The 84,877-nt window shown below is 65.5% G+C and carries 77 protein-coding genes and 1 pseudogene; 50 read left to right on the top strand and 28 right to left on the bottom strand.

Going from position 1 to position 84,877, the window contains the following annotated elements; genetic code table 11:
- From QT386_RS19675 to dnaA, 13 genes are all read right to left on the bottom strand, one after another.
- Positions 1-753: IS110 family transposase (locus QT386_RS19675; RefSeq protein WP_289275460.1), on the bottom strand; the 753-nt coding region annotated here is incomplete at its 3' end.
- A 305-nt stretch (positions 754-1,058) separates the two neighbouring features.
- A complete protein-coding gene (locus tag QT386_RS19670; RefSeq protein ID WP_289275459.1) occupies positions 1,059-1,469 on the bottom strand; it encodes a hypothetical protein in 411 nt (136 codons plus the stop codon).
- Positions 1,470-1,946: 477 nt separating this feature from the next.
- Positions 1,947-2,858, bottom strand: coding sequence for a DMT family transporter (locus QT386_RS19665; RefSeq protein WP_289275458.1), 912 nt, complete (start codon positions 2,856-2,858; stop codon positions 1,947-1,949).
- A 210-nt stretch (positions 2,859-3,068) separates the two neighbouring features.
- Positions 3,069-4,475, bottom strand: a complete 1,407-nt coding sequence (locus QT386_RS19660) for an FAD-dependent oxidoreductase (protein ID WP_367401469.1) — start codon at positions 4,473-4,475, stop codon at positions 3,069-3,071.
- A 27-nt stretch (positions 4,476-4,502) separates the two neighbouring features.
- Entirely contained in the window at positions 4,503-8,960 is a 4,458-nt protein-coding gene (gene gltB / locus QT386_RS19655; RefSeq protein ID WP_289275457.1) for a glutamate synthase large subunit, read from the bottom strand.
- A gap of 254 nt (positions 8,961-9,214) precedes the next feature.
- Positions 9,215-9,853, bottom strand: coding sequence for a hypothetical protein (locus QT386_RS19650; protein WP_289275456.1), 639 nt, complete (start codon positions 9,851-9,853; stop codon positions 9,215-9,217).
- Positions 9,850-10,860, bottom strand: a complete 1,011-nt coding sequence (gene surE / locus QT386_RS19645) for a 5'/3'-nucleotidase SurE (RefSeq protein ID WP_289275455.1) — start codon at positions 10,858-10,860, stop codon at positions 9,850-9,852. The genes QT386_RS19650 and surE overlap by 4 nt, the downstream gene beginning before the upstream one ends.
- Positions 10,861-11,399: 539 nt before the next feature.
- A complete protein-coding gene (locus QT386_RS19640; RefSeq protein WP_289275454.1) occupies positions 11,400-12,542 on the bottom strand; it encodes a deoxyguanosinetriphosphate triphosphohydrolase in 1,143 nt (380 codons plus the stop codon).
- 179 nt (positions 12,543-12,721) lie between these two features.
- Positions 12,722-13,816: a 3-dehydroquinate synthase gene (gene aroB, locus QT386_RS19635; RefSeq protein ID WP_289275453.1), complete on the bottom strand. Its 1,095-nt coding sequence runs from the start codon at positions 13,814-13,816 to the stop codon at positions 12,722-12,724.
- Positions 13,817-13,822: 6 nt separating this feature from the next.
- Positions 13,823-16,306 carry a DNA topoisomerase (ATP-hydrolyzing) subunit B gene (gene gyrB / locus QT386_RS19630; protein WP_289275452.1) on the bottom strand — a complete coding sequence of 828 codons (2,484 nt, stop codon included), beginning with the start codon at positions 16,304-16,306 and terminating at the stop codon, positions 13,823-13,825.
- A 73-nt stretch (positions 16,307-16,379) separates the two neighbouring features.
- Positions 16,380-17,462: a DNA replication/repair protein RecF gene (locus tag QT386_RS19625; RefSeq protein WP_289275451.1), complete on the bottom strand. Its 1,083-nt coding sequence runs from the start codon at positions 17,460-17,462 to the stop codon at positions 16,380-16,382.
- Between the two features lie 7 nt (positions 17,463-17,469).
- Positions 17,470-18,570 (bottom strand): DNA polymerase III subunit beta, encoded by a 1,101-nt coding sequence (gene dnaN / locus QT386_RS19620; protein ID WP_289275450.1) that lies wholly within the window; start codon positions 18,568-18,570, stop codon positions 17,470-17,472.
- A 275-nt stretch (positions 18,571-18,845) separates the two neighbouring features.
- Positions 18,846-20,210 carry a chromosomal replication initiator protein DnaA gene (gene dnaA, locus QT386_RS19615; RefSeq protein ID WP_289275449.1) on the bottom strand — a complete coding sequence of 455 codons (1,365 nt, stop codon included), beginning with the start codon at positions 20,208-20,210 and terminating at the stop codon, positions 18,846-18,848.
- A 169-nt stretch (positions 20,211-20,379) separates the two neighbouring features.
- On the opposite strand from dnaA, the gene rpmH reads away from it, so the two are divergent.
- The 11 genes from rpmH to QT386_RS19560 all read left to right on the top strand — a co-directional run bounded on the left by rpmH (position 20,380) and on the right by QT386_RS19560 (position 34,541).
- Complete coding sequence (gene rpmH / locus QT386_RS19610) at positions 20,380-20,520, top strand: 50S ribosomal protein L34 (RefSeq protein ID WP_289275448.1); 141 nt, start codon at positions 20,380-20,382, stop codon at positions 20,518-20,520.
- A gap of 10 nt (positions 20,521-20,530) precedes the next feature.
- Positions 20,531-20,899 carry a ribonuclease P protein component gene (gene rnpA, locus QT386_RS19605; protein ID WP_289275447.1) on the top strand — a complete coding sequence of 123 codons (369 nt, stop codon included), beginning with the start codon at positions 20,531-20,533 and terminating at the stop codon, positions 20,897-20,899.
- A complete protein-coding gene (gene yidD / locus QT386_RS19600; protein ID WP_289275446.1) occupies positions 20,875-21,132 on the top strand; it encodes a membrane protein insertion efficiency factor YidD in 258 nt (85 codons plus the stop codon). The genes rnpA and yidD overlap by 25 nt, the downstream gene beginning before the upstream one ends.
- A gap of 5 nt (positions 21,133-21,137) precedes the next feature.
- Complete coding sequence (gene yidC / locus QT386_RS19595) at positions 21,138-22,838, top strand: membrane protein insertase YidC (RefSeq protein ID WP_289275445.1); 1,701 nt, start codon at positions 21,138-21,140, stop codon at positions 22,836-22,838.
- A gap of 92 nt (positions 22,839-22,930) precedes the next feature.
- Positions 22,931-24,280: a tRNA uridine-5-carboxymethylaminomethyl(34) synthesis GTPase MnmE gene (gene mnmE, locus QT386_RS19590; RefSeq protein WP_289275444.1), complete on the top strand. Its 1,350-nt coding sequence runs from the start codon at positions 22,931-22,933 to the stop codon at positions 24,278-24,280.
- 215 nt (positions 24,281-24,495) lie between these two features.
- Positions 24,496-25,809 (top strand): tyrosine-type recombinase/integrase, encoded by a 1,314-nt coding sequence (locus QT386_RS19585; RefSeq protein ID WP_289275443.1) that lies wholly within the window; start codon positions 24,496-24,498, stop codon positions 25,807-25,809.
- Positions 25,810-25,877: 68 nt separating this feature from the next.
- Entirely contained in the window at positions 25,878-30,815 is a 4,938-nt protein-coding gene (locus QT386_RS19580) for a DEAD/DEAH box helicase (protein ID WP_367401468.1), read from the top strand.
- Between the two features lie 12 nt (positions 30,816-30,827).
- Positions 30,828-31,721 carry a hypothetical protein gene (locus tag QT386_RS19575; RefSeq protein ID WP_289275441.1) on the top strand — a complete coding sequence of 298 codons (894 nt, stop codon included), beginning with the start codon at positions 30,828-30,830 and terminating at the stop codon, positions 31,719-31,721.
- Between the two features lie 79 nt (positions 31,722-31,800).
- Positions 31,801-32,034: an AlpA family transcriptional regulator gene (locus QT386_RS19570; protein WP_289275440.1), complete on the top strand. Its 234-nt coding sequence runs from the start codon at positions 31,801-31,803 to the stop codon at positions 32,032-32,034.
- A 310-nt stretch (positions 32,035-32,344) separates the two neighbouring features.
- Positions 32,345-33,961 (top strand): hypothetical protein, encoded by a 1,617-nt coding sequence (locus QT386_RS19565; protein WP_289275439.1) that lies wholly within the window; start codon positions 32,345-32,347, stop codon positions 33,959-33,961.
- Positions 33,962-33,977: 16 nt separating this feature from the next.
- Positions 33,978-34,541: a hypothetical protein gene (locus tag QT386_RS19560; protein WP_289275438.1), complete on the top strand. Its 564-nt coding sequence runs from the start codon at positions 33,978-33,980 to the stop codon at positions 34,539-34,541.
- Positions 34,542-34,552: 11 nt separating this feature from the next.
- Here the strand turns inward: QT386_RS19560 and QT386_RS19555 are convergent, their stop codons facing one another.
- Complete coding sequence (locus QT386_RS19555; RefSeq protein ID WP_289275437.1) at positions 34,553-34,906, bottom strand: helix-turn-helix domain-containing protein; 354 nt, start codon at positions 34,904-34,906, stop codon at positions 34,553-34,555.
- A gap of 110 nt (positions 34,907-35,016) precedes the next feature.
- On the opposite strand from QT386_RS19555, the gene QT386_RS19550 reads away from it, so the two are divergent.
- From QT386_RS19550 to QT386_RS19535, 4 genes are all read left to right on the top strand, one after another.
- A complete protein-coding gene (locus QT386_RS19550; protein ID WP_289275436.1) occupies positions 35,017-35,457 on the top strand; it encodes a hypothetical protein in 441 nt (146 codons plus the stop codon).
- A gap of 233 nt (positions 35,458-35,690) precedes the next feature.
- The gene (locus tag QT386_RS19545; protein ID WP_289275435.1) at positions 35,691-36,074 is read left to right on the top strand and encodes a hypothetical protein; all 384 of its coding nucleotides are present in this window, start codon (positions 35,691-35,693) and stop codon (positions 36,072-36,074) included.
- A gap of 213 nt (positions 36,075-36,287) precedes the next feature.
- Positions 36,288-36,707 carry a hypothetical protein gene (locus QT386_RS19540; RefSeq protein WP_289275434.1) on the top strand — a complete coding sequence of 140 codons (420 nt, stop codon included), beginning with the start codon at positions 36,288-36,290 and terminating at the stop codon, positions 36,705-36,707.
- A gap of 51 nt (positions 36,708-36,758) precedes the next feature.
- Positions 36,759-37,418 carry a YiiX/YebB-like N1pC/P60 family cysteine hydrolase gene (locus tag QT386_RS19535; RefSeq protein WP_289275433.1) on the top strand — a complete coding sequence of 220 codons (660 nt, stop codon included), beginning with the start codon at positions 36,759-36,761 and terminating at the stop codon, positions 37,416-37,418.
- A gap of 176 nt (positions 37,419-37,594) precedes the next feature.
- On the opposite strand, the gene QT386_RS19530 is transcribed toward QT386_RS19535, so the two are convergent.
- Entirely contained in the window at positions 37,595-38,428 is an 834-nt protein-coding gene (locus tag QT386_RS19530; protein WP_289275432.1) for a class I SAM-dependent methyltransferase, read from the bottom strand.
- A 79-nt stretch (positions 38,429-38,507) separates the two neighbouring features.
- On the opposite strand from QT386_RS19530, the gene QT386_RS19525 reads away from it, so the two are divergent.
- The 5 genes from QT386_RS19525 to QT386_RS19505 are packed head-to-tail and all read left to right on the top strand — an operon-like array spanning position 38,508 to position 41,145.
- Complete coding sequence (locus tag QT386_RS19525; RefSeq protein ID WP_289275431.1) at positions 38,508-38,951, top strand: helix-turn-helix domain-containing protein; 444 nt, start codon at positions 38,508-38,510, stop codon at positions 38,949-38,951.
- Positions 38,948-39,316, top strand: a complete 369-nt coding sequence (locus QT386_RS19520) for a DUF2784 domain-containing protein (RefSeq protein WP_289275430.1) — start codon at positions 38,948-38,950, stop codon at positions 39,314-39,316. The genes QT386_RS19525 and QT386_RS19520 overlap by 4 nt, the downstream gene beginning before the upstream one ends.
- Positions 39,313-39,762: a YiiD C-terminal domain-containing protein gene (locus QT386_RS19515; protein WP_289275429.1), complete on the top strand. Its 450-nt coding sequence runs from the start codon at positions 39,313-39,315 to the stop codon at positions 39,760-39,762. The genes QT386_RS19520 and QT386_RS19515 overlap by 4 nt, the downstream gene beginning before the upstream one ends.
- A complete protein-coding gene (locus tag QT386_RS19510) occupies positions 39,759-40,283 on the top strand; it encodes an NUDIX domain-containing protein (protein ID WP_289275428.1) in 525 nt (174 codons plus the stop codon). Before QT386_RS19515 ends, QT386_RS19510 begins: the two co-directional genes overlap by 4 nt.
- A gap of 7 nt (positions 40,284-40,290) precedes the next feature.
- Entirely contained in the window at positions 40,291-41,145 is an 855-nt protein-coding gene (locus tag QT386_RS19505) for a prolyl oligopeptidase family serine peptidase (RefSeq protein ID WP_289275427.1), read from the top strand.
- Between the two features lie 201 nt (positions 41,146-41,346).
- Here QT386_RS19505 and QT386_RS19500 read toward each other — a convergent pair whose 3' ends face one another.
- Complete coding sequence (locus tag QT386_RS19500; RefSeq protein ID WP_289275426.1) at positions 41,347-42,261, bottom strand: LysR family transcriptional regulator; 915 nt, start codon at positions 42,259-42,261, stop codon at positions 41,347-41,349.
- Positions 42,262-42,383: 122 nt separating this feature from the next.
- Here QT386_RS19500 and aceE point away from each other — a divergent pair, with 122 nt between their 5' ends.
- The 7 genes and pseudogenes from aceE to QT386_RS23530 form a co-directional block, all read left to right on the top strand.
- Complete coding sequence (gene aceE / locus QT386_RS19495) at positions 42,384-45,041, top strand: pyruvate dehydrogenase (acetyl-transferring), homodimeric type (RefSeq protein WP_289275425.1); 2,658 nt, start codon at positions 42,384-42,386, stop codon at positions 45,039-45,041.
- A 12-nt stretch (positions 45,042-45,053) separates the two neighbouring features.
- Positions 45,054-46,703 (top strand): dihydrolipoyllysine-residue acetyltransferase, encoded by a 1,650-nt coding sequence (gene aceF / locus QT386_RS19490; RefSeq protein ID WP_289275424.1) that lies wholly within the window; start codon positions 45,054-45,056, stop codon positions 46,701-46,703.
- Positions 46,704-46,783: 80 nt separating this feature from the next.
- Entirely contained in the window at positions 46,784-47,383 is a 600-nt protein-coding gene (locus tag QT386_RS19485) for a TIGR04211 family SH3 domain-containing protein (protein ID WP_289275423.1), read from the top strand.
- Positions 47,384-47,491: 108 nt separating this feature from the next.
- Positions 47,492-48,505 (top strand): MBL fold metallo-hydrolase, encoded by a 1,014-nt coding sequence (locus QT386_RS19480; RefSeq protein WP_289275422.1) that lies wholly within the window; start codon positions 47,492-47,494, stop codon positions 48,503-48,505.
- A 105-nt stretch (positions 48,506-48,610) separates the two neighbouring features.
- Positions 48,611-48,844 (top strand): hypothetical protein, encoded by a 234-nt coding sequence (locus tag QT386_RS19475; protein ID WP_367401470.1) that lies wholly within the window; start codon positions 48,611-48,613, stop codon positions 48,842-48,844.
- Positions 48,844-49,215, top strand: a complete 372-nt coding sequence (locus QT386_RS19470) for a hypothetical protein (RefSeq protein ID WP_289275420.1) — start codon at positions 48,844-48,846, stop codon at positions 49,213-49,215. The genes QT386_RS19475 and QT386_RS19470 overlap by 1 nt, the downstream gene beginning before the upstream one ends.
- Before the next feature lie 436 nt (positions 49,216-49,651).
- A pseudogene (locus QT386_RS23530) lies at positions 49,652-49,837 on the top strand (hypothetical protein); the annotation flags it as partial.
- Positions 49,838-50,013: 176 nt separating this feature from the next.
- Here the strand turns inward: QT386_RS23530 and QT386_RS19460 are convergent.
- From QT386_RS19460 to QT386_RS19450, 3 genes are read right to left on the bottom strand one after another with little or no spacing between them, the layout of a single operon-like run.
- The gene (locus QT386_RS19460; RefSeq protein ID WP_289275418.1) at positions 50,014-50,607 is read right to left on the bottom strand and encodes a YceI family protein; all 594 of its coding nucleotides are present in this window, start codon (positions 50,605-50,607) and stop codon (positions 50,014-50,016) included.
- 29 nt (positions 50,608-50,636) lie between these two features.
- Positions 50,637-51,191 carry a YceI family protein gene (locus tag QT386_RS19455; protein ID WP_289275417.1) on the bottom strand — a complete coding sequence of 185 codons (555 nt, stop codon included), beginning with the start codon at positions 51,189-51,191 and terminating at the stop codon, positions 50,637-50,639.
- Positions 51,188-51,751 carry a cytochrome b gene (locus QT386_RS19450; protein ID WP_289275416.1) on the bottom strand — a complete coding sequence of 188 codons (564 nt, stop codon included), beginning with the start codon at positions 51,749-51,751 and terminating at the stop codon, positions 51,188-51,190. The genes QT386_RS19455 and QT386_RS19450 overlap by 4 nt, the downstream gene beginning before the upstream one ends.
- Before the next feature lie 227 nt (positions 51,752-51,978).
- Here QT386_RS19450 and QT386_RS19445 point away from each other — a divergent pair, with 227 nt between their 5' ends.
- From QT386_RS19445 to QT386_RS19435, 3 genes are all read left to right on the top strand, one after another.
- Positions 51,979-52,317: a hypothetical protein gene (locus QT386_RS19445; RefSeq protein WP_289275415.1), complete on the top strand. Its 339-nt coding sequence runs from the start codon at positions 51,979-51,981 to the stop codon at positions 52,315-52,317.
- A 271-nt stretch (positions 52,318-52,588) separates the two neighbouring features.
- Positions 52,589-53,578 (top strand): hypothetical protein, encoded by a 990-nt coding sequence (locus tag QT386_RS19440; protein ID WP_289275414.1) that lies wholly within the window; start codon positions 52,589-52,591, stop codon positions 53,576-53,578.
- Between the two features lie 239 nt (positions 53,579-53,817).
- Entirely contained in the window at positions 53,818-54,858 is a 1,041-nt protein-coding gene (locus QT386_RS19435) for a hypothetical protein (RefSeq protein WP_289275413.1), read from the top strand.
- A gap of 63 nt (positions 54,859-54,921) precedes the next feature.
- On the opposite strand, the gene QT386_RS19430 is transcribed toward QT386_RS19435, so the two are convergent.
- Positions 54,922-56,985 carry a M13 family metallopeptidase gene (locus QT386_RS19430; protein ID WP_289275412.1) on the bottom strand — a complete coding sequence of 688 codons (2,064 nt, stop codon included), beginning with the start codon at positions 56,983-56,985 and terminating at the stop codon, positions 54,922-54,924.
- A gap of 218 nt (positions 56,986-57,203) precedes the next feature.
- On the opposite strand from QT386_RS19430, the gene msrB reads away from it, so the two are divergent.
- Both msrB and QT386_RS19420 read left to right on the top strand, forming a co-directional pair.
- Positions 57,204-57,602, top strand: a complete 399-nt coding sequence (gene msrB / locus QT386_RS19425; RefSeq protein ID WP_289275411.1) for a peptide-methionine (R)-S-oxide reductase MsrB — start codon at positions 57,204-57,206, stop codon at positions 57,600-57,602.
- A 124-nt stretch (positions 57,603-57,726) separates the two neighbouring features.
- Positions 57,727-58,410 carry a type 1 glutamine amidotransferase gene (locus QT386_RS19420; protein WP_289275410.1) on the top strand — a complete coding sequence of 228 codons (684 nt, stop codon included), beginning with the start codon at positions 57,727-57,729 and terminating at the stop codon, positions 58,408-58,410.
- Positions 58,411-58,540: 130 nt separating this feature from the next.
- On the opposite strand, the gene QT386_RS19415 is transcribed toward QT386_RS19420, so the two are convergent.
- The 6 genes from QT386_RS19415 to QT386_RS19390 form a co-directional block, all read right to left on the bottom strand.
- Complete coding sequence (locus QT386_RS19415) at positions 58,541-58,726, bottom strand: hypothetical protein (protein ID WP_289275409.1); 186 nt, start codon at positions 58,724-58,726, stop codon at positions 58,541-58,543.
- Between the two features lie 125 nt (positions 58,727-58,851).
- A complete protein-coding gene (locus tag QT386_RS19410) occupies positions 58,852-60,096 on the bottom strand; it encodes a patatin-like phospholipase family protein (RefSeq protein WP_289275408.1) in 1,245 nt (414 codons plus the stop codon).
- Between the two features lie 116 nt (positions 60,097-60,212).
- Positions 60,213-61,352 (bottom strand): glycosyltransferase family protein, encoded by a 1,140-nt coding sequence (locus QT386_RS19405; protein WP_289275407.1) that lies wholly within the window; start codon positions 61,350-61,352, stop codon positions 60,213-60,215.
- Between the two features lie 114 nt (positions 61,353-61,466).
- On the bottom strand, positions 61,467-63,257 hold the full coding sequence (locus QT386_RS19400) for a DUF4153 domain-containing protein (RefSeq protein WP_289275406.1): 1,791 nt from the start codon (positions 63,255-63,257) through the stop codon (positions 61,467-61,469).
- Between the two features lie 68 nt (positions 63,258-63,325).
- Positions 63,326-65,434: a prolyl oligopeptidase family protein gene (locus QT386_RS19395; RefSeq protein ID WP_289275405.1), complete on the bottom strand. Its 2,109-nt coding sequence runs from the start codon at positions 65,432-65,434 to the stop codon at positions 63,326-63,328.
- A 63-nt stretch (positions 65,435-65,497) separates the two neighbouring features.
- Positions 65,498-66,130: a TetR/AcrR family transcriptional regulator gene (locus QT386_RS19390; RefSeq protein ID WP_289275404.1), complete on the bottom strand. Its 633-nt coding sequence runs from the start codon at positions 66,128-66,130 to the stop codon at positions 65,498-65,500.
- A 73-nt stretch (positions 66,131-66,203) separates the two neighbouring features.
- On the opposite strand from QT386_RS19390, the gene QT386_RS19385 reads away from it, so the two are divergent.
- From QT386_RS19385 to QT386_RS19330, 12 genes are all read left to right on the top strand, one after another.
- Positions 66,204-67,073 (top strand): oxygenase MpaB family protein, encoded by an 870-nt coding sequence (locus QT386_RS19385; protein WP_289275403.1) that lies wholly within the window; start codon positions 66,204-66,206, stop codon positions 67,071-67,073.
- Positions 67,070-69,097: a hypothetical protein gene (locus QT386_RS19380; protein WP_289275402.1), complete on the top strand. Its 2,028-nt coding sequence runs from the start codon at positions 67,070-67,072 to the stop codon at positions 69,095-69,097. Before QT386_RS19385 ends, QT386_RS19380 begins: the two co-directional genes overlap by 4 nt.
- 13 nt (positions 69,098-69,110) lie before the next feature.
- Positions 69,111-69,239, top strand: coding sequence for a hypothetical protein (locus QT386_RS19375; protein WP_289275401.1), 129 nt, complete (start codon positions 69,111-69,113; stop codon positions 69,237-69,239).
- A 182-nt stretch (positions 69,240-69,421) separates the two neighbouring features.
- Positions 69,422-70,126: an NAD(P)H-dependent oxidoreductase gene (locus QT386_RS19370; protein ID WP_289275400.1), complete on the top strand. Its 705-nt coding sequence runs from the start codon at positions 69,422-69,424 to the stop codon at positions 70,124-70,126.
- Between the two features lie 250 nt (positions 70,127-70,376).
- A complete protein-coding gene (locus tag QT386_RS19365; RefSeq protein WP_289275399.1) occupies positions 70,377-70,871 on the top strand; it encodes a peroxiredoxin in 495 nt (164 codons plus the stop codon).
- Positions 70,868-71,098, top strand: coding sequence for a DUF4266 domain-containing protein (locus tag QT386_RS19360; RefSeq protein ID WP_289275398.1), 231 nt, complete (start codon positions 70,868-70,870; stop codon positions 71,096-71,098). Before QT386_RS19365 ends, QT386_RS19360 begins: the two co-directional genes overlap by 4 nt.
- A 132-nt stretch (positions 71,099-71,230) precedes the next feature.
- Complete coding sequence (locus tag QT386_RS19355; RefSeq protein WP_289275397.1) at positions 71,231-72,403, top strand: DUF3570 domain-containing protein; 1,173 nt, start codon at positions 71,231-71,233, stop codon at positions 72,401-72,403.
- A 163-nt stretch (positions 72,404-72,566) separates the two neighbouring features.
- On the top strand, positions 72,567-72,854 hold the full coding sequence (locus tag QT386_RS19350; RefSeq protein WP_289275396.1) for a hypothetical protein: 288 nt from the start codon (positions 72,567-72,569) through the stop codon (positions 72,852-72,854).
- Between the two features lie 27 nt (positions 72,855-72,881).
- Positions 72,882-73,232 carry a DUF2200 domain-containing protein gene (locus QT386_RS19345; RefSeq protein WP_289275395.1) on the top strand — a complete coding sequence of 117 codons (351 nt, stop codon included), beginning with the start codon at positions 72,882-72,884 and terminating at the stop codon, positions 73,230-73,232.
- Between the two features lie 18 nt (positions 73,233-73,250).
- Complete coding sequence (locus tag QT386_RS19340; RefSeq protein WP_289275394.1) at positions 73,251-74,177, top strand: FAD:protein FMN transferase; 927 nt, start codon at positions 73,251-73,253, stop codon at positions 74,175-74,177.
- Complete coding sequence (locus QT386_RS19335) at positions 74,174-74,851, top strand: glutathione S-transferase family protein (RefSeq protein WP_289275393.1); 678 nt, start codon at positions 74,174-74,176, stop codon at positions 74,849-74,851. The genes QT386_RS19340 and QT386_RS19335 overlap by 4 nt, the downstream gene beginning before the upstream one ends.
- 102 nt (positions 74,852-74,953) lie before the next feature.
- Positions 74,954-76,354 carry a TAXI family TRAP transporter solute-binding subunit gene (locus QT386_RS19330; RefSeq protein WP_289275392.1) on the top strand — a complete coding sequence of 467 codons (1,401 nt, stop codon included), beginning with the start codon at positions 74,954-74,956 and terminating at the stop codon, positions 76,352-76,354.
- 153 nt (positions 76,355-76,507) lie between these two features.
- Here the strand turns inward: QT386_RS19330 and QT386_RS19325 are convergent, their stop codons facing one another.
- Positions 76,508-76,909, bottom strand: a complete 402-nt coding sequence (locus QT386_RS19325) for a MerR family transcriptional regulator (RefSeq protein WP_289275391.1) — start codon at positions 76,907-76,909, stop codon at positions 76,508-76,510.
- Between the two features lie 91 nt (positions 76,910-77,000).
- Here QT386_RS19325 and QT386_RS19320 point away from each other — a divergent pair, with 91 nt between their 5' ends.
- The 4 genes from QT386_RS19320 to QT386_RS19305 all read left to right on the top strand — a co-directional run bounded on the left by QT386_RS19320 (position 77,001) and on the right by QT386_RS19305 (position 82,617).
- Positions 77,001-78,233 (top strand): NADH:flavin oxidoreductase/NADH oxidase family protein, encoded by a 1,233-nt coding sequence (locus tag QT386_RS19320; protein ID WP_289275390.1) that lies wholly within the window; start codon positions 77,001-77,003, stop codon positions 78,231-78,233.
- A gap of 119 nt (positions 78,234-78,352) precedes the next feature.
- Positions 78,353-79,312: an MBL fold metallo-hydrolase gene (locus QT386_RS19315; protein ID WP_289275389.1), complete on the top strand. Its 960-nt coding sequence runs from the start codon at positions 78,353-78,355 to the stop codon at positions 79,310-79,312.
- A 528-nt stretch (positions 79,313-79,840) separates the two neighbouring features.
- Positions 79,841-82,075 (top strand): molybdopterin-dependent oxidoreductase, encoded by a 2,235-nt coding sequence (locus tag QT386_RS19310; protein ID WP_289275388.1) that lies wholly within the window; start codon positions 79,841-79,843, stop codon positions 82,073-82,075.
- A 140-nt stretch (positions 82,076-82,215) separates the two neighbouring features.
- On the top strand, positions 82,216-82,617 hold the full coding sequence (locus QT386_RS19305) for a GFA family protein (protein WP_289275387.1): 402 nt from the start codon (positions 82,216-82,218) through the stop codon (positions 82,615-82,617).
- 56 nt (positions 82,618-82,673) lie between these two features.
- Here QT386_RS19305 and QT386_RS19300 read toward each other — a convergent pair whose 3' ends face one another.
- Complete coding sequence (locus tag QT386_RS19300; RefSeq protein WP_289275386.1) at positions 82,674-82,913, bottom strand: hypothetical protein; 240 nt, start codon at positions 82,911-82,913, stop codon at positions 82,674-82,676.
- 188 nt (positions 82,914-83,101) lie between these two features.
- Here QT386_RS19300 and QT386_RS19295 point away from each other — a divergent pair, with 188 nt between their 5' ends.
- Together QT386_RS19295 and QT386_RS19290 are read left to right on the top strand one after the other, a co-directional pair.
- A complete protein-coding gene (locus QT386_RS19295; RefSeq protein WP_289275385.1) occupies positions 83,102-83,440 on the top strand; it encodes a hypothetical protein in 339 nt (112 codons plus the stop codon).
- 55 nt (positions 83,441-83,495) lie between these two features.
- Complete coding sequence (locus tag QT386_RS19290) at positions 83,496-84,668, top strand: glutathione S-transferase family protein (RefSeq protein WP_289275384.1); 1,173 nt, start codon at positions 83,496-83,498, stop codon at positions 84,666-84,668.
- The last annotated feature ends 209 nt before the right edge of the window (positions 84,669-84,877 follow it).

Below are 84,877 nucleotides of genomic sequence, written 5' to 3'. Positions count from 1 at the left end.
CTTCGATAGGCGTGGTCTGCCGCGCACGCTGGAGCCAGATTCGTGCAGCCGAGGGCTGAGTCCTGCAAAGGCGGCAAACTGCCTCGCCGTGCCGAAGCGCTGGGCATGGCCGACGTAGGCTAGCAGGACAGCGATAGTGCGCTCGCCCAAACCCGGTATGGAGTCCAGCAGTTCACGCTTTCCCTTCAGGTCGGGGTCGTCGTCGATGGTCTGCTTGATCGCCTGCTCGATGCGTTCGAGTTCGTCAGCCAGCCACTTCAGGTGAGTCTGCAGGCTTTCCCGGATTTCATCCCGGGCGCTCTCCATGCGGTTCTTTTCCTGGGTCTGGATCTCAACCAGGGCCTGGTGACGCAGCACCAGGGCACGCAGGGCCCGCTCGCTGCGGGAGGGCGGCCGCCAGGCCTGCGGTTGCTTCTCCTTGCAAAAACTGGCCAGCACGCGGGCATCAACCGCGTCCGTCTTAACCCGCAAGCCCAAGGATTCGGCATGCGCCTTGGCCAAAGCCGGGTTGATCACCGAGACCTTGTGACCGAAATCCGCCAGGGTCTGGGCGGCTAGTTCCCAATAAATGCCGGTGGCTTCCAGGCAGACCCAGGCTGAAGACCCAAGGTTCTTCTGCAGCCATTGGCGCAACGTATCCAGGCCGGCCGGGTTGTTGGGAACAACCTTGCTGCGGAATTTCTGGCCCAGTAGCAGGGCACAGTCCAACTTGGCTTTGGACACATCAATGCCGAGATAGGTGATCTCACTCATGTCTTGCGCAATCCGCCTTGTGAATGCTGGCTCTTGGAATATTCCAGGCCGAAGATACTGTTCGATTTCTCGCAAGGGAAAAACGAGCAGCCGGCGCATTCATCTACGTCACGGATTGAGCATCCAAGGGTGGGCTCGGCGTCCGGCTGATCTGCCTGCCAAAGAGCGACTCCGGCAGGCACAGCTACAATACAAGGGTGGGCAGAGCGCAGCGTGCCCACCAGCCTGGCCCGATAACGGTGGTCTGAAGCCCACGCTGCGTTCGCAGTTAAATTACTCCGACCCCTTTTCTCGACCCCTTTTCTCTACCTAAACGATGCGCAGTTGAACCCCTGATACATCTGGCCGGTAGCAGGGTTTAACTTCGAGCTCCGTATTCCTCGTTGTCTGACGAACTTGGAGTACTCCATATCTACCCGCTCGCACACCTTTCCAAAAATAACGCCCACATTCCCGCCTACTGCTGAAGCAACTCGCGAACCCCAGGTTGGATCCTCAGCGAGAAGAATGCCGGCCATTACCCTGTTCACGCTATGGCCGACAGCCACCCTGCCATTTTCGTTTATCACGTAAACCAAGTCCCCAGCCTGAATTTTAGAGAATTCATCCCATCCGCTTTGATGTGGGGAAAGATCAAAGAAGGCGCTCTTACCAAGCTCCTCATATATCTTCTGATGGTTCCTGCCGACGATATTTGATACTAGGTAGTAGGCCATTAGATTGCGCCGAATCTCTTAAGCAGTTCTAGCTGCTTTTTGAAGCTTTTCTGTATCCAAGCTGGAATCAAGCGTAACGTTCACGTTGAAGATCGCGCGTGGCACACCTATGCTCTTTGCAGTATTGATTCCAAGTGGTGCCCCGCTGCTGCTTTATAACATTGCCAATACAGCGTCAAAAAGTACTGACGCCTAAACTCCTGATCTTTTCCCTTCAGATCCTCGCCTGAGCCAATGTGCTGCATTAGATCGTATGCGACCGCTGCTACGGAATTGTCTTTTAGATCGACACTAACCGGGCCAGAAATACTCATGTTGTCTGCCACTGGATATCCTCCTCTTTGTCTGGTGTTGAAAAGCGAAGACATGGGGGACCACGCCAAGATTTTTCCTTGTGCCAAAGCACTGCCGGATCGAATCATGCGACAACTACCGCAGCGGCGCGACCTGACGACAGCGTCAGGTCAATATATGTCGCTATTGCCTCGCCCACCCCGATAGCCGCGTAGCCGCCCCAATCAACGCCCCCACCGTCACCAACGCAATCCCCACCCCCAGCAAGGGCGTCAGCGCCTCGCCCAACACCGGCCACGCCAACAACGCCGAGATCGCAGGCACCGTCGCCATCACCGCCGCCAGCCGCGTCGGCCCCAGCTCCGCCACCGCGCGGGTGTAGAGCACCATGGCCACGATCACCACCAGCACGCCCTGGTAGCCGGCCTGCAGCAGGATCTCGTGCCAGGGGGCCACGCTGATGTGCTTGGGCAGGAACAGGATGTAGATCGGCAGGAAGATCAGCGCGGAGGTCACGGACATGCCGGCCGCAGCATCCCAGGGCTTGATCTGCCAGCGGCGCACCAGGATCGTGAACACACACCAGGCAGTGCTGGCGCTGACGAAGAGCAGGTCGCCGATCCAGCTGTTGCCGGCAAAGCCGTGGCTGAAGGTCTGCACCGCCATGCAGGCGACGCCAGCGCCGATCACCAGCAGCGCGATCTGCTTCTGCGTGCTCGGGCGCTCGCCCAGGAACATCCAGGCGAGGATGGCGGTGAGGAAGGGCATCATGCCGCTGAGCAGGATGGAGCCGTGTGCGGCGGGGGCGAAGTAGAAGCCGCTGTAGCAGAGCAGCGCGTAGCCCAGGCCGCCGGTGAGGGTGCAGGCGAACAGGCGGCGCAGGTTCTTGAGCGTGCCGAGGCCGCGCATGAACAGCAGCGGGGAGAGCAGCACGGCGGCGACGCCGAAGCGCAGGGCGGTGACGTCAAACGCGGTGAGCGTGCCCTTGCCGGCCATGCGTGAGACCAGGATGAAGCCGGTCCAGATGATGACGGTGAGGGCGGCGAAGAGGTAGCCGCGGCGGAGTTGGTCGGGGGATTCTGTGGGCGTGTTCATGGGCTTCTTCCTTCTTTGTTCTCTCTCCCCTTGTGGGAGAGAGTTAGATAGAGGGGGCTCTGAAGCTGCGGTGATGCGCATCAGGCTTCCCCCTCTCCCCAACCCCTCTCCCGCGAGGGGAGAGGGGCTTAGGGCAAAACTTCAGGCAAAAAAAATCCGGGGTCGCTTGCGCTGACCCCGGATTGGCTTGGCAGCCTTGTCGCTGCGGGATCAGACGCCCAGGTAGTCGAGAATGCCCTCGGCAGCCTGGCGGCCTTCGTAGACGGCGGTGACGACGAGGTCGGAACCACGCACCATGTCGCCGCCCGCGAAGACTTTCGGGTTGGCGGTCTGGAAGCGCTTCCTCTCGCTGGTGTCGACGCGGCCGTCGGCCTGCAGCTTGATGTCGTGCTGGGCGAACCAGTCGGCCGGGCTCGGGCGGAAGCCGAAGGCGATCACCACGCGGTCGGCGGGGATGATCTGCTCGGAGCCGGGGACCACTTCCGGCTTGCGGCGGCCGCGCGCGTCGGGGGCGCCGAGACGGGTCTCGACCACCTTCACGCCTTCCACCTTGCCGTTGCCCACGATCTCCACCGGCGAGCGGTTGAAGACGAACTTCACGCCTTCTTCCTTGGCGTTGCTGACTTCGCGCTTGGAGCCGGGCATGTTGGCCTCGTCACGGCGATAGACGCAGGTGACGCTGCTGGCCTGCTGGCGCGCGGAGGTGCGCACGCAGTCCATGGCGGTGTCGCCGCCACCAAGCACGACGACCTTCTGGCCGGCCATGTCGATGAAGTCAGCTGGGTTCTTCTCCCAGCTCATGACGCGGTTGATGTTGCTCACCAGGAAGGGCAGGGCCTCGTGGACGCCCGGCAGGTCTTCACCCGGGAATTCGCCCTTCATGTAGGTGTAGGTGCCCATGCCGAGGAACACGGCGTCGTATTCGTCGAGCAGCGTCTTGAACGGGATGTCCTTGCCGATCTCGGTGTTCAGGCGGAACTCGATGCCCATGCCCTCGAACACTTCGCGGCGGCGCAGCATCACTTCCTTCTCCAGCTTGAAGGGAGGGATACCGTAGGTCAGCAGGCCGCCGATCTCGTTGTACTTGTCGAACACCACGGCCTTGACGCCGTTGCGGGTCAGGATGTCCGCGGCGCCCAGGCCGGCGGGGCCGGCGCCGACGATGGCCACGCGCTTGCCGGTGGGCACCACGCCGGACATGTCCGGGCGCCAGCCCTGCTTGAAGGCCTCGTCGGTGATGTACTTCTCGACGTTGCCGATGGTCACGGCGCCGAAGCCGTCATTGAGCGTGCAGGCGCCTTCGCAGAGGCGGTCCTGCGGGCAGACGCGGCCGCAGACTTCCGGCAGGGTGTTGGTCTTGTGCGAGAGCTCGGCCGCCATGAACAGGTTGCCTTCCTGCACCAGCTTCAACCAGTTGGGGATGAAGTTGTGGACCGGGCACTTCCACTCGCAGTAGGGGTTGCCGCATTCCAGGCAGCGCCCGGCCTGCGTGCTCGCCTGTTCCTGCGGGAACTGGCCGTAGATCTCGCGCCAGTCGTGCAGGCGCACTTCCGCAGGCACCTTCTTCGGGTCCTGGCGCCCGATCTCGATGAACTGCATGACATTCTTCTTTGCCATCTTGATATCCCTGGGTCGCGGGGCCGATTAAGCCGCGGCCTTGATTGCAACGAGCAGCGAGCCGATGTCGGCCGCCTTGGGCTTCACCAGCCAGAACTTGCCGACGAAATCACGCCAGTCGTCGAGGATCTGCTGGGCCCACACGGAGCCGGTGGCGTTGACGTGTTCCTGGATCAGCGAGCGCAGGTAGTGCTGGTGCGCTTCCATGTGCTCGGCCACGATGCGGGTGGTGTCGATCAGCTCGTGGTTGTAGCGGTCCACGAAGCTGCGCGACTCGTCCAGCACGTAGGCGAAGCCACCGGTCATGCCGGCGCCGAAGTTCACGCCGCACTCGCCGAGGATCACGGCGACGCCGCCGGTCATGTATTCGCAGCCATGGTCGCCGCAGCCTTCCACCACGGTCAGCGCGCCGGAGTTGCGCACGCCGAAGCGCTCGCCCGCGGTGCCCGCGGCGAACAGCGAGCCGCCGGTGGCGCCGTACAGGCAGGTGTTGCCGATGATGGCGGTCTCGTTGCTCTTGAAGCGGCTGCCCTTGGGCGGCTTGATCACGATACGGCCGCCGGCCATGCCCTTGCCGACGTAGTCGTTGGCGTCGCCTTCCAGCTCCAGGTTCAGGCCGCCGGCGTTCCACACGCCGAAGGACTGGCCCGCGGTGCCGTTGAGGCGGATGGTGATCGGCGCGTCGGACATGCCGAGGTTGCCGTGGCGCTTGGCGATCTCGCCGGAGAGGCGCGCGCCGATCGAGCGGTGCACGTTCTGCACGCTGTACTCGAACACGCCGCCGCTCTTGGCCTCGATGGCGGAGAGCGCGTCGGCCACCATCTGCTCGGCCAGCTCGCCCTTGTCATGCGGCGGGTTGGCGGAGATGCAGCTGTGGCCGGACTCGTGCGCCATGCCGGCCGCGGACAGCAGCGGCGACAGGTCGAGGTTGTTCTGCTTGTCGCTCTCGCCCGCGGAGATCTCCATGAGATCGGTGCGGCCGATCAGCTCGTTGAGCGAACGCACGCCGATGGCGGCCAGCCACTCGCGGGTCTCCTCGGCCACGAAGCGGAAATAGTTCATCACCATTTCCGGCAGGCCGATGAAGTGCGACAGGCGCAGTACCTTGTCCTGGGTGGCCACGCCGGTGGCGCAGTTGTTCAGGTGGCAGATGCGCAGGTACTTGCAGCCCAGCGCCACCATCGGCGCGGTGCCGAAGCCGAAGCTCTCGGCGCCGAGCACGGCGGCCTTGACCACGTCCAGGCCGGTCTTGAGGCCGCCGTCGGTCTGCACGCGGACCTTCTCGCGCAGGCCGTTCATGCGCAGGGTCTGGTGGGTCTCGGACAGGCCGAGCTCCCAGGGAGTGCCCGCGTACTTCACCGAGGTGATCGGCGAGGCACCGGTGCCGCCGTCGTAACCGGAGATGGTGATCAGGTCGGCATAGGCCTTGGCCACGCCAGCCGCGATGGTGCCCACGCCCGGGCCGGACACCAGCTTCACGGAAACCAGCGCCGACGGGTTGACCTGCTTCAGGTCGAAGATCAGCTGCGCGAGGTCTTCGATGGAGTAGATGTCGTGATGCGGCGGCGGCGAGATCAGGGCGACGCCCGGCTTGGCGTAGCGCAGGCCGGCGATCTGCTCGTTGACCTTGTCACCAGGCAGCTGGCCACCTTCGCCGGGCTTGGCGCCCTGGGCGACCTTGATCTGCAGCACCTCGGCGCTGGACAGGTACGCCGGGGTCACGCCGAAGCGGCCGGACGCCACCTGCTTGATCTTGGAGTTCTTCTCGGTGCCGTAGCGGCGCGGGTCTTCGCCGCCTTCACCGGAGTTGGAGCGGCCGCCCAGGCGGTTCATCGCCGTGGCCAGCGCCTCGTGCGCCTCGGGGGAGAGGGCGCCCAACGACATGCCGGCGGAGTCGAAGCGCTTGAGGATGGCCTCGGCGGATTCCACCTCGCTGATGTCGATCGGCTTCACGTCGCCGCGGAACTTCAGCAGGTCGCGGAACATCGCCACGGGGCGGTGGTTCACCAGCTCCGCGAATTCCTTGTACTTGCCGTAGTCGCCCGACTGCACGGCCGCGTGCAGGGTGTTGATGATGTCCGGGTTGTAGGCGTGGTACTCGCCGTTGTGCACGTACTTCAGCAGGCCGCCCTGGTCGAGCTGCTTGCGCGGGTTCCAGGCCACGGCGGCCAGCGCGGCCTGTTCGGCCTGCAGGTCGGCGAAGCGCGCGCCCTGGATACGGTTGACGGTGCCCTCGAAGCAGAGCTCCACCACCTCGTCGTGCAGGCCCACGGTCTCGAACAGCTGCGCACCGCGGTAGCTGGCGATGGTGCTGATGCCCATCTTCGAGATGATCTTGTACAGGCCCTTGTTGATGCCCTTGCGGTAGGCCTGCGCCAGGTACGGCAGCTCCTTGCCCTTGATCTCGCCGCGCTCGGCCATGTCGTACAGGCTGGCGTAGGCGAGATAGGGGTAGATCACCGAGGCGCCGTAGCCGAGCAGGCAGGCGAACTGGTGCGAGTCACGCGCGGTGGCGGTCTCGGCCACGATGTTGCAGTCGGCGCGCAGGCCTTCCAGGGTCAGGCGGTGATGCACCGCGCCCACGGCGAGCAGCGCATGCACCGGCAACTTGCCCTTGACGATGGCACGGTCGGACAGCACCAGGATCACCTTGCCATCACGGGCCGCGGCCACGGCCTGGTCGCAGACGCCGCGCACGGCGTCCTGCAGGCCCAGGGCGGGGTCGTAGTTCAGGTCGATGATCGCGTTGGGGTAGCCCTGGTCGTGCAGCGACAGCAGCTTGCGGTACTTGGTCTCGCTCAGCACCGGCGAGTCCACCAGCAGGCGCGCGGCGCGCTCCGGGGTTTCCTCGAACATGCTGTTCTCGGCGCCCAGCGAGCACTCCAGCGACATCACGATCTGCTCGCGCAGCGGGTCGATCGGCGGGTTGGTCACCTGCGCGAACTGCTGGCGGAAGTAGTCGTAGACCGAGCGTTCCTTCTGCGACAGCACCGCGAACGGGGTGTCGTCACCCATGGAGCCCACGGTCTCCTGGCCGCTCTCGGCCAGCACGCGCAGCACCTGGTCGCGCTCTTCATAAGAGAGGCCGAACAGCTTCTCGTAGACGCGCACCTGGTCGCCCGGCAGCTTCTCAAGCTTGCCGGCGTCGTCGATAAGCACGGCTTCCAGGCGCTTGATGCCCTGCTTGAGCCACTGCTTGTAGGGGCGGCGGCCGGCGAGCATCTTGTCGATGTCGGCCGGGCGCATCAGGCTGCCGTTCTCGGTATCCACGGCCAGGATTTGGCCCGGACGCAGGCGGCCCTTCTCGAGCACGCTCTCCGGCGGGTAGTCGTACACGCCGATCTCGGAGGCCACGGTCAGCACGCGGTTGCGGGTGATGACATAGCGGGTGGGGCGCAGGCCGTTGCGGTCGGTGGCGCAGGCGGCGTAGCGGCCGTCGGTCAGCACGATGCCGGCCGGGCCGTCCCAGGGCTCCATCTGCAGCGAGTTGTATTCGTAGAACGCGCGCTGGTCGGCGTCCAGGCTTTCCACGTTCTGCCAGGCGGGCGGGATCAGCGCGCGCATCGCCTGGAACAGGTCCATGCCGCCGGCCAGCAGCACTTCCAGCATGTTGTCGAGCGACTGCGAGTCCGAGCCATCCATGGTCACCAGCGGGGAGATCTCGCTGATGTCCGGCAGGTTGGCGCACTGGTACTTCTTGGCGCGCGCCAGCGCCCACTTGCGGTTGCCGGCGACGGTGTTGATCTCGCCGTTGTGTGCCAGGAAGCGGAACGGCTGGGCCAGCCGCCACTTGGGCATGGTGTTGGTGGAGAAGCGCTGGTGGAACACGCAGAGCGAGCTCTCCAGGTCCTCGTCACTGAGGTCCACGTAGAAGACCGGCAGGTACGAGGGCATCACCAGGCCCTTGAACACCAGCACGCGCGAGCTCAGCGAGGTGATGTAGAAGTCGCCGTCGCCGGCGGCGTCGATCGCCTTCTCGGCGCGGCGGCGCGCCTTGAACAGGGCGAGGTCGAAGTTGCTCACGTCCTTGCCGGCGGTGATGAACACCTGCTCCACCTGGGGCAGGGTGCGCAGCGCTTCGGCACCGCAGGCTTCCGGATTCACCGGCACCTTGCGCCAGCCAGCCAGCACCAGGCCATTGGCCGCGCAGGCCTCGGCCATCAGCTCGCGCGCTCGCGCGGCCACGGTCTCGTTGGTGGACAGGAAGACGTTGCCCGCGGCGTAGGGCGCGCGCGCATCCAGCTTGATGCCGGCTTCCTTGGCCTTCATGCGCAGGAAGCGGTCCGGCTTCTTCATCAGCAGGCCGCAGCCGTCGCCGGTCTTGCCGTCGGCGGCGATGGCACCACGGTGGGTCATGCGAGCCAGGGCACCAATGGCCGTCTCAACCACCCAATGGGAGGGTTGATCGTCCATCTGCACGATGAGCCCGAAGCCGCAGCTGTCGCGCTCGAATTCCGGGCGGTAAAGCCCTTGCTGGGTTGTCATGACCTTTCTACCTTGCGTTTGAGTACAGCTTTCCAACGGCGACACTTCTCCCGGCCTGCGGTTTGGCGCGGCCTGCGGACACTTTGCGGGTGACCAGACGGGAGCGAATCGCTGCGGTGCAACATTCCATTATAAGAATGGAACGCGGAGCGTCAATCACAGGCCCGAAATGGAACCGTTTTCACAAATTGGCCTTCCCCCATTCAGCAAAAAAGCCCGGCAAAGCCGGGCTCAATGAGCAAGATCGGGGCCAATTAGCGGTTGAAGGCGTAGAAATCCAGGATTTTAGCGCTGTCGTGTAAAATCACCCGGAATCGGGCGTTATCGGCGTCGGGATCGGCGAAGGCCAGCCCCTGATAGTTTCCGGCCAGGGCCGCGCAGCCAGCAACGCTTGCCTGTACCGGCAATGCCCCGCCATAGCCCTTGCCGCTGTCGATACGCCCGCTCAAGGCGCAGTCTCCGGCGCCAGCCGTGATGCCGCCGTCGGCCGCCACCGTGAAGCGGGTGGGGGTACCGCCCAGCAATGCCTGGTAGCTGCCCGCCAGCTCCGGCCCCGCGGCCGCCGGCTGCGGCTCGTCCAGGGCCGCCGTCAGCGTGGCCGGCCCCGTGGCCGCCGGTACCCGGCGCCAGGCCTTGCCGGCGTCGCGCACGTACAGCGCCGCCGCCGGGCTGTCGGAGTCCGGCGCCAGCAGCACGAAGCCGCGCCCGTCCGCCGCCGCAAAGCCCCAGCCGGAAGACCCCGCCGCATCGCCGTCCAGCCGCAGCGCGTGAGCGCCGCTGGCCAGCGCCGGCAACTCCAGCTTGGGCCCCGGAATCTCCTTGTCGTCCTTGTCGCTGCAGCCGGCCAGGGCCAGCGCGGCGGCGAGCAACATCACCGCATGGCGGGCGCTCACGGCGCGGCACCCAGCAGGCCGCGCAGCTGGATCTTCACCAACTCCTCATTGCTGCGACGCCCCTGCGGCACGCCCTCGACCACCGTCACCGGGATCGCGTGCGTCTTCATCACGTTGAGCTCCGACAGCGCGCTGTCATCCTGCAGGATCACCACGCCCGCCGGCGGCGCGATCACGTCGTTGGCGAACGAGATGCCGGGGAGCGCCACGCCCGCGCCATAGCCCACGGCCACCGGGCTGTCGGACAGCTTCTCGAAGAACACCGGCTGGAATTCCGTGGCCAGGCCCATGCGCGCGAAGCGGAAGGGCAGGGCCGCCGCCTGGCCCGTCGCCGTCACCTTGGGGATGTTGAGGTTGAGCCCCACGCCCGGGGGCAGCAGCGGCTGGCCCGCAACGCGGTTGTCCTCCAGCGTGTCGACCAGCTTCACCACCACGTCCGCGATCTCGTATTCCAGCGCGCCTTCCGCCAGCGCCGTGTGCGAGCGCGCCTCCGTGCCCTCGTAGCTCGCCGCGATCGCCGGGATGCCGCGGTTCACCGCATAGAGCAGGTTGTTGACCGTGCCGGAGGAATTGTTGATGAGCCCGGTGTTGTTGCCTTCGTTGAAGCCCGACACCACCAGGTCCGGCTGCTGACCCCAGCGCTTCACCGCCACCACGTCGAGCCCGTGCAGCATCGACATCACCGGCGTGCCGTCCACGTAGAACACATCCGCGTCGCCCGGGTCCTTGCCCACGCCCGGCGAGCCCGCCGCGACGCTGCCATGGCGGCTGGCCTTGGCCATCGGCGTCACCGGCGTGAGGAAATTCATCGAGCCGCCGCGGCCGCTGTTGTTCTGCGTCGGTGCCGACACGATCACGTCATGCCCGGCGGCTTTCAGGCGCTGGTACAGCGCGCGGATATTCGCCGTCTCGAACCCGTCGTCGTTGGACAGCACGATGTTCAGCGCCTGGGCCGGCGCGGCCAGGGTGGTGATTCCCAATACCAGGAGCAGCTGTGTCGCTTTCATTTGTAGTGGTCTCCTCATGCGCGAATTGCGCCTGGGGAGACTAGGGAGTCGGCCGTCGCCGCCGACAACCCTGTCTGCATATCTGCAAATGGATGAAATCTGATCGAACGGTCGGGTGGTTTTGTCTGCTTTTCCTGGGCTTGGATCATCAAGCCTGCGCGGGCTCCGAGGTCCCTGCGGTTCACCCTTCGACAGGCTCAGGGCGAACGGAAACCGTGCGGCTTTCTCGTTGGATGAAAGCCGGCTCGCCCTCGATACGCCAACGTCCGCTCATCCCGAGTGATCCGCCGTGGCGGGTTGTATCGAGGGACGCGGCACTCGGGAGGAACGGGTTGGCGGAAGGCGTAGGGATGACGCGACGGACGATGGCATGTCCCCACACCCGCTCACACCGAGTAGCGCAGCGTATCGAGGTGCGCCCTTGCTCCGCGTGGAACATACGCAACATTCGTAGGATGTGGTGAGCGCAGCGAACCGCATCATTCAGGCTCCGATGCGTTTCGCTGCGCTCACCACGTCCTACGGAAAGCCTTAGAGTCTTATCTCAAGCGCCGCGGATCAAACAGCCGCTCATGCTCATCCAGCGCATAGCGATCCGTCATGCCCGCGATGTAGTCCGCCACCACGCGCGCGCGGCCGGCTTCGTCTTCGGCGTGCTTGGCTTCGTCATGGAAATCCGGCGGCAGCAGTTTCACGTCGCCGTGCAGCGCGTCGAATATCTCGCGTACCACGCGCTGCGCTTTCGTCGTCATGCGGTAGACGCGGTGATGACGGTAGAGGTTGTCGAACAGGAATTTCTTCAGCGCGCGCGACTCGGCGGCGATCTCGTCGCTGTAGGCCATCAGCGGCTTGTCGTGCTGGCGCACCTCGTCGATGCTCTTCGGCTTCGCGGCCTGGATGTTGGCGCGCGAGGTTTCGGTGAGGTCCACCACCAGGGTGTTGATGATGCGGCGCGTGGTCTCGTGGCGCGCCTGCTTGGCGGTGAGCGCGCCATGCGCCTTCAGCGCTGCGTCATGGTGCCGACGGAACAGCGCGACGTCGCGCAGTTGTTCCACGGTGAGCAATTCGGCGCGCAGGCCGTCGTCGATGTCGTGGTTGTTGTACGCGATCTCGTCGGCCAGGTTGGCGAGTTGCGCTTCCAGGCTCGGCTGCTGGCGATTGATGAAGCGCTCGCCGATTTCGCCGAGCTTGCGCGCGTTCTTCAGCGAGCAGTGCTTGAGGATGCCTTCGCGTGCTTCGAAGGAGAGATTGAGCCCGCGAAAGCTCGCGTACTTGTCCTCCAGGTGATCGACTACGCGCAACGACTGCAGGTTGTGCTCGAAACCGCCGTAGGGCTGCATGCAGCTGTTGAGCGCGTCCTGTCCGGCGTGGCCGAAGGGCGTGTGCCCCAGGTCGTGCGCCAGCGAGATCGCCTCGGAGAGATCCACGTTGAGCTGCAGGTTGCGCGCGATGGTGCGCGCGAGCTGCGCCACTTCCAGCGAGTGCGTCAGGCGCGTGCGGAAGTGATCGCCTTCATGGTTGATAAAGACCTGCGTCTTGTACTCGAGCCGACGGAACGCGGCGGAGTGGATGATGCGATCACGATCGCGCTGGAACTCGCCACGGTTGCCCGGCGGCGGCTCGGCATGCAGGCGGCCGCGCGACTGCGCTTCATTGGCGGCGTAGGGGGCGAGGTCGCTCATCGTGGGAGGAGTCTAATGAGTTTGCTCTCTGCTTGTAGTCCCCTCGCCCGCTTGCGGGAGAGGGCTAGGGAGAGGGTGCTGTAAAGCTTGAAGCTGGTGCGATAAGCGAGAGCTACAGAAACCCTCTCCCCCATCCCCTCTCCCGCAAGCGGGCGAGGGGTGAAAAACGTGGAACAACGTCACTGCTGGGTGAAATGCTCCAGCGTCGCCTGCAGCGCCGCCTTGTCGAAATCACCGCTGACCACGGCCAAGCCGATGCCGCGCATCAGCACCAGGCGCAGCTTGCCGTTGGCCACCTTCTTGTCGTGGCCCATCAGCTCCAGGAACTGGTCCGGCGTCATGCCGGCCGGCGGCTTCACCGGCAGGCCGGCGCGGGCGACGAGCTGCGTGCAGCGCTCGGCGTCCTTCGCGCTCATCCAGCCCAGGCGCGCGGAGAGATCGGCGGCCATCACCAGGCCCGTGGCCACGGCCTCGCCGTGCAGCCACTGCGTGTAGCCGGTGTAGGTCTCGATGGCGTGGCCGAAGGTGTGGCCCAGGTTCAGCAGGGCGCGCGGACCGGCGCCGCCGGCGAGCGATTCGCGCTCGTCCTGCGCCACGATGCGGGCCTTGAGCTCGCAGCTGCGGTAGATCGCCTTGGTCAGCGCGTCGGTGTCGAGCACCAGCAGGTCGTCCAGGCGCTGCTCCAGCCACTTGAAGAAGTCGCTGTCGGCGAGCATGCCGTACTTGATCACTTCCGCGATGCCGGCGAGCAGCTCGCGCTGCGGCAGCGTGCGCAGCGCGGCGGTGTCGGCCAGCACCAGGCGCGGCTGGTGGAAGGCGCCGATCATGTTCTTGCCGCGCGGATGGTTCACGCCGGTCTTGCCGCCGACCGAGGAGTCCACCTGCGCCAGCAGCGTCGTGGGGATCTGGATGAAGTCGATGCCGCGCTGGTAGATCGCCGCGGCAAAGCCGGCCATGTCGCCGATCACACCGCCGCCGAGCGCCACCAGCAGGCCGTCACGGTTGAGGCGCGCGCCGAGCATCCAGTCGAGCACGCGCTCCACCGTCGCCCAGCTCTTGTGCTCCTCGCCCGCCGGCAGCACCAGAGCGTCTTCTTCCTTTAAATTCAATGCTTTAAGCACGTGCGCCAGGTACAGCGGCGCAACGTTGCTGTCGGTCACCAGCTTCAGCCGGCGGCCTTCGGCCTTGGCGTACTGGCGGGCGTCGGCCAGCAGGCCGGCACCGATACGGATCGGGTAGCTGCGATCCGCCAGCTCGACAGTCAGGGACTTCATGCGCGTTTACAGATCCAGGTTGCTGACCAGCAGGGCGTTCTTCTCGATGAAGTCGCGGCGCGGCTCCACCTGCTCACCCATCAGCGTGGTGAAGATCTGGTCCGCCGCGACGGCGTCCTCGATGTTCACGCGCACTAGGCGACGGTTGGCCTTGTTCAGCGTGGTCTCCCACAGCTGCTCGGGGTTCATCTCGCCCAGGCCCTTGTAGCGCTGGATGCCCAGGCCACGGCGGGCTTCACTGAGCAGCCAGTTGAAGACGTCGTCGATGCTCGACACGGCCACCGGCTGGCGCTCGCCGCGCTTCACCTGCGCACCGGCGCCGATCAGGCTGGCGGTGGTCTCGCGCAGCGCGGCGATGCGGCGGTAGTCGGCACCGGCGAAGAAGTCGTGGTTGAAGCTGAAGATCTGGGTGTTGCCGTGGAAGCGGCGCGAGACTTCCAGCAGTGGACCCTCGGCGCCCATCTGCGGCGTGACCGAGAAGCTGCCGACCAGGCCACCTTCGTTCAGGGCCAGGAAGAAGCGCTCGGCCCAGCCGCGCAACTCGTTCTCGTCGCTGGGCGGCACCGGCGCCAGGCGCGCCAGGGTCTGCAGCACGTGGTGGTCGTAGCGGCGGCCCAGGCGCTCGATGCTGCCCTGCACCGCGGCGTACTCGCGCACCAGGCGCTCCAGCTCGGCCGTCGGCAGTGCCGGCTGGCCCTCGGCCGGGATCAGCTGCGCGTCGTTTAGCGCGGTAGCGATCAGCCAGTCGTTGAGGGCGTGGTCGTCCTTCACGTAGGTCTCGTGCTTGCCGGCCTTCACCTTGTACAGCGGCGGCTGCGCGATATAGATGTGGCCGCGTTCCACCAGCGTGAACATGTGCCGGTAGAAGAAGGTCAGCAGCAGCGTGCGGATGTGCGAGCCGTCCACGTCCGCGTCAGTCATGATGATGATGCGGTGGTAGCGCAGCTTCTCGGGCTTGAACTCGTCCTTGCCGATGCCGCAGCCCAGCGCCGTGATCAGCGTGGCCACTTCCTGGGAAGACAGCATCTTCTCCAGGCGCGCGCGCTCCACGTTCAGGATCTTGCCCTTCAACGGCAGGATCGCCTGGAACTGCCGATCGCGGCCCTGCTTGGCGGAGCCGCCTGCGGAGTCACCCTCGACCAGGAACAGTTCGGACTTGGTCGGGTCCTTCTCCTGGCAGTCCGCCAGCTTGCCGGGCAGGCCCATGCCGTCGAGCACGCCCTTGCGGCGCGTCATGTCGCGGGCCTTGCGCGCGGCCTCGCGGGCGCGGGCGGCTTCCACGATCTTGGCGACGATGATCTTGGCCTCGTTCGGGTTCTCCAGCAGGAAGTTGGCGAGCTTCTCGGTCACCACTTCTTCCACGGCTGGACGGGCCTCGGAGGACACCAACTTCATCTTGGTCTGCGAAGCGAACTTGGGGTCCGGCATCTTCACGGACAGTACGCAGGCCAGGCCTTCGCGCATGTCGTCACCGGTGATGTCGACCTTTTCCTTCTTGGCGACGCCGGATTCCTCGATGTGCTTGTTGATCACGCGGGTCATCGCCGCGCGCAGGCCGGTCAGGTGGGTGCCACCGTCGGATTGCGGGATGTTGTTGGTGTAGCACAGCACCTGTTCTTGGTAGCTGTCGTTCCACTGCATCGCCACTTCCACGGTGATCTCGACCGGGCCGCCGGTGCTGCCGGAGACCATGGCTGCGCCGCTGGCGTAGAACACTTTCTGGCTCAGCGGCGTCTTGGCGCGGTTGATGTACTCGACGAAGCCCTTCACGCCACCGGAGAAGGCAAAGTTCTCCTCCTGGCCGCTGCGCTCGTCGATCAGGCGGATCTTCACGCCGTTGTTGAGGAAGGACAGCTCGCGCAGGCGCTTGGCCAGGATGTCGTAGTGCCACTCGATCTTGCCGAAGATTTCCTCGTCGGCCAGGAAGTGCACTTCGGTGCCGCGGCCTTCGGCCGGGCCCAGGATCTTGAGCGGGGAGACCTCCACGCCGTTCTGCACTTCCACCAGGCGGTTCTGTGGAACACCGCGGGCGAACTCCAGGAAGTGCTTCTGGCCATCGCGGCGGATGGTCAGGGTCATCTTGCTGGACAGGGCATTGACGCAGGACACGCCTACGCCGTGCAGGCCACCGGAGACCTTGTAGCTGTTCTGGTTGAACTTGCCGCCAGCATGCAGCACGCACATCACGATCTCGGCGGCGGTGCGCTTGGGCTCGTGCTTGTCGTCGAACTTGATACCCACGGGGATGCCGCGGCCGTTGTCCGAGACGCTGATGGAGTTGTCGGAATGGATCGTGACGACGATGTCGTCGCAGTGGCCTGCGAGCGCTTCGTCCACAGAGTTATCCACTACCTCGAACACCATGTGGTGCAGGCCTGTACCGTCGGAGGTATCGCCGATATACATGCCGGGGCGCTTGCGCACGGCCTCCAGGCCTTCGAGCTGCTGGATGCTGGATTCGTCGTATTCGTTGTTCGGCGGAACAGTCATGGATTCGACCTGTAGGACAGCTGTCATTTTAGCATTTTCAGGGGGTTCGGCCTGACCCGACCCCAGGGAGACCCTAGAGAGATATGGCCTTGCAGCGGCCATGTTCCACGTGGAACACCGCTCCTTCCCCGATGTTTTCCAGCACGCCTGCAGGGGCAAAGCTGGTGATGAAGAGTTGCCCGGGGTATTCCCGGAGCGTCTGGAACAGGCGCTTCTGGTAGTCCTCGCCGAGCTCCGATCCAAAATCATCCACAAGCAGGATGGGGGCGGTTCCGGTGGTCTCCCGGATCAGCTCGCACTGGCTCAACAGCAGGGCGGCGATCAGCTGCTTCTGCTGCCCGCGGCTGACCAGGGTCTTGGTCTGGCGCTGGAACAGGCGCAGGCGCAGCTCGGCCCGCTGGGGTCCGTCCTGGGTCATGCCCTGCTGGCGATCCCGGCCCAGGTGAGCATCCAGGACCTGGCGCAGCCCCTGCCCCGCGGTCCAGCCAGCCTGCAGGTCCAGGGACCAGTCGTCGGTATCCAGCAAGCGGGGCACCAGGCGATCCATGTAGGGACGCAGGGCTTCGAGCTGGGCCAGGCGGTAGGCATGGACCTGTTCCCCGGATTGGGCCAATTCCGCAGTCCAGGGCTCCAGTTCCCGCTCGGATGCCCGCTGGCGCAGAGCCAGGTTGCGCTGCCTCAGGGCCCGACTGTAACGTCTCCAGGCCGGATGAAAGCCTTGTTCCACGTGGAACACACCCCAATCCAGGAATCCGCGCCGATAGGCGGGGCCGTCCTGCAATAACTTATGCAGGCCTGGTTCAAGGATTTGCACAGGATATTCACGGAGTAGCTCCAGGCGGCTACTCGCCTGCCCTGCCCGCTTCTGCGTCAACTCGCCCTGCGCCCAGGCCGCGTCCACCACCACGGCCGGCATCGTCTCCTCGCCCTGGTAGCGGCCGCGCAGCCGCCAGTGCTTGCCGGCGGGCCCTGCCCCATCCTGCAGGCTGCTGCCGCGGAAGGATCGCCCACGGCTGAGGACATGGACCAGTTCCAGCAGCGTGGTCTTGCCCGCTGCATTGTCCCCATAAACGAAATTGAGCCTGCGGTGGAACCGCAGGCTCAAGGTTTCGAACACCCGGAAGTTTTCCGCCCCGAGTTGGGCGAGATACGTCATGCGCCGCTTAGAGCCGCATCGGCATCACGACGTACTTGCTGGAGGTGTCGTCCGCCGCGTGGATCAGGCCGCTGGAATCCGAGTTCTTCAGCTCCATCACGAACTGCTCCCCGCTCAGGGCACCCAGCGCGTCCAGCAGGTAGTTCACGTTGAAGCCGATCTCCAGGGCGCTGCCCTCGTAGCTGACTTCCAGATCTTCCTCGGCCTCTTCGTGCTCGGGGTTGTGCGTCTGCAGGACCAGCTTGGTGCCGTCCAGTGCCAGGCGCACGCCGCGGAACTTCTCGTTGGACAGGATCGCGGTACGGGCCAGGGCGCGCTTCACCAGCTCGCGGTCGGCCTGCAGCTTCTTGTCGCCGGAATCCGGGATCACGCGCTCGTAGTCCGGGAAGCGGCCATCGATCAGCTTGGAGGTCATGCGGACCACGTCCACATCGACCTGAATCTGGCCAGCGCCGATCTTCAGGGTCACCGGCTCGTCGCTGGGATCCAGCAGGCGGGTCAGTTCCATGACGGCCTTGCGCGGCACGATGACCTGAAGGTTGTCCTTGAAGCCGGTGTCCAGGCCGGCCTCGCTCATGGCCAGGCGGTGGCCGTCGGTGGCTACGCAGCGCACGCGCTTGGCGGTGACTTCCAGTAGCAGACCGTTGAGGTAGTAGCGGACGTCCTGCTGGGCCATGGCGAACTGCGTGCGCTCGATCAGCGTGCGCATGGCGCGGCGCGGGATCGTCAGCTCACGGCCTTCGGCCAGGCGGCCCATGGCCGGGAATTCGTCTGCCTTCAGGCAGGACAGCGAGTAGCGGCTGCGGCCGGACTTGAGCGTGGCCTTGTCGCCGGACACGTCCAGCGAGATCTCGGCGCCTTCGGGCAGACCACGGCAGATGTCGAAGAGCTTGCGGGCCGGCAGGGTGGCACGGCCGGGTGCGAGGTTCTGCACGCGGGCTCGGGCTTCCAGCTCTATCTCCAGGTCGGTACCGGTGACGATCAGCTCGTCCTCGCGGGTCTCCATCAGGAAGTTGGAGAGCACCGGCAAGGTCTGGCGACGTTCGACTACGCCGATGACCGCAGAGAGTGCTGCGAGCAGCTCGTTTCTCCCCACTTGGAGTTTCATGACATCACCTTATTAATATGTAGATTGATTAATGATGTAAAAACAATAACAACAAGGACCGCATGCCGCTGGTGATAACTTTCGATTAATGCTTATACATCAATCGCTTGAAGCCTGTTTCCGGGACTGGACAGGCCGGCTGCCAGCCTTCGGATGAACTGTGGATAAACCTTGAGCTTAATTTATCCACAGCTTCTTGCAAGCGTTTTCCGAAGCTTTGCCATGCACTCCGTCCACAGCTTGTTATTCCTTATATATGCCCTGCCCCGCTGGCCTCAGAAACCGAGCTGGCGCTGCAGGTTCTCGTAGTCCTCGCGGATCTTCAGGTCCTGCTCGCGCAGCTCGGCCACCTTGCGGCAGGCGTGCAGGACGGTGGTGTGGTCCTTGCCGAAAGACTCGCCGATCTCCGGCAGGCTGTGCTGGGTCAGCTCCTTGGCCAGGGCCATCGCGATCTGGCGCGGACGCGCCAGCGTGCGGGTGCGGCGCGGCGAGCTCAGGTCCGACACGCGGATGTTGTAGTAGTCCGCCACCTTGCGCTTGATGTTCTCGATGGTCACCTGGCGCTCGTAGGCGGCCAGCATGTCCTTGAGCGTGGTGCGGGCAAACTCGATGGTCAGCGGCTCGCCGCGGAAGCGGGCGCTGGCGGCCAGGCGGTGCAACGCGCCTTCCAGGTCACGCACGCTGGAGCGTACGCGCTGGGCCACGAACATGGCGACGTCGTCCGGCAGCTTGAGGTCGTGGCTGGCTTCGGCCTTGGTCTGCAGGATCGCGATGCGGGTTTCCAGGTCCGGCGTTTCCACCGCCACGGACAGGCCCCAGGTGAAGCGCGACTTCAGGCGCTCGTCGATGCCGTCCACGTCCTTGGGATAGCGGTCGCAGGTCAGCACGATCTGCTTGCGGCTGTCGATCAGGGAGTTGAACGCGTGGAAGAACTCTTCCTGCGTCTTTTCCTTGTAGGCGAAGAACTGGATGTCGTCGATCAGCAGGGCGTCGACCGAGCGGTAGTACGACTTGATGTCGTCCCAGCGGCCGTGGCGCACGCCGGTGACGTACTGGCTCATCCACTGCTCGGCGAACAGGTAGGCCACGCGGGCCTGCGGATTGCGCCGCTGGATCTCGTTGCCGATGGAGTGCATCAGGTGGGTCTTGCCCAACCCGGTCGGCCCGTAGATCAGCAGGGGGTTGTAGGCACCGCCCGGGGACTCGCCGACGTACTGGGCCGCGGCCCGCGCCTGGGAGTTGGACTTGCCCTCGATGAAGTTGGCGAAAGTGAAGCGCGAGTCCAGCTTGGGTGCATTGCCCATCGGCGGCTCGTCCGGGAGGACCGTCGCCACGACGGGCTCCGGGCCGGCGGCCGGGGTGCTGGGCGGGCCGGCCGGGGCACGGGCCTCGGCGCTGCCCACGGCCAGCTCCACCTCCGGCAGGGTCTCGCCGGAGCTGGCGCGCACCGCGCGCCGGATGGTGCCCAGGAAGTCCTGGCGTACGCGATCCAGCACAATACGGTTGGGCGCCAGCAGCAGCAGCCGCTCGCGCGAGGCGATGGGATGCAGCGGCCGGATCCAGGTCGCGATGTCCTTGTCGGGCAGTTCGGCCTCGAGCCAGCGCACGCACTGCGTCCAAAGTTCTTCCGAAGAGTGCATCTCGCTTCTAATAATTAGTATGAGGGCGTCTGTCGCGCCGGGCAGGCAGTCTACCCGTTCGGGGGTGACTTATCCACAGCCCCGGAGCGCCCGGCGGCTTGCCCTGTGAGCCCGGCAAGGGATAGAATCCGCGCCCTTTTGCATCAACACACGTTTTCAGGGTGATGTCATGGCAACCAAGCGTACTTACCAGCCGAAGAACACGCGTCGCGCCCGCACGCACGGCTTCCGCGCCCGCATGGCGACCGTTGGTGGCCGCAAGGTCATCTCGCGCCGCCGCGCCAAGGGCCGCAAGCGTCTGATCCCGTAAGGATCGGTTCGTGACGGCGCGCTTTCCGCGGCGCGCCCGCCTGCAGAAGCCCGGCGAGTTCAAGGCGGCTTTTGAGCGCGGCAGCCGCCTTAACGAGAAGTGGCTGACCGCGCTAGTCGTTTCCAGCGGGGACTCCTCGGAGTCCCGGCTGGGACTGGCAGTACCCAAGAAGGCGGTACCGCGTGCGGTGGACCGCAACCGCATCAAGCGCCAGATCCGTGAAAGCTTCCGGACCCGGCGTTCCGCCTTTCCGGCCATGGACGTGGTGATCCTGGCCCGCGGCGGCTGTCTGCAGGCCACGCCCGAACAGCTCAGCGATATCCTCGACCGGCTCTGGACCCGAGCGGCTGCCAAATGCGCACCCTCAGCCTCTTCCTGATCCGCTGCTACCAGCTCTTCATCAGCCCGCTGCTGGGGCCGCGTTGCCGTTTTTACCCCAGCTGCTCCCACTACACCGCTGAATCGATCCGCCGCCATGGCTTTTGGCGCGGCGGGTGGATAGGCTTACGCCGCCTCGTGCGCTGCCACCCCCTGAATCCCGGTGGCTACGATCCCGTTCCCGAACACCTAGGGCCGACACCGCAGAAGTCCTGCGGCTGCCCGCACCACTGACCGCCATGGAAAACCGCCGTTTCATCCTGATCGCTCTGCTGGGCGTCGTGCTGTTCTTCATCTACCAGGCCTGGCAAAAGGACTACGGCGTCAAGCCGCTGCCGCAGGCACCGGCCGCCACGGCCGCCGCCGCCAGCGCCAACGCGATCGACGACATTCCCACCGCACCGCCGGCCACGGTCACGGACCCCGTCACGGGTGCGGCTGTCCCCGCCCCTGCCGGCGCGGTGACCTCCGGTCCGGCGCGCCGCATCCGCGTGGAGACGGATCTCTACATCGCCGAGATTTCCACCGAGGGCGCCGAGCTGCGCCGCGTGGAGCTGAAGGGCTACCCGGTCCACAAGGACCAGAAGGAGCAGAACTTCGCGCTGCTGGATGACAGCAATGGCCGCTACTACGTGCTGCAGAGCGGCCTGGCCGGCAGCAAGGAGCCGCTGGTCACGCACAAGACGATGTACACGGCGGCGCAGAACGACTACCGCCTGGTGGAAGGCTCCGACCATCTCGACGTGGTGCTGACCACGCAGCAGAACGGCCTCAGCGCCACCAAGACCTATCGGTTCAAGCGCGGCAGCTATCAGATCGAGCTGCAGCAGGCGCTGACCAACAGCGGCGCCGCGGCGCTGGACGCCAGCCCCTACGTGCGCATCGCGCGTACCGACTACAAGAGCGGTGACGAGCCGCCCTTCGCGGCCACCTTCACCGGCGTGGGCCTCTATGAGCAGAAGGAAGCGGGCGGCGACAGCTACCGCTTCGCCAAGACCAAGCTCGAGAAGCTGGCCAAGGAGCCGGTGGACAAGCACCAGAATGGCGGCTGGATCGCCATGCTGCAGCATTACTTCGTCACCGCCATCCTGCCGCCCCCGGGCGAAGCCCTGACGCTCAGCGCCAAGCCGTCGCCGCAGCACGGCTACGTGGCTCAGTACGTCGGCGCCACGCAGAAGCTGGAGCCGGGCGCGCAGGCCACGTTCAACACAGGCCTGTACATCGGCCCCAAGCTGCAGGACAGCATCGGCACCCATGCCAAGGGCCTGGAGCTGACGGTGGACTACGGCATCCTCACGCCGATCTCCGAGCCGCTGTTCTGGCTGCTGGAGAAGCTGCACAAGTTCACCGGCAACTGGGGCTGGGCCATCATCCTGCTGACCATCCTGGTCAAGGGCGTGATGTACAAGCTGTCGGAAGCGCAGTACCGCTCGATGGCCAAGATGAAGAAGTTCGCGCCCAAGCTGCAGGACATCAAGGAGCGCTACGGCGACGACCGCGAGCGCCAGCAGAAGGCGATGATGGACCTCTACAAGAAGGAGGGCTTCAACCCGCTGGCCGGCTGCTGGCCGCTGCTGGTGCAGTTCCCGGTGTTCATCGCGCTGTACTGGGTGCTGCTGGAGTCCGTGGAGCTGCGCCAGGCCTCGTGGGTGCTGTGGCTCAACGACCTGACCGCGCCGGATCCCTACTTCGTGCTGCCGGTGCTGTTCGGCATCACCATGTTCGTGCAGCAGAAGCTCAGCGGCAACACGGCGATGGACCCGATGCAGCAGCGCATCATGAGCGTGATGCCGATCGGCATGGCCGCCTTCTTCGCCTTCTTCCAGTCGGGCCTGGTGCTCTACTGGGTGACCTCGAACCTGATCGGCATCGCGCAGCAGTGGTTCATCACGCGCAAGCTGGAGCGCGAGGAAAGCGCCAAGGCGCTGGCCAAGAAGTAGCAAGCAAGCCTCGCGGGGTTTGACGAAACACAGGGGGAGCGGCGCGAGCCGCTCCCTTCTTCGTTGGCGCGGGGCAAGCTAAGCTGCCGCGCATGAGCGCCGTCACCGACACCATCGCCGCCATCGCCACCGCACCCGGGCGCGGCGGCGTCGGCATCCTGCGGATCTCCGGGCCGGCGGCGCAGGCCATCGCCTCCGCCATCGCCGGACCCTTGCCGCCGCCGCGCCAGGCCGGCCTGCGCCCCTTCCGCGCCGCGGATGCGAGCACGCTGGACGAAGGCATCGTGCTGCGCTTTCCCGGCCCGCAGTCCTACACCGGCGAGGATGTGGTGGAGTTGCAGGGCCATGGCGGCCCGGTGGTGCTGGACCTGCTGCTGCGCCGCGCCTGCCAGCTCGGCGCGCGCGTGGCGCGCGCCGGTGAATTCTCCGAGCGGGCCTTCCTCAACGGGCGCATGGACCTGGCGCAGGCCGAGGCCGTGGCCGACCTGATCAATGCCGGCACCGCGCAGGCCGCGCGCGCCGCGCAGCGCTCGCTGGAAGGTGCGTTGTCCAAACAGGTGAGCGCGCTGGCCGAAGAGCTGGTGGCGCTGCGCGTGTTCGTGGAAGGCGCGCTGGATTTCTCCGACGAGGACGTGGACTGGCTGGGTGATGCACAGCTGCGCGGGCGCCTGGAAACATTGATCGCGAACCTCGACGCGCTGCTGGCCGGCGCCGCGCAGGGCCGGCGCCTGCGCGAGGGCCTGGTGGTGGCGCTGACGGGCCAGCCCAACGTCGGCAAGTCCACGCTGCTCAACCGCCTGGCCGGCGCCGAGGTGGCCATCGTCACGCCGGTGGCCGGCACCACGCGCGACGTGCTGCGCGAGAACCTGGACCTCGAGGGCCTGCCGGTGACGGTGGTGGACACCGCCGGCCTGCGCGACAGCGACGACATCGTGGAGCGCGAGGGCATCCGCCGCGCGCGCGCCGCGCTGGCCAGCGCCGAACTCGGCCTTTATCTGGTGGACGACCGTGGCGGTGCCGACGACACCGACCGGCAACTGCTGGCCAGCCTGCCCGAGGGCTTGCCGGTGTGGGTGCTGCACAACAAGTGCGATCTCAGCGGCCAAGCGCCCGAGATATTCGAGCGCGACGGCCGCCGGCACCTGCGCTTCAGCGCCGGCAGCGGCGCGGGCCTGGACCTGCTGCTCGCCGAGATCCGCCGCTTCGCCGGCGTCAGCAGCGGCGAGAGCGCCTTCTCCGCACGCAGCCGCCACGTGGATGCGCTGCGGCGCGCGCGCGCCCTGGCGGGCGACGCGCAGGCCCGCCTGCGCGAAGCCGCCCTGCCGGAACTCGCCGCCGAGGAACTGCGCCTGGCGCACGAGGCGCTGGGCGAGATCACCGGGTGCTTCACCACAGAGGACCTGCTGGGGCGGATATTTTCCAGTTTCTGCATCGGAAAGTAAAAGTCGTTCCTGGGGATGCCAGAGCGTTCCGATATCTTCATTTAACCCATCGACTTAAAAGGATATTCCGTCCAAATCGCGCTTGCGCGTGCCTAGCAAATCCGAGTAAAAGTGTGCCCATGGCCGTGCCCAGTAGCAGACTTCGGTGTGCCCAAATCTCACCGTAAGTCGATTTCTACTCCGTAGGTCATGGGAACATCATCATGGAGAACGCAATGGCGCTGGCAGACACAAAGCTCCGCAACCTCAAGCCGAAGGCTGAGCCCTACACCGTCGCTGATGGCGGAAGTCTGTTCGTGGAGGTCATGCCGGGGGGAACACTGGCTTGGCGGCTGCGGTACCGGCTCCTGGGGAAGCAAGAGAAGGTCACTCTGGGTGAATACCCCACTTGGTCCATCGCGGAGGCACGAGCCTGGCGCGAGGCAGCCAAGAGCCTGGCAAAGCGCGGGGTCTCTCCGATGGCTCTTGCCCAGGGGAATGCCATCCCAGGAGATATCCCGGTGGCTGTGCGCGAGCAAGCGCAGGAGTTCGTGAGCCGGTGGTGCGCCAAAGCCACGGCCAAGCTAAGGGCTGCGGAAGCCGCCAAGCTCAGCACCGACACGGTGGAGGCTTTTTCATGGCGGTGGTTCCAGGAGGTCGCCGAGCCGGCAAACAGCGATTGCAGGAACATCCGGCGGGTGCTTGAAAAAGACGTGATTCCCTCCATCGGGGCCAAGATGGTTGGGGAGGTCACTGTCACCGACATCCTGAACATCACAGACCGAATCAAGGCCCGCGGCTCTGACCAGATGGCACTGCAGACTCGAAACATCCTGAAGCGCTTGTTTGCCTACGGCATCGCCCGTCAGAAGACCCAGTTCAACCCAGCGGCGGCCATTGAGGCAAAGTACATTGCGGTAGCACGTAGCCGCGAGGTGGCGCTGACTCCGCCGGAGATCGGCCGTCTCTTGCGGGCCATCTACCAGTCCAACATGAACCGCGCATATAAGCTCGGTCTGCACCTACTCATGCTCTGCATGGTGCGAAAATCAGAGCTGATCGAGGCCCGGTGGGAGGAATTCGATTTCGACGCGCAGGAGTGGACAATCCCCTGGGAAAGAATGAAGAAAGATAAGGCCCACGTTGTTCCCCTGCCCCGGCAGGCCATCGCCATGCTTGAAGAGCTGAAGAAGCTGGCCTGTGGATCGGAATATGTCTTCCCCAGCCGTAACGACTCAAAGCGCCCGATCAGCAAGACCACGCTCAACTACGTGATTCGGTCGTTGGAGGCAGATGTGCAAGACTTCGTAATCCACGACTTCCGCCGGACGGCATCGACCCTCCTCAACGAGGCCAGCTTCAACTCCGACTGGATTGAGAAGTCGCTAGCCCATAAGACGGGGGGCGTTCGCGGTGTATACAACAAGGCCGAATGGAAAGAGCCACGGCGCGAAATGCTCCAGTGGTGGGCCGACTTCGTGGAGAGCCAGATCGAAGAAGGCCGAAAGGTGATTCTGGGACGCTTCGGTAAGGAAGCTCGCGCGGCCTAAAGCGACCGTAAAGCACGAATAGCTAAAGCCTGCTCAATGCAGGTGATTGGTACTGATAAGGGGAACCTGTGACTCCGTTGAACACACTGCTGGACTCATTCCGGCATAGCGCTGCTTCCGAACGTGAGAAGGGAAACTACTTCGAGCGGCTGGTGAAGGCGTATCTCATCAACGAACCCTTCTATGCGGACTTGTACGGCGGCCGCGTTTGGCTCTGGGAAGAATGGCGTGCTCAGGCAGCAAAGCGCGGGCTGGGCGACGTAGGTGCGGATGCCGGAATCGACCTCGTTGCTGAAACCAGCTCGGGCGAACTGCACGCCGTACAAGCAAAATTCTACGATGACGACGCAGTCCTGAGGTTGGATGACTTCGCGACCTTCTTCACCGCCTCCAGCAAGAAGCTGTATTCATATCGACTGATATTCCTGACTGCGACAAAGAGTAGCGGCCATTTGCGCAACGCCGTGCAAGATCAGCAGCCGCCAGTCAGTCTGGTGACGTTGCTCGATCTAGAGAATAGCCAAATCGACTGGTCCCGCTACCAGCAGCACGCAGCTCCGGTGCTAAAGCCGAAGAAGGCGTTGCGGCCACATCAGCAAAACGCCGTTGCAGATGTCCTCGGTGGCTTAGCCAAGGCGGATCGCGGCAAGCTAATCATGGCCTGTGGCACCGGCAAAACCTTCACTAGCCTCAAAGTTGCTGAACAACTTGCAGGGCCTGGCAAGCGTGTGCTTTTCCTGGTGCCGAGCCTTGCTTTGCTCTCACAGTCGCTGACAGAGTGGACGCAAGAGAGCACTACCCCACTGCATAGCTTCGCGGTGTGCTCGGATAGCGACGTTGGCAAAAAGCGAAAATCCGGTGACGACGATTTCCAGATGCTCAGCCACGAGCTGCAGTATCCGGCAACTACGGACGCTAGGCGCCTAGCGGACGCTGTAGCTAAACGGCACGACGCGCAGCACATGAGCGTGGTGTTCAGCACATACCACAGTATCGATGTCATTAGCGCTGCTCAGAAGCTAGGGTTGGCGAGCTTTGATCTCATCGTCTGCGATGAGGCGCATAGAACCACCGGCGCCACCTTCGAAAGCGAAGACGAGAGCAATTTTGTCAAAGTCCACGATGCAGCCGTGATCCGTGCCGCCAAACGGCTGTACATGACAGCCACGCCACGCATCTACGGTGATACGGCAAAAGCCAGCGCTGAAAGAGATAGTGTGGCGCTGTGTTCCATGGATGATGAGGCGCTATACGGAAAGGAACTGTACGTAATCACCTTCTCCGAGGCAGTCAGGCGCGGTTTGCTTGTGGATTACAAGGTCATCGTGTTGTCCGTGGAAGAGACACACGTTAATCGGCGCCTGCAGAACCTTCTTAAAGACGACAACAACCAGCTCAAGGTAGATGATGCTGCAAAGATCGTTGGCTGCTGGAAGGCACTTGCCAAGCAAGGATTAACCGAACGCCTCACCGACGACGGCACGCCAATGCACCGTGCGGTCGCTTTCTGTCAGGTTATCGAGGTACAGAAGGGCGCGAAGACGCATAAGGTTAGTTCCAAGAACATCGCGAGCATGTTCCAGGCGGTCGTAGAGGAATACCAGCGCACTGCCGAGGACGAAGAGATGGCAACGCTGGCGTGTGAGGCTGCGCATGTTGACGGCGGGATGAATGCCAGCGAGAAGGAAGCCAAGCTCGCATGGCTCAAAGAGAGTCCACCAGCGGACACGTGCCGCATTCTTAGCAACGTACGCTGCCTCTCCGAAGGAGTGGACGTGCCAGCGTTAGACGCCGTCCTGTTTCTTTCCCCGCGCAACTCTCAGGTAGATGTGGTCCAGTCAGTGGGCCGCGTAATGCGCAACGCTCCCGGTAAGAAGCGCGGCTACGTCGTACTGCCGGTGGTGATCCCCGCAGGAATGGAGCCTCATGAAGCGCTGAACGACAACAAGACCTATAGAGTGGTTTGGCAGGTTCTCCAGGCTCTGCGCTCACACGATGATCGCTTTGATGCCATGGTCAACAAGATGGAGTTGGTTGGCCCTAACGTCCAGAAGATGGAAGTCGTCGCCATCACTGACAAGATTCAGAAGAAGCAATCCAAGACTAGTGGTACCAAAGATAAAGATGCAGGACGCAACCAGTTCGGCATTGGTGCGGAACTCCCTCGCTCACCTGGAAAAGAAAGCCAAGGAGAGTTGCAGTTCGAGATCGGCGAGATCGAGCGAGCTATATACGCCAAGCTTGTCGACAAGGTTGGCAATCGCCACCACTGGGAGGATTGGGCCAACGACATTGCCAAGATCGCTCGGACACATATCGACCGTATTACCGCACTGCTAGAAGACCCCGCGAATTCACGAGAGAAAGAGGCGTTTGAAAAGTTTTCTACAGAGCTACGCGACGATCTAAACGACAGTATCAGCGATGCTGAGATCATAGAGATGCTGGCGCAGCATTTAATAACCAAACCCGTGTTTGACGCACTGTTTGAAGGCTACAGCTTCGCTAGCAATAACCCGATGAGTCAGGCCATGCAAGGCGTGTTGGATGCCTTGCAGGAACATCGTTTGGAAAAAGAAGCGGATACGCTGCAGTCTTTCTACGACAGCGTGAAGTTGCGCGCAGAAGGCATCGACAACGCAGAAGGCAAGCAAAAAATCGTCGTCGAACTGTACGATAAGTTCTTCCGTAATGCCTTTCCTCGCATGACAGATCGGCTGGGCATTGTGTATACCCCCGTCGAGGTAGTGGACTTCATCATCCACAGCGTGGCGCACATTCTTAAATCGGAGTTTGGGCAAACTCTTGGCAGCAAGGATGTCCACATTCTTGATCCGTTCACGGGAACGGGTACTTTCATCACACGACTACTTCAAAGCGGACTGGTCCAACCAAAGGAGCTTCCGCACAAGTACAAGCATGAAATCCACGCGAACGAAATAGTTCTTCTGGCGTACTACATCGCCGCCATTAACATCGAAGCGGTCTACCATGGAATTGTAGGCGGTGATTACCAGCCGTTCGAAGGTATATGCCTTACCGATACCTTCCAAATGTACGAAAAGGAAGACCTCGTAGACGCTCTATTGGTCGATAACAGCAAGCGCCGAAAGCGGCAGAAGAAGCTAGACATCCGCGTAATCCTTGGAAATCCTCCTTATTCTGTAGGGCAAGGAGACGCAAACGCGAACAATCAAAATGTCGCATACCCAGGGCTAGATCAACGAATCGAAGTTACGTATGCCGCGCGTTCGCAGATGACTTCAGTTCGAAATCTATACGACAGCTATATTCGCGCGATTCGCTGGGCAAGCGACCGCATCGGTGAAAGCGGCGTCATAGGCTTCGTAACAAACGCTGGCTTCTTAGATGCCAATGCTCAGGATGGCATGCGGCAATGTCTGGCAGAGGAGTTCAGTTCGATTTACGTATTCCACTTGCGGGGAAACCAACGTACGTCCGGAGAGGTATCTAGGAGAGAGGGAGGTAAGATTTTCGGGGGAGGTAGTCGCGCGCCCATCGCGATTTCTCTGCTAGTTAAAAACCCGGCTGCGTCACAGCGGGGGCAGATTTTCTTTCATGACATTGGAGACTACCTTAGTCGCGAAGAAAAGCTGGAGAAAATTCGGACGTACTCCAGCATTGCAGGAATTGCCGCTGTAAAAGGATGGCGAACGGTAACGCCGGACATCCATGGTGACTGGCTGAAGCAACGCGATAACAGTTTTGGCAGCTTCATTGCGCTGGGGGATAAGAAAGGTGATGGCCCCGCGATTTTTGAAAACTTCTCGCTGGGAATCGCGTCAGGTCGGGATGCGTGGTGCTATAACCCCTCCAAGCAGGCGGTTGCTACCAACCTCACACGCATGATTGCCTTCTTTAATTCGGAGGCAGAGAGATTTGACCACGCGTATGGCTCGCTGCCCAAGAAGGAGCGTGACGAGAAGTTGAATGGCTTCATAAACACAGACCCAACCCAGATCAGCTGGACCGTTAATCTAAAAGAAGACCTCGTAAGAAATCGACGCTACGAATTCGACTCGTCTTGTCTCACCAAGAGCCTCTACCGTCCATTCTGTAAGCAGTGGCTTTACTACAACCGCCGCTTTAACGAAAGGGTATATCAGATGCCGCGAATATTCCCTGATGCGGCTGTAGACAATAGAGCCATTATGGTTAAGCAGCGTTGGTCGGGAGAGGGACAGCTAGCCCTGATGGTGAATTGCCCACCGGAGCTGCAGATTGATGGTGGCGCACAGAACTTTCCACTGTATCTGTACGATGATGAACAAGGAGAGGCTGCTGATGATGTTGCCGTTCAACAGGCCCTCTTTGCCTCCAAGCCGCCGCCCCGTTCACGTAAGCGCCGCGATGCGATAACTGATGAAGGGCTTCAGCACTTCACGGCCGCATATTCAGGAGAGGCAATTAGCAAAGAAGACGTTTTCTACTATGTCTACGGCCTATTGCATTCACCAGACTATCGCGGGCGCTACGCAGACAACCTTGGCAAGGAACTCCCGCGCATTCCCCGCGTGAAAGCGTCTAGGGACTTCCGGACAATCGCCGACGCGGGTAGGTTGTTAGCTGACCTGCATCTCAACTATGAAACTGCGCCGATGTACCCCGGGGCAAAGATCGAGCATGGTGGCAAGCCATTGACTGACACGGACTTCCGGGTTGAGAAGATAAGGTATGGGAAGAGAGGAAAAGACAAAGACCTTACGACAATTCATTACAACAGCCGCATCACCATCACCGGCATTCCGCCCGAGGCTCAGGAGTACGTGGTCAACGGAAAGTCCGCACTTGATTGGGTCATCGAGCGACAGTGTGTTAAGCCCGAGCCTGACACTGGAATTATTCGGGACGCCAATGACTGGGCAGCCGAAACAATGGAGAACCCGCGCTATCCGCTGGAATTACTGCTGCGCGTGGTCACGATAAGTTTGGAGACGATGAAGATTGTGAAGGCACTCCCACCGTTGGGAGACCTCAACAGCTAACAGGGCGTTGGTATGAAGAAGAAGGCTCGTCAAAAGCTACCGTCCAAGAAGGTTGCGACAGCGGAACATCTGATGCGCGCAATCGAGGTGGCGGTGGAGAAGGCGCCGTTCATGGGCTTCTCTCCGTTTCAGACCTACTCGGATGCATCAAACAGATACCTGCTGAACGAGGCCGGGCGTCCTATTTATCGGAACCCCGAAAACTCAGATGCCGATGCGCTATGGCGGATCGGGCACGAAGCCTACCGATTGTTGGAGGTTAAGGATCGGCAGGATTTCCTCACACGATATGAGGAGTTTAAGCGCAGCATATCGATGTGGGAGAAGCTTGTTGTCGAAATGGCGGCGGACGGTCGAATTATAGACAAGGCTGGAATCGCCCTCTGCTCGAAGTCCCTGTCCTTGACCTACCGGACGGAGGCGGAAATCCTCGCCTACGTAGCTCAAATTCTGGACCAGTTCAGAGAGGCAGGCCTCGCCGATGTGATCGATGAACGCCGTGGAGAACACCTTCTGTTCGCGTGTTTACGAGAGATCGATAATGCAATTACCGGCATGGGCATTGATGGCCGTGGTGCCGTTGCGTCGGTTGTCTCGGCAGTCAACGCATTGGCAGATGCGCAGGCCGAGTTGAACGGTAGCCCTCAGTTTCAGAAGGTGCGGCGCAAGATGGCTTACGAGGCGGCCGTAGTGCGCCACCAGAAAGACCCCAAGGCTGCGGACAAGAAGTTTGTGTTTGAGTGCTATCGCGATTGGCGTGCCAATCCGTCTAGATACAAGAGCAAAGCAGAATTTGCCCGAGACATGCTGGAAAAGTGCCAGCACCTTAAAAGCCAGAAGAAGATCGAGGACTGGGTTCGCGAATGGGATGCTGCAGCCAAAAATGGAACCCTGCCGGCAGAGTGAGCATTCTGCCGGCTGAGATGTGGAGGCGGCTATAGTCGATGTATAGATTGGGTGTCGGCCATTCCACAAGGAGCCGACAATGCCTGAATCTCATCACCCCGAGCTAAAAATCCTGCGTCGCCGTGATCTGGAGGCGCGCCTGCGGCTCTCCCGCAGCACCATCTACGACAAGATCAACCCGAAGTCCAAGCGTTACGATTCAAGCTTCCCGAAGCCCATCCGCCTGACCGGCGGTGCCGTCGGGTGGCTGCAGCATGAGGTAGACGAGTATCTCTGCCGCCTGGTCAAGCAGAGCCGTGCCGGTGTGCCGTGATGTCGCCATCATCAATGCCGCCGCCAGCTCCGCGAAACGAGCCAGGCGCTCGCCGCCACCACCCTGACGCACGCGCGCCAAATTTCCGCAAGCTGTCAGACCGCATCGCGGCGAAGACCGAGAGCGCCGATTCGCTAAGCACCATCGAGGCGGGCCTGTACGCGGCGGAATGCCATACCTGCGCATTCTGGGAGCAGGGGCAGTGCCGCGCGTATCCACCGCGGGCCACCGCCGGCGGCATTGCCGTGTGGCCGCGCACGGCGGCGAACCAATGGTGTGGGGTGTGGGAGTCGAACTGGGGGGCCTACAAGTGACCCCTGTAGACCAGCAACAACCGGCGCAGGTGAGCAGCACCCCGGCGACCACCACCGAGGAAGGGATGCCGCGCCCGCAGGCCACGGTGCTAACAGAGATCGGACGACAGCATCATCTATTTCACGACCTGGGCGGCGACCCCTATGCTGCCCTACCCGCCGGAGACGGCAGGCTGGCGGTGAGTATCACGAGCGCGGCCTATCGTGAGCTTCTGGGGCGCGACTACTACAAGCTAACCAAGAGGGGGGCGAACCGCAACGCCGTGACCGACGCGGTTACCACCCTGGCAGCCACCGCCAAGTTCGACGGGCCGCAGGAGCCGGTATTCCTGCGTGTTGGCGAGGTGAGCCAGGGCATCGTCATCGACCTCGGCGATCAGTCCCATAGAGCCGTGGTGGTAACGCGAGATGGCTGGCAGGTCGTGTCTCAGGCGCCGGTTCACTTCCGGCGCAGCGGAAAACCCTCTGCCCTGCCCGTGCCGGTCGCGCCAAACGTCGCCTCGCTATGGCGCGTCCTAAATGTCGCGGAGCCAGACCGTCCCCTGGTCCTCGCCTGGCTGCTCGCGGCGCTGCGCCCCAAAGGCCCTTACCCCATCCTCCTGCTGGTGGGCGAGCAAGGCAGCGCCAAGAGCACCGCGGCGCGCATCCTGAAGTCCTTGGTTGATCCGTCTGCAGTACCGCTGCGCGGCGCAGTGAAAGATGAGCGCGACCTGCTCGTGGCCGCGCAGTCGAGCTGGGTGGTCGCCCTGGACAACCTATCCAAGGTAGACCCGGACCTCTCGGATGCGCTGTGCCGGCTTGCCAACGGCGGCGGTATGTCCTCGCGCAAGCTCTACACTGACAACGACGAGAACCTGATCGAGCTTCAGAGGCCGCTCATCCTGAACGGCATCGACGAACTGGCGGGGCGCCCGGACTTGGCCGAACGGTGCATCCAGATCGAACTACCCGTCATCCCCGCCCACGAGCGGCGCACCGAAGCTGCGGTCATGGAGGAATTCCGCGCCTCTGGCCCATCCATCTTCGCCGCCCTTCTGGACGGCCTGGCACACGCCATCCGCGACAAGGAGACGATCAAGCCACACAACCTGCCGCGGATGGCCGACTTCGCGGTATGGGCCTCCGCCGGAATGCCGGCCCTAGGGTACTCAGCCGACACCTTCATGGACGCCTACATGACCAAGAACGCCCGCGCCATCGAGGACGGCCTGGGAACCTCCGCGCTGGCCCGCGCCATCCGCCGGTTCATAGGCTCACGCGGATACTGGGAAGGCAGCACGCTGGAATTGCTCCGCCTGCTGGAGGGACAGGCCGGCGTGGATGAGCGCAGCCTGCCGGGCTGGCCGCAGTCGCCGAAAGGCCTCACCAATGCCCTGCGGCGCCTGGGACCCTCGCTACGCCACGTAGGCATCACCTTCGACTACGGCCGTACCAGTCAGCAGCGCCTGATCTGGCTTCGCCAAGAAGCCCCAGCCCCGTGCATGATGGCCGGACAAGCGTCACAAGCGTCACAAGCGTCATCGGTCACCCCTCAAGCCACTCCTGATGACGCTATGACACTTGTGACAGATGCCCGCACGCATTGCACGTCCTCCTCCACCCACGTGCCTTGAAGGTCAGGCTAGCCAAATGATTTCGGTTGCCAGAGGCCAACCACGCGGCATCATCAACGAGGTGCGGTGCCTCGACGTGCGCGTGCTCAGCAAGGGTGGCTGGCTGGTGCCGGGGGTGCTTTCCACATGGTCATGGTCGGGTACGCCCAAGGTCTCCATGTTGATCTCCGCCACCACCGACCACGTCAAGGTGGATTCAATCCCCGGTGACAAGTCACGCGCCGTTCAACAGGTTATCGATTTGGACCGCACGGCTTGCCATCTTGGCGGTCATCGTCCGTGGTTCATCTGCCCGAGCTTCTGGTGCAGGCGCCGTACGGCCAAGCTTTATCTGGGGGACAGCTTCAGGTGCCGGCGCTGCCTGCGCCTGGCGTATCCCAGCACCAGAGAGAACGCGACCTATCGTGCGCTGAGGCGCGTGCAGAAGGTGCGAGCACGGCTCGGGGGAAGCCGGAGCCTCGCTGAGCCCTTTCCACCGAAACCCCGGTGGATGCGGTGGGAAACCTACTTTCGACTGCAGGAAAAGGCCGAGCTGGCTGCCGCCGTTTACTACAGGGGCCTGGCGAATTACTTCGTCTAGATAGGCGCCGCTTACCTGCTCCGCAGGAACCCGCACTGCATCTTCACCAGCTCCACGATGAAATCCCGATCCTTGGGAGACAGCTTCACCAGCATCTCGGTGATGACGGTCGCCTGGTCCTTTGGAAGCGACGAGCTATGCCCCACCAGCTCCGCCAGGGAAACCCCGAGTGCGTCTGACACGTTCTCCAGCTTTTCCAAGGAGGGGAGCGCTGTTCCGCGCTCAAGCCGGCTTACGGTCTCCGGCTCTACGCCGATAGCTTCGGCCAAGGCGAGCTGGGTGATTCCCCGCTGCCGTCGTAGCTCTTTAACGCGGCTGCCGACGCGCACGGCCAGGGCTTCGTTCTGACGCTTTTGCTTTGACATCCGACTGGTCCCAGGAGTAGGACCAAAGAGTCGTCTCTAGACAGCTTATGTCAAAGGACATAATCTGGTGATAATAGACCTTTTATGTCTTATATCGGACGACGGTCCCCATGCTCCTTGGTCCCTACTCAGTCGGTGAAATCCTTCTCTTCCTAATCCCGAACATCGGGGTCACCGTCGTCATCTGGCACACCACCGGAAAGGAAGGAAGGCCCAAGCAGGGCATGCAACTGATCGCCGGATGGGCGCTTCTGGTCTTCGCCGTGCTGAGCCATCCCTCGATCCAGTACCGCCTGGCCCTGTCTCGGGTGCCTAGCTCCGCGGAGTTTGAAATCGAGGCTCGCTCAGATTGCTGGCGCCTCATCAACGGCTACAACGACTCGCCAGCAGCCAACAACTGCGCGGTGGCGATCTACAGCGAGAACATCAAGAAGGTGTGGTTCAGCGACACGGATGGCGGCCGGCGGTGGCTCACCTCCAGGCCGTGGACCTGGCTCTTGCTGATCGCCTCCATTGGAATCTTCGCCCACGCATGGAAAGAGCGTGAGTAAGTCCCCGGCCGGCAGCACGAAGGCAGAGCCGGCGTCCAACTCCACTACGGATCAGCGGGTGCCCGGCACTCGGTTGCCGCAGGCGCCGCGCCGTGAGGACTACGCGGACGATGAGACGTTCGAGGAGTTTCTGGGTTGGTGGAGACACAGCGTAGCGCGAATTCTCACGGCTACCAGTCGTTGCCGTGATTCACACGTTGCATCAGGACAAGAGCAGACACCGAGAGGGAAAGATGAAGCAAGCAGCTAAAGCGTGCGGACTAGCAATACTCATGCTGGTGGGCGGTTGTACCGGCCACCGCTTCGTCGCGACGGGCGTGACCCAGGCGCAGTATCCCGCCAAGCCCAAAAACTGTGGCGCCAAGGTGCTATTGCGCCCGCCCGAGGGCATCCGATACACAGAGCTGGGCATCTGCATGGCAAAGGCCCCTGGCGGCGGGATGATCTCAGACAACACCCCGGACGCCATCGAGGAGCTGCAGCGGTGTGCCTGCCTTCAGGGTGGAGACGGGATCATTCTTGGCAGCGCGAACGAGGCTGGCGTAATGCCTGCCTTTGGTGGTTACTCCCAGCAGGTTGCGAAGGCGCAGGGCGTAGTTGTTGTATTTGAACGATGACTCGCGGTGCCGCCTCCCCGAGCCTCGGACTACTTTGGATAGATGCTCTACTAGCCAGCGGAAGATTCCGCACCGCTGCACCTGGCGGGTGCTGCTCGTGATTGGCTAGCGACAGAGTGAAGTGTTCTACTGTTCTGCCTCGTTGGAGGCGGGCTCCCAAAATCAGGGCGGCGCCAATCCGATGCGAGAGAGATTAGGCAGACAGGGGGACGCATGCGGCAGATCAGTTTCGACGTTGACTCCGAGCGCGACTATGAAGCGGAGGCTCTAACCAACCATCAGATGGGGATTCCGGGCGATCCCAACTTGGAGGCCCTGTGGTTGGGCATGGGCATTTTCCTGGGATCGCTTATCTTGCTCATTATGACGGACAAGGCTCTTCTGCTTATGGGAAGCGTCTTCTTGGCCGAGGACTGCGACTACACCAGCGTATCCTTTCTTTGGAGCCTGATGGGGGCCGGAATCCAATGGTGGCGGTCAAACCGCCAAGTGAACGCTTGGCGTCACCAGTTCGATTTAAACATCAAACTGCTGGCTGGGCGGCGCGAGAGGATGCAGTTACCCAAGCTATTTTCAGTTTCATTTCCAAGGCATCGAGGAGCTTCCGATCCTCGCCCTTATCAGGGACCATGAGAAGCCAGTCCCACAGTTCATCGTCAGCGCACCGTATTTTGGGAGTTACAAATGTTGGCCGCCGAAATCCAAGCTGGCGATGTGTTGCTGTGCTTTCAGGACAAGAAAATTGATCCCACTGGAGCAATAATCACGGGCGTGACCAAGAGCGACTACACCCACGCCGCTATATGCGTCGGCGAGGACCTAGTAGTTGAAGCTCTAGTGATGCAGGGCGTTGTACTAACCAAAGCGACAGACCTTGCCGCTCGATACGACCATATCGCGGTGTTTCGTCAGCCCGATGCGTGGTCCCCTCGTCGCGTCGAAGTGCTTCGAGCATTTGCAGAGTCGATTTCGGCCTCTGGGACGAAGTACAACTTATTTGGAGCGGTGGCCTTCCCATGGCGACAAAAAGTTCACCAGCGAACACTGAAAGAGCAGCTTGAGGACTATTTCAACGGGCTTTCGCCACCGAGGCCAGCGACGAAGGGGTCGTACTTTTGCTCGGAGCTTGTGGCCGACTGCTTTGTAATAACAGGATTCATCGATCCTAGCGCCGCTGTCCTTTACAAGGCCGAAACCTTGTCTCCTGGTCAGCTAGGCCGTGATCCCACCTTCGGAACCTTTTGTGGCTATGTCTCCGCTATCCACGGATATGCTGTGCCGGCCACCGACGAGTTCTACGGTGCTACGACCTACGCGGAAATCTTTGGGGATTCCGCGCAATAGCGTTGGGGCCTCTGCAACGAAGGCCCCATGGGCGGCTGCTTCGCTCATGAGAGGCGGTGATTTCGGCGACAACCCGCTTGGATGTGCCCAGAACTGTGCCCATTCTGAAATTCATAAATAAAGCACGCCTTATAAATCATGGTGTTGCATCGATTTCTAGCTTCTGCATCGGAAGCTCAGGCCGCGCGGCCTGAGATTTTCCAGCAGGCTGCATCGAAGCGCACCGTATCTGCATGCACGTAGGGCTCGAAAGCCGCGCGAATGGTGGCGATGACCTTGTTGCGGGTGGGTTCATCCATCTTCTGCAGCACGCGACCGACCGGGCCCAGGCGGCTCAGGTACAGCAGCAGGTCGCGTTCCGGAAAGCGGCAGGCGACGTCCAGGGGGCGGATGTCGACATCACGCCAGCCGCTGTCCTCCAGGATGCGCAGCACCGGCCCAGGCTCGGCGAAGGCGAACTGCCCGGGAGCGCCGGACCTGCGCGGTGGGAGCTGTGGCAGCAAGGGCGCCGCCGCGCGCTCCGCCGTGGTCATGAAGGGATTGTCCGTGGCGCCACGCCATGCGACCAGGCACAGGCGGCCATCGTGGCGGGCGGCACGATGCAGCTTGGCGAAGGCCTGCACCGGGTCGTCGAAGAACATCACGCCGAAGCGCGACACGATCCAGTCGAAACGGCTGGGCTCGAAGGGATGCGCCTGCGCGTCGGCGCAGGCGAACTCCACGGCCAATCCTTCGCGCTGAGCCCGCTCGCGGGCGACGGCGATCATCGGCGCCGAGATATCCACGCCCAGGCAGGGCGCGCCTTGCCTGGCGAAGGCGCACGTGGTGGCGCCGGTGCCGCAGCCGACATCGAGCACGCGCCCGGGCGAGGCGGCGACGATATCGGCCAGATGCTGCTCGAGGGGTCGGAACATGTGGTCGAGCACGCCCTGCGCATCGACCCAGGCCTGGCCGGCCACGCCGTTCCACAGCGCGGCCTGGCCTTCTTCGGGTGCAGGGGCGGTGGTCATGCGGGGCTCCAGTGACTTGCTTGCCCTTCAAGGGCGGATGGCGGCAATCTGCCACTTCAAGTGGACTTGAGGTCAAGCGATGCGCGAACTCGATATCGCCGAGGTGGCGGAACGTTCCGGCGTGCCGGCCTCGACGCTGCGCTACTACGAGGAGAAAGGCCTGGTTGCCCCGATCGGCCGGCGCGGGCTGCGCCGGGTGTTCGACGCCGGCGTGCTGGATCGCCTGGCGCTGGTGTCGCTGGGCCGCATCGCCGGGTTCTCGCTGGAGGAGATCACGCGGATGTTCGCGCCGGACGGGCGCCCGCGCATCGATCGCACGGCGCTGGTCGCCAGGGCCGATGAACTGGACCAGCGCATCCGGCGCCTGCAGTCGGTGAGCCGCGGGCTGCGACACGCCGCCGCCTGCAAGGCGCCCAGCCACATGGAATGCCCCAGCTTCCGGCGCATCCTCAAGGCGGCGGCTGACGGCGCGCTGGAAAGGCCCGGCGGCAAGAAGCCGAAAGCCCGCAAGGCCCGCGCATGATCCCCGCCCTGCTGGCCGACGCGGTCGTCGCCTTCCATTTCTGCTTCATCCTGTTCGCGGTGTTCGGCGCACTGGCGGTGGCCTGGCGCTGGACGCTGCGCTGGCTGCACCTGCCGGTGCTGGCCTGGGCCGCGGGGATCATGGCCCTGCACGGCATCTGCCCGCTGACGCCGCTGGAGAATCACTTGCGCGAGCTGGCGGGCCAGCAGGGTTACGACGGCGGCTTCATCGACCACTACCTGCTGCCGTTGATCTACCCGGCCGGGCTGACGCCGGGCCTGCAGCTGGCGGGCGCCATCCTGCTGGTGATCTTCAGTGGGGCGTTGTACCTCTGGGCCTGGCGGCGGCATCATCCGCGGCCATGAACAACGAAGAGATCACGGCCTATCTCCACCGCAGCATCCCGCTGACGGCGGCGATGGACGTGCGCGTGCAGGTGCAGGAGCCGGGCCGCGTGGAGATCCTGGCGCCGCTGGCGGCCAATGCCAACCACCATGGCAGCGCCTTCGGTGGCGCGCTGTCGACGCTGGCGATCCTCAGCGGCTGGGTGCTGGTGCAGCAGGAACTGGACGCCGTGGGCGTCGGCGCCAAGCTGATGGTCCAGCGCAGCGAATGCGACTACCTGGAGCCGGCGCTGGCTGATTTCAGTGCCGAGAGCCGCCTGTCCGAGGCCGAGTGGCCGCGCTTCCTGCAGATGCTGCAGAAGCGTGGGCGTGCGAGGATCGCGGTCCAGACCATCATCCGTATCGGCGAGCGCGAAGTGGCGCGAGCCAGCGGCACCTATGCCGCGATCAAGCAAGGACAGACATGAGCCGAGGATTCCGATTCTGCCCGCAGTGCTCCGCGCCGCTGGCGCCGCAGGACCACGACGGCACGCCGCGCATGGGCTGCGGTGCCGGCTGCGGCTACGTGCACTGGAACAACCCGACGCCGGTGGTGGCGGCGGTGGTGCAGCATGGCGACGACCTGATCCTGGCGCGCAACGTCGCCTGGCCGGGCAAGTTCTTCGCGCTGATCACGGGCTTCCTGGAGGCCAACGATCCCTCGCCGGAAGAAGCCGTGGTGCGCGAGGTGGAGGAGGAGCTGGGCCTGCAGGGCCGCGCGCCGAGCTTCATCGGCCACTACCGCTTCGAGCGCATGAACCAGATCATCATTGCCTACCACGTGGTGGCCGACGGCGAGATCAAGCTTGGCGCGGAGTTGGCGGAATACATCCGCGTGCCGCCGGCACAGGCCACCTACTGGCCGGCCGCCACGGGCCTGGCGCTGCGCGACTGGCTGCGCACGCAGGGACATGACCCGCGGGAAATCCCCATTCCGGGCCGCCGGTAACGCCGCCATGATCGCGGCACGGCGCTGGCTGCTGTCGCTCGCGCTGCTGCTGCCTTCGCTGGCTTCGGCGGCCCCTGTCGAAGAAACCCTGCCGCTGGAGCTGGCCTCCGGGCGCACACTGGAGGTGCGCCTGCTGCGCCCCACGCAGACGATCGAGAAGCTGCCCGCGGTGATCCTGCTCGGCGGTTACCGCCGCGGCGCCGGTGCACTGGACCTGGTGACGGCGGGCCGTCCAGTGATGCTGGCCGGCTTCGACTACCCGGCGGAACTGCCGCGCAAGCTGCGCGTGTCCGAAATTCCGCGCCTGGTACCCCAGACGCGCCGCGGCATCGCCGAAACCCGCGAGGGCCTGGCGGCGCTGCACCGGCAGCTGCGACAGCGGCCGGACGTGGACTCCAGCCGCATCACCCTGGTCGGCGTCAGTGCCGGTGCTCCCTTTGCGACGCTGGCCGCGGCCGACACCGGCTTTCCCGCAGTGATCCTGGTGCACGGCTTTGCCGACCTGCCGGGTATGATCCAGCACCAGTTCGCGCGGCGCTGGGAACCGAGCGCCGGCTGGCTCGGCCGCGCGGGCGCCTGGATGAGCTCGCGGTTGCTGCACGCCTTGCTTGGTCTGCCCAGCATCGAGCAGGCAGCCGCATCGTTGAAGCCGGGGCGGCGCGTGCTGATGATCCGTGCTGAGCGCGACGACTTCATTCCCGCCGCCAGCAGCCTGGCGCTGGAGGCCGCGCTGCGCCGGTCGGGCGCGCGGGTGGACCTGGTGGTGCAGCCCGGTGGGCATGTGCGCGGTGCGGCGCAGGAGGAACTCAAGCCGGTGCTGGAGGCTTCGCTGGAGTGGATGCGGCAGCAGCGCCTGATCTGAGGGCGGAGACGTTCACCCTTCGACAGGCTCAGGGCGAACGGGGGGCGACGCGCAGCTCGGCTTTGATAGCGAAGCCTGGGGGCGCATGAACGGCGTCCCGGCTTGCCTCCGGCAAACCGGGCTACGGCGCCTGAGTTGTAGGAGCCAGCTTGCTGGCGACTCGCAGCTTGTTGCCAGCAAGCTGGCTCCTACACAAGCAACCTAGCCCCGCGCCTTCCGGACTTTCTCCCGCGCCACCCGCTCCCGTGCCAGCGCCACCATGTTCGCCACCGTCGGCGAATCATCGCCCTCGCGGTAGACCAGGCTCATGCGTGCGCTCGGCGCGTCACCGGCGATGGCGCGATAGGTGACGCCGTCGGTGCTGATCTGCTGCATCGAGGCCGGCACCAGCGATACGCCCAGGCCCGCCGCCACCAGGTTGACGATCGACGTCACCTGCGACGCCTCCTGCGTGACGCGCGGGCTGAAGCCGCTACGCTGGCAGGCGGCGATGATCTCGTCGTAGAGACCGGAGCCGACCAGGCGCGGAAACAGTACGAAGTTCTCGGAGGCCAGGGCCCATAGCGACAGCGTGCGGAAGCGGGCCAGCGGGTGGCCCTGCGGCAGGGCCACCAGCACTTCCTCGTCGAACAGCGGCTCGGTGGTCAGTCCCTCGCAGTCGCCCAGCAGCGGACGCACGAAGGCGATGTCGGCAGTGTTATCCAGCACAGCGGTGGCCAGGGCCGGCGTGCTGTTTTCGTCGATCGCCAGGGCCACTTCCGGGTAACGCTGGCCGAACTCCCGGATCACTCTGGGGACAAAGGGATGGAAGGGCGCGGAGTTGATCATGCCGACGCGCAACCGGCCTTGTTCACCGCGCGCCACCCGGCGGGCCTGGGCGCTGGCGCGGTCCACATTGGCCAGGATCGCGCGGGCATCGCCGAAGAAGCTCTGCCCCGCTTCGGTCAGGGCTACCCCGCGCGGCAGGCGACGGAACAGCGGCAGGCCCAGCTCCTGTTCCAGCTGCTGGATCTGCTGGCTCAGCGGCGGCTGGCCGATGCCCAGCCGGGCGGCCGCACGGGTGAAGTGCAGCTCCTCGGCCACAGCGACGAAGTAGCGCAGATGGCGCAGTTCCACAGGACGTATATGTATAGGGTATGGCAAATGCCTGATTCATATATTGGACATATATGAGAGCCACTGTCTACAGTCCCGCAGATTGGGTAAAACAGACTTTCCACGCAGGCGAGGAGCAGGCCGTGGCACAGAACGAAGATATCGACGCCCTCGAGACCGCCGAATGGCTGGAGTCGCTCGAGGCCGTGCTCAAGCACGCGGGCCCGGAGCGGGCGCACCAGCTGCTTGATGCCTTGCAGCAAAAGGCTCGGCGCAGCGGCGTGTTCCTGCCCTATTCGGCCAACACGCCTTACCTGAATACGATCCCCGTCGGCATGGAGGAGCGCTCCCCCGGCGACCACTCGCTGGAGTGGAAGATCCGCTCGATCATCCGCTGGAACGCGATGGCCATGGTGGTCAACGCCAACCGCGACCACGCCGGCATCGGTGGCCATATCGCCAGCTTCGCGTCTTCCGCGACCCTGTACGACGTCGGCTTCAACCATTTCTGGAAGGGTCCGGACCATCCGCAGGGCGGCGACCTGGTCTACATCCAGGGCCATGTCACGCCGGGCATCTACTCGCGCGCCTTCCTCGAAGGGCGCCTGACGGAGCAGGACCTGAAACGCTTCCGCATGGAGGCGCTGGACAAGGGCTTGTCGTCCTATCCGCATCCCTGGCTGATGCCTGACTTCTGGCAGATGCCGACCGTGAGCATGGGCCTGGGCCCGATCATGGCGATCTACCAGGCGCGGCTGATGAAGTACCTGCATAACCGCGGGATCAAGGACATGACCGGCCGCAAGGTCTGGTGCTTCTGCGGCGACGGCGAGATGGACGAGCCGGAGAGCCTGGGCGCCATCGACATCGCCGAGCGCGAGAAGCTCGATAACCTGGTCTTCGTGGTCAACTGCAACCTGCAGCGCCTCGACGGCCCCGTGCGCGGCAATGGCAAGATCATCCAGGAACTGGAAGGTATCTTCCGCGGCTCCGGCTGGAACGTGATCAAGGTGGTCTGGGGCGCGGCCTGGGACGCGCTGCTGGCGCAGGATGCCAGCGGCAAGCTCATGGAGATCATGAACGAGACGGTCGACGGCGAGTACCAGAACTACAAGGCCAAGGGCGGCCGGTACACGCGCGAGCACTTCTTCGGCAAGACGCCGGAGACGCTGCGCCTGGTCGAGAACATGTCGGACGACGACGTCGCCCGCCTGAACCGCGGCGGCCATGATCCGCACAAGGTCTACGCCGCCTATGCCGCGGCGGTGAAGCACACCGGCTCGCCGACCGTGATCCTGGCCAAGACCGTGAAGGGCTACGGCATGGGCGAGGCCGGCGAGGGCCAGAACATCACGCACTCCCAGAAGAAGATGGGCGAGGATGCGCTGCGCAAGTTCCGCGACCGCTTCCAGATTCCGATCTCCGACGACCGCCTCGCCGACATCCCGTTCTATCGCCCGGCCGAGGACTCACCGGAGATCCAGTACCTCAAGGCGCGCCGCGAGGAGCTGGGCGGCTATCTGCCGCAGCGCCGACCGACCAAGGACAAGCTGGAGATTCCGCCGCTGATCAACTTCCAGCGCCTGCTGGAAGGCACCGGCGAGCGCGAGATCAGCACAACGATGGCCTACGTGCAGTTCCTGCAGACGCTGCTGCGCGACAAGAACGTGGGTCCACGCGTGGTGCCGATCATCCCCGACGAGGCGCGCACCTTCGGCATGGAGGGCATGTTCCGCCAGCTCGGCATCTATTCCGTGGTGGGCCAGAAGTACGCGCCGGAAGACGCCGACCAGCTGGCGTACTACAAGGAAGACATCAAGGGACAGATTCTCGAAGAGGGCATCACCGAGGCCGGCGCCATGTCGTCCTGGGTGGCTGCCGCCACGGCCTACGCCAACCACGGCACGCCGCTGCTGCCCTTCTACATCTACTACTCGATGTTCGGCTTCCAGCGCATCGGCGACCTGGCCTGGGCGGCGGGTGACTTGCGTGCGCGCGGCTTCCTGCTTGGCGCCACCGCCGGCCGTACCACGCTCAACGGCGAGGGCCTGCAGCATGAGGATGGCCACAGCCACATCTACTCCGCGGTGATCCCCAACTGCCGTTCCTACGATCCTGCCTATGCCTACGAGCTGGCGGTGATCCTGCAGCACGGCATGGAGGAGATGTACGTCGAGCAGAAGGACTTCTACTACTACGTCAGCCTCTACAACGAGAACCACACACACCCACCGATGCCGGCCGGCATCGAGAGTGGCATCATCCGTGGCATGTATCTGCTGCGCTCGGAAGAGAAGCCTTCCGAAAAGCACGTGCAGCTGCTGGGCTCGGGCAGCATCCTGCGCGAGGTGATCGCCGCCGCCGACCTGCTGAAGGAGGAATGGGGCGTGACCGCCGACGTCTGGAGCGTGCCCAGCTTCACCGAGCTGGCGCGTGACGGCATGGAGACCGAGCGCTGGAACCTGCTGCACCCGGATGCCAAGCCCAAGCTCAGCTATGTCGAGGAATGCCTCAAGGGCATGAGCGGACCGGCCATCGCCAGCACCGACTGGGTGCGCGCCTACGCCGAGCAGATCCGCCCCTACGTGCCGATGCCCTACCACGTGCTCGGAACCGACGGCTTCGGCCGCAGCGACAACCGCCCGGCCCTGCGCGACTTCTTCGAGGTGGACCGCCGCTGGATCGTGGTCAAGGCGCTCAAGGCCCTGGTCGAGCGCAAGCAGGTGCCGGCCGAGCGCGTCTCGCAGGCGATCAAGATCTACGGCATCAAGCCCAACCGCGCGGCTCCCTGGACCGTCTGAGGAATATCCGCCATGGCCAACATTGACGTGAAGGTTCCGGACATCGGCGACAGCCACGACGTGCCGGTGATCGAGTTGCTGGTGAAGGACGGTGACGCGGTGGAGAAGGACCAGCCGCTGCTGGTGCTGGAGTCCGACAAGGCGACGATGGAAGTGCCGGCGCCTGCCGCCGGCATCGTGCGCGGGCTGCAGGTGAAGGTGGGCGACAAGCTCAACACCGGCTCCGCGATCTGCCAGCTGGAGGGCGACGTTGCGGCCGCCGCGCCGAAAGCAGAAGCGAAGCCGGCGACAGCGCCGGAGAAGAAGGTCGCGGCGGACGCCGCGCCCGCGAAGAAGTCCGAGGCCCCCGCCGCTGTGCCCGCCACGCCGGCCAAGGGCGGCGGCAGCCTGGAAGTGCGCATCCCCGATCTCGGCGACAGCAAGGACGTGCCGGTGATCGAGCTGCTGATCGCGGACGGCGACAGCGTCGAGAAGGATCAGCCGTTGCTGGTGCTGGAGTCCGACAAGGCGACCATGGAAGTGCCCGCGCCCGCCGCCGGCACCGTGCGCGCGCTGAAGGTGAAGCTCGGCGACAAGCTGTCCAAGGGCGACCTCGTCTGCACACTAGAAGGTGATGGCGGTGCCGCGACCGAGGCGAAAGCCGAGGCGGCACCCGCGCCGAAGCGTACCGAGCCCGAGGTGGCCGCAGAGTCGCCGAAGCCGGCACCCGCGCCCGCTCCGCAAAAGATCGCGGCTGAAGCCGCTCCCACGAAAACCGGAGACGTGCCTTATGCCGGCCCGGCGACGCGCCAGTTCGCGCGCAAGCTCGGCGTGGATCTCGCGCAGGTGAAGGGTTCCGGCCCGCGCGGACGCATCGTGATCGAGGACGTGCAGGCCTTCGTCAAGGCCAGGCTCAGCGCGGCGCCAACGGCGGCCGCCACCACCACGGGCGGTGCGGGCATCCCGCCGATCCCGGCGCAGGACTTCTCGCTGTACGGCGAGATCGAGAACAAGCCGCTGGCGCGCATCCGCAAGATTTCCGCCGCGCACCTGCACCGCAGCTGGCTCAACGTGCCGCACGTCACGCAGAACGACGAGGCCGACATCACCGAGCTGGAGGCCTTCCGCAAGGCGCAGGGCGAGGAGCTGAACCTCAAGCTGACGCTGCTGCCCTTCATCATGAAGGCGGTGGGCGCGGTGCTGAAGCAGTACCCGGAGTTCAACAGCTCGCTGTCGGCCGACGGCGAAAGCCTGGTGATGAAGAAGTACTGCCACATCGGCTTCGCCGCCGACACGCCCAACGGCCTGGTGGTGCCGGTGGTGCGCGACGTCTGGTCCAAGGGCATCGTGCAGTTGTCCAACGAATGCGGCGAGCTGGCCAAGAAGGCACGCGACGGCAAGCTCAAGCCGGACGAAATGCGCGGAGGCTGCTTCTCGATCTCCTCGCTGGGCGGCATCGGCGGCAGCCACTTCACGCCGATCGTCAACGCGCCGGAGGTGGCGATCCTCGGCGTGTCGCGCTCGCAGATGAAGCCGGTGTGGAATGGCAAGGAGTTCGTGCCGCGCCTGATGTGCCCGCTGTCGCTGTCCTACGATCACCGCGTGATCGACGGAGCCGCGGCGGCGCGCTTCGTGGTGTCGCTGGGCAAGTTGATGGCGGACATGCGGCGGCTGGCGCTGTGAGCGCAAGCTGAACGAACGCTGAAGCGGCGCGAAAGAAAATCATTTGTTTCGCGCCGCTGCGTTGCTAGACTCGGTGGGCCATGACAAGGACGTTACTACTCGCTGCCGCGCTGCTGGCGCCGGCACTGGCATCCGCCCAATCGGCCGGACGCCCGCAATACATCTCCGACGACATCACCGTGACGCTGCGCCAGCAGCCGCGCAACGAGGCGCCCTCCGTGAGCGTGCTCAAGAGCGGCGCCAAGGTCAGCGTGCTGGAGTCTTTGGGACCCGAGAGCTTCGCTCGCATCCGCACCGCCGACGGCCGTGAAGGCTGGGTGACGTCGCGTTTCCTCTCCGCGCAGCCGGCGGCCAAGGAGCGCTACCAGCAGGCGCAGCAGGATCTCGACGCGGCGCAGAAGCGCGCGCAGAACCTGGAGCGCGAACTCACGGCGGCGCAGCAGCAACTGGGCCAGGCCAAGCCGGCCTTCGAGCTGGCACGCGAGAACGAGTCGCTCAAGGCCACCATCACGGAGCTACAGAGCTCCGCGGCCACGCTGCAGCAGCGCTTCGACGTGGAGCGCGCCAAGCGCAAGACGTTGATCACCGGTGCTAGCCTGGTTGGAGGCGGCGTGCTGCTGGGCCTGGTCCTGCCCTGGATGGGTGGCGGCCGCAAGAAGCGGCGCTACGGCGACTTCTGAACGCCGGCCCCGGCCCATGGGCCGGGGCCGCATGACAATCCGGTGAACCGGTTGCCGCCTGCCGGCGGCAATGGAATGCTGTCGCCTCTTCGATTCGGGGGCGATGTCATGAAACTGCTGCGCCGGCTGCTGGTCGCGCTCGTGGTGCTGCTGGGCCTGCTGGCCGTGGTCGTGGCCTGGCTGCGTACGCAGGCGCCGGGCATGGACGCCTACCGCGCGCATCACTACGAGGCCGCCGCGCAGCCCGGCGCGCTCACCGCCACCTGGTATGGCGTCAGCGCCGTGCTGTTGCGCGACGGCGAGCACGCGATCCTGATCGATCCCTTCTTCACCCGGCCCGAGGGCCTGCTGCCGCTGGTGCTGAACCGTGCGATCGCGCCGGATGAAACGCGTATTGCCGCGGCGTTGCTGGCGGCGCGCATCGACAAGCTCGATGCGGTGCTGGTCTCGCACTCGCATTACGACCACGGCATGGATGCCGGCGTGGTGGCCAAGCTCACCGGCGCGATGCTGATGGGCTCCGCCAGCACGGCCAACATCGGTCGCGGCGCCGGTCTGCCGGATGGACGCATCCGCCGCATCGAGCCGGGCCAGGTGATCACGGTGGGCCGCTTCCGCATCCGTTTCATCGCCAGCCGCCACGCTGGCGCCAGCGGCGGCCGCCCCACCGGCGACATCACCGCGCCGCTGCACACGCCGGCGCATTACCTGGACTACAAGCTCGGTGGCACCTATTCGATCCTGGTGGAGCATCCGCAGGGCAACGTGCTGCACCACGGCAGTGCCGGCTGGGAACCGGGCGCCCTGGCCGGCCTGCGTGCCGACCTGGTGTTCCTCGGCGTGGCGCTGGTGGACGAGCTGCCGGACTACCTGCGCGAGACGGTGGACGCGGTCGGCGCGCGGCGCGTCATCCCGGTGCATTGGGACGACTTCACCCTGCCGCTGGACCAGCCACTGCGGCCCTTCCCCCTGGTGGTGCGCCTGGACCGCTTCTTCGAGGGCATGGCGCAGCGGCCCGAGATCCAGGTACAGACCCTGGAGCTGGGCCAGACGGTGACGCTGTTCCCGGCGTCAGTGCCGTCGGGCGGCGCCGCCAGTGCCGCGGAACCGGAAATGCGCTAAAACTGGCACCCATACCAATCCGGGGGAATACCCATGCGTCGGATCGTCCTTCTGTCCGGCCTGCTGCTGGGGGCCTGTGTCCAGCTCGCCGCCTGCGCCCAGCCCATGAACCAGCCCGAAGCCACCGCCGCGCCGGTCCCCGGCAAGGTCGCCGATCTCGAGGCCTTCGGGCGTTTCATCGCCGGCCGGCCGACGCCGGAGCAGTTCCGCACGCACTATCCGGACGTGAAGCTGGTAATGCCCGGCGACATTGCCACCAAGGAGTTCCGGCACGACAACAGCCGCTACTTCGCCGAAACCGACACCGAGGGCCGCATCACTGGCGGCCGGTTCATGTAATGAGCGCCTTCGTCACGATCCTGCTGTTGCTCAACGTACTGCTTTCGGCCGTGCTCGGCCTGCTGTTCCTGCGCCTGTGGCGCGTGCAGCATCGCCTGCACGGCCGACTGCAGCAGCTGGCGCCGAACCTGGCCGGCGATCCCGCACGCAACTTCGAGCTGGTCAGCGCCTCGCGCCCCAGCCTGATCTCCATCGAGATCCTCAACCCCATGGAGCTGGCCGCCAAGGAGTCCTGGGTGGCCGGCGCGCTGGGCAGCGTCACGCCCACGCTGGTGCGCCGCCTGGTCTACCAGCGCGCCGCGCAGATGGTGCGCGAGGAGCTCAAGGGCCACGGCGTCACGGCGGAGGTGCGCCAGCACCATGCCCCTTGAACTCGTGCTGGCGCTGCTGAGCACCGCGGCCCTGTGCGGGACGCTGGCGGCTGGCTTGCGCCTGCACGAGGAGGTGCTGGAGTGGCGGCACGAGCTGCGCCGGATCGAGGCCTGGCACAGTGACTATGGCTACACCAGCCGCGCGCTGGGCACGCTGGCGCAGGTGCAGAAGCTGGCCGAAGGCGGCGTCAGCATCGGCACCGATACGGTGCGCGGCATCCACCACGGCATCGCCAGCATTCCCTTCGGCATCCTCGAGGCGATACCGGCGACGCGCGACACCACGCGCGTGGTGCGTGCGATCCACGACCAGACCGCGGACACGGTCTACGGCGCCATCAACCTGGTGAACCGCGTGCTGGGCAAGGGCCTGCGTCGTGGCATGGGCATGGACACGCCCAAGGAAGAACCGTATCGCGGCCAGGTCAGCGACGCGGAGATGGTGGACTTCCGCCACTTCATCGACACGCGGCCGGATCCGGCGGAATTCCGCCTGCGCTATCCGGACGTGGCGCTGGTGCTGCCGGGCGAGATCGCGACCACGGACTACCGGGCGGATCGCAGCCGGTTCCACGCGCTGGTGGATGAGGGTGGAAGGATTTCCGGCGGGGAATTCAGATAACAGCGTAGGAGCGGCTGACAGCCGCGAACGAGGTTTTTCAAGTCAGGCGTGGATCGCGGCTGACAGCCGCTCCCACAAAAGAAAAGCCAATAAAAAAGGAGCCGACTTGCGTCGGCTCCTCCGGCGAAGCACGACCGTCGGGGGGACGGCCGTGCTGGGGGGACTGACAGGCTGCTTCAGCGCTTGCTGCCGGCGCCATCCTTCTGCTGGTGGGCTTCCACCTCGATCTTCAGCTCCACTTCCTCGCCGACATTGGGCGAGTACTTGCTGATGCCCCAGTCGGAGCGCTTGATCTTGGTTTCCAGGTTGGCGCCGCAGGCCCAGATGCCGAGCATCGGGTGCTGCTTGCAGACGAAATCATCCACGTCCAGCGTCACCGTCTTGGTCACACCGTGCATGGTCAGTTCGCCGGTCACTTCGTCGAGCTTGTCGCCGTCGAACTTGAACTTGCTGCCCTTGAAGGTGATCGTCGGGTACTTCTTGGTGTCGAAGAAGTCCTCGTTCTTCAGGTGCTCGTCGAGCTTGGGCACGCCGGTGGAGATCGAGTTGGCGTCGATCGTCACGTCCACGCTGCCGGTCTTCTTGGCGGTGTCGAGGGTGATGGTGCCCTCGGTCTTGTCGAAGCGGCCGCGGAAGGTGGAGAAGCCCAGGTGGCTGATCTCGAAGGTCGGGAAGGTGTGCGTCGGGTCGATCTTGTAGGTGGACTCGGCGGCCTGCGCCGTCAGCGTGGCGGCAGATAGCAGGACGGCGGCGAGCAGGGACTTCTTCATGGGATCACTCCTTTGGGAATTGGGGGGTGTTACTTGGCGGGCGCGAGCAGCAGCTGGAACGTCACGGGCACGTCGTTGGAGACCAGATCGCCCTCGTTCCATTCGCCGCCGCCCACGCCGAAGTCGGTGCGACGGATCGAGAACTGTCCGGACAGCAGCGTGGCGCCGCTGGCCTGGTCGGTCGCGCGGAACGGCACGGTGATCTCGCGCGGCTTGCCCTTGATGGTCAGCAGGCCCTTGGCCTCGTACTTGCCGGGGCCGGTGGCGCGAACGCTGCTGCTCTTGAAGGTGGCCTTGGGGAAGCCGGCCTTGTCGAGCCAGGCACGTTCCGCGGCGGTGCTGTCGGCCTCGTCGCTGCCGGCGTCGATGCTGGCGATGTCCACCGACAGGGCGGCGCTGGAGGTCTCGGGCTTGGCGGGGTCGAAGTTCACCTGCGCCTCGAAGCGCTTGAAGCGGCCCTCCACGGCCACCCCCATCTGCTTGACGCTGAAGCTGATGTCGCTGCGCGCGGTATCCACCGTGCGCGGCGTGGCCTGCGCCGAGACGGCAGCCAGGGACAACAGGACAGCGGTGAAGAGTTTCATGAGGCGTCTCCGGTCTTGCGCCAGCGCGGGAGCATCCGCGTCAGCACGTCGTCACGATTGAAGAAATGGTGTTTCAGGGCGGCGGCGGCATGCAGGCCCACCACGAACAGCAGGATCGTGGTCAGCAGCTCGTGCACGTCTTCCAGCAGTTTGCCCAGCTCGCGGTCGCGGCCGATCAGGTCGGGGATCGGGAAATGGCCGAGGTACACGGTCTGGAAGCCCTTGGCCGAACTCATCAGCCAGCCGGACAGCGGGATCGCCAGCAGCAGGGCGTACAGGCCCCAGTGGCTCAGGTGGGCGCCGATGCGCTCCCAGGCCGGCATGGCGGGCGGCAGCGGCGGGGCCTTGGCCCACTGGCGCCAGAGCAGGCGCAGCACGGCGATGCCGAAGATCGTGACGCCGATCCACTTGTGGTACGAGAACAGCTTGAGCCGCGTGGGCGACATCTTCATGTCGCTCATGATCCAGCCCAGCGCGAAGGCGCCAATCACCAGCAGCAGGGTCAGCCAGTGCCCGGCCTGGGCGATGGCTCCGTAGCGTTGCGGCAGTGGCTGGGACATGGCGGCTCCTGAATTGACGGATATGCTAGTACCCGGCCGAACCTTCAAAAAAGCAAAATGTTCTGAACGAACCGTTCGATTCGTTCGAATGGTCCCCCGGCACCCTTGCAGACTGACCGCTGTCAGGGCGCCGGGTTCAGCCCCTGACAGGGCTCACTGCCGTTTCCTACAAGCACCATCGTGGAGCGCCGGCTGTGGCGGCCCGCCCCGCCCCGGACAATGCCCCCATGTCGCACCTCCCCGCCATGGCGGCCCACGCCGAGCTCAGCACCTGGATCGAAACCCGGGAAGAACTGCTGAGCAGTGCGCTGCTGGGCGGCGCAGGCGGCATGTGCGCGGTGTTCCTCAGCCGCGATACCCAAGGCGACTACCTGCTGCGCCTCTGCGATGGCGCTGATGACCGCTGGATGACCTGGCGCGAACAGCGCCGCCTGCGCTCCGCCTTCGGGCGCAGCTACGCCGAGGCCCTGGCCAACGCCGCCATGACGCGGCTGGAGCGCAGCGGCTGGCAGCTGGAGTGGTTGGCCCGCGCCAGCCCCGAGGCCTTGCCCGCGCTGGCAGCCTGAAGCGGCGCCGTTCCCGCGGCCGATTTGTAAGCAATTGCATCGCTTCGTAAATGGCCATGTCTGACCGCCGGACAGGCGGCTGACCCCGTCTACAGTGCCGGCGAGTGCTGGAGACAGCCTCCAGGGACGGGACACCTACCGAGCACAGGAAGACCGCGTAAATCCGGCACGCGATTTGCCAGTTTTTCCAGCGGGGTGATCGCTGCCGGTGTTGCCAGCCGTCGGTTGCCGAAGGCCCCGCCCGGTTTTTCCACAGGCTCAAGGACGATACATGAACAGGATTCTCTTCCCGGCTGCGGTCTGCAGCTCCCTGCTGGCGCTGACGGCTTGTGGTGGCGGCACCGGCGGCGGCACCGGTGGCGACAGCTTCTCCATGGCCACCAAGGCCGATGCCCTGCGCGAGCTTGGCGTGGCGAGCGCCATGCTGTCGGAACTGCCCGATCCGCTGGACACGGGCGCCACGGCGGAAGCCAAGCGGATCGGCGATCTTCCGGAATTCGGCCGCGCCGAGGGGCTTTGCAGCATGAGTGGCCGGAGTGACCTGAGCTCCGGTAACCGCCAGTGGAATTTCAGCCTGCTGGGCCTCGGCAATGTCGCGGTCAGCTTCGATCGCGAGGAAAACAACGCTTGTCTCTCCACCGCCACGGCGCCGTCGCCGCGCACGGCGACCTTGCGGTTCAACGGCACCATGGAGACCGGCGGCGCCACCCTCAACGACGGCTCGCAGGTCGCCTACCTGATCGACCAGGGTGCCAACGGCTACGCCGCCACCTACACGCAACTGCTGGGAGCCCAAACCGTGGATACGCAGATCGGCGCGCGGCTCGGCACCATCGAGAAGCGGCTGGCGGTCGACGGCGGCAGCGATCTGCGCGTGAACTATGGCTACAGCTACGATCGCGCCGACCTCACCAGTGGCCGAGAGGTCCGCAGCTACGCGGTGGTGCAGATCGGCAAGGCAGGCGCGCCGTTCCGGGAGACGCGGAACGGGCAGCAGCGCAGCTTCAACGGAGTCTACGATTACGCCACCAGCGAGTGTGGCGGCGGTGCGGTGACGGTTTCCACCGAGGAGACGCTGGTCCTGGGCACCGGCGGCAGCGCGAACTACCCGGTGGACGGCAAGCTGCGCCTGGCGGTGGGCCAGCAGTACGCGGTCTTCGACTTCAACGGCGACGGCGGCGCCACGCTGAACCTCAACGGCGTGACGCAGACCCTGACCGCTACCGAAGTGCGCGCCGTGCTGGACCAGTCACCCTGCTAGAAGCACTAGTTGCAGCAAGCAAAAAGCCCCGGAGCGATCCGGGGCTTTTTGCTGTGTGGCCTGGGGACCAGGAGGACCCGGCGCATGGAGATGTCCTGGCAAGGCATCCGACGAAGGTCCAATAGCCCAGCCGCATGGTGGGTGGTTAGGTTGCTCAACCCCTGCGCCGAGGCCCTGCCCGCGCGCCGGGGCGGCCGTAGGAGCGGCGTCAACCACATCGCAAGGATAGGGACATCACCATGAAGAACCGTACACTCAAGGTAGCCATACTGGCCGGCAGCACGATGCTGCTCGCCGCCTGCAACAACGGTGGTGACGGCGGAGCGGATCCGGTCCCCCTCGAAACCAAGAGCGATGGCTTGCGCGAGCTTGGCCTGTCGATCGGCAGCTACGGCCCCTTGTCGTTCTACATCAACTTCTCCTCCGCTGCTTCAGCCCGCGCGAGCAGCAAGCGCCTGGCTGGCCCGCAACTGTCCGCCAAGGCCCTGCGACCGGGGGACTGCGACACGATAAAAGGGGGCGCCTCCGAAGAGGAAGGCTCCAAGGATCGCGACTTCAAGCTGCTGAACCCGCCGGCCTCCGGCGTGCGCGTGGATTTCCAACGACAGAACACGGATGGCTACCAGGAGCAGTACTGCTATGGGGAAGGCCAGGAGATCGTCGAGCTCTTCCAGGCTGATGGCATCACGGAGTACGGCTCCGCCGAGACAGCGGCGGGCCAGTACGACTATTTCACGGCCGGTTCCGGCGACAAGGCCGCCTTCACGCTCAACGAGACCTACGATGAGGGCCAGCTCGGAATCCGCCAGCTGATCGAGTATCTCGGCACGGTGGAATCGCTTGAGACCGAGGACGGCATCTTCTACGGCCTGCGCCTGCGGCTGAAGACCGAACGCTTCCAGCAGGGCGGCATCGACTACAAGCTCTCCGCCAACCTGGGGGACAATGACGCGCCGCTGCGCGCCAAGGTCAGCGGCAATGCCTTCGAGCTGGATGGCAGCTACCGCTACAGCTCCAACAACGTCGGCTGCGAAGGCGGCGAGGTTCGCGTATCGACGCCTTCTACGGGCGGCATCACGGTCAACGGCACTCGACCGGACGGTGGCGAGCTCCAACTGCAGTCGGGCGGGTCCACCGCCCGCTTCACCTTCAACGACGACGGCAGTGCGACCCTGGTGATCAACGGCGGCACCGGAATCTCCCTGACGGCGGAGGAAGTGGCGGATGCAATGGCGGGCGAGTCGTCCCCGTGCGCCGAGGAAAGCAGCGGCGGGTTCTGACCGGACCGCCCGTTGTTATTGAAAGCCCCGGAGCGATCCGGGGCTTCTTTTTTCCTGGCCGTGCTACCAGATGCTGACGCGCTGCTCCGGCGGCAGGTAGAGCTTGTCGCCGGCTTTCACGCCGAAGGCCTCGTAGAAGGCCGGCACGTTCACCACCACGCCGTTGCAGCGGTATTCGTCCGGCGCATGCGGGTCGGTCTTGAGGCGCTGCACCAGGTCGGCCTCGCGGAACTTGCGGCGCCAGGACTGTGCCCAGCCCATGAAGAAGCGCTGCTCGCCGGTGAGGCCGTCGATCACCGGCGAGGGGCCGGTGTCGGCCAGCGACATCTGCCAGGCCTTGTAGGCGATGGCCAGGCCACCGAGGTCGCCGATGTTCTCGCCGATGGTGAGCTCGCCGTTGACCTTATGACCGGGCACCGGCTCGAAGGCGCCGTACTGCGCGATCAGGCGCTTGGTCTTCTCCTCGAAGCGCTGGCGATCGGCCTTGGTCCACCAGGACTGGAGGTTGCCGTCGCCGTCGTACTTGGAGCCCTGGTCGTCGAAGCCGTGGCCGATCTCGTGGCCGATCACGGCGCCGATGCTGCCGTAGTTCACGGCGTCGTCGGCCTGCATGTCGAAGAACGGCGGCTGCAGGATGGCGGCGGGGAAGACGATCTCGTTCATCGTCGGGTTGTAATAGGCGTTGACCGTCTGCGGCGTCATGAACCACTCGCCGCGGTCGATCGGCTTGCCCAGCTTGGCGGCTTCGCGAGCATGCTCCACGCGGTTGGAGCGCATGACGTTGCCGACCAGGTCATCCGGCTTCACCTGCAGCGCCGAATAGTCCTTCCACTGGTCGGGGTAGCCGATCTTGGTCGTGAACTTGGACAGCTTGAGCAGCGCCTTCTCCTTGGTCTCCGGGCTCATCCAGTCGAGCTTGCGGATGCTGTCGCCATAGGCCAGCAGCAGCCGGTCCACCAGCTTCTCCATGCGGGCCTTGGCCTCCGGCGGGAAGTGGCGCGACACGTAGATGCGGCCGGTAACCTCGCCCAGCGCTCCTTCGGTGGCGTCCACGCCTCGCTTCCAGCGCGGCTTGAGCTCCTGGATGCCGCGCAGCGTGGTGCCGTAGAAGGCGAAGTTCTCGTTGACGAAGTCCTGCGACAGGTAGGGTGCGAAGTCGCTCAGCACCTGCCACTTGAGGTAGTTGCGCAGCACCGGCAGCGGCGTGGCGGTGACGATGCGGTCCCAGTCGCGGAAGAAGCTGGGCTGGGCGATGATCACGCCCGGCGTCGCGGCGAGGTCCTGTTCGGCGAGATAGGTCTTGAAGTCGAAGCGCGGCGTCAGCTTGCGCAGCTGGGCCGCCGTGTACTTGTTGTAGGTGAGGTCCGCGTCACGCGAGCGAACCTTGGTCCACTGCGCCTTGGCCAGCTTGGTCTCCAGCGTCATGATCGCCTCGGCGCTGGCGCGCGGATCGGCGATGCCGGCCAGCGTCAGCATCTTCTCGACATGCGCCACGTACTTGGGGCGGATCTCGGCGAACTTGGCGTCAGCCGACAGGTAGTAGTCGCGGTCCGGCAGGCCGGTGCCGCCCTGAAGGAAATAGACGATGTATTCCGAGGACTTCTTCGCGTCCGGCTCGATCCAGGCGGGGAAGGTGCCCACGCCGATCTTCGACAGCTCCGCCAGCAGCTTTGGCAGCTGCTTGCGGTCCTGCAGGGTGTCGATCTGCGCCAGCGTGTCCTTCAGCGGCGCCAGGCCCAGCTGCTCGGCACGGGCCTCGTCCATGAAGGCACGGTAATAGTCGCCGACCTTCTGGGTATCGCTGCCCGCGGCGGCATTCTTGTCCGCAGCGGATTCCTCGATGATCTTGCGCAGCAGGATTTCGGCGCGGTCGTCGATCTCGGTGAAGGCACCATAGCTGGCCTTGTCGGCCGGAATCTCGGTGCGCGCCATCCAGCCGCCGTTGACGGCGCGGTAGAGGTCATCCTGGGCGCGGACCTGGGTGTCGAAGTTGGCCGCGTCGATGCCGGACTGCGGGCCCTTGGTCGCGGGTTCGGCGGCGGCGGGGTCCGCCGCCGGGGCCCGGGGCTGGCTGCCGCAGCCGGCCATGACCACGGCGGCGCAGGCGGCAAGGGCGAGTCGCTTCATCGGAATCTCCATCGGATGCCTTTACGTTGTTATGGGCTTACAGGGCCTTCAGACCGGCGCCGGCACAGTTAGTGCCCGGCCGGACGGGCCTGGCGTAGTATGGCGCGGCGGCGGCCGAAGCCGCCAAGGACTACCGCCGGCGCCCGCGCGTCCCCATATTGGGGGGATCAGGACCGGGCGCCTTCCCCGCGCCGCAAGCCAGACGACCGAGTACAGCCATGGAAAAGATCACCAAGACCGACGCCGAGTGGCGCGCCCAGCTGACCCCCGAGCAGTATCGCGTGACCCGCCAGGCCGGCACCGAGTGTGCCTTCACCGGCGCGCTCTGGGACGACCACCGCGACGGCATCTTCACCTGCCTGTGCTGCGGCCTGCCGCTGTTCGACTCCCGCACCAAGTTCGAATCCGGCACCGGCTGGCCCAGCTTCTTCGACCCCGCCGTCAATGGCAACGTCGCCAGCCGCGAGGACAACAGCCACTTCATGCGCCGCGTGGAGGTGCTCTGCGCCCGCTGCGATGCGCACCTGGGCCACGTCTTCCCGGACGGCCCGAAGCCCACCGGCCTGCGCTACTGCATCAACTCCGCCGCGCTGGACTTCAAGGCCCGCGAGGCATAACCGAGCGTCCCATCGGTTCGTCCTGAGCCTGTCGAAGGATGAACGGATCGCCTGCTGTGCGGTTACCTGCCGTTCACACTTCGACAGACTCAGTGCGAACGGCCCTCACCCGAGCTGAATACCCATGCGCGTCCATTGGCTGCAGCACGCCGACTTCGAAGACCTGGGCTGCATCGCCCCCTGGCTGGCGCAGCGCGGCGATGAGGTGAGTTGCACGAGCCTGCAGCAGGGTGAGGCGCCGCCGTCCGTCGACAGCTTCGACTGGCTGATCGTGATGGGCGGGCCGATGAACATCTACGAATACGACGCCCATCCCTGGCTGCGCGCCGAGAAGGCGCTGATTCGCTCGGCGATCGACTCCGGCAAGAAGCTGCTTGGCATCTGCCTTGGCTCGCAGCTGATCGCCGACGTGCTCGGCGGCCCGGTGACGCGCAACGCACACAGCGAGGTCGGCTGGTTCGACTTGGAGCTGAGCGAAGCCGGGCGGCACTCGAAGTTCTTCGGCGGATTCCCGCCGCGTTTCACCGCCTTTCACTGGCATGGCGACACCTTTGCCCTGCCGCCGGGCACGCAGACGCTGATGTCCTCGGAGGCCTGCGCCCACCAGGCCTATGAGCTGGACGGCCGCATCGCCGCGATCCAGTTCCATCTGGAGGTCACGGCCGCCAATGCGCGCGAGTGGTTCCAGCACGAGCGCCCGGCGCCGGCGCGCTACGTGCAGCCGCCGGAATCCATCCTGGCCTCGCTGGATCATTTCGCCGGCAATAACCGGCTGATGCTGCAGTTGCTGCAGGGCTTCGTGTCGTAGGGTGGGCCCAGCGTAGCGCGCCCACCATCACGGCTTGCTGCAAGGCCGCGTGGATCGGGAAGCGGCCTGCTTCACGCAAGCGTTGACGCTCTATCTGACGTCATACCGGCGAAAGCCGGTATCCAGCCGTCTAGCCGTACCTCTCACGCCCCGCAAAGCTCAACAACAGCAGCGAGCTGGCGCCCGCAAAGAAGCCAACCACCAGCAATACGATCCCGGCGGCGGTCTTGATGTGGAACAGGCCGGTCAGCATGCAGCCGATGCCGACCAGCAACAGGGCACAGATGGTCAAGGGTAGTGCAAGTTTGTCGATCATTCGGGCCATCCTCAGGGCAAGGCGAAACAACCCAGCTTGGATGGAGCAGGAATCGGGCCAATCCAGCTAGATGCCAGTGGGGACAGCTTGGAAGCAGGCTCTTTCAGCACGATGGCAATCCGGTTTCAGTCTTCCCGCAGGAAGGCCTCGATCTCGTCGATGCGTTGCGCCGCGTCGCGGTAGCCCAGCGCGATCAGCTCGCGCGTGAAGGCGTTGTCGAACAGCAGGAAGCTGGTCAGGTCCGCGCTCTGCGCATCCGGCGTGCCGAGGCCGTCGAGCACGTAGCGCAGGCTGCGCGGCATGCGGTGGGCCAGGGTCTTGGCGATGATGGCAATATCCGCCGACGGCGACACGGTCAGCGACTTCACCACGCGCATCGGCTCCGACACGCCGGGCTGCACCTGCCCCTTGGCCACCTGCTGGTAGGCCGCCACCAGTTCGTTCATGCGCTTGAGGTGATCCAGGTCGGCGTCGAGGTGATCCAGGAAGATCGCGTTCATGAACACGCCGCAGATCTGCGCCAGCGGCGGGCGATGCAGCTCCGGCACCACGTCGCCGGCGGTGGACATCTCGGAGCGCAGCAGGCTGTCGGCCGACTCCTGGCAGCGTACACCGATCGCGAACAGCCGCTCCGCACCGAGGCGGATCGCCGGGCTCAGCGGCGTGGTCAGTCGCAGCGCGCCGTCGCCGAACCAGGCGGTGGAGCCGCCTGCCGACAGCGACACCGGCGGAAACACGATGGGAATCGCGGCGGACGCGCGGATATGGTCCAGCGTCAGTGTCGTGGCCAGCGCCACGCGGCGGCTCTTGTTCCACAGCGGCCGGCCGGGCTTGCCCTGCACGAAGGTGAAGGCCTTGCCGGAGTGATAGCCGGTGGCGGTGACGGCGAGCGCTTCCAGCGTGCCTGCGGAGATTGCGCCGGCGATGCGGTCCAGCGGCAGGTGGTGGCGCAGGAAGCCCTCCAGCGGCGAGGCGTCCAGCAGGGCCTGCGTACGCCCGGCACCGGTGAGGCCGCCCAGGGCCATGTCCAGCGCGAGGTCGGCGGCCCCGCGGGCCAGGGCCGCCGGGTCGGTGCGCACCACGTCGGTCATCTGCAGGGCGGCCCACAGCTTCGCCAGCTGGTTGGCCCCCTCGCTGAAGTCACCATGCCAGGCGGCCAGCGCGGCGCCGTTGATGGCGCCGGCCGAGGCGCCGGTGATGATCGGGAACGGCGCGGCGCGGCCTCGCAGGCGCGGGATCTCGCTGACGCGCTTGAGCACGCCAGCCTGGTAGGCGCCGCGCGCACCACCGGCGGTCAGCACCAGCCCGGTGCGTGGTCCCTTGACGGCAGCCGGCCTGGGCGGCGGCTTCTTGCGAGCGCGCGTGCTCATCGCTGGCCGCGGATCGGCTGGCGCATCGGTCCTCTCCCGTTCATCCGGGCACTATCCCGGTGCGGGGAGACTCGCAATTCCGGTGCCAGCCTGGGTCCGCGCCAGGCCGGCGGGATTCAGGCCGGCTGCTGCAGGGCCTTCACGTCACGGGTGTGGATGCGGGTGACGCGCTTCTTCACGCGGCTTTTTGAGCGGGAGCCACCCAACTCCTCGATGTACTGCTGCAGTGTGGCGATGGCCTCGGCCTTGCCGTCGCGGGCATGCTCGCCCATGTTGGAGCGGTAGTACTCGTCGTTGCCCATGAAGCGGTCGACGTCGCTGGGCGTCAGGCGCTTCATGTCGGCGCGCATGCCCACGCCCATGCGTTCGATCATGTAGCCGTTGAGGCGCTGCTCGAAGGCATCTTCCGGCATTGCCATGATCGGCTTGCCGAAGTGGATCGCCTCGCCGATCAGCACGTTGCCGGCGGTGGACAACACGGCGCGGCAGTGTGCCAGGTCGTGCAGGAACCACTCGTTGCTGGGCGCGCGGAAGTCCAGGTTCTCCACCTTGCCGCGGTAGGGCGTGCCGTAGACCACCACCGGGTGGTCCAGCAGGCGCAGCGCGCGGTCCACCTGCGGCAGGTACTGGTGCTCGCCCTTGTTGAAGTAGCAGAGCAGGTAGTCGCCGCGGGTCGGCTTGGTGCGCAGGGCTTCGTCGCGCAGCATCGGGCCGATCACCTTCACCCCCGGGTACTGGCCTTCGGCTGGGTAGAAGCTGGAGATCAGGATGCGCTCGGGGATGCCCATCAGCGAGCGGTAGCCCACCGCGTCGCGCATGCCCGTCAGCCACAGGTCCGGCGGGAAGTGCGGCTTGCAGTAGGCGATGATGCCGACATGATCGAAGCTGATACGCGGAATCTTCAGCTTCTGCGCGCAACGATGTGTCCAGGCCTCGGAGTCGGAGATCACCAGCTCGATGCCGCGCTCGCGGAACTCGCGCTCCATCTGCTCCATGCCCAGGCCGCCGAACAGCAGGTCGGTCATCGGCGCGAAGTTCTCGCGCACCGTGCGGGAGAAGGAGTGGCCACCGTGCAGGTTGTAGCGGTAGCCGATGGTGGGGATGCGCACCGTGGGGAACAGCGGCGCGAGGACGTCATAGGCGTCGCCGCCGGCGAAGACGGTGACCTCGTGCTCCTGCATCAGCGCGGGCAGCACGGACATGGTCCGCATCGCGTGCCCGCGTCCGTAGCCCATCACTCCATAGGCGATCCGCATGGCTTTGCTCCTTTCATACGGAGACCAGCCTAGGCCCGGCGCGTAACCCTTCCGTGACGGTTGGGCGAAGCTTTTGTGACAGCGCAGTGGACGGATCGCGCCGGCACGAACGCTTTACCAGGGCGTATCGACGTAACGCTCATCCTGCAGCATGAAGTCGCGCCACTGCGGCTCCTCCGCGCGGAAATCGCCGCGGGCCGCGGCTTCCGCCAGAGCCTTGGGTGTCGGCGGTTCGGCGGTTTGTTGACCCGATCGATGCACGCTGCGCTGCTGGAGTTCGCCGAGCCTCTTCCATTTTCCGTCCCGCTCGCCGAAGAACGGCAGGTCACCGCTGCGGGCCTCGTTGAACAGCAGCCATTCCATCGCGCCGTCACGATCCAGGTCCGCGGCCATCAGCCAGCAGCGGGTTCCGGTGACGCACTCCGATAGATTCGCGTCCAGCCGTCCCTCACGCGCCGCCAACAGGTCCAGCAATCCGGGCGGCGCCACCAGCCCGGAGGGGCGCACGCCCAGCTTCTGCGCCAGCAACGCAGCTGAAGGCGGATCTCCAGCGTCCCACTTTTGCTGCATCTTCAGTACGCCGTCGATGCGGCTTGCCAGGCCCGTATCGGCCAGCACACGCGAGTCCTGCCGCAGACGCTGCAGGGTTTCCACGCCCACGCGCCCCAGCTCCCAGCGCAGGTACTTAAGGTCCAGGGTATCCAGGTCGTCACCGGCACGGGCGAGCTGCGAGTGCAGGCTGATGCGGCGCAAGTCCAGCAAGGGGCTCTGCGTTGCCAGCAGCGTGGCCACCAGGGCCAGGGCCACCGCGGTGTTGACCGGCGCCAGCCGCGCCAGCCAGCCGCCGCGCCACAGGGCCGCCACCGCATAGCCCAGCGCGTACAGTAGCGCAAAACCGATCAGGATCGCCGCCCACAAGCGCTCCACGGTCCAGCCGTGCTGAGACACGCGCAACTGCAGGGCGATGGCGGCGATCACCGCATAGGCCGGCAGTGTCAGCAGCGCGGCATCCACCAGGCGGCGCGCAAAGTGGCCGTAACTCTCGCCGCCACTGCCTTCCTGGTAGACGCTGTTGACCAGCGCCACGGTGCCAAACACCAGGCACAGCAGCAGCGCGGTGGCCCGGCGCGTATCCCACAGCGGCTGCAGGCCGGTGAAGAACAGCGCCGCCAGGAACATCAGCGCCACCAGTGCGATCAGCGGCAGCAGCAGGCGGCCCAGTGCCAGGCAGACGCGCAGCATCGCGCGCAGCGCGCCGGCCTGGTTGCGCGCCAGCACCACGCCCAGGCCCACCAGCAGGCCGGTGACGGGGTAATAGAACCGCTCCTCGCCGAACAGCTCATCGAAGAAGCGGATGCCGATCAGCTTGAACAGTGCCGCCCAGAGCCAGAGGATGGCCCAGCCCGCCAGGATGAAGAACCCGGCGGCGGCCAATGCTTGGGCGTTGTCCCAGGCGCGGTGGTAAAGCGCATCGTAGGGCAGGCGGCGACCGTGCTCGCGCCAGACCTGCAGGAACGGCAGCAGCATGAAGAGCGCGGCTGCCAGCGCCAGGATGTAGGGCTTGAAGATGCTGCCGCAGTCCAGGTCGGAGGGGCTACCCGGACTGCCGACGCAGGCGCCGGCACTGTGAGCCGCCATTCCCCAGAGCAGCAGGCCCAGCACGGCGCCACAGATCCAGGCGTAGCGGTCACGCGCGCTGCGCAGCAGCAGGCAGAGCATGGCGGGCACGCCCAGCGATAGCGTGTACCAGCTGCTGCGCGGCACCAGGCCCTCGCCGATCAGCTTCTGCTGTGCTGCCAGCAGCAGCAGGCTGGACAGCAACGCCACCAGCACCACCGCCACGGCGCCGCTGCGGTCGCTGAAGGCAGCGGTGGGTACTTCAGGAGAAGAGGCGGGCTGCGTCATGTCGGTGGCTCCGGTGGATGCGGCTCATTCTGCCGCGCCGCCGTGCAAAACCCGTGCAGGGTTCGTGGCTACTTCGCGTCCTTCAGCCGCTGCCGCAGGAAGGTATAGGCCAGCGCCTGCATGGTCGCCAGCTGGTCGTTGTCCGCCGCGCCACCGTGCCCGCCCTCGATGTTCTCGTAGTACAGCGCCGCGTGGCCCTGCTCGAGCATGCGCGCCATCATCTTGCGAGCGTGGCCGGGGTGCACGCGGTCGTCGCGGGTGGAGGTCATGAACAGCACCGGCGGGTAGTCCGCGTCCTTGAGCAGGTTCTGGTAGGGCGAGAAAGTCTTGATGTAGTCCCACTGCGCGGGGTCGTCAGGGTCGCCGTACTCGGCCATCCAGGACGCGCCGGCCAGCAGCTTGTGGTAGCGCTGCATGTCCAGCAGCGGCACCTGGCAGACCACCGCGCCGAGCAGCTGCGGGTACTGCGTCAGCATGTTGCCCACCAGCAGTCCGCCGTTGCTGCCGCCCTGGATGCCCAGGTGCTTGGGCGTGGTGATCTTGCGCGCGATCAGGTCCTGCGCCACCGCGGCAAAGTCCTCGAAGGCGCGCAGGCGGTTCTGCTTGAGCGCCGCCTGGTGCCAGCGCGGGCCGTACTCGCCGCCGCCGCGGATGTTGGCCACCGCGTACACGCCGCCCTGCGTCAGCCAGCCGCGGCCCACGCCGGGGCTGTAGCCCGGCGTCAGCGAAATCTCGAAGCCGCCGTAGCCGTAGAGCAGCGTCGGGTTGCGGCCGTCCAGCTCCAGCTTCTTCTTCGACACCAGGAAGTACGGCACCTTGGTGCCATCGCGGCTGACGGCGAAGTACTGCTTCACCTCCAGGCCCTTGGCGTCGAAGAAGGCCGGCGCGGACTTCAGCGCCTTGGGCTTTTCGCCGACGCGGCCGTGGAACAGGGTGCTGGGTGTGAGATAACCGGTCACCAGCATGAAGTAGTCGTCGGACTCGTCGGCATCCACGCCACCCACGCTGACGGAGCCGATGCTCGGCGCGCCCGGCAGCGGCGCGCGCTTCCAGCCCTTGTCCTGCGGCGTGAGCATGAAGAGGCGGCTCTTCACGTCCTGCAGCACGTTGATCAGCAGATGGTTGCGCGTCCAGCTCACGCCCTGCAGCGAGCTGCGTGCGTCCGGCTTGAACAGCAGCGTGAAGCCGCGCTGCCCTGCCATGAAGTCCTTGAAGCGGATCGCCAGCAACGAGCCGGCGGCGTATTCCTGGCCGCCCGCGTTCCAGGCCTCGCGCAGCTGTACCAGCAGCCACTCGCGCTCCACGCTCTTGTCGGCCGAATTCGGCAGGTCCAGCTTGGTCAGCGCGCCGTCGGCGCCGCGCAGGTACAGCTCCTCGTTGTAGAAGGCCAGCGATCGGATCACGAAGTCGCGTTCGTAGCCCGGCGTGTCGTCATGGCGGGCGGCGATGTAGAGATCGTCCTTCTGCCCCTGGTAGACCGTGTGCGCCTCGGCCAGCGGCGTGCCGCGCCGCCATTCCTTGACCACGCGCGGGTAGCCAGACTCGGTCAGCGAGCCTTCGCCGAAATCGCTGTAGACGTAGACGCGGTCCTGGCTGATCCAGCTCAGTGCGCCCTTGGCCTCGGGGCGGAAGAAGCCGTCCTTCACGAAAGCCTTGCTGCCCAGGTCGAACTCGCGGGTCACGTCGGCGTCGCTGCCGCCGCGCGACAGCGCCACCAGGCAGCGCGTCCAGGGCTGGCCGGCGGCGGGGCGCAGGCACTCCGCGCCATGCCAGACCCAGTTCTCGTTCTCCGCCTGGTTCAGCGCGTCCAGGTCCAGCAGCACCTCCCAGGTGGGCTGCGCCTTGCGGTACTCGTCCGGCGTGGTGCGGCGCCAGACGCCGCGCGGATGAGCGGCGTCCTTCCAGAAGTTGTACCAGTGGCCGCCCATCTGGTGGACGTCGGGAATCTTGTCCTCGGAATCAAGGATTGCCTTGATGTCACGGCGCAGCGGCTCGTAGCCGGGGTCGGCCTGCAGCTGCTTCAGCGTCGCCGCGTTCTGCGTGCGCACCCAGTCCAGCGCCTTGTCGCCGCCGACATCCTCCAGCCAGAGATACGGGTCGGCACTCACGGGCGGCTCCGCTGCAACAGCCTGCAGGGCGAGACCGGCGAGCAGGCCGGCGGCAAGGGTTCGGCGCATGGGAATCCTGGGATCGGGCACATCGGCCGATGATCCTTGGATTGGGGCGGCGCCCGCAAGGCGCTAGCGGCTCGTCCCTTCGCCGGCAGGCCGGCCCACGCGCTGCTCGCCCACCAGCTGCGCCGACATCGCGGCAAAGGTCTCGATCACCTGCTCGCGCGAGACATGCGGCGCCGGGTCACTGATGTAGCGCACGGTGGTGAACAGCACGCTGTTGATCAGCACGTAGATCTTGGCCTGCAGGTCCTGGATCGGCTGCGTCGGCGGGTTCTGCATCAGGTACACCGCCAGCGCCGTGTGCATCTGCGCCTCCAGCTCGTTCATCACCGTAGCGCTGTCGAGCTGCGCCCAGTAGCGCGAGATGTGCATGTAGCGCCCGTCATGGGCTTCCAGCAGCGTCCAGACGTCGTGCAGCAGGTCGCTGACGAAGTCGTGGATACCCTTGGGCGACAGGCTGCCGAGCTGCCGGCCCACCACCGCCTTCAGCTCGCCGGCGATCTGCGCCAGCACGGCGGCGTAGAGGTCCTCCTTGCGCTCGAAGTACTGGTACAGCGAGCCCACGCTGACGCCCGCGCGCGCGGCGATGCGCGCCGCCGTCGCGGCCTCCAGGCCTTCCTCGGCGATGGTGATGGCCGCCGCCTCCACCAGGTCCTGGACCATGGCGCGGGAGCGGTGCTGGCGGGGTGTCTTGCGCATGCCCTGAAATGCGAATTGAATGCGACTAAATAGTCGCATTAAGGTGGGCCCCATTACAAGAGGAGAAGACGCCATGGCCGCCAAGTGGACCTGGGCGCGGGACGAGATCGCAGCATTGGACGTCGAGCGGGACTACCACCGCATCGCGCAACTGTCGTTCGTGGTGCGTTATGGCATGCCGATGTTCCTGCACGGCCTGTTCTCGGTGGCCTTCGTCTACAACGTCGGCATGCCCGCCATGGCGCGCATCCTCCACCGCGGCGGCCGCGGGCCGATCCTGCGCGACACGCGCAAGCGCAACTTCGACTCGCTGACCTTCTTCGGCGAGCTCTACCGTCATGGCGAAGGCGAGCCCACGCGCCGCATCGTGGATCGCCTGCTGCGCATCCACGCCAACTTCCCCATCGAGAACGAAATGTCGCTGTACACCCTGGCGACGCTGTCCTGCCTGCCGGAGCGAATCTCACAGCGCTACATGGGCAGCGGCGGCCTGGGCGAAAAGGAGTGCGAGGCGCAGTACCGCTTCTGGCGTGCCATTGGTGAACTCATGCAGATCCGCGATATCCCCCCGTCGCGCGCGGAGTTCCTGGCGTGGATGCGGGACTTCGAGCGACGCCGCTTCGAGCCCACGACGGAGTGCAGCGACATCACTGCGGCCCTGGCGCGGGAGTGGGCGGACTACTGGTTCCCCGCTCCCCTGCACGGCTTCGGCACCGGCGTGTTCCACGCCATGATCGACCCCGAGCTGCGCCGCGCCCTGCGCCTGCCCGAGCCCAGCGCCTTCCAGAACGCCATGGCCACGCAGGGCGTGCGCGCGCTGTTCCTGGCCAAGCGCCTATTGCCGGATCCGGGTGAGCGCCACATCACGGATTTCTTCGGCCGCGAATACGGCCGCGGCGCCCCGCAGATCGACAAGGTCGGCTACCAGGGAGACGGCACATGAATTCCTCCACCGCGACCAACGCCCATGGCTTCCGCACGCAGGGCAACCCGGTTCCCCTGATCCCGGCGGGCAAGGGCCTGGCCGGCCCGGTGACCAGCGCGCGCTGGCGCCGCACGGCCCTGGTCTATCTCGCCCTGGTCGCGCTGGGCACCGCGCTGGCCTGGGGCAGCGATCCGCAGTGGGCGTCCTTTGGCCTCGGCCTGGTCGTGCCTGGCGGTGGCTTCCTGTTCCATGCCGGCGGTGCCGGCGCCGCGCTGCTGCACGTCGGCCTGGTCGCCGGCACCCTGTTCCTGTTCCTGCTCGCGCTGTTCCTGTGGGTGGCCACCGGCAACCTGCTGGCGCCGGTCATCGTATGGCTCGGCAGCGCCGTGGCCGCCGCGGCCATGGACCACTGGTCCGGAGCGGCCGGCATCGTCTCCATGATGGCCATGTGCCGCAGTGGCGCACTGTCCACCGCCGCCTTCTGGGCGGACGCCCGCGCCTGGCTGCCCGCCGGCAGCCTCGCCGCCCTGGGCCTGGTCGTGGTGATGATGCGCCGCCGCCTGCCCTGGCTGCGCGCCGAGCGCGAGCGCATCAACGGCTACCTCGCCGGCAAGCGCACCACCGTTACCACCGTGCTGGACGCCAGCAGCGGCCTGCCCAAGGTAGAGCCGCTGAAGGAGCAGGACTTGCCGCTATGGCGTTTCCTGCTGGACCGCTCGCTGCAGCCGGTGGCGGATTTCGGCGGCTTCGACATCATCGACGAGTTCCGCGAGGCGGCGAAGCGCTACCAAGTGTGCAACCTGTCCTACATGCTGGGCATGCACACCTACACGCGCACGCCGGCCTTTCGCGGCTACATGGACCAGGGCCAGCAGAACCTCGCGCGCAAGATGATGGACCATCGCGCCTGGAGCTACTGGCGCCTGGAAAACATGTGGGGCAACCTGCGCAGCAACCCGGACCCCTTCGCCCGCGACAACATCATGTACTACGGCTGGTACGGCGGCATGCTGGGTATCGACCTCTGCAACACCGGCAATGAGCGCTTCAGCCGCCCCGGTTCCATCCGCCTCGAGCACCCCTCGGGCCAGGTCTACGAGTCCAGTTTCACCGACATCTGCCAGATCATCCGCCGCAACATGGCGGCCTCCGATTTCTGCCTGTTCCCCTGCGAGCCGCGCTGGATCTACCCCATCTGCAACAACTTTGGCGCGCTGTCGCTCAAGTGCCATGACCGCCACTTCGGCACCACTTGGTGGGAAGAAGTGCGCGAGCGCTACCAGGCCAGCCTGGAGAACGAGTTCGTCACGCAGAACGGCCGCATCACCGCCATCCGCGACTACTACACCGGCATGACCGTGCCGGCGCTCACCGCGACCATGGCCGACGCCGTCACCGCCCTGTTCATCCACCCCGTGCTGCCGGAACTCGCGCGCCGCAGCTGGGAGATCGTGCGCCATGACCTGATCCGCCTGGAGCGCGGCCAGGTGCAGCTCAAGGTCAACGGCTGGGACAAGATCGACTTCGGCAACTACCGCCGCAGCCTGCTCACCACCTACGCCCTGGTTGCCGCCTCCGCCCGCGAGATGGGCGACGACGAAGTGGCCGACGGCCTGCTCGCGCGCGTCGATGCCGAGTTCGAGAGCGAAGTCATCGGCGGCGTGCGCCACTACAAGGGCGGCTCGGTGAGCGCCCACGCCGTGATCCACGCTGCGCGCGTGCTGCGCGGCAACGGCTTCCATGACCTGGTCTCGGTCGGCATGCCCGAGCCCTGGCGCCGCGGTCCGCTGCTGCAGGACGCCAGCTATCCGCAGGTGCTGGTGGCCGGCGCCGTGTCGGATGGCCAGGCCCTGTTCCTGCGCCTGGCCCCTGGTGCCGGCGGCGGGCGCTTCCCGCTGGGCCTGTCGCAGCTGCGGCCCGGCGCGGAATACCGCGTGATCGGCGGCACCGAGACCAGCCTGCGCGCCGACGAACAGGGCCGTGCCGCCCTGCACGTGGACCTCGACCGCATGCAGGACCTGCGCGTCGTGCCGATCCACTAGGGCCGCAGCCGCCATGGCCTGCTGCATCGTCGGCTCGCTGCTCATGCTCGGCATCGCCGGAGCCGCGCGCTGGCTGCGCCGGCACCTGCTGCGCCGGCCGGACGCGGCCCCGGAGGCCTGGCGGCTGAACGTAAACGGCTAGGCCCTCTCAACTGTCATAACGGCGAAAGCCATATCCAGTCCTGCGAGTGCGATCCATGCCAGACATGCCGGGACTGGTTGCCGGCTTTCGCCGGCATGACGATGCGAGCTGTCCCCCGAATCAGTTCCCGAGCGGGACTCATCCGCTAAGCTGTCGTCCTCCCAAGAATCACAAGATCCCCCATGAACGTCCTGATCGTCCACGCCCATCCCGAGCCCCAGTCCTTCTGCGCCTCCATGTGCAGCACCGCAGCCGACGTGCTGCGCGAGCAGGGCCACAGCGTGGTCGTGTCGGACCTCTACCAGCAGGGCTTCAATCCCGTGGCCAGCGCCGCCGACTTCGGCACGCGCAAGAACCCGGACTACCTGACCTACGCACTGGAACAGCGCAGCGCCTTCGAGGCCGGCAGCATCGATCCGCAGATCCGCGACGAGATCGAGAAAGTGAAGGCCTGCGACCTGCTGATCCTCAACTTCCCGCTGTTCTGGTTCTCCGTGCCCGCGATCATGAAAGGCTGGATCGATCGCGTCTTCATCTCCGGCGTGTTCTACGGCGGCAAGCGCATCTACGCCCAGGGCGGCATGCGCGGCAAGAAGGCCATGGTCGCGCTGACACTCGGCGGCCGCGAGGACATGCTCAGCGAGGGCGGCGTGCACGGCGAGCTGTCCGCCATGCTCAAGCCCATCACCCAGGGCACACTCGGCTACGTCGGCATGGACGTGCTGCCCACCTTCGCCGCCTGGCACGTGCCTTACCTGAAGCCCGAGGCCCGCGCCGCGCTGATGGACCAGTGGCGCGCGCGCCTGGCGCCCGGTTTCGAAGGCGCTGAGCCGCTGAAGCTGCCCGACCTCACGCTCTACGACGACGCCTTCCGCCGCAAGGCCTGAGCGCGCCATTGACCCCGCAGCCTGGTTTCGCGCAGCGAAGCCGGGCGCTCCCCACTGCCGCCCGGCAGCCCGTGGCCCCAAATGAAAAGCCCCCGCATTCCGACGGGGCCATCCCGGGCCGGCTGTCCTGAATTATCAATCGCCTGACCGCTAGGAATATCGCCCCGTCGCCCCGGCCCGGGGAGGATGCGATGATGCCGTGGACCAGCCCCGCAGAGGGAAGGCGGCCGTGCCGTTGGAGGAGAGCAGGATGCGAATCGCCCTGGGCCTGGCCCTGGCCCTGATGCTGGCATCACCCGTCAGCCATGCCGTGAAGGCGGGCGAGGCCGCGCCGCCGCTGTCCGCGCCGAACGCCGCGCAGCAGACCGTGAATCTCAAGGACTACCGCGGCAAGGTGGTCTACGTGGACTTCTGGGCCTCTTGGTGCGCGCCCTGCCGCCAGGCCATGCCGCAATACGAACGCCTCTACCAGCAGTGGGCCAAGCGTGGCCTCGTGGTTCTGGGCGTCAACGTGGACGCCGACCGCGCCGAGGCCGACCGCGCACTCAAGCGCCGCCCGGTGAGCTTCCCGGTGGTCTACGACCCGGCCGGCACCTGGCCCGAGCGCTTCGACCTGCCGACCATGCCCTCTGGCTACCTGATCGGCCGGGACGGTATCGTGCGTTACGTGCACGAAGGATTCAGGACTTCGGATATGCCGGCGCTTGAAGCGCTGATAGACAAAACCCTGGGGGAGAAACCATGAGGCTGAACCTGTTCTGCGGCGCATTGCTCGCCGTCTCGCTGCTGTCCGGCTGCGCCACCACCGCCAGGCAGGACGTGCAGCCCTGGCAGCGCGGCACGCTCGCCAAGTCCGAGATGGCCTTCGAGCCGGATCCGCTGATGTCCGAGTACCGCCGCCAGGTGCAGTTCAGCAAGGAAGCCGCCAGCGGTGGCGCCACGATCGGTGGTGGTGGTTGCGGTTGCAATTAAAGCGTATCGCCGCGTGGAGGGCCCACGGCGCTGGGGCGCCGGGGATCCTAGCGTAGCGATACGCGCGAAGGCGTTGACCGCACCCGCCAGACCCAAACCGTCAGCAGATAAGAAAGAAACAAGGGGGAACCCATGACCACCAAGACCAAGACATCCAAGGCCCTTGCCGCGCTCACGCAAGCCGCGCTGGCCCTGCCCGGCGCCGCCATGGCCGCCGAGATCCAGTCCGACTATCTCTTCAGCTACTACAAGGAAGGTGACATCTCCGGTAGCAACAAGAGCAGCGGCGCCTCGGACCGCTACGAGATCTACTCGCACATGTTCCGCGTCGTCGCGCCGCAGGAAGGCGACCGCGCCATCGGCGTGAATCTCACCTACGAGACCATGAGCGGCGCCTCGCCCTGGTACATCACGCCCGACGCCAACGGCAAGCCGGTGGTCGCCATGAGCGGCGCCAGCATCCGCGAAGAGCGTATCGACGTGCAGGGCACCTACTCCCTGCCCATCGCCCCTTTCCAGACCGCCTTCAGCCTGGGCTACTCCACCGAGGACGACTACGAGGCCATCAATGCCGGCGTCGAGCTGGAGCTGGAAGACGAGCGCACCGGCATCACCTGGACCGGCGGCGTCGGCTACTCCGACGACACGCTGAAGCCCACCCAGGGCGCCACGCCGGTCAGCACCACCAAGGACGACAAGCGCAGCATCACCGTGTTCGGCGGCGCCGCCATGGTGCTCAACGCCAACACCGTGGTGCAGGGCAGCCTCAGCTACCAGAACCACGACGGCTTCCTTAGCGACCCCTATAAGCTCGCCTCTGTCGGCGGCACGCTGGTGGCCGACAGCCGTCCCGACACGCGCCAGTCCTTCGCCCTCAGCGGCAAGCTGCGCCACTACCTGCAGCAGTACAACGGTGCCCTGCACCTGGACTACCGCTACTTCCATGACGACTGGGAGATCGACGCCCATACCGTGGAAGTCGCCTTCGCCAAGGTGCTGCCCGACAACATCCGCCTCACGCCTTCGCTGCGCTGGTACTCCCAGAGCCAGGCCGACTTCTACGCGCCCTACTACGCGGGTGCGCGCAGCGACGGCTACGCCTCCAGCGACTACCGCCTCTCGCCCTACGGCGCACTCTCCGCTCGCGTGGACCTGAGCAAGGCCGTGGGCCCCTGGGCCATCGGCGGCGGCGCCGAGTACTACAAGGCCAGCAAGGACTTCGCCCTCAAGAAGGTGGACGTGGAGAACCCGGCGCTGATCGACTACTGGAGCATCCAGTTCCGGCTGACGTACCGCTTCGAGTAGCACTCCGCGTTACTTCGGTCCCTGAAGGCCCTCATTCGCAAGAATGAGGGCCTTTTGCTTTCTCCAATCAGCGGGGCTTCGGGCTTGCTCCCTTGTTGTCCAAGTTCGAAGGCGCGATAGTAGACCGCATCGCCCCACGCCCATCCGCGCCTCAGCCGATCCCATGACATTCAACAGGAACATCGTCGTCGTGCTTCTTGCGGCAGTCGTGTGCGCAGCGGGCTGCTCGCACGATCCGCCGCGCGATAGCGAGATGGAGCGCTGGTTCGGCCGCCCGGCCTCCGAACTGGTCAAGGTCTGGGGCCCGCCGAAGAGCATCGTGAAGCAGGACCAGAATCGGCTGGAGTACCGCTATCCGCGCCCGGATGTCAGCGAGTCCTGCGTGCACTTCTGGCTGATGAACCGCCAGGGCTACGTCATCGCCCACCGCGTTGAGGGGCGCTGCGGCTAGGCGCACGGGCCCGACCGGGGAAAAGCCATGTCCGGACACCGCATCTTCACCACCAAATTCTCCAGCGTGTATCCGCTGTATGTGCAGAAGGCCGAGCGCAAGGGCCGCAGCCGCGAAGAGGTGGACCGCATCATCTGCTGGCTGACCGGCTACGAGCCGGCGGCGCTGCAACAGCAGATCGAGCAGGGCAAGGACTTCCAGTCCTTCTTCGCCCAGGCCCCCGCCATGCATCCCAACACCGCGCTGATCAAGGGCGTGGTCTGCGGCGTGCGGGTGGAGGAAGTGGAAGACCCGCTGATGCGGAACATCCGCTACCTGGACAAGCTCATCGACGAGCTCGCCAAGGGCAAGGCGATGGACAAGATACTCCGCCAGTAGGCAGGGTAAGCTTTCCCCATGCGCTTCCAGCACTTCAGCTTCCTCGCCATGGGTGGGCCCTGCTCGCTGCAGCTGTTCGCGCCCGACGACCACTCGTTGCGCCGCGCCGCCGCCGCCGCACAGGCCGAGGTGCAGCGTATCGAGGCCAAGTACTCGCGCTACCGCGACGACAGCGTCGTCTCCCGCATCAACGCCAGCGCCGGCAACGCCCAGGGCATCGAGGTGGATCCCGAGACCGCCGCCTTGTTGGACTACGCCGCCGCGGCCCACGAGCAGAGTGATGGCCTGTTCGACGCCACCTCCGGCGTGCTGCGCCGCGCCTGGGACTTCAAGGCGCGCAAGCTGCCGCAACAGTCGCAGCTCGACGCGCTGTTGCCGCTGGTGGGCTGGGACAAGCTGCAATGGCAGCGGCCGCGTCTGGTGCTGCCGCTCAAGGGCATGGAGCTGGACTTCGGCGGCTTCGGCAAGGAATACGCCGCCGACCGCGCCGCCGCCGCGCTCATCGCCAGCGGCGTGAGCGACGCCCTGGTGGAGCTGGGCGGCGACATCCGTGTGCTCGGCCCGCAGCCGGACGGCAAGCCCTGGCGCGTGGGCATCCGCCACCCGCGCGCGCCGGATCTGCCGGTGGCCGGCGTAGAGTTGCGCGGCGGCGCCATCGCCAGCAGCGGCGACTACGAGCGCTACTTCGAGCTCGGCGGCCGTCGCTACAGCCACATCCTCGATCCGCGCAGCGGCTGGCCCATCGAGGGCCTCGCCAGCGTCAGCGTGCTGGCCGAGCAATGCCTGGTCGCCGGCACCGCCACCACCATCGCCATGCTCAAGGGCGCACAGGGCCGGCAGTGGCTGGAAGAACTGGGCTTGCCCTGGATGACCGTGGACGCGGGCGGCCAAGTAGAGGGCAGCATCGCCACCGCCGCGCCGGAACCACACGAGCTTTCGTCATGACCGACCTGATCCTGCACCTGCACCCGTTGTCGTCCTACTGCCACAAGGTGCTGATCGGCCTCTACGAGAAGGGCATACCCTTCGAGCCGAGCGTAGTGAACCTGGGTGATCCGCAGGCGCGCCAGTCCTACGCGGAGCTGTGGCCCACCGCCAAGATCCCGCTGCTGGAAGACCGCGCCGCGGGCCGCGTGGTGCCGGAGACCAGCATCATGCTGGAGTACCTGGACCGCCTGCATCCAGGTGCGCCCGCGCTCTTCCCGGCCGACCCGGAGCTGCAATTGCAGGCGCGGCTGTGGGACCGCCTGTTCGACCAGTACGTGATGACGCCGATGCAGCGCATCGTCGCCGACCGCCTGCGCCCCGAGGGCCAGCGTGACGAGACCAGCGTGCGGGAAGCGCGCCAGCTGCTGGACATGGCCTACGGCATGGCGGAGCGGCAGCTCGCGGCGCAGCCCTGGGCCGCCGGCCCGGCCTTCACCGTGGCGGACTGCGCCGCGGCGCCGTCATTGTTCTACGCCCACATCCTCCAACCCTTCGGGCCGCAGCATGCCGCGCTGGCCGCCTACTTCGAGCGCCTGCTGCAACGCGCCTCGGTGCAGCGCGTGCTGCAGGAGGCCAAGCCGTGGCTGCAGTATTTCCCCTATGCCGACCAGGTTCCCGCGCGCTTCCTGTAGGCCCGAGGTACACCAGCCCAGGGCCGTGCATTAAGCCTGTCGCGCTTGGCGCGGCTGCGCGTTCTGGTGCAGGCTTCGTCTCCAACGCACAAGGACGCTGCCATGGCCGAGAAAGAAGCCACCCGCGAGAAGAAGATCGAGACCGCCCGCCGCCGCCTGCTGGGCCTGAGGCCCGTGTCTGTGGTGTCCTGGCGCGATGCCGTGGCCACCATCGGCCCCATCGTGCTGCTCACGGCGCTGGCGGTCGGCGCCGCGCTGTACTTCGTGCGGCCCGCGCCGCCCAGCTCGCTCACCATCGCCGGCGGGCCGGAGGGCAGCAACTTCCGCAACATCGCCGAGCAGTACCAGAAGATCCTGGCGCGCAACGACGTGGAGCTGAAAATCCTGCCCTCGCTGGGCTCGGCCGACAGCCTGGACAAGCTGGTGGACGGCGAGGTGGACCTCGCCTTCGTGCAGTCCGGCGTCACGCGCGAGACCGGCACCGACGAGCTGGTCTCGCTCGGCACCATGTTCCGCCAGCCGGTGTCGATCTTCTACCGATCCGACAAGGCCTTCGAGCGCCTGTCGCAGATGGACGGCATGCGCATCGCCATCGGCCGGCAGGGCAGCGGCACGCGCTTCCTCGCGCTGGCCCTGCTCAAGGGCAACGGCCTGGAGCCGGGCGTGGGCAAGACCCAATTCCTGGACCTGGAAGGCGAGGCCGCGCGTGAAGCGCTGCGCGCCGGGCAGGTGGACGCCATCTTTCTCTCCGGCGACTCCGCCGCCATCAAGACCGTGCGCAGCTTGCTGCGCGAGCCGGGCGTCCGCCTGTTCGACTTCAGCGCCCAGGGCGAGGCCTACGAGCGCCGCTTCCGCTATCTCAACCGCCTGGAGCTGCCGCCCGGCGCCTTCGACCTCGGAACCAACCTGCCGGATCACCGCATCACCATGATGGCGCCCACCGTGGAGCTGCTGGCGAACCGCGACCTGCACCCGGCGCTGTCGGACCTGCTGGTGGAAGCCGCGCAGGAGATCCACAGCCGCTCCTCGCTGATGCAGAACCCGCGAGAGTTCCCGCATCCCATCGAGCACGACTACCCGATGAGCGACGATGCCGCGCGCTACTACAAGTCCGGCAAGAGCTACGCCTATCGCTTCCTGCCGTTCTGGCTGGCCAGCCTGGTCAACCGCGCGCTGGTCATCATCTTCCCGCTGCTGGTGATCCTGATCCCCGGCATGCGCTTCGCCCCCGCCATCTACGCCTGGCGCGTCAACCGCCGCCTGTACAAGCGCTACGGCGAGATGATGGCCCTGGAGCGCGCCGCGCAGGAGCCGCTGACACCGGAACAGCGCGCCGCGCTGGTGCAGCGCCTGGACGAGATCGAGAAGTCGGTGATCAACGTGAAGATGCCCGGCGCCTTCGCCGACCAGAGCTACATCATGCGCCGCCACATCAAGTTCGTGCGCGACAGCCTGGCCGGCGGCACGCCGCGCAAGGACGACGACGTGGAGCTGCTGCGGTAAAGGGAGGATGGAGTGCCGTTCGCCCTGAGCCTGTCGAAGGGTGGGCGGCACCGGGTAACCAGAGCGGTCTGAATCCGTTCGTGCTTCGACAGGCTCAGCATGAACGGAGGACTCGCATCGGATGCCGGCGTCCGCCGGCATGACGGCCAGGCCTCAGCGGATCTTCGCCAGCACCCGCTGCACGTTGTCCGTGCAACTGATATCCTGCGGCTTGTTCTCGATGCTGGCGATCACGCCCATCAGCCGGCGGCGGTTGTGGGCCAGCCGCTTCTGCATCTGCTCGATCTCGGCCAGCTTGCGGCGCAGGCTTTCCAGCAACTCCTGCTGTTGCCAGGTCTCGCCCTGCGGCACCGGCAGTAGCGGGCGGATCTCGTCCAGCGTGAAGCCGCAGGTCTGCGCACTGGTGATGATCTCCAGGATGCCCAGTGCCTCCGCCCCGTAGCGCCGGTAGCCGTTGGCGCCGCGCTCCACCGCGTTGAGCAGGCCGGCCGACTCATAGAAGCGGATGCGCGATGCTGCCAGCCCGCTGCGCTCCGCCAGTTCGCCGATCTTCATCCCGCCCGCCCCCGCCAGTTGACATTAAACCTAACTTTAACCTTAGGCTTTGCGGTATACCACCCCCTAGAGCCTTCCCGGACACCTCTACATGACCGCCTTCACCTCCCTGGTCCTGCCCAACGGCGCCACGCTGCCCAACCGCATCGCCAAGGCCGCCATGGAAGAAAACATGGCCGACGCCGACCATGCCCCCTCCGCCCAGCACCTGCAGCTCTACCGCGCCTGGGCCGAGGGCGGTGCCGGCCTGCTGATCAGCGGCAACGTCATGGTGGACCGCCGCGCCCTCACCGGCCCCGGCGGCGTCGTGCTGGAAAGCCCGCAGCACCTGGACCGCTTCCGCGCCTGGGCCCAGGCCGGCCGCAGCGGCGGCGCGCAGTTCTGGCTGCAGCTCAACCACCCCGGCCGGCAGGCGCTGGCCAGCATGGGGCAGGAGACCGTGGCGCCCTCCGCCATCGCGCTGGACCTGGGCGCGCTGTCGCGCATGTTCCCCATGCCGCGCGCCATGACGGAGCCCGAGATCGCCGACGTCATCGCCCGCTTCGCCAACGCCGCGCGCCTGGCCGAGCAGGCCGGCTTCAGCGGCGTGCAGGTCCATGCCGCGCACGGCTACCTGCTGAGCCAGTTCCTCTCGCCGCTGACCAACCGCCGCGAGGACCGCTGGGGCGGCAGCCTGGAAAACCGCGCGCGCCTGCTGCTGGAGGTGGTCAAGGCCGTGCGCGCCGCCGTGAGCCCCGGCTTCTGCGTCGCCGTGAAACTCAATTCCGCCGACTTCCAGCGCGGCGGTTTCGACACCGAGGACGCGCGCCGCGTGCTGGAGTGGCTCAACGAACTGCCGGTGGATCTGGTCGAGCTCTCCGGCGGCAGCTACGAGGCCCCCGCCATGCAGGGCGACGCACGCGACGGCCGCACGCTGGCGCGCGAGGCCTACTTCCTGGAATTCGCGCAGCAGATGCTGGGCACCGCGCGCATGCCGCTGATGGTCACCGGCGGCGTGCGCCGCCTGGCCGTGGCGGAGCAGGTGCTGCAAGCCGGCCTCGGCGCCGTGGGCATCGGCACCGCCCTGGCGCTGGACCCGCAGTTGCCGCGTCGCTGGCAGGCCGGCGAGAGAGATGCCAGCGCCGCCGTGCCGCCGATCCGCTGGAAGCACAAGCTGCTCGCCGCGCGCGCCTACATGGCCAGCGTGAAGTACCAGATGCGTGAACTGAGCCACGGCCGCCGCCCGCGCCCTGGCGTCTCGCCACTCAAGGCCCTGCTGATCGAGCGCTTCGACGTGGCGCGCCGCACGCGCCAGTATCGGCACTGGATGGCGGGCAAGACCTGATATGCCGATCCTTGAAAGTCCACTCGAGCTGAGCCAGTCGAAGGACGGGTGGGCTCTTCCGCTGCAACCCGATTTCCGCGCTGCTGCCTAGACACAACAACAAAACCCAAGGAGAACCCATGGCCCGCAAACTCGCCGCCCTCTCGCTGACCGCCCTGCTCGTTGGCGCCGCCGCCTTCGCCTGGACCTTCACCCCCGCCCCGCTGCCGGTGCCGCAAGAACCTGGCCCCGTGCTGCCGCCCGCGCCGGCGCAGCGCGTGCAGCTCGCCGTGGCGGAAACCGGTTCCATGGAATCCAACGCGCTGTTCGCCTACCGCGGCGGCAGTTTCGAGAAGCGCCTGTTCGGCATGGATGTCTTCGTCATCCGCCACCCACAGGGCACCATCCTGTTCGAGGCCGGCTTCGGCAGTCACTTGAGCGAGCACTTCAAGACCGTGCCGCGGCTGATGCGCAGCGTCTCCAAGGTTCACCCCGCGCAACGGCTCACCGAGCAGCTCGCCGCCGCTCACATCGCCCCCGCCAGCCTCAAGGGCATCTTCCTCACGCACTCGCACTGGGACCACGTCGGCGCGCTGCCGGACCTGCCGGGTGTACCGGTCTACGTGAACCAGGCCGAGCGTGATTTCATCGAGCACGGCGGCGAGGCCACTACGCTGGCGCGCAGCTTCGGTGTCGACAAGTTCCAGACCTACGCCTTCGAAGGCCCGGCCTACGCCGGCTTCCCCGCCAGCCATGACGTCTTCGGCGACGGCAGCGTCGTACTGGTGCCGGCCGGCGGCCACACGCCTGGCGCCGTGATCGCCTTCCTGCGCGGCGCCGAGCGCGACTATGCCCTGATCGGCGATCTCGCCTGGCAGAAGGAGGGCGTGGACATCCCCGCCGAAAAGCCCTGGATGTCGCGCAACATGGTGGACCACGACCCCGCCACCCTGCGCGGCGTGCTGGTGCAACTCCACCAGCTGCAGGCCGCCAACCCCAAGCTGCTCATCGTGCCCTCCCACGACCGCCGCGTGACCTCGCAGCTGCCGCGCCTCGCCGCGCTGGCCGGCGCCGAGCCCGCCGCCCCATCCGCGCCCTGAGAAACAGTCCGTTTGTCTCCCAGCCCGCCAGGAATCCTGGCGGGCTTTTTTCATGGATATCCGCGTCACCGCATTTCTGGCGCCTGATCTGAGTGCCACCTCGTAGCCCGGTTTGCCACAGGCAAGCCGGGGCCGCACCCGCAAGCCACGCCCCCCTTCGCTACGCGAAACCAGGCTACAAGCGCTGCCGTCATACCGGCGAAAGCCGGTATCCAGTCCCGGCACCGCCAGCACCGCGCCGGCCCACCCGGAGCTTTTTCTTGTTTCCCTCTCCCCGCGCGCGGGGAGAGGGAAACAAGGGCATGGATGCCCGAGGTGGGGCAACGCATGGAGCAGTTGCCGAGGGTGAGGGGGCGCGCCCCTGGCAAAGCTCCCCCGAAATTGCCGTTCGCCCTGAGCCTGTCGAAGGGTGAACAGCTGCCGTCCTGGCGAGCCCCCATTCACTCAGCCCCATCTACTCCCCCCGGATGAGTCCCCGACCCTCGCAGGCGCGTAGGGTGGCCCCAGGAGAATGGGGAGACTGCAGCCATGAGCGAGACGAAACACACGTTTTGCCGGATTTGTGAAGCATCCTGCGGCCTGGTGGCCGAGGTGGAGGGCGGCAAGATCGTCGATCTGAGCCCCAACAAGGGCCACATCGGCACCGACGGGTTCGCCTGCATGAAGGGCCTGAACCAGCACAAGATGTACGACTCCCCGGACCGCCTGCAGTATCCGCTCAAGCGCGTGGGTGACCGCTACGAGCGCATCAGCTGGGAGCAGGCCCTCTCCGAGATCGGCGCCAAGGTCAAAGGCCTGCGCGCCGTCAGCCCGCACGCCATCTCCATGTATGTCGGCACCGCCGCCGGCTTCAGCCTGCTGCACCCCGTGTTCGCGGAAGGCTTCATGAAAGGCGTGGGCTCGCGCAGCATGTTCTCGTCCTCCACGCAGGACTGCGCCAACCGCTTCGCCTCCGCCACCGAGATGTACGGCTTCCCCTTCACGCAGCCGGTGGTGGACCTGGACCACGTGAAGTACATGCTGATCGTGGGCACCAACCCCATCGTCTCCAAGTGGACCTTCCTGCAGGTGGCCCACCCCGGCAAGCGTCTCAAGGAAGTGCGCAAGCGCGGCGGCCGCATCGTGGTGGTGGACCCGCGCGAGACCGAAACCGCCAAGGTGGCCGACGCCCACCAGTTCATCCGCCCGAATACCGACGTCTTCTTCTTCCTCTCCTTCCTGCACGAGCTCTTCCTGCAGGGTGGCGTGGACCGCGAGCGCGCCCAGCGCTACATGACCGGGCTGGATGACGTGGAGCGCCTGGCCCAGGCCTGGCCGGCGGAGAAGACCGCCACCCTCACCGGCATCGAGCCCGCCGCGCTCAAAGCCATCGTCGCGGACTACATCGGCGCCGGTGCCTCCGCCATCGTCACCGGCACCGGCCTGGGCATGGGCAAGCACGGCACGCTCGCGCAGTGGATCGCCGACGTCATCAACGCCATCAGCGGCAACCTGGATCGCCGCGGCGGCGTGCTGCTGGGCGAGGGCATGTTCGACTTCGCCGCCTACGCCAAGAAGGAGAAGCTGTTTGATCGCGTGCAGCGCTCGCGCGTCGGCGAGTTCCGCGCGCTCAACGGCGGCTTTCCCGGCGGCATCCTCGCCGACGAGATCCTCAAGCCCGGCACCGAGCAGATCAAGGCCCTGTTCGTCACCGGCGGCAACCCGCTGATGACCATGCCCAACGCCGCGCGCCTGCGCAAAGCCCTGGGCGAGCTGGAACTGCTGGTGGTGACCGACATCTACCTCAACGAGACCGCCAGCCTCGCGCACTACGTGCTGCCCGCCACCTCGCCGCTGGAGCGCGCGGACCTGCCCTTCGTCTTCCCACTGTTCCTGGGCATGCAGTCGCGCCCCTACATCGCCGCGACCGACGCCGTGGTCGAGCCCACCGGCGAGCAGCGCGACGAGGCTACCCTCTACACCCAGCTCGCGCGGGCCTGCGGTGTCAGCCTGTTCGGTGCCAAGCCGCTGCAGTGGATCATGCAACTCATGATCTGGGGCAACGCCCCCTGGCGCCGCGGCAAGCAGCCCTCGCTGCCCATCCGCCTGATCCTGGACCTGATCCTGCGCTCCGCCAAGCTCGGCAAGTTCAAGGACATCATCCAGCAGCCCCAGGGCCTGCCCTGGCGCGGCGGCCCCAAGCCGGAGAGCTACCTCGGCAAGCGCTGCGTGACCGACGACGGCAAGGTCCACCTCGCCCCCGAGATGCTCATGCAGCAGACCGCGCGGCTGGAGACCATCTTCGCCGACGAGAGCGCCAGCTACGCTCGCGGCGAACTGCGCCTGATCTCCAAGCGCATGCACAGCACCCACAATTCCTGGACGCAGAACATCGCCGAGCTCACCAACGGCGAGATGGGCCAGACCAACTACCTCTACATGCACCCCGAAGACGCACAGGCCAAGGGCCTGGGCGAAAAGTCCGTGGCCGACATCCACTCCCGCACCAACACCATCCGTCTGCCGGTGAAGCTGCTGGAAACCCTCATGCCCGGGACCGTCGCCATCCCCCACGGCTGGGGCCACCAGAACGCCAAGGGCATGCGCATCGCCAGCAGCCTGGGCGGCGCCAACGTGAACCTGCTGGCAGCGGACGGGCCTGACGCGGTGGAGTCCGTCTCCGGCATGGCGCACCTCACCGGCATCCCGGTGCGTATCGAGCCGGCCAGCGGGCCGATCGATGTGGGGAGCTGGACCGGGATCAAGGAAGAGCGCGCGGCGTAGTCGTTTCCTCAAATCCGTTCGTACTGAGCCTGTCGAAGTACGGGCGGATTTGTTCTTGCTGCTCGGCCAAAAATCTACGCATGCAGGCTCATGCAAAAAACCGCCGCCATTCCAATAACAACATCCAGGAAGGAAGACCCATGGCACTCACCGGCGGCTGCTTCTGCGGCCAGATTCGTTACCAGATCGATCAACCCCTAGGCCCCGGCCGCAGTTGCCATTGCTCGCGTTGCCGCAAGGTCTTCAGCGGCACCGGCTCCGCCTACGCGGAGGTAGTGCCCGGCTCCTTCACCTGGCTCTCGGGCCAGGACAGCCTCACGCAATACGAGACCACGCCCGGCTGGGGTATGGGCTTCTGCAAGAGCTGCGGGTCCACGCTCTGTGGCCTGCATGAGGGCAAGGTCCACGGCGTCACCCTAGGCAGCGTGGACGGCGACCCTGGAGTGCAGATCGAGATGCACATCTTCGTCGGTTCCAAGGCGAGCTGGGACCACATCGGCGGCAGCGCACCGCAGTACGCGGAGTTTCCTCCGCAGGCTTGAGAACCCTAAGGCCGTTCATGCTGAGCTTGTCGAAGCATGAACGGCCTTTGCCAGGCCTACAGCTCCCCGCACAGCCCCCGCAGCAACACATCACCGACAGCGGAATCCGAGACCAGCGTCAGCTCAGGTCCCTCCAGCACACGCAGCCGGATTGCTCCCCAGACCAGCAGGCGGCTCTCATCGCCCACCGCCGGTTGAAAGCCATAGCGCAGCCGCAGCAGCACCCAGGCCTTGAGCTTGCGCCGCCGTGAAGGCCCGCAGTGCAGGCTCAGATGCCCATCCGCAGCGCGGCCCAATCGTGGTGCCGGCCGCTGTGAACAGGAAAGTCGTGAGATAGGCAGAGAGTGCATGCCTCCCAGCATCGCCACTCCCCGTGCCGCTGCCGCGCAGCCGTCGTGCAAATCCCGTGGAGCTTCGTGCAGGAATTGTGAAAGCGCTCTCCAGCGTCTGGCCAGCCATGGCCGGATGAAGGAGCATGTCCGCTATGGAACACATCACCTTTCAATCCACGAAGCTCGTCATCATGTCCGCCACCGGGCTGGATCGTGACGCGCTGCATGTCTACGCCGGACTCGCCACGCTCTTCATCTCTGCGCTGATCTTCCGCAAGCCCCTACGCTCGTGGCTGCCCTGGCTCCTTGTCCTGGCAGTGGCCATCATCGTGGAGCTGGTGGACCTGCGAAATGATTGGGTCACCCGCCACCGCCTGCAATGGGGTGCCAGCCTGCATGACATCTGGAACACCTTGTTCTGGCCCAGCGTCATCCTGCTGCTGGCGCGGCGCACCCGGCTCTTCGGCGCAAGGACGGGAGCAGAGAAGTGACCCATAACCTCCCCGGTCATTGCCCGCCCCGGGCCTTTGCCCAATAGTCTGCCCCATGAACAAGAATTGGACGGTTTACGGGTCGGAGCTGTCGCCCTTCACGCTCAAGCTGCTGGCCATGGCCCGCTACAAGGGCCTGCCGTATCGCTTCCTGCCGGAAGAGGGCGGCTGGCTGGACAACATGCGCATCACTCTCCGCAAGGAGCGGCTGGTGCGCGGACTGCTGCCGCTTACCTGGCCGCAGATGACGGAGGATGACGAGTTCCCCCTGGTCCCCTTCCTGTTCGGGCCAAACGGCGAGAATCTTTACGACTCCTCCGCCATCGGCGAATGGCTGGACCAGCGCGGCACCGCCCCCACGCCCCTGATCCCGGCCGACCCCGCGCTGCGTTTCGTCGTGAAGCTGCTGGACGAGTTCGCGGACGAGTGGATGCTGTACCTGGTCCACCACTTCCGCTGGAAGGTCTCCGCCATCGACAACAACGCCGGCCAGCGCCTGGGCCACGAACTGCGCTGGACCCTGCTGGGCCGCGACGCCCCGGTCGCGGACTTCTTCAGCGCCCGCCAGGTGCGCCGCCTGCCCTACCTCTTCAGCGTCGCGCCACAGGGTTTCCACATCCCCGGCCTGCCCCCGGAGCGCCAGCCGCCCTCGCGCGAGGGCTTCCCGCCCACGCATGCCCTGCTGGAAGAAAGCTACCGCCGCATCCTGCTCGCGCTGGAGCCCATCTTCAGCCGGCGCCCCTACCTGTTCGGCAACGTCCCCACGCTGGCGGACTTCTCCCTTTACGGCCAGATCGGCATGAACCTGCCCGATCCTTCGGCCAACCGCTTCATCGCCGCCACGGCGCCAAGCACGCATGAGTGGGTGCAGCGGCTGCACCGCCATGAATTCGGCAGCACCCCAAAGCCAGAACTGGCCCTGCATGACGATCTCGCCCCGCTGCTGGCGGAGGTGAGCCGCGTTTACGTGCCGCTGATGCAGCAGAACGCGGCGGCGGTTGCGCGCTACAAGCAGGCTGGCCAGAAGCGCTTCAACGAGCGTGCCTTCAATCGTAGGCTTTGCCTGTATGAGGGCAAGCTGGACGGGGTGCCATTCCGCTCCGTCGCCAAGAGCTTCCAAGCTAAGACTTGGCGCGAAATCTATAAATCATGGGTAAGACTATCTGTGAGGCAGAGGAAGCGATTGGAAGATATCGGCGTTGAGTCCGAGCAGATTCGGAGCCACTAAATTCAGCCCCTAGGAGGGCTCGCCATTTTGCAGTGGGGGCTGTTTGACGATACTGAGGACGAATCATCCTCGAACAGCGGCGTTACCCTGCGACGTTACCCCAAAATTGAGTAGCACCGTGGTTTAGAGTCCGACCCAAGACCCCAGGAGGTCGGACGTGAAGAAGCGGTATTCGGAAGAGCAGATCATCGGATTTCTGAAGGAAGCGG

Origin of the sequence: Solimonas sp. SE-A11 (genome assembly GCF_030345715.1) — a bacterium.
Lineage (GTDB): Bacteria > Pseudomonadota > Gammaproteobacteria > Nevskiales > Nevskiaceae > Solimonas_A.
This window is presented reverse-complemented; position numbering and strand designations above follow the sequence as displayed.

Coding starts and splice junctions, on each gene's coding strand:
- QT386_RS19670 (WP_289275459.1), bottom strand. CDS start 1,469: ATGGCCTACTACCTAGTATCAAATATCGTCGGCAGGAACCATCAGAAG.
- QT386_RS19665 (WP_289275458.1), bottom strand. CDS start 2,858: ATGAACACGCCCACAGAATCCCCCGACCAACTCCGCCGCGGCTACCTC.
- QT386_RS19660 (WP_367401469.1), bottom strand. CDS start 4,475: ATGGCAAAGAAGAATGTCATGCAGTTCATCGAGATCGGGCGCCAGGAC.
- gltB (WP_289275457.1), bottom strand. CDS start 8,960: ATGACAACCCAGCAAGGGCTTTACCGCCCGGAATTCGAGCGCGACAGC.
- surE (WP_289275455.1), bottom strand. CDS start 10,860: ATGAAAGCGACACAGCTGCTCCTGGTATTGGGAATCACCACCCTGGCC.
- QT386_RS19640 (WP_289275454.1), bottom strand. CDS start 12,542: ATGAGCGACCTCGCCCCCTACGCCGCCAATGAAGCGCAGTCGCGCGGC.
- aroB (WP_289275453.1), bottom strand. CDS start 13,816: ATGAAGTCCCTGACTGTCGAGCTGGCGGATCGCAGCTACCCGATCCGT.
- gyrB (WP_289275452.1), bottom strand. CDS start 16,306: ATGACTGTTCCGCCGAACAACGAATACGACGAATCCAGCATCCAGCAG.
- QT386_RS19625 (WP_289275451.1), bottom strand. CDS start 17,462: ATGACGTATCTCGCCCAACTCGGGGCGGAAAACTTCCGGGTGTTCGAA.
- dnaN (WP_289275450.1), bottom strand. CDS start 18,570: ATGAAACTCCAAGTGGGGAGAAACGAGCTGCTCGCAGCACTCTCTGCG.
- dnaA (WP_289275449.1), bottom strand. CDS start 20,210: ATGCACTCTTCGGAAGAACTTTGGACGCAGTGCGTGCGCTGGCTCGAG.
- rpmH (WP_289275448.1), top strand. CDS start 20,380: ATGGCAACCAAGCGTACTTACCAGCCGAAGAACACGCGTCGCGCCCGC.
- yidD (WP_289275446.1), top strand. CDS start 20,875: ATGCGCACCCTCAGCCTCTTCCTGATCCGCTGCTACCAGCTCTTCATC.
- yidC (WP_289275445.1), top strand. CDS start 21,138: ATGGAAAACCGCCGTTTCATCCTGATCGCTCTGCTGGGCGTCGTGCTG.
- mnmE (WP_289275444.1), top strand. CDS start 22,931: ATGAGCGCCGTCACCGACACCATCGCCGCCATCGCCACCGCACCCGGG.
- QT386_RS19585 (WP_289275443.1), top strand. CDS start 24,496: ATGGCGCTGGCAGACACAAAGCTCCGCAACCTCAAGCCGAAGGCTGAG.
- QT386_RS19575 (WP_289275441.1), top strand. CDS start 30,828: ATGAAGAAGAAGGCTCGTCAAAAGCTACCGTCCAAGAAGGTTGCGACA.
- QT386_RS19570 (WP_289275440.1), top strand. CDS start 31,801: ATGCCTGAATCTCATCACCCCGAGCTAAAAATCCTGCGTCGCCGTGAT.
- QT386_RS19560 (WP_289275438.1), top strand. CDS start 33,978: ATGATTTCGGTTGCCAGAGGCCAACCACGCGGCATCATCAACGAGGTG.
- QT386_RS19555 (WP_289275437.1), bottom strand. CDS start 34,906: ATGTCAAAGCAAAAGCGTCAGAACGAAGCCCTGGCCGTGCGCGTCGGC.
- QT386_RS19550 (WP_289275436.1), top strand. CDS start 35,017: ATGCTCCTTGGTCCCTACTCAGTCGGTGAAATCCTTCTCTTCCTAATC.
- QT386_RS19545 (WP_289275435.1), top strand. CDS start 35,691: ATGAAGCAAGCAGCTAAAGCGTGCGGACTAGCAATACTCATGCTGGTG.
- QT386_RS19540 (WP_289275434.1), top strand. CDS start 36,288: ATGCGGCAGATCAGTTTCGACGTTGACTCCGAGCGCGACTATGAAGCG.
- QT386_RS19535 (WP_289275433.1), top strand. CDS start 36,759: ATGTTGGCCGCCGAAATCCAAGCTGGCGATGTGTTGCTGTGCTTTCAG.
- QT386_RS19530 (WP_289275432.1), bottom strand. CDS start 38,428: ATGACCACCGCCCCTGCACCCGAAGAAGGCCAGGCCGCGCTGTGGAAC.
- QT386_RS19525 (WP_289275431.1), top strand. CDS start 38,508: ATGCGCGAACTCGATATCGCCGAGGTGGCGGAACGTTCCGGCGTGCCG.
- QT386_RS19520 (WP_289275430.1), top strand. CDS start 38,948: ATGATCCCCGCCCTGCTGGCCGACGCGGTCGTCGCCTTCCATTTCTGC.
- QT386_RS19515 (WP_289275429.1), top strand. CDS start 39,313: ATGAACAACGAAGAGATCACGGCCTATCTCCACCGCAGCATCCCGCTG.
- QT386_RS19510 (WP_289275428.1), top strand. CDS start 39,759: ATGAGCCGAGGATTCCGATTCTGCCCGCAGTGCTCCGCGCCGCTGGCG.
- QT386_RS19505 (WP_289275427.1), top strand. CDS start 40,291: ATGATCGCGGCACGGCGCTGGCTGCTGTCGCTCGCGCTGCTGCTGCCT.
- aceF (WP_289275424.1), top strand. CDS start 45,054: ATGGCCAACATTGACGTGAAGGTTCCGGACATCGGCGACAGCCACGAC.
- QT386_RS19485 (WP_289275423.1), top strand. CDS start 46,784: ATGACAAGGACGTTACTACTCGCTGCCGCGCTGCTGGCGCCGGCACTG.
- QT386_RS19480 (WP_289275422.1), top strand. CDS start 47,492: ATGAAACTGCTGCGCCGGCTGCTGGTCGCGCTCGTGGTGCTGCTGGGC.
- QT386_RS19475 (WP_367401470.1), top strand. CDS start 48,611: ATGAACCAGCCCGAAGCCACCGCCGCGCCGGTCCCCGGCAAGGTCGCC.
- QT386_RS19470 (WP_289275420.1), top strand. CDS start 48,844: ATGAGCGCCTTCGTCACGATCCTGCTGTTGCTCAACGTACTGCTTTCG.
- QT386_RS19460 (WP_289275418.1), bottom strand. CDS start 50,607: ATGAAGAAGTCCCTGCTCGCCGCCGTCCTGCTATCTGCCGCCACGCTG.
- QT386_RS19455 (WP_289275417.1), bottom strand. CDS start 51,191: ATGAAACTCTTCACCGCTGTCCTGTTGTCCCTGGCTGCCGTCTCGGCG.
- QT386_RS19450 (WP_289275416.1), bottom strand. CDS start 51,751: ATGTCCCAGCCACTGCCGCAACGCTACGGAGCCATCGCCCAGGCCGGG.
- QT386_RS19445 (WP_289275415.1), top strand. CDS start 51,979: ATGTCGCACCTCCCCGCCATGGCGGCCCACGCCGAGCTCAGCACCTGG.
- QT386_RS19440 (WP_289275414.1), top strand. CDS start 52,589: ATGAACAGGATTCTCTTCCCGGCTGCGGTCTGCAGCTCCCTGCTGGCG.
- QT386_RS19435 (WP_289275413.1), top strand. CDS start 53,818: ATGAAGAACCGTACACTCAAGGTAGCCATACTGGCCGGCAGCACGATG.
- QT386_RS19430 (WP_289275412.1), bottom strand. CDS start 56,985: ATGAAGCGACTCGCCCTTGCCGCCTGCGCCGCCGTGGTCATGGCCGGC.
- msrB (WP_289275411.1), top strand. CDS start 57,204: ATGGAAAAGATCACCAAGACCGACGCCGAGTGGCGCGCCCAGCTGACC.
- QT386_RS19420 (WP_289275410.1), top strand. CDS start 57,727: ATGCGCGTCCATTGGCTGCAGCACGCCGACTTCGAAGACCTGGGCTGC.
- QT386_RS19415 (WP_289275409.1), bottom strand. CDS start 58,726: ATGATCGACAAACTTGCACTACCCTTGACCATCTGTGCCCTGTTGCTG.
- QT386_RS19410 (WP_289275408.1), bottom strand. CDS start 60,096: ATGAGCACGCGCGCTCGCAAGAAGCCGCCGCCCAGGCCGGCTGCCGTC.
- QT386_RS19405 (WP_289275407.1), bottom strand. CDS start 61,352: ATGCGGATCGCCTATGGAGTGATGGGCTACGGACGCGGGCACGCGATG.
- QT386_RS19400 (WP_289275406.1), bottom strand. CDS start 63,257: ATGACGCAGCCCGCCTCTTCTCCTGAAGTACCCACCGCTGCCTTCAGC.
- QT386_RS19395 (WP_289275405.1), bottom strand. CDS start 65,434: ATGCGCCGAACCCTTGCCGCCGGCCTGCTCGCCGGTCTCGCCCTGCAG.
- QT386_RS19390 (WP_289275404.1), bottom strand. CDS start 66,130: ATGCGCAAGACACCCCGCCAGCACCGCTCCCGCGCCATGGTCCAGGAC.
- QT386_RS19385 (WP_289275403.1), top strand. CDS start 66,204: ATGGCCGCCAAGTGGACCTGGGCGCGGGACGAGATCGCAGCATTGGAC.
- QT386_RS19380 (WP_289275402.1), top strand. CDS start 67,070: ATGAATTCCTCCACCGCGACCAACGCCCATGGCTTCCGCACGCAGGGC.
- QT386_RS19375 (WP_289275401.1), top strand. CDS start 69,111: ATGGCCTGCTGCATCGTCGGCTCGCTGCTCATGCTCGGCATCGCCGGA.
- QT386_RS19370 (WP_289275400.1), top strand. CDS start 69,422: ATGAACGTCCTGATCGTCCACGCCCATCCCGAGCCCCAGTCCTTCTGC.
- QT386_RS19365 (WP_289275399.1), top strand. CDS start 70,377: ATGCGAATCGCCCTGGGCCTGGCCCTGGCCCTGATGCTGGCATCACCC.
- QT386_RS19360 (WP_289275398.1), top strand. CDS start 70,868: ATGAGGCTGAACCTGTTCTGCGGCGCATTGCTCGCCGTCTCGCTGCTG.
- QT386_RS19355 (WP_289275397.1), top strand. CDS start 71,231: ATGACCACCAAGACCAAGACATCCAAGGCCCTTGCCGCGCTCACGCAA.
- QT386_RS19350 (WP_289275396.1), top strand. CDS start 72,567: ATGACATTCAACAGGAACATCGTCGTCGTGCTTCTTGCGGCAGTCGTG.
- QT386_RS19345 (WP_289275395.1), top strand. CDS start 72,882: ATGTCCGGACACCGCATCTTCACCACCAAATTCTCCAGCGTGTATCCG.
- QT386_RS19340 (WP_289275394.1), top strand. CDS start 73,251: ATGCGCTTCCAGCACTTCAGCTTCCTCGCCATGGGTGGGCCCTGCTCG.
- QT386_RS19335 (WP_289275393.1), top strand. CDS start 74,174: ATGACCGACCTGATCCTGCACCTGCACCCGTTGTCGTCCTACTGCCAC.
- QT386_RS19330 (WP_289275392.1), top strand. CDS start 74,954: ATGGCCGAGAAAGAAGCCACCCGCGAGAAGAAGATCGAGACCGCCCGC.
- QT386_RS19325 (WP_289275391.1), bottom strand. CDS start 76,909: ATGAAGATCGGCGAACTGGCGGAGCGCAGCGGGCTGGCAGCATCGCGC.
- QT386_RS19320 (WP_289275390.1), top strand. CDS start 77,001: ATGACCGCCTTCACCTCCCTGGTCCTGCCCAACGGCGCCACGCTGCCC.
- QT386_RS19315 (WP_289275389.1), top strand. CDS start 78,353: ATGGCCCGCAAACTCGCCGCCCTCTCGCTGACCGCCCTGCTCGTTGGC.
- QT386_RS19310 (WP_289275388.1), top strand. CDS start 79,841: ATGAGCGAGACGAAACACACGTTTTGCCGGATTTGTGAAGCATCCTGC.
- QT386_RS19305 (WP_289275387.1), top strand. CDS start 82,216: ATGGCACTCACCGGCGGCTGCTTCTGCGGCCAGATTCGTTACCAGATC.
- QT386_RS19295 (WP_289275385.1), top strand. CDS start 83,102: ATGGAACACATCACCTTTCAATCCACGAAGCTCGTCATCATGTCCGCC.
- QT386_RS19290 (WP_289275384.1), top strand. CDS start 83,496: ATGAACAAGAATTGGACGGTTTACGGGTCGGAGCTGTCGCCCTTCACG.